This window comes from Streptomyces sp. B3I8, assembly GCF_030816915.1.
GTDB lineage: Bacteria > Actinomycetota > Actinomycetes > Streptomycetales > Streptomycetaceae > Streptomyces.
The window spans coordinates 115,179-230,521 of the sequence record NZ_JAUSYN010000002.1 but is presented as its reverse complement, the minus strand read 5'-3'; the positions used below and the strand labels follow the sequence as shown (position 1 = coordinate 230,521).

Here is a 115,343-nt window from a genome sequence, read left to right as displayed (position 1 = left end):
CAGCAGCACCGCGAGCGTCGCCAGCAGCCGACGCTGGGTGCGGGCCCGGCGCAACGAGGTCAGCCGCATGCCGTGCTCCGCCCCGCGGCTCGCCGACAGGAACTCCTCCTCCACCGGCCCCGGCGGATCGTGGTCGCCCCACGCGCCCGCCCACTCCCCGGCCGCCGCCAGGCGGTTGCCCCGGTAGAGCAGCTCCGGATCCCGCCCGGCACGCACCCAGGCCGCCGCCGCGTCCGCGAGCTGCTGACGCAGCAGCAGCCCGGCACGGTCGGCGTCGATCCACTCCCGCATCCGGGGCCAGGCGCGCAGCAGCACCTCGTGGGTGATCCCCACCGCGGACTCCCCGGCCGTCACCAACCTGGCGCGGACGAAGGCGTCCAGCGCGGCCGCCGCCGCGGACCGCTCCCGCATCCCGGCGAGCAGCCGGTCCGGGGCGACGGCCCTGCGGGTGGCCGCCTCCCCCTCGCGGACGTGCACCAGACGCAGCAGCACCCGGCGGGCAGCCTCCCGGCCGGACCGGTCGAGGCCGGTGAAGACCTCCTCGGCCGTACGGGCCACCGCACCGTGCAGTCCTCCCGTCGCCGCGTACCCGGCGACCGTGAGGGTACGGCCGGAGCGCGCCTCCCAGGTCGCCAGCAGGGCGTGCGACAGCAGCGGCAGCGCCCCGGCGGCCACCGCCGTCCCGTCCTCGGCGCCCCCCTCGGCGCCCGCGTCCCGGGCCAGCAGCTCCAGCAGCCCCGGTTCCAGGAGCAGCCCGGCCCGCTCGGCGGGGCGGGTGACGGCGGCACGCAGCTCCGCGGAGGTCATCGGGCCGAGGACGAAGAGGCCGCCGGTGAACACCCCGGCCAGTTCGGGACGGGTCAGGCAGTGTCCGCTGAAGTCGGCGCGCAGCCCCAGCACCACACGGGCCGGCGCCGCGGGGCCGGTGCACAGCGCGGTCAGTTCGCGGAGATAGGCGCGGCGCTCGTCGTCGTCGCGGCACAGGGTGAAGAGTTCCTCGAACTGGTCCACCACCAGGACGAAGGGGACGGAGGGGGCGAGGCGGTCCGGTTCCCGCTCCCGGGTGCCGAGCAGGGCGTGCAGTTGTTCCAGGGGGCGTGCGGTGGGCGTGCACACCACCACGTGCGGTGCGGGCGCCTCCGGCGTGCCGGTGCGCGAGAGCGCCGGCACCAGGCCGGCCCGCAGCAGCGACGACTTGCCCGCACCCGAGGGCGCCACCACCGCGAGGGGCCCCCTGCCCGACTGCCGGCCGAGCCGCTGGAGCAGGGCGGCGGTGGCCCGCTCCCGCCCGAAGAACCAGTCGGCATCCTCGGGGCCGAAGGCCGCGAGGCCCCGGTAGGGGCAGCCGGCCGACGACTGCTCGGGGCTCCGCGCCCGCGGTACCCCCGGGACCAGCCGGGACAGCGCCCCGCCGGCCCGCAGCGCCTCGTCGCAGCGCCGCGCCAGGTCGGCGGTGGGCGGCTTGCCGCCGGTCTCGATCTTGCTGAGATAGCCCTTGCTGTAATGCACCAGCCGCGCCAGAGCCGAGAGCGACAGCCCGCGCTCGGCCCGCGCCCGCCGCAACGCCGCCCCGAACCCCCCACCGGTCCCCCGAGCACCCCCCGCCCTGTCCGCCGTCCCGTCGGGTGTCCCGTCCGGCGCCCCCTCCGGTGACAGGTTCCGTGCCTCGCCCATGCGTTCCTCCGCCCCCCGGTGCGGGCGCTCACGCTAGCGGGGCAGGGCCCGCAACCGCGCTGGTCAGTCACTCGTTCGGCTGAGGTGACCACCCTGTGGCGTGAACGGAGAGCTCTTTTCGCATGACCGACATCCAGCATTGCGAGATCCGTCCCGGACGGCTCGCGGAGCGGGCGCTCCATCCGCAGACCGTCGCCGCGGCGACGGTCTGACGTAGGACATCCGTCCGCCGGCCCACGTCCAGGAATCGCACGTACGGACGGCGTGCGCGGTGCGCGAGGACGGCCTGTTCGTACGCCTCGTACGTCTCGTTCGTCGCCCCCCGGCTTCCCCGGCTCCGAGCGGTGGCAGGAGAGGCGGGCGCACGGCCTGATCCGCGTCTCCTGCGGCGGCCGACCAGGTGTACGCCTGGCTCTCCCGCTTCCACGACGGCCTGCGCTCGCCGCGCGCGCCACCCCGACACCGAGATCGCGGCGAAGAACGGGCGCCGCTACGTCGAAGGCGGACGGGAACACATCGTGTCGACGGCTGCCCGGGCACGCCTCGGCGCGGCCCGCCCGGCTTCTTGAGGGGCGTGGGGAACCGCGCATCTTTTGGGAGTCCGGAGGCGGAGCCCTCGGGGAAGGGAAGGGCTGGGGCGGCGGGGGCGAGGAGCCGCGGGTCCCGCCGGAGGGGGCGGGCTCAGGCGCCGGACGGGCGATCCGCCTGTTCGGCCTCGCGCGCCTTCAGCCGGGCCGCCTCGCGGCGGACCTCCGCCTGGGTCGCGCGCTCCTTCTCCAGCCACTCGGGCCGCTCGGCCTTCAGCGCCTCGATCTGCTCGGTGCTGAGCGCCTCCGTGACACCGCCCCGCGCGAGACCCGCGATGGAGACGCCCAGTTTCGCCGCCACCACGGGGCGCGGGTGCGGGCCCTCGCTCCGCAGCGTCCGCAGCCACTCGGGCGGCTCGGCCTGGAGCGCGTCGAGCTCGGCGCGCGTGACGACACCCTCCTGGAACTCCGCGGGGGTGGCGGGGAGGTACACACCCAGCTTCTTCGCCGCGGTGGCGGGCTTCATCGTCTGGGCGGTCTGGTGCGACTTCATGCCCTCCAGACTATCGGCCCCCCACCGGGCCGCCGACCACGGTGGGTAACCTGGCGGCGTGACCGGCTCGGAAGAAGTACCTCCCACGTTCCGCCTCGCCTACGTGCCGGGTGTGACCCCGGCGAAATGGGCCCGGATCTGGGCCGAGCGGCTGCCCGGCACCCCGCTCACGCTCCTCCAGGTGCCCGCGTCCGAAGCCCCCGGCGTCCTGCGCGAGGGCGCGGCCGACGCGGGTTTCGTGCGGCTGCCGGTCGACCGCGACCTGTTCAGCGCGATCCCCCTGTACACGGAGACGACGGTCGTCGTGGTCCCCGGGGACCACCTCGTCACCGCGGCCGAGGAGGTGACCCTCGACGACCTCGCCGACGAGGTCGTCCTCCACCCGCTCGACGACGTCCTCGGCTGGGACCGGCTGCCGGGCGAGCCCGCCTTCGAGCGCCCCGCCACCACCGAGGACGCCGTCGAACTGGTGGCGGCGGGCGTGGGCGTGCTCGTCGTCCCGCAGTCGCTGGCCCGGCTGTACCACCGCCGGGACCTCACCTACCGGACGGTCGTCGACGCCCCGCAGTCGGACGTCGCCCTGTGCTGGCCGCAGGAGGCCGCCGGCGACCTCGTCGAGGACCTGATCGGCATCGTCCGCGGCCGGACCGTGAACAGCACGCGGGGCCGGCAGCGGCCGCAGGCGGAGGAGAAGCCCGAGCGCCGCGAGAACCGGACCGCACGGCGCAAGCCCGCTGCGGGCGGAGGGAAGTCCGGCGGCGGAGGGAAGTCCGGCGGCGGCGGAGGGAAGTCCGGCGGCGGCGGAAAGTCCGGCGGCCGGCGCGGCGGCCGCCCCCGCCGCTGAGACGCGCGTACGGCTGCCTGCCCGCCGCGCCCCGCCGCGCCGGACTCCCTGACGACCGCGGACGTCAGAGCGACCGCAGCCACTCCGCCGTCGCGTCGGGCCGGGAGAAGCGGAGCGTTCGCAGGGGCGAGAAGCGCGGGTCGCGCGTGCGCTGTTCGATCTCCCGCCGTCGGCCCCTGTACTGCGACCACGCCCACCAGGCGGGATGCTCACGGCTGAGCCACCCCGCCCAGGTCTCCCGGTTGCCGCCGAAGAGGGACTCGCGGGTGAGTGTGCGGCGCAGCGACCGGCGCAGCACGCGGGGCATGACGACGCGGCGGGCGTAGTCGAGCCAGATCACCGTGTCGGCCCGCTCCCAGAGCCGGTCGCGGACCTCCGGGTAGCCGAGTGAGTCGACGATCCAGCGCGGGCCGGCCGTCACGCGCGCCACCGCTTCGGCCAGCTCCTCGTTCACGGTCCAGTCGGGGCCGGTGAAGTACAGCGAGTCCATCTCGTGGTAGGGCACGTCGAGGCGCCGGCTCACGGCGCGGGCGAGCGTGGACTTGCCCGCGCCCGTGACGCCCACCACCAGTATCCGCTGCATGCCCACCACCTTACGTGGCGCCAACGCCCGCTTCACTCGAACCACTTCGCGGCTGCCCGCGCATGCCGCGGCGGGCCCCGCGTACGAGCTCCCGCCTCCTCCGCACGCGCTCCCGGGCAGGCACTAGTCTGATGCCGCCGTACAGACGTGTGGTGCGCCTGCGGCACATGGGGCGGATGGGGCGGAAGTGCAAGGGGAGAGGCGAACGGCGATGCCGTCGAGCACCGGTGAATCGGAGTCCATCGGGTCCGTGGGCGGCCATGAGCTCGTCGAGCGGCTCGGCAGCGGCGGCATGGGCGTCGTGTACCTGGCGCGCTCGGCGTCGGGGCGGCTCGTCGCCGTCAAGGTGGTGCACGCGCGGTACGCGGAGGACGAGGAGTTCCGGGCCCGGTTCCGGCAGGAGGTCGCGGCGGTCCGCCGGGTGAGCGGGGCGTTCACCGCGCCCGTGGTGGACGCAGATCCCGACGCCGCGCAGCCGTGGATGGCCACGACGTACGTGCCGGGCCGCACGCTCGCCGACCTCGTGTCCGAGGACGGTCCGCTCGACGGGCGGGCGCTGCGCGCGCTGGCGCTGGGACTCGTCGAGGCGCTGCGGGACATCCATCAGGCCGGGGTGGTGCACCGGGACCTCAAGCCCGGCAACGTGCTCATGGCACAGGACGGGCCGCGCGTCATCGACTTCGGCATCTCGCGCGCCGCCGACAACCGGGCCCTCACCGTGACCGGACGGCTGATCGGCAACCCGCCGTTCATGTCCCCCGAGCAGTTCGCCTCGCCCAGGGACGTCACCGCCGCCTCGGACGTGTTCTCGCTCGGCTCGCTGCTCGTGTACGCCGCCATGGGCAGGGCGCCGTTCGACGCCGACAGCCCGTATCTGACGGGTCATCGGGTCATGCACGAGCGGCCCGACCTGGAAGGGGTGGCCGAGCCGCTGCGGACAGTCGTCGAACGCTGCCTGGACAAGGACCCGGCGTCCCGGCCCACGCTCGCCGAACTGCGCGAACTGTTCCGGTCCCTGCCGGACACCTCCTGTACGGCCGATGTCCCCGGCGGCCCGGCGTCGCCGGGCACGTCGGGCGACGCACCGCCCGCGACCGGCGGCGGGCCGCGTCGTCGGCTGCGCCGTTCCGTCGTCCTCGGCCTGGCCGTGGTCACCGCCGTGGCGGGCGTGGCGGCGTACTACCTGGTGTCCCGTACGGCGGGCGGGAGCGGGACGCCCACCGCCTCCGCCACCCACCGGGCCGCCGTGCTGCCCGCCGGCTGGCAGCCCTGGCGGACCCGGCTCAGCGGCCCCGTGAAGACCCACTCCACGTCCCACGACGTGGACGCGGCGGGCGCCGGCTGCGTGGCCGACGGCACCTCGCTGTACTGCGCGGGCACCGGCTTCACGGTCGCGCGCGTCGACGCCGCCACCGGCCGCCTCGACTGGCGGTACGGCGACGACGCGGGGCCCGCCGAACGCCCCCTCGGAGTGCGCGACGGGATCGTCTACACCTACGAGCGGCCCGACGCGACCGAGGTCCACGCGCCCCGGGAACTGGTCGCCCTCGACGCCGCCACCGGCAGACGGGTCTGGAGCCGCGAGATCGACGCGAGCCACCCCGCCGCCCTGTTCGACGGCGGCGTCCTCGCGGTGCCGCAGGGATCGTCGGACCTCATGGCCCTGGACGCCAGGACGGGCGAACCGCGGTGGCGGACCGCGGGGAAGTCGTCCGTCGGCACCGCGTGCGGACCCCTGGTGCTCGGCGGCGCCCCCTACGCCGTCTGCACCGACGCCGCCGACCCGGTCAAGAGCCCGGTGGCCCTGCTGCGCCTGGACCCGGCCGACGGCACGGCACATGAACTCGCGCACCTCTCCCCGCGGGTGGTGCCGCTCGGCGCGGTCAGTGCGCAGCCCCTGTTCGCGCTGCGCAAACACCTGGACGCCGAGACGGAGGGCGGGCGCGACGAGGAGTACGGCACCCTGATCCGCGTCGACCCCCTCAGTGGGGCTCTCATCCGGGTCCGTCTTCCCGACACCGTTCGCGGCACGCCCACCCTCCTCAACGGCATCGTGTACTTCGTCCGCCCCGACGGCACGGTCACCGCCCACTCGGCCAACGGGCCGCGGCTCTGGCAGTGCGACACCGGCGTCGAGAACCTCGCGATCCCCGCCGGGTCGACCGCGCTCGACGCCCTCTACCTCGCCAACCGCGACGGCCGCCTGGTCGCCCTGGACCGCACCACCGGCGCCGTCCGCTGGACCACGGCCAAGCTGGACGCCCTGGGCGCCGCGGCCGGGGACACGGTGCCGAGCGTGCTGACGGTGAAGGACGCGCTCGTCGCGGTGGCGGGCGACACGGCCTTCTCCGTCGACCCGGACCGTCCCTCGCGCACCCCCGCGAAACGCTGATCCCGGCGGCCGGCGGCCGGCAGCTGAGGGCCGTCACCCCGGCCGCCGCGAGGCTCAGCCGAGCAGCGCGGCCGCCAGCCGGCGCCACTGGGCCCGCGGCAGACCGGCGAGCGGGTCCTCGGTGACGGCCTGGAGCGCGACATGGTCCGCGCCCGCCGCGAAGAACTCCTCCGTCCTGCGCACGACCGCCTTCTCGTCGCCCAGCGCGAACACCGCGTCCACCAGGCGGTCGCTGCCGCCGTCGCGCACGTCGTCCTCGGTGAAGCCCGAACGCAGCAGATTGCCCGTGTAGTTGGGCAGCGCCAGATAGCGGCCGAGGTACGCGCGGGCGATCGCGCGGGCACGGTCGAGGTCCGTGTCCAGGACGACCTTCAGCTCCGGCGCGAGCAGCGGCTGAGGGCCGAGCGCCTCCCGCGCGTGCGCCGTGTGCCCGGCGGTGACGAGGTACGGGTGCGCCCCCGCGGCCCGGTCGCGGGCCAGCTCCAGCATCCGCGGGCCCAGCGCGGCCAGCACGCGCCCCTGTTGCGGTACCGGCTCGGCGGCGCCGTCCAGCGCCGTCAGGAAGTCCCGCATCGCGGAGTACGGCCGCGCGTACCGCGGGGCGAGCGCGCTGTGGCTCACCCCGAGCCCGAGGAGGAAGCGGCCGGGGTGCTCGCGCTCGACGGTGGCGCGCTGCTTGGCCACGTCCGCCGCCTTGTGCTCCCAGATGCTCAGGATGCCGGTCGCCACGGTGAGGCGGGAGGTCGCCGCGAGCACCCGCGCCGCGTACCCGACGGACGGGCTCGCCCCCAGCCAGAGGGTGCCGAAGCCCAGCTCGTCGAGCTCGGCGGCGGCCTCGTCGTAGGCGGCGGTGTACGCCGAGCCGTCGCCGCTCAGCGCGCTGCTCCACGCACCGCTCCACACGCCGATCCTGCCGATGCCCTCACGCTGTGCCATGGGCCCTCCTTCTGCTCCGGGTACGAACCTCTCCTACCCCCCGCAACCTCCGGGTCCCCCGTTTCCTGCCCGGGACGCCGGAACGCCGGGACGCCGGGACGCCGGGCCACCGCGGGTGCGCGTCGGCGCGAACGCCGTCAGGCTGGGTGACGGGGCCGGGGGCAGGGTGGCCGGGGGCCGACACCTGGGCGAAGGAGCGAGAGCATGGCCAAGAACCGGGACCGGGACCAGGGCAAGGAGCTCAAGAAGGGCGACGAGGTCACCTGGAAGAGCCACGGCAGCGAGGCCGAGGGCACGGTGGAGAAGAAGATCACCGAGCGTACCGAGGCGGCCGGACGCACCGTCGACGCCTCCTCCGACGACCCGCAGTACCAGGTGCGCAGTGAGAAGTCCGGCGGGTCCGCGGTGCACAAGCCGTCCGCGCTCAAGAAGAAGAAGTGAGGCGGCCGTGGACGACGAGGAGCGCGAGGCGACCCGCAAGGCGTTCCACGAGCTGGTCAGCATGAAGCCGGCCGAACTGGAGGAGTGGCTCGCCACCGAGCCCTCCCGCGGCGCGGGACAGCACCAGGACGGCGGCGAGTCCACCGGGCACGCCTCCGGCCGCCGCATCGTGGACATCCTGCGCACGAAGAAGGGCGACCTGACGGACGACGACTACCAGCACATGCGGAAGGTCGTCGGCTACATCCGCAGACACCTCGCCCAACGGCCCTCCGGCGACGTGCGGGACACCCGCTGGAGGCACTCGCTGATGAACTGGGGGCACGACCCCCTGGCCTGACGGCCCACGACGCGGGGCCTGCGCCGGTAGGACGACGTGGGCCTCCGCCGGTGTCACGACGTGGGTACCGCCCGGTGTCACGCCCTGGGTACCCGCCGGTACGCGGACACCCCGCGGTCACTAGGATCGGAGCCCGAAACAACCGATCGACCGGCAACGGGGTGAGTGCCGCAGGTGCCGGTCGGGGTCGCCGATGCCAGGGACCGCTCCCCGGGCTGCGGTGATCTTCCTGCCTCTGGAGGACCTTCCGCATGTTCCGACGCATTGGGAACACCGTCGTACGACATCCCGTCTGGACGATAGTGGCATGGCTGATCGCGGCGGTGGCGATCGTCGCCACCGCGCCCGGCCTGCCCTCGAACAGCGACGAGAGCAGCTTCCTGCCCAAGAGCTACGAGTCGATCAAAGCCGCCGACCTCCAGGCGAAGGCGTTCCCCAGCGCCTTCACCCCGTCCGCGATCGCGCTCTACCAGCGCACCGACGGCGCCAAGCTGACCGCCGGCGACAAGAAGGACGTCGCCCGCATCACCTCCGAGCTGGGCAAGAAGCACATCGACCAGGTGCAGAAGGTCGTCCCCGGCCAGCCGTCCAAGGACGGCGAATACACCATGACCCTGGTCCAGATGGACAGCAAGAAGGCCGGCCAGCCCGAGCAGGCCGACGCCGCCAAGGAACTGCGCGATTCGGTCAAGGCCCTGACCAAGGGCACCGACCTCCAGGCCAAGCTCGGCGGCTCCGCCGCGCAGGCCCTCGACCAGCAGGACTCGTCCAAGCGGGGCCAGGCGCTGATCGGCATCGGCACCTTCGTGATCATCCTGGTGACCCTGCTGATCATCTTCCGGGCACCCATCCTGGCCGTGCTGCCGCTGATCCTGATAGGCCTGGTGTCCGCGATCGCCAACGGGCTCATCGCGTACGCCACCAAACTGTTCGACCTGCAGGCCAACAGCTCCGTCTCGTCGATCCTGATCGTCGTGCTCTTCGGCGTCGGCACCGACTACTTCCTGTTCCTGATGTTCCGCTACCGAGAACGCCTGCGCGCCGGTGACGAACCCAAGCAGGCCATGGTCAACGCGGTCGCCAGGGTCGGCGAGGCCATCGCCTCCGCCGCCGGGGCGGTCATCATCGCCTTCTTCGCCCTGGTGCTCTCCACGCTCGGCTTCCTCAAGCAGATGGGCCCGGCCCTCGCCATCGCGGTCGCCGTCACCCTGGTCGCGGGTCTCACCCTGATCCCGGCCGTCGTCTCGCTCATCGGACCGAAGGTCTTCTGGCCGTCCAAGTCCTGGCAGCACGAGCCGGAGAACGCCCGCTTCGCCGCGCTCGGCCGGGGGGTGCGCCGCCGTCCCGGGCTGACCGCCGCGGTCTCCGGCCTGATCCTGGTCGCGCTGTCCCTCGGCACGCTCGGGTTCAACGCCACGTTCGACCTGGCCTCGGGATCCATGCCCAAGACCAAGGAGTCCATGGTCGTCCAGGACGAGATGCAGAAGGCCTACTCCGCCGGTGCGGCCGCGCCCACCGACGTCTACCTCTCCAGCACCGACGGCAAGCCGCTGGACAAGGCCTCCTTCGACGCCTACGCCAAGAAGCTCGGCGCCGTGGACGGCGTCAGCAGCGCCAGGATGACCCAGGTCAGCAAGGACGGCGCCACCGCCGACTTCACCGTCACCCTCAAGTACGACGCCGCGGCGGACAAGGCGATCGACGCCGTCGGCGACGTGCGCGACGTCGCGCACTCCGGCGCGCCCGAAGGCACCGAGGCACTCGTCGGCGGCATGTCCTCGATCTACAAGGACATCGACGCCGCGGTCAACCACGACTACCGGACGGTCTTCCCGGTCGCCGCGCTGCTCATCATGGTGATCCTCGGACTGCTGCTGCGCAGTGTGGTGGCACCCTGGTACCTGATGGCCTCGGTGGGTCTGGGCTTCGGCGCGACCCTCGGTACCACCGTGCTGATCTTCCAGAAGGGACAGGGCCACTCGGGACTGATGTTCATGCTCCCGGTGATCATGTATCTCTTCGTGGTCGCCATCGGCACCGACTACAACATCCTGATGATCGCCCGGCTCCGCGAGGAGGCCCGCGAGGGCCGCGATCCGCGTGAGGCCGCCGGCATGGCACTGCGGTACGCCGGGCCGACCGTGGCCGCGGCGGGCTTCATCCTGGCGGCCACCTTCGCCACGATGATGCTCGCGGGCAACGCGCTGCTCACGGAGATGGGCTTCGCGGTGTCCTTCGGCATCGCCGTCGCCGCGTTCGTGATGTCGATGTTCTTCACCCCGAGCCTCACCGCGCTCATCGGCCACGCCGCGTGGTGGCCGGGCCACGGCGACCGGGTCGAGGGCACGCCGGACACCGCGGTCCCGGTCACCGGCGGCGACCGGACGGCGGACGTCCCCGACCCCTCGGGACGCGCCCACTGACCCACCGCGCACGCACCGAACCGGCGGCCCGCTCCCTCTCGGAGCGGGCCGCCGTGCGTCGTACGGCCGGCCGTCGGCCAACCCGCTGCCGGGGGAGCCGAGGGACCTGCCGCCACAGGCACCGGCGGTCTCACCGCCATGAGGGACCGGCGGACCCGCCGCCGCGGGCGCTCAGATCCGGCTCGTCGTCGACGTGCCGGCGGACAGGCGCTGGGCGAGGTGGATCGGGATCACCGAGAGCAGCACCAGGACGGCGGCCACCACGTTGACCACCGGGGCCTGTTGCGGGCGGGTCATGTTGTCGTAGATCCACAGCGGCAGGGTGCGCACCCCCGGGCCCGCGGTGAACGTCGTCACCACGATCTCGTCGAAGGACAGCGCGAACGCCAGCAGTCCGCCCGCCAGCAGCGCCGGCCGCAGTTGCGGAAGGGTGATGTCGACGAAGGCGCGGAAGGTGTGCGCCCCGAGGTCCATGGCCGCCTCCTCCTGCGAGCCGGCGGTACGGCGCAGCCGCGCGGCGACGTTGTTGAAGACCACGACGACACAGAACGTGGCGTGGCCGAGGACGACGGTGAACAGCCCGAGCCCCACCCCCAGCGGCTCCAGGACCGTACCGAACGCCGAGTCGAGGGCGATCCCGGTGACGATGCCGGGCAGGGCGAGCGGCAGGACCACCACGAACGACAGCGTGTCCCGCCCGAGGAACCGGCGCCGGGCGACCGCGAGGGCGAGCAGCGTGCCCAGTACCAGGGCGAGCGCGGTGGCCCCGAGACCGGCCTTCACCGACACCCACAGGGCACTCACCGCACCGTCGTTGCGGACGGCCACCGCCCACCAGTGCGGCGTCAGCCCGGACGGCGGCCAGCCCGCGCTGCGGTCGGGGTTGAACGAGTTGACCAGGACCAGCAGCAGCGGCACATAGATCACGGCGAAACCGATCCCCGCGCCCAGGCGCAGCAGGACGCGCGCCGTTCGGCTCAGTCGCACCCCTGTTCTCCCTTCCACGAGCCTTGACGAGCCCCCGCGGGCGCGGCGGTTCACAGACTGTCCAGCGCACCCGTGCGGCGCACCGCGAGCAGGTACAGCACGATCACCACGACGGGCACGGTGCCGAGGGCCGCCGCCATGGGCAGATCCAGATCGATGTGGGAGTACACGACGTTCCCGATCAACTGCGTCTTCCCGCCGACGATCTGCACGGTGATGTAGTCGCCGAGACTGAGCGAGAAGGTGAACACCGACCCGGCGGCCACGGACGGCAGCACCATCGGCAGCACCACCGAGCGGAAGGTCCGCCAGGCCCGCGCCCCGAGGTCGGCCGAGGCCTCCAGCAGACTGTCGGGGAGCTGCGCCAGCGCGGTGTGGACCGGCAGGATCATGTACGGCAGCCACAGATACGTCAGGGTGAGGACGACCGCGGGCAGGCCGTACCCGGGCCCCTCGAGCCCGAACGGCGCGAGCACCTGGTCGGCCGGGCCGTCCCGGGACAGGATGAGCCGCCAGGCGTACACCTTGACCAGGTAACTGGCCCACAACGGGGTGAGGATGGCGACCACCAGGAAGGGCCGCCACCGCGGCCGCGCGACCCGGGCGGTGTAGAACGCCAGGGGGAAGGCGAGGACCGCGCACAGCACGGTCACCGCGAGCGCCACCCCCACGCTGCGCAGGACCACCTGGCGGTAGACCGGTTCCGTGAACAGCTCGCGGAAGTTGTCCGTCGACCACACCTTCACCACCTCGGAGGTGAAGGTGTCCGTCGTCCAGAACGCGGACACGAACAGCACGGCCAGCGAGCCGAGATACAGCACGGCCAGCCACAGCAGCGGGGCGCCCAGCAGCAGCGTCAGGCGCAGCCGGGGCCTGCGGTGCAGCGCCCCGGCAAGCCGCCGGACGGGGCCCGGGGCGGGCCGCCCCTCGGCCGGGAGCGTGGTGGTCATCGCGGCGGCCCGGCTCAGCCCTTGATCTCCGTCCAGGCCCGCACCCACTCCGCGTACGGCACGCACTTCACGTCCGTGCGCCCGTCCAGGCACTGCTCGATGGGTGTGTTCCAGAAGGCGACGCGCTTCCAGTACTTCTCGTCGTCCGCGTGGTAGGTCGCGCAGAAGTCCTTGTCACTGGTCCGCGCACATGCCTTCGCGTTGGCGGGCGCCTCGCCGAAGTACTCGGCGACCTGGGCGTTGACCTTCGGCGAGACGATCCAGTCGAGCCACTTGTAGGCGCAGTCCGGGTGCTTCGCCCTCGCCGACACCATCCAGGTGTCCGACCAGCCGGTGGAACCCTCCTTCGGCACGGCCGCCTTGACGGGCGCGCCCTCGTCGCCGGCGAGGTTGGCGATGACCTGCCAGGTGGTCCCCACCACCGAGTCGCCGCTCTTGAAGGCGGAGACCTCCTTCAGGTAGTCGCTCCAGTACTCGCCGATGTCGGCGTTCTGCCGCTTGAGCAGATCGACGGCCGCGTCGAACTGCTTCCGGTCGAGGGCGTAGGGGTTCTTGATCCCCAACTCCGGTTTCGTGGCCTTGAGATACAGGGCGGCGTCGGCGAGGTAGATGGGGGAGTCGTAGGCGGTGACATGGCCCTTGTACCGGGACGCGTCGTCGAAGACGGCGGACCAGGAGGTGGGCGCCGGCCTCACCTTCTCGGTGTTGTACATCAGCAGATTGGCGCCGCGCCCGTGCGGGATGCCGTACATCTGTCCGTCGACCGAGTTCCAGGCGCCGTCCTTCAGACCGGCGAAGACGTCCTTGTAGTTCGGTACGAGGCCGGTGTTGACGGGCGCCGCGTCACCGGAGGCGATCAGCCGCAGCGAGGCGTCGCCCGAGGCGGAGACGGCGTCGTACTGGCCCGTCTTCATCAGCTTGACCATCTCGTCGCTGCTGGCGGCCGTCCGCGCGTGCACCTGGCAGCCGGTGCGCTTCTCGAAGCCGCTGACCCAGTCCACCTCCGGGTCGTCGGAGCCGTCCTCGACGTAACCGGCCCAGGCGATGAGGTTCACCTCGCCCTCCGTTTTCCCCAGCGACGAGGGGGCCTTGAGGTCGGGCGGATCGAAGCCGGCCGAGGAGCCGGTGCCGGAACCGGAGCCGCAGGCGGTCGCGGCGAGGAGCAGGACGACGGCGGAGGTGACCTGGAGGGAGCGGACGAGGTGCACGACGTTCTCCTGCCTGGGTTGGGGGAGGGAGGTGCCGGTCAGCCGGTGGGGTCCATGAGGTCGCAGGGGTGCGGGGGATGGGCGGGTGCGGAGGGGCCGGTCGTTGGGGCGGGCCCGGCGGACGGTACGGGGACGCAGTGACCGCGGTGCCACCACAGGCGGACGCGGGTGCCGCGGGAGGTGCCGGTGTCCGAGGGCGTCTCCAGGTTCTGCCGGAGCACGGTCAGACGCCCACCGGCGTCGAGTTCGACGGCGAACCGTGTCACCTCCCCGAGATAGACGGCCCCGACGACGGTGCCGGTGGCGAAGACGTGGTCGTCGGGGAGGTCGGGGACGTCAGTGAGGTCGTGGGCATCCGGGCGGCCCGGTTCCCCGCCCTCCTCGGAAAGGCGGATCTTCTCCGGGCGGACGCTGTAGGTGCCCGGCGCCCCCAGGATCCGCCGCGCGCTCTCGCCCGTGAGTACGTTGGAGGTGCCGACGAAGGACGCGACGAACGGGGTCGCGGGGCGCTCGTACACGTCGGCCGGGCTGCCCACCTGCTGCAGCCGCCCCCGGTCCAGGACGGCGACGCGGTCGCTCGTCGCCAGCGCCTCCCCCTGGTCGTGGGTGACACACACGAAGGTGATGCCGACCTCGCGCTGCAGCGCCTTGAGTTCGGCACGCATCTCCTCGCGCAGCTTGAGGTCGAGGGCGCCCAGGGGTTCGTCCAGGAGCAGCACCCGCGGTCGGCCGACGAGCGCGCGGGCGAGCGCGACGCGCTGGCGCTGACCGCCGGAGAGCTGCGCGGGACGCCGCCGTCCGAGGTCCGCGAGGCGGACCGAGGCGAGCGCCTCCCCGGTCCTGCGCACCCGCTCGGCCCGGGGCACCTTGCGCACCCTGAGCCCGTAGGCGACGTTCTGCTCCACCGTCATGTGGGGAAACAGGGCGTAGTCCTGGAAGACGGTGTGCACCTCGCGCGCGAAGGGCGCCAGGTCCGTGACATCCCGCCCGGCGAGTTCGATCCGGCCCCCGTCGGGCTGTTCGAAACCCGCGATCAGCCGCAGGAGCGTCGTCTTGCCCGAGCCGGAGGGCCCGAGAAGGGAGAAGAACTCGCCGTCCCGGATCTCCAGGTCGACTCCGGCCACGGCCTCGGTGTGCCCGAAGGACTTCCGCACGTCCCGCAGTCGGATCGCATTCCCCTCCATGGTCCGCAGCCCTTCCGAGCGCCCGCCGGGTCGAGTCGTGAGGATAGGAACGCCGGGTCCGGGCGGCAAGACCTCCGTGTGCTCCCCGTGTGACGATCGTGTGCCGGTGCCCGGCGGCGCCACGCGCGGGAACGGCCGGGGTGCGGTGGCGACAGCGAGCCGACGGCCGGGGCGTGGCTGTGCGGCGGGTACGGCGCCGGATCGGCGGTCTCCTGGGGGGTGGCCCGCCGGGACCCGGCATGGCGAGCTGATCCGGACGGCGGCCTCCTAGACGGGCTTCTCCTCCGAGGGCTTGTCCGCCTCGGCGTTGACGGCGGTGTAGAAGACGGACGAGCCCTGCTTGGAGCGGTGCGCCTGGTCCTTGGCGACCAGGGCCTCCAGGGTGTTGCGGACGACGGTCGTCTTGACGGCGCGCTCGGGGTGGAGGCGCTCCAGCGCCGTGGCGATCTCGGCGGCGGAACGCGGCTCGCTCTGTTCGGTGAGGTGTTCCCGGACCAGGGTGACGAGCGTGGGCTGCGCGGGCTTCGCCGCGTCGGCCGTCTTCGCCGAGGTCCCGGCCGGTGCCTTCGTCGCGGCGGGCTTCCGGGTGGCCGGCTTGTCGGCCGCCTTCTCCAGCGCCTTCTCGGCGGGCTTCCCGGTCTGCTCGCTCTTCTTCGCCTTCTTGACCGGCTTGGCCGTGGCCTTGGCGGGCCTGTTCGTCGCCGTGCCCGACCTCTTGCGCGGCGCGGGCACCGGTGCGCCGGGGGTGACCGCCGGCGCGGGCGCCGCGGGCACCGGCGCGGCGGGCACCGGTGCGAGGCCGAGCGCCTGGCGGAGGCTGACGAGGACCGCATGGTCCTGCTGCAGTGCCGTCAACTGCTCCTGCAGAGCGGCGATTTCCGCTCCGATGCGCTCCTGCTCCTTGGCGTTGCGCTCCAGATCCTCGGCGACCTGGGCCGTGTACTGCGAGGTCAACCCACGCGTCGCGGTGGTGCTTTCGGACATGTATTCCTCCGACTTCCCTGCGCGTGCGCACACCGGGCACGTGTGGTGTGCGCACTGTGCGATGTCAAATGCCGGTGCTCTTGCCGCCGGTGTGCCGGGGACAGCACCGATCACTGCTGCACAGCAGTGTGGCAGTGATACTACGGAAGTGGGATGTGCGGCGCGCTTTTCCCCATGTCCGAGAAAGGCCCGCACACCTGTCCGGGAGTTGCCCCGGAGCGTGTGCGGGCCCTGCGCGCACGGATGGGCGGGGGAGACGGGCGGGGACGTGAGTCCCGGCGGGTCAGTGCCGCGGCGGCTTGGCCGCCACATCCAGGTAGAAGGAGTCGATGCTGCGCACGGCCTCCTCGAACTCCGCGAGGTTCACCGGCTTGGTGACATACGCGTTGGCGTGCTGACGGTAGGCGCCCGCCACGTCGTCCGGCGCCGAGGAGGTGGTGAGCACCACGATGGGGATGGTGCGCAGCTCCGGGTCCTCCTTGACGATGGAGAGGAACTCGCGCCCGTTCATGCGGGGCATGTTGAGGTCCAGGACGATGAGGTCCGGCCGCGGGTTGGCGGGGTCGCGCAGATGGTCGAGGGCCGCCATGCCGTCCTCGACCTGGGTGAGGTGACGGGCCCCGCGCTCGGACAGGGCGTCCTGGATGAGCATCGCGTCGGCGAGGTCGTCCTCGACCAGCAGCACGTCGTACGGGTGGGTCGAGGCGTGCGCAATCATGGTTTTGAGCTCCGGGTGATGGTGCGGGTGGGGGAAGGGGGCATGGCGTTGGTCACAAGTCCCGGCCAGCGGCGGCGGGCGCCCTGGCGGCTCATGTTGGAGGCGTCGCCGATCTGCGGGTAACCGGCCCCGGCCGCGGCGGCCGCCCGTGCCGCGCCGTACTGGAGATGGTGCACGGCCTGCTCGAGATCGGCCAGTACGCGCAGCCGCGCCAGGGCACGTGCGCGGTCCGCCCCCGCGTCGTCGTCCGGACCGGGCAGGGGACGCAGCACCCGGTCGGTGAGGGTGTGGACGAGGCGGTCCGCGGCGTCGGCGACCAGAGCAGAGGTCTCCGCCTGACTCATGCGGGGGGAGAAGGGGGTGCCGGTCATGCCGTCACTGTAAGCGGCCACGGCGCCGTTCGACAACAAGCGTTGTCATCTGACCGGTACAGTTACTCTGCCGTACATTCGACGCGGCATGCGAGTGGCGGTGTTCGGATGAGGGAGCGGTCAGGCGTGAGGGACAAGCAGGCGGCGGACGCCGGTGTCGTGGCGTCCGGGTGGACGACCCGGCGCTGGCTGCGGGTCGGAGTCGGGGCCACCCTGGCGGTGCTGGCCGTCCTCGGCGGACTCGGCACCTGGAGCATGTCCCGTGCCTCGGATCTCACCGGCCAGGTCGTGGACACCGACTCCCCGGCGCTGATCTCCGCGGTCCGGCTGGAGGCGGCGCTGGTCAACCAGGAGACCGGTGTCCGCGGCTACGGCCTCGCGGGTCAGCGGGACTTCCTCGCCCCCTACAACGAGGGTGTCACCGACGAGAAGGACGCCCTGCGCCGGCTCCGGCCGCTGATCCGGGACGACGCGTCGGCCCGCAAGGACCTCGCCGAGGTCGAGCGGCTCGCCGGGCAGTGGCAGCGGCGGATCGCCCGCCCGGTGGCCGCGGCTCCCGCCGGTGCCGCGGTGCCCCTGGCCACGGAGCGCGCGGACGAGGGGAAGCAGACCTTCGACTCGCTGCGCAGCGCCATGAAGCGGCAGCAGGCACACCTGCAGGACACCCGTGCGGCCGCCGATGACGACCTGGCCCGGGCGACCACCCTGCGCAACTGGGTGTTCACGGCGATCGCCCTGAGCATCCTCGCCGTCGCCGTACTGGTCTTCGAGGGCCTGCGCAGGGGGGTGACCGCACCGCTGACCCGGATCGCCGCCTCGGCCCGGGAGGTCGCGGAGGGCGGCTTCGACCGGCCGATCGCCGCCGAGGGCCCGGCCGACCTGCGCCGCCTCGGCATGGACGTCGAGGAGATGCGCCGGCGCCTGGTGGAGGAACTCGCCCAGGCCGAGAGCTCCCGGCGGCAACTGGACGAGCAGGCGGCCGACCTCCGGCGCTCCAACGCCGAGCTGGAGCAGTTCGCCTACGTCGCCTCCCACGACCTCCAGGAGCCCCTGCGTAAGGTCTCCAGCTTCACGCAGCTCCTCCAACGGCGCTACGGCGAGCAGCTCGACGCGCGTGCCGACCAGTACATCGCCTTCGCCGTCGACGGCGCCAACCGCATGCAGGTACTCATCAACGACCTGCTGGCCTTCTCCCGCGTGGGCCGGGTGCACAACGAGAGCCGGGAGGTCGACCTGGAGGCGCTCGTCGAAAGCACCGTCGCCACCCTCAGCATGGCGGCCGAGGAGACCGGCGCGGAGATCACCCACGACGCGCTGCCCACCGTGGTCGGCGACACCACCCAGCTCGGCATGCTCTGGCAGAACCTGCTCTCCAACGCCCTGAAGTTCCACAGCCCCGAGCGCCCCCCGCGCATCCACATAGAGGCCCGCCAGGACGGCGACACGTGGCACTTCGCCGTGCGCGACAACGGCATCGGTATCGCCCCCGAGTTCCGCGACAAGGTCTTCGTCATCTTCCAGCGACTGCACACCAAGGACGCCTATCCCGGCACCGGGATCGGCCTGGCCATGTGCAAGAAGGTCGTGGAGTTCCACGGCGGCACCATCGGCATCGACCCGGAGTACGCCCCCGGCACCCGGGTCGTCTTCACCCTCCCCGTCCTGCGAGCCGCCGTCCCGGCCACGACCGAGGAGCCGACCGCGTGACTCCCCTCCCGCCCGGTGTCCGCGACCTCGGCGACCTGCGCATCCTGCTGGTCGAGGACGACGCGGGCGACGCGCTGCTGGTCGAGGAACTGCTCTACGACACCGACCTCGCGCACACCCTCGTACAGTGCCGTACCGTCGCCGAGGCCCGCGCCGAACTCACCGCCCGCCCGGCCGACTGCGTCCTGCTCGACCTGCACCTGCCCGACGTGTCCGGCCTCGAGACCATCGACGCGGTCCGCGACACCGGCACCGAGGCGGCCGTCATCGTCCTGACCGGCCTGGCCGAGTCCCACGCCGGGGTCGAGGCGCTCGCGGCGGGGGCCCAGGACTACCTCGTCAAGGGCAAGGTCGACCCCGAGCTGCTGCAGCGCGCGGTCCGCTACGCCGTCCAGCGCAAGCAGTCCGAACTCGCCGGGGTCGCCCTGCGAGAGGGCCGGCTGCGTGCCCAGGAGAACGCGCGCCTGGAACGGGGGCTGCTGCCCCTGCCGCTGCTCAGCTCGCCCCGCGTGACCACCACCACCCGGTACTTCCCCGGGCGGGAACAGGCCCTGCTCGGCGGTGACTTCCTCGACGTCGTACAGACCGAGGACGGCCTCGTGCACGCCGTCGTCGGCGACGTCAGCGGGCACGGACCCGACGCGGCGGCCCTCGGCGTCTGCCTGCGCATCGCCTGGCGCGCGCTCACCCTCGGCGGGGCACCGCGGGCACGAACTGCTGCACCTGCTGGAACAGATCCACCTCGCCGAACGCACCCATCACGACCTGTTCACCACCTGCACCCTCCTCACCACCGACCTGGCCGCGGGCACCGCCACCATCCACCTGGCCGGGCACCACGAACCGCTGCTGCTCGACCGGAGCGGCCCCCAGGTGGTGAAGGCCGCCCACGGCCTCGCCCTCGGCATCCTCCCCGGCACCGAGCACTGGCCCGCCACCACCGTCGCCCTGCCCTCCGCCGGCGCCCTGCTCGTCTACACCGACGGCCTCATCGAGGGATACGCGGACGGCAGCGACCCGGAGGGAGGCGGCACGGGCGGGAGCGGGACGGACGGGGACGGCGCGGGCGGGGCCGCGCGGCTGGGCACCGAGGGACTGCTGCGTATCCTCGCCCAGACCTCCGAGGACGATCCCGGGACCCACCTGGACCGCCTGATCAGCACCGTGCGCACGCTCAACGCCGACCGGCACACCGACGACATCGCCGTCCTCCGCCTGGACTGGGCGCCCCCGGGGCCGACCGGCTGAACGGGGCGGACCGGGCCGCCCGGGCCGGGCGAGCGGTCGGCGGAGGTGGGGCGAACGCCTTCGCCGGCACGGCGAGTTGGACGGCGTGGCCGTCCGGCGGTGGAAAAGATTCCCGTGTCACGAGGCTTCCCCCGCGCTCTTGTCATGAGTTAAATCAAGACGTGAACTAAGCGAACGGGGCAGCGTCCGCGCGCCTTTGGCATGCCCTTTCGCGCACTGGTCCGCACCACTGGTCCGTGGATGCCCCGATCCGCGGACGACCCCACCCACCCCACCGCAGGGAATCAGATGAGACTCAGAGTCCTGGGTGTCGTGCTCGCCGCCGCGGCGGCGCTCGTCACCCTCCCCGCGCACGCGTCGGCCGCCGCGGCCGACACCCCCCTCTCCCAGGGCAGGACGGCCACCTCCTCCACCGACGAGACCGGCGCCACCACGGCCGGCAACGCGGTCGACGGCGACACGGCCACCCGCTGGTCCTCCGCCGCCACCGACGACCAGTGGCTGCGCGTCGACCTCGGCGCCACCGCCTCCGTCAGCAAGGTCGTCCTCGACTGGGAGGCCGCCTACGGCAAGGACTACAAGGTCCAGATCTCCGCCGACGGCAGCTCCTGGAACGACCTGAAGTCCGTCACCGGCGGAGACGGCGGCACCGACACCCTCGACGTCTCCGGACAGGGCCGCTACGTCCGGATGCTGGGCATCCACCGCGCCACCCAATGGGGCTACTCCCTCTACGAGTTCCAGGTCTTCGGCACCACCGGCGGCTCCTCCGCCGGCTGCGACACGGCCGATGCCGCCAAGGGCCGCCCCGCCTCGGCCTCCACCACCGAGAACGCCGGCACCCCCGCCTCCGCCGCCTTCGACGGCGACACCGGCACCCGCTGGGCCAGCCAGTTCGCCGATCCGCAGTGGGTCCAGGTCGACCTCGGCTCGGTCCGCGACCTGTGCAAGGTGGACCTCAACTGGGAGGCCGCCTACGGCAAGGACTTCCAGATCCAGGCGTCCGACAACGGCACGACCTGGAACACCCTGCGCAGCGTCACCGGCGCCACCGGCGGCCAGGCCTCCTACGACGTCAGCGGCTCGGGCCGCTACGTCCGCATCAACGGCACGGCCCGCGGCACCGCCTACGGCTACTCCCTGTGGGAGGTCGCCGTCCACACCGGCACCACCGGCACCCCGCCCGTCGAGGGCGGCGGCGACCTCGGGCCGAACGTGATCGTGGTCGATCCCTCGACCCCGAACCTGCAGCAGAAGTTCGACCAGGTCTTCGCCCAGCAGGAGACCGCCCAGTTCGGCTCCGGCCGCTACCAGTTCCTGCTCAAGCCGGGCACGTACAACGGCATCAACGCCCAACTCGGCTTCTACACCTCGCTCTCCGGTCTCGGTCTCAACCCCGACGACACGCAGATCAACGGTGACGTCACGGTCGACGCCGGATGGTTCAACGGCAACGCCACCCAGAACTTCTGGCGTTCGGCGGAGAACTTCGCCATCACGCCGTCCAACGGCACCGACCGCTGGGCCGTCGCCCAGGCCGCGCCCTTCCGCCGCATCCACGTCAAGGGCGGCCTCAACCTGGCCCCCAACGGCTACGGCTGGGCCTCCGGCGGCTACATTGCCGACTCCAAGATCGACGGCACCGTCGGCCCGTACTCCCAGCAGCAGTGGTACACCCGCGACAGCTCGGTCGGCGGCTGGACCAACGGCGTGTGGAACATGACGTTCACCGGTGTCCAGGGCGCCCCGGCGACCAACTTCGACAGCGGTCCGTACACCACGCTCGACACCACCCCCGTCTCGCGCGAGAAGCCCTTCCTCTACCAGGACGGCGGCGCCTACAAGGTGTTCGTGCCCGCCAAGCGCACAGGCGCGCGCGGCGTGTCCTGGCCGGCGAACGCCGGCACCTCGCTCCCGCTCGACCGCTTCTACGTGGTCAAGCCCGGCGCCACCGCCGCCACCATCAACCAGGCCCTCGACCAGGGCCTGAACCTGCTGTTCACCCCCGGGGTCTACCACCTCGACCAGACCCTGAACGTCAACCGGGCCGACACCGTCGTCCTCGGCCTCGGCTACGCCACGCTCGTCCCCGACCACGGGGTCGACGCGATGCACGTGGCGGACGTCGACGGGGTGCGGCTGGCCGGCTTCCTCATCGACGCCGGAGCCGCCAACTCCGACACCCTGCTCCAGATCGGCCCGGCGAACTCCGGCGCGGACCACGCCGCCGACCCGACCACCATGCAGGACGTGTTCGTCCGTGTCGGCGGCGCGGGACCCGGCCTGGCCACCAACTCGGTCGTGGTCAACAGCGACGACGTCGTCATCGACCACACCTGGCTGTGGCGCGCGGACCACGGCGACGGCGTCGGCTGGGACACCAACCGCGCGGACTACGGCCTGCGCGTCAACGGTGACGACGTGCTGGCCACCGGCCTGTTCGTGGAGCACTTCAACAAGTACGACGTGTACTGGAGCGGCGAGAGGGGGCGCACGATCTTCTTCCAGAACGAGAAGGCGTACGACGTCCCGAACGCGGGCGCCGTCACCCACGACGGCATCGTCGGCTACGCGGCCTACAAGGTCGCCGACACCGTCACCCAGCACGAGGCCTGGGGTCTGGGCAGCTACTGCAACTTCACGTCCGATCCGTCGATCGTGCAGCACCACGGCTTCCAGGTGCCCGTGACCGCCGGGGTGAAGCTGCACGACATCATGGTCATCTCGCTGGGCGGCAAGGGGCAGTACGCCCATGTCGTCAACGACACGGGGGCGCCGACGTCGGGGACGGACACGATCCCCTCCAAGGTGACGTCCTTCCCATGATGCCGGGGGAGGAGGGGTGAAAGCCGGCTCCTCCTTCCCGTGACGGCCCTCGCAGTCGTGACAACCTGATGTGCCCCGGGCGGAGCGGGCCCCGCCCGGGGCGCATCCGTGCGCCTCAGTCGGTGAGGTCCGTGCCCCTGCCCAGGTAGGTGAGCACGCCCGGGTCCGGCACCGGGAGGACATGGAACCCGAGACGGTCGTAGAAGGCCCGGGCCGCGGTGTTGGCGGTGACCATGCCCAGGTGCACCGCCGGAACGCCGCGGCGGTGCAGCGCGGTCAGCAACGTGCGCATCAACGCCCGGCCGTGACCGCGCCGTTGCCAGGCGGGGAGCAGGTCGATGTGCAGATGCGCCGGGTAGTCCCGCAGGGCGGGCAGCACCATCCGCTCCGGGTGGTGCAGGAGCGACACCATCTCCTCGGTGGGCGTGGCGGGCGCGTCCCGCGGCTCGGGAAAGCGGCCGGCGACCAACGGCAGCCACCGGTCGCGGAATCGGGTCGCGAACCGCTCGGTGTCCGCCGTGCCCACGATGTAGCCGCCGACCCGGCCGTGTCCGTCGTCGAGGACGAAGGCGAGCTCCGGGTCGAGATGGCAGTACGGGTGGGCGAACAGGGTCGGCATCAAAGTGGGGTCGGGGTAGAGGTGCCGCGAGTCGCCGCCGTTGTCCGCGGTGCGCACGCAGACATCGGCGACCCCGTCCCGGTCCGACCGGCGGTAGGGGCGCACTCTCGGCTGGGTGTCCATGCACGGCATCCTCCCGTATATGGGAGCGCTCCCACAAGGCGTGGGAGCGCCCTGCGCGTGTGCATGGCACGACCGTTCCGGTCGCCGACCCCCACGCCGGCCCGACGAGGTCGCCCGGGCCGGCGCGACCCTGGTGGAGCCGGACGACCCGCTGCCCCGGGTGCACGTCCTGACCCTGCATGCCCCCGGACTCCCCGAGACCCGCCGCCCGATCGACGCCGCGCGACTGCGCCGGCTGCCGGACTTCGCCACCGCGGAGCCTCCCGCTCACGCCCCGAGGCGGTCGGCAAGGCCGGTGAGGGTCTCGCCGAGGGGGAGGTGCAGGTGCACGGCGGCGAGGTCGTCGCCGCGGGTCGGACCCTGGTTGACGACGGCGACCGGCTTGCCCTGCTTCGCGGCGTGCCGCACGAAGCGGAGGCCGGACATCACCGTCAGGGAGGAGCCGGTGACCAGCAGGGCCGACGCCGCGTCCACCAGGTCGAAGCAGCGGGCCACGCGCGGCTTGGGAACGTTCTCACCGAAGAACACCACGTCCGGCTTGAGCGTCCCCGTGCCGCACACCTGGCAGGACACCGTGCGGAACGCCGTCTCCCACTCGGGGGCCAGCTCCGCGTCACCGTCGGGGTTCACCCGGGCGGCGAGGTCGCGGAACGCGGGGTTGGCCTCGTCCAGACGCTCGTGCAGATGCCTGCGCGAGACGGTGTTCTCGCAGTTCAGGCAGATCACCCGGTGCAGACTGCCGTGCAGTTCGACCGCCTGGGGCGTGCCCGCCGCGGCATGCAGTCCGTCCACGTTCTGTGTGATCACACCGCGGACGAGACCCGCCGTGACGAGGCGGGTCACCGCCCGGTGCCCCGCGTTCGGCCGCGCCCGTCCGATCGACTCCCAGCCGAGGTGGCTGCGCGCCCAGTAGCGGCGGCGGTTCTCCTCGCTGCCGGTGAAGTCCTGATAGGTCATCGGCGTGTGCCGGCGCCTGCTGCCGGAGGGGCCGCGGTAGTCGGGGATGCCGGACTCGGTGGAGAGCCCCGCCCCGCTCAGTACGAGGACGCCCCCGCCGGCGAGCATCCGCTCCACCGCCGCGAGCCCGCCGGCGTGCCCGGTGTCGGGCGGGGGATCCGGAGTGAGGGCTGTGTCCATGGAAGGCAGGGTACGTCGCCACGTCGGGAAGGCGCGGGGCGGTGGATCCCGCGCCCGGTCGCCCGGACCCTCGCACGAATGTGCGCCGGACCCCCGTAGTGGGGTACAGTAGATCTTGGAAGCGCCGCCAACGAGGCGGAGATTCCCAGGCGTTGGTCGTCCAAGGAAAGACGCCCCGCTTCCTGCGGGGAAATGCAGGTGCAAGGCCTGCCCAGCGCTCCGACGAGGCCCGCTCCGACAGTTGTCGGGGCGGGCCTCTGCTTTCGGCCGGGAACAGGTTTCAGCTCCGACCGGCGTGCGAGCGGTCGTGGGGCGCCTCGGGCGCGCGGGGGCCGCTCTTCTCCGCCCGGCGGTCCCGCAGCCAGTCGTGGACGGCCAGGGCCAGCGCGCACAGCATCGGCAGCAGCCCGGAGCCGAGGGCGACCGCGAGCGCCGTGCGGTAGTGGTGGTCGTCGTGCCCCAGCACCATGTAGAACAGCCCGGGCAGGGCCGCCGTACCGACGGCTCCGCCCAGCCGCTGCCCGGTCTGCAGGGCGCCCCCGGCGGCGCCCGCCATCCGTACCGGCACGTCCCGCAGCGTCATGGTGATGTTGGGCGAGATGACGCAGCCGCTGCCCAGCCCGCCGACGAGGAGCGCCGGAGCCGCCCACCACACCGCGGCTCCGCCGGGCACCAGCCGCAGTACGGCGCCCGCCGTTCCCAGCCCGGCCACCACACCGACGAGCCCGCACACCGTCAGCAGCCTGCCCAGCCGTTCCACCAGCCGCCCGGACACCACCGCACCGGCGGCCGAGCCGAGGGCGAACGGGGTCACCGCGAGCCCGGACCGCAGTGGTGAGTAGCCCTGGCCGTTCTGGAAGAACAGCGCGAACACCAGCCACACCCCGCTGAAGCCCACGAAGTACAGCGTGGCGATGGCGGCGCCCGCCGCGTACCCGCGGGTGGAGGTGAGCAGCCGGGGGTGAAGGAGCGGCTGCCCGTCACGCGCGCCGACCCGCCGCTCCCAGCGGGCGAACCCCACCAACAGGGCCGCGCCGACCGGGAACAGCCACCACAGCCGCCGCACGCCGCCGGACTCCGCCATCACCAGGGGCAGCATCACGGCCAGCACTCCGGTGCCGAGCAGCGCGACACCGGGCAGGTCGAGCCGTTCGCGTCGGCCGGGCTTCACATGCGGCAGCAGTCGCAGCCCCAGGACGAGCGCGAGGGCGCCGACAGGCACGTTGAGGTAGAACAGCCAGCGCCAGCCGTCCTCCCCGCCGGCGAGGGTGAGGACGAGCCCGCCGACCACGGGGCCCACCGCGCTGGACACGCCGACCGTCGCCCCGAACAGGCCGAACGCCCGGCCGCGTTCGGTGCCCCGGAACATCTGCTGGATGAGCGCGGAGTTCTGCGGCGCCAGGCAGCCGGCGGCGACGCCCTGCGCCAGCCGCGCCACCACCAGCAGCGTCACATCGGGCGCGGCGCCCGCCGCCGCGCTGCACAGCACGAAGGCGGTGAGGGCCAGCAGGAAGATGCGGCGCCTGCCGAGGGCGTCCCCGAGTCGGCCCGCGGTGACCAGGACCAGGGCGAAGGTGAGGGCGTAGCCGGAGACGACCCACTGGATGGCCGGGGCCGAGGTGTGCAGTTCCCGCTGCATGGAGGGCAGTGCGACGGCGACGACGGTGACGTCCAACAGACTCATGAAGCCGGCCACCAGGGTCACCGACAGTGCCTTCCAGCGCCGGGGGTCGGCCTCGGTCGTGTCCGCGGGCTTCCCGCCCCACTCCTCCGCCTGCGCGCGCCCGCCCACCCGAACTCCCTTCCACCGCCGCGGCACCCCGGCCGGGAGTGCCCGTGCCCGCGGCCGGTGGGCCGCGCTCCACATCCCGCGACGGGTATCCCGTGACCACGGCTTACACCCCGCCCGGCCGTCGGCACGGGAGAAGACGGTGCCGGGCACCCGTGCGCCCGGCACCGTCCGGAGCCGTCCGGGTCCGTGCGCCGCTCAGGACACGGCCCGTCCCCGGGGTGGTCAACCCGCTTCGACGTGCTCCCTGCCGCCGGTGGCCTCCGTGGCCTCCGTGGCCTCCGTGGCATCCGCGCCATCGGCGTCTTCCGTGCCCTCGGCCCGGCCGGCCTTCCGGCCCGGGAGCACCGCGAGGACGATCAGCGCACCGGCGGCCATGATGATCCCGCCGACGAGGCTGGTGTGCGCCACACCGTGGGCGAAGGCCTCGTGCACCGCGTCGACCAGCGCCCGCGCCTGCTGGGGCCCGCCCTCGGGAGACTTCGCGACCCGCTCGGCGACCGCGAGCCCGCCGCCCACCGACTCCCCGGCGGCGTCCAGCGCGGCGGCCGGGAGCCGCCCACCGATCAGCTCGCCGAGCCTGTCCTGGTAGGCCGTGCCCAGCAGCGAGCCGAGGAGGGCGATACCGAGCGCGCCGCCGAGCTCCAGCGAGGTGTCGTTGGCGCCGCCGCCCACGCCCAGCTCCGACTCAGGGAAGGACCCCATGATCGTGTCGGTGGCGGGGGAGACGCTCAGGCCGATCGCGAAGCCGAGCAGCAGCAGCGACGGCACGAAGTCGGCGTACGTGGCGTCCGCGCCGATCCCGGTGAGCAGCAACACGCTCACCGTGCCGACGGCCATGCCGGGCACGACGGTCGCCCGCACACCGAACCTCGGGGTGAGCCGGCCGGTGACCGCGGCACCGACGAACACCGCGCCGGCCAGCGGCAGCAGGCGGACGCCGGTCTCCAGGGGGCCGTAGCCGAGGACGAACTGCAGGAACTGCGTGAGGTAGTAGATCGAGCCGTAGGCGCCGAAGAAGAAGAACAGCACCGCGATCATCGAGCCCGCGAAGGGGCGCTGCGTGAACCGGCGGACGTCCAGCATGGGGCGCGGGTGCCGCAGCTCCCACAGGGCGAAGACGACGGAACCGGCGGCCGCGACCACCGCCGCCACGACCGGTCCGGCTCCCCAGCCGAAGTGCGGGCCCTCGATGAGGGCGTACACCAGGGAACCGACGGAGACGATGGACAGCAGACCGCCCACGTAGTCGATCCGTCCCATGTCCCGTGCCCTGGACGGCGGGACGAGGAGGAGCGCGCCGAGCACGGCGACGACCGCGACGGGCACGTTGACCAGGAAGGTCGAGCCCCAGGCGTGGGTCTCCAGCAGCCGGCCGGCGACCAGCGGGCCGACCGCGATGGCCAGGCCGGAGGTGGCGGTCCAGGCGGTGATCGCCCGGGCCCGCTCCTGCCGGGGGAAGACCGCCACCAGCAGTGAGAGCGTGGCCGGCATGACGACGGCGGCCCCCACCCCCATCACCGCGCGGGCGGCGACGACCAGCCCGGTCTCGTCCACCAGGCTGCCCATCACCGAGCCGCCCGCGAAGATCAGCAGACCGGTGACGAGCGCGCCCCGGCGGCTGTACTTGTCGCCGATCGCGCCGAGCACCAGCATCAGCGCGGCGTACGGGACGGTGTAGCCGTCGATGACCCACTGCAGGTCGCTGCTGCCGAGGTGCAGGTCGGCGGTCATGTCCGGGGCGGCGACGATCAGGGAGGTGTTGGCCATGACCACGAGCAGCAGGCTGAGGCACAGCACGAGCAGTGCCCACCAGCGCCGTGCGTAGGGCCCGGCCGTCTTCTCTGCCGGTGTGTTCGCCATGAGCGGCATCGAGGGCTCCAGGAGGAGTTGAGCGTCGGACAGTTAATTACCCATCGGTGTGCAGGTTAGTTCGTTGCCCACCCATGTGCAAATAAACCTCGTCGCCTGCAGAGCCCGGGGCCCGCGCGGCGCGTACCCGGCCGTGCGCGGGCCTGCCCGGAAACGCCGGACCGGCCGCCCCCATGACGGGGACGGCCGGTCCGGCGAACGGTGCGGCGGTCAGCCGCCGACGTACGCCGCGAGGTGCTCGCCGGTGAGGGTGGAGCGGGCGGCGACCAGATCCGCGGGTGTGCCCTCGAACACGATCCGCCCGCCGTCGTGACCGGCCCCGGGGCCCAGGTCGATGATCCAGTCGGCATGCGCCATCACCGCCTGGTGGTGCTCCACGACGATCACCGACTTGCCCGAGTCGACCAGCCGGTCCAGCAGGCCGAGCAACTGCTCGACATCGGCGAGGTGCAGCCCCGCCGTCGGCTCGTCCAGGACGTACACCCCGCCCTTCCCGGCCATGTGCGTGGCGAGCTTCAGCCGCTGCCGCTCGCCTCCGGACAGGGTGGTCAGCGGCTGGCCCAGGGTGAGGTAACCGAGCCCCACGTCCGACAGCCGTTCGAGGATCCGGTGCGCCGCCGGGGTGCGCGCCTTGCCCGCCACGAAGAACTCCCGCGCCTCGGACACCGGCATGGCGAGCACCTCGCTGATGTCACGGCCACCGAGCCGGTACTCGAGCACCGACGCGTCGAACCGCTTCCCCTCGCAGTCCTCGCAGGTCGTCGCCACCCCGGCCATCATCGCCAGGTCCGTGTACACGACGCCGGCACCGTTGCACGTGGGGCAGGCACCCTCGGAGTTGGCGCTGAACAGCGCCGGCTTCACGCCGTTGGCCTTGGCGAACGCCTTGCGGATCGGGTCGAGGAGGCCCGTGTACGTCGCCGGGTTGCTGCGCCGCGAGCCGCGAATGACCCCTTGGTCCACCGACACCACGTCCGCACCGGCCGGGATTGACCCGTGGACGAGGGAGCTCTTGCCGGAACCGGCGACGCCGGTGACGACCGTGAGCACGCCGAGCGGAACGTCCACGTCCACGTCCCGCAGGTTGTGCGCGTTCGCCCCGCGGATCGCGAGCGTGCCGGTCGACTCGCGCACGCTCTTCTTCAGGGCCGCCCGGTCGCCGAGATGACGCCCGGTGAGCGTGCCGCTCGACCGCAACTCCTCGACGGTGCCCTCGAAGCACACCGTGCCGCCCGCCGCGCCGGCGCCGGGACCGAGGTCGACGACATGGTCGGCGATCGCCACGACCTCCGGCTTGTGCTCCACCACGAGCACCGTGTTCCCCTTGTCCCGCAGCCGCAGCAGCAGGCCGTTCATCCGCTGGATGTCGTGCGGGTGCAGTCCGGTGGTGGGCTCGTCGAAGACGTAGGTGACGTCGGTGAGCGAGGAGCCGAGGTGGCGGATCATCTTGGTGCGCTGCGCCTCGCCGCCCGACAGCGTCCCCGCCGGCCGGTCCAGGGAGAGGTAGCCGAGGCCGATCCCGACGAACGAGTCGAGCGTGTGCCGCAGCGAGTCGAGCAGCGGGGCCACCGAGGGCTCGTCGAGACCGCGTACCCAGGCGGCGAGATCGCTGATCTGCATCGCGCAGGCGTCCGCGATGCTCACCCCGTCGATCGTCGACGACCGGGCTCCGGCGCTCAGCCGGGTGCCGTCGCACTCGGGACAGGTGGCGAAGGTGACCGCCCGGTCCACGAACGCCCGGATGTGCGGCTGCATCCCCTCCCGGTCCTTGGCCAGCATCGACTTGCGCAGGCGCGGCAGCAGACCCTCGTAGGTCATATTAATGCCCGCGATCTTCATCCGGACCGGCTCGCGGTGCAGGAAGTCGGCCAGCTCCCGCTCGGTGTACGCGCGGATCGGCTTGTCCGGGTCGACCAGACCCGATTCGCTGTACAGCCGGTGGTTCCAGCCGCCCGACTTGTAGCCCGGTACCTCCAGGGCGCCCTCGTTGAGTGACTTGCCGTCGTCGTAGAGCTGGGTCAGGTCGAAGTCCTGGACGGTGCCCCGGCCCTCGCAGCGCGGACACATGCCGCCGGTGATGCTGAAGCTGCGCCGCTCCTTCACCTGCTGCCCGCCGCGCTCGACGGTGACCGCTCCCGCCCCGCTGATCGAGGCGACGTTGAAGGAGTACGCCTTGGGTGAGCCGATGTGCGGTACGGCGAGCCGGCTGAAGAGGATGCGCAGCATCGCGTTGGCATCGGTCGCGGTGCCGACGGTGGAACGCGGGTCGGCGCCCATCCGCTGCTGGTCGACGATGATCGCGGTGGTCAGTCCGTCCAGCACATCGACGTCGGGGCGGGCGAGGGCCGGCATGAAACCCTGCACGAAGGCGCTGTACGTCTCGTTGATCAGCCGCTGGGACTCCGCGGCGATCGTGTCGAACACCAGCGAGCTCTTGCCCGAGCCGGAGACGCCGGTGAACACGGTCAGCCGGCGCTTCGGGATCTCGACGGAGACGTCCTTGAGATTGTTCTCGCGCGCCCCGTGCACCCGGATCAGCTCATGACTGTCGGCGGCGTGCGGCGTGGGAACCTGGTTCTCCGCGCTCGTGACGATGCTCAATGTCTCTCCCCTGTAGCCGTCCACCGGTCGTTCGGTCCACCGGTCCCTCGGGAACCCCGTCCCGGCCCCGCACAGCACACTATGCGGGCACGGGCGGCCGACGCTTCTCGAATACTGACCGATCGGGGCGGGTGGCGCGGCGCCTCAGCGCACGCGGGCCTCGACGCACTCCCGCGCGCCGCCGCCCGCGGGGTGGAGGCAGGCCCGTACGACGGTTCCCGGGCCGGTCGCGGTCATGAGGGTGTACACGTAGGTGTCCGCGTCGCCCCGGCTTCTTACCCGGGCCTCGCGGGCGGGCCGGTCCTCGCCCGCTGTCATCTCGAGCCGGTCGCCGACGGCCGTTCCCCACATGCGGGCCCAACCCGTCCCGCACGCCCCGCTGTAGCGCAGCTCCAGCCAGGCACCGGTGGACGTGTGCCGGGAGGCGAGGGTGGCCGGGGCGGAGGCGCACCGCTGGCGCATCGGGCTTCTGCCCTCGCAGCCGGAGCCCCGGCACAGCGGGCCGGTGACGGCCTCGGAGGTGGGCGCGGACGGTGCCTTCCGCTGGTGCGGGAGCAGCAGGAGGCCCACCACCACCACACCGAAGACCACGGCGCACAGCGACGCGAGGACCGCGACCACGGCCACGCTCCGGTGGTCGGACGGGGCGCCCCGCGCGGGCGGGAGTGGCGCGGCGGCCGGTGTACGCACGTCGGGCGGTGCGTGCACGTGCGGCGGCGGGGGCGCGGTCGCCCGCGTCGGGGCACTCGTGGCCGCGCCCGCCGTCGTCGCCTCGGCGCGGCCGCCCCACTCCGAATCCGCGATCTCCCACAGCGCCAGGTACCGGCTGTCCGGTTCGCCGGCCAGCCGGCACAGCGCCCGCACGGCGGGGCGCGGGGGCAGGGCTTGGGCGTTGAGGTAACGCTCCCAGGAGGACTTGCTGTACGCGGTCTTCGCCGCGAGCGCCGCGAGGCTCAGTCCCGTGCGGGTCCGCAGCTCCCGCAATGCGAAGGCCAGCCGGGTGATGCCCGGCGAGGCCGTCGCGGCCGGCGTCGACGCCGGGGTGGGACGTGTTGTCCCCGTCATCCCCGCAGCGCCTTCCAGGTATGCGGCCCGACCCGGCCGTCCACGGCCAGGCGGGACCGCTTCTGGAAGTCCCTGACCGCCCACCGGGTCAGCGGGCCGAAGATGCCGTCGATGCCGCCGGGTGAGATGCCCGCCCGGCGCAGCAGGCACTGCGCCTCGGCGACGTCCGGTCCGACGCTGCCGTACGCCACCTCGGTGCGCCGGGTGCGGCTGTTGCCCGCGTACCAGCGGCCGTCGGTGCGGTGCACGTGGCAGCCGTAGGACCGGGCCTCCGCCGGGGCGGACGCGGCGGCCGCCACGGCGGGCGGTACGGCGGGGCCGGCGGCCGGCCCGTCGTCACCGCCGTGCAGCCGCACGGCCAGCAGCGCGGCCGAGGACAGGGCGAGCACGGCGGCGACGGCACTGGCCACCAGCGCGACACGCAGGGCCCGCCCCGGTGCCCGGGGCGGGCCCTGCGCCGAGGCCGCCGGCTCCACCCCGGGCTCGGGCGCCGCCTCGGGTTGCCACACTCCGGGCCCGGTTTCCGTTTCGGCTCGCGGGGCCCTCCCGTTCGGGGCCGACCGCCCGGTGCGGCCGGTTGCGCGGGCGGTCGCGCGGCCGGCGGTGACGACCTCGTGGAGGGCCAGGAGGGGGGTCGGATCCGTGTCGGCGAGCCGGGCCAGCGCCTGCACGGCCTCCAGCGGTGGCAGAGTCCTGCCGCCCAGGTAGCGTTCCCAGGACTTCGCGCTGTAGCCGGTCTGTTCCGCGAGCCGGGCCAGGCTCAGGCCGGTGCGGTCCTTCAGCCGGCGTAAGCAGATCACCAACTGCCGTACCGGCGGGTCGAGGTCAGCGGACAACGGCTTCCAACGCGACATGAACCCCCCACTCGCGCGCGGGCCGTGGTCAGTGGCCCGTCGCTGAGTCGCATTCTGCATCAGTACGCATCGCTCCGCACCGGTATACGGCCCCCGGCCGCACGCGGAGCCGGCCTGCTCGGCCCGGGCCGTCCCGGAGCACCGTCCCGCCGGGCCGCGTCCCCGCAGGTCGAAGAGTGGGACGTCCCGTTCCGCCGTCACCTCGGCCACAGCCGTGGCGGCGGCCCGAGGCCGGACCGCACTCTGGTTCCCGCCACCTCGTCGCCGACGGCGCCGGGGTGGTGGTCCACGGACCGATCACGACCCGTTCACGACCGATCCCGAAGGACGAAAGAGGCTCACATGCGATCGAACGTCATGGCCAGGACACTCGTCAGTCTCGCCGCCGCAGTCGGCATCGCGGCCGGCGGCCTGGCCACCGCGGGAACCAGCCAGGCGGCTTCCGCACCGGCGTCGCACCCGGTGGCCGGCCTGCAGACAGGGATTCTCGCGACCCACAACTTCGGCCTGTCCAGTGCCCAGGCCAAGAACGTCCAGCGCTGGCTGGCGACCTACTGGAGTTACACCGACTCCATCGACGGGCAGCTCGGCACCAACAGCTGGAAGGCGTTCCAGCGCTGCCTCAAGGAGTACTGGGGCTACACCGGCTCGATCGACGGCGACCCCGGCACCAACACGATCAAGGCCCTGCAGCGGCTGCTGCAGAACTACGGCTACACCGGCGCCATCGACGGTGACGCCGGCTCCGGCACCCAGGCCGCGTTCAAGAACTTCGCCAACGCCATCTAGGCCCGAAAGCCCGCAGGCCCGCTCCCCGCGGTCGTGGGTACGCCGCCGCCCGCCGCCCCGGTCATGCCGGGGGCGGCGGGCGGCGGCCCGTCACATCAGCAGGAACCCTCGTCCTGCCAGGGGCCCCACTCGGCCGCCCCGGGCGTCTCGTTCTGGGTCCACCACTTGGCCTTCCAGTTGTGCTTCCCGTACGAGACCTCGTCGTCCTTGACGTACACCGCCGACGAGCTCCACGCCGGCTTGCACGCGGTCCCCGGCTGCGAGGGCGTCGGGGTGGGCGTGGTCGTGGGCGGGGTGACCCCCGCGAACTTCACCGAGTACTTGGCGAAGTCCCAGGCGTTCTGCGCCACGCTGGAGCAGGTGCCCGACGTGCGGCCCCCGTTGTCCGGCGGGCTGCACTGCCGGTCGCGGTTGAGGGACCAGAACGTGAAGCGGTCCATGTGGTGGCTGGTGGCGTAGTCGAGCACCGTCTGGAAGTCGGACTGCGCGAAGTACTCGCCGGTGTCGCTGCGGCCGTTCATGCCGGAGAAGCCCTCGTGGGCGTAGGCGGTCGCCTCGTCCCACCCGAACGTCGACTGAAGGATCTTGTTGAACTTGGTCAGCGCGTCGGTCTGGGAGGCGGCACCGTTGAAGCCGCCGTCGAACGGCATGATGGAGAAGTTGTTCGGGGTGAACCCCTGCGACTTCGCCTCCAGCAGCATCTGCTTGCCGAACCAGCCGGTGCCGTCCGCGGTGGTGCCCGCGGTGGTGACGGAGACGTAGAGGCCGGGGTTGTTCTGCTGCAGGATCTTGGCCGCGCCGATCTCGTTCTTGATCGCCGCCGTGTTCTCGTACTCCGGCTCCTCCAGGTCGAAGTCGATGGCGTGCAGCCCGTACTTGGTGATGACCTGCTGGTACGCGGCGGCGGTCGAGGCCGCGTCGGAGCAGGCCTGGCCGAGCTTGGTGCCGCCGTACCCGCCGATGGAGACGGAGACGTCGCCGCTCTTGGAGCGGATCTTGTTGATCACCGCCTGCACGGCGGTGTCCGAGGAGACGGCGGAGGTGCCGCCCCAGGTGGGGGAGCAGCCGCCGCCGTTGGGCGCGAGGATGAACGCGAGCTGGAAGGACTTGAGTCCGGTGGCGTCCATGATGGCCGCCGCGTCCGGCGGGTCGTTGTCCAGCGGCATCAGATAGGGAGCGGCCGCGTACCAACGGTTGCTCAGCGCGTTCGTCGCGCCCGAGGCGTTGCCCGCGAGCAGCGCGGTCGAGCCTGCCGCGACGATTCCGACGGCGGCGGCCGCGCCCAGACATGCGCGAAGACGTCTCACTGTGTGCCTCCAGGTGGGGCTGTGGGGAGAAGTCCCAGCTTGCTGAGCCTGTTGGGGTCACGTCAATAGATTGGACTAGACCAAGTGCGGTCCGGTCGCGGATTCCCCCGCCGGCCGTCGGTCCGGTTGTCGGTCCGGCCGCGGGTTCGGTCGTCGACCCGATCGTGGACATGGCCGGAAACGGCCGCGGTGCCCGGTCCACGCACCTGCGTGGACCGGGCACCGCGACGGTGCTCAGGGACAAACCCGACGGACGGTCAGGGCCGTACGGGCGGGGGAACGGTCAGCCCCGCGTGATGTTCTGCGCCTGCGGTCCCTTCTGCCCCTGCCCGATGTCGAAGGTGACGTGCTCTCCCTCGACCAGCTCGCGGTACCCGCTGCCGTTGATCTCGGAGTAGTGCGCGAAGACGTCCGGGCCCCCGTCGTTCTGGGAGATGAAGCCGAAGCCCTTCTCGGAGTTGAACCACTTCACGGTACCGCTGGCCATACGCTTGGTCCTTCGTTGGTGTCCTGGGACTGACCCGACGTGGGCGCGTCCCGGCTTCTGCGACGGCAGGAGCCCTGAGCTTTTTTACCCTCCGGCGCCGCGTTTATCCGACCGGCGACACGCCCTCCTGCCCGGGGTGATCCCATTCGGCCCCGACCCGGCCGCTCTCAGCGCGGTGGCCGGGCCAGTCCCGACCGGTAGGCGATGGCCACCAGTTGGGCGCGGCTGCGGGCGTCCAGCTTGGTCTTGGCGCGCTGGACGTGGGTACGGACGGTCAGCGGACTGAGGAACAGCTGCTGGGCGATCTCGGAGTCGGACTTGCCGTCCGCGACCAACGCGGTCACCTCACGCTCCCGGGCCGTCAGGCCACCCGCGTCCCGTACCGCCCCGGCGTCGGCCTCGGGCGTGGCCAGGAAACGGGTGATCAGCGCGCGGGTGGCCGTCGGGGAGAGCAGCGCGTCGCCGGCGGCCACGGTGCGGATGCCGTCGAGGAGGGCCTCGGCGGAGACGTCCTTGCCGAGGAAGCCGCTCGCGCCCACCCGGAGCGCCCGGGCCACGTACTCGTCGGTCTGGAACGTGGTCAGGACCAGGATGCGGGTGGCGGCCAGATCCGGGTCGGCGCAGATCTCGGAGGCCGCGGCGAGACCGTCGGTGCCGGGCATGCGGATGTCCATCAGGACCACGTCGGGGCGGTGGGCGCGAGTCAGTTCGACCGCCCGGGCGCCGTCGGCGGCCTCGTCGACCACCTCCATGTCGGCACAGGAGTCGATCAGGATGCGGAAGGTGGCCCGCAGCAGGGTCTGGTCGTCGGCGAGCAGCACGCGGATGGTCATGGACGCTCTTCCAGGGGCTCGGGATACGGGTGTCAGGGGCCAGGGGCCAGGGGCCAGGGGTCAGGTGGGCAGCGGGAGTTCCGCGATGACGGCGAAGCCGCCTCCGGGGCGGTGCCCCGCCCGGAGGCTGCCGCCGGCCGTCCGGGCGCGCTCACGCATGCCGACGAGCCCGAATCCGCCGCTGGGCGCCGGCGGGTGGGGGAGGGCACCGCCGTCGTCGCTGACCGTGAGGGTCAGCCGGTCGTTCGAGTAGGCGAGGCGGATCTCCGCTGTGCCGGCGGTGGTGTGCTTGGTGACGTTGGTGAGGGCCTCCTGCACGATCCGGTAGGCGGTCAGGTCGACCCCCGGCGGCAGCGACCGCTCCTCCCCGTCGACCGCGACGCACACGTGGAGCCCGGCGGAGGCGAACGCGGTGGCCAGTTCCGGGAGCCGGGCGAGCCCGGGGGACGGCTCCAGGGGGTCGCCGGCGTCGTCGGGATCGTCGGACTGACGCAACAGGCCGACGGTGGCCTGAAGTTCGCGCAGGGCCGAGGAGGTGGTGGTGCCCAGCTCTGCCAGGATCCGCTCGGCCTCGTCGGGACGCGTGCGCAGGAGGTGCGCGGCCGTTCCCGCCTGGGCGTTGGCCAGGGCCATGTGGTGGGCGACGACGTCGTGCAGCTCGCGGGCGATACGGACCCGTTCCTCGGCGACCCGGCGGCGCGCCTCCTCCTCCCGGGTGCGCTCGGCGTGCTCGGCGCGGGTGCGCACCGCCTCCAGATACGCCCGCCGCGCCCGGACGGCCGAGCCCTGGACGACGGGCAGCGCGGTCCAGAAGGCGCTCAGGACCGCGGTCTGCGCCCCGGGCTGGTCGTTCGGGCCGGGGAGCAGCGTCGGCAGCACCACCAGGGCGTACGCCGCCGCCCAGTACGCGCGGGCGATCCGCTCGGGGTTCCGAACGGCCAGTTCGTACAGGGCGACGACGACCGGGAGCAGCAGCAGCGCGGAGACCTCGTCACTGTTGCCGCCCGCCACGCCGGTGCAGAGCGCGGCGATCACCACGACCCGCTCCGGCTGAGTGCGCCGCCACAGCAGGGCCCCGCACGCGGCCGTGCTCGCGAGGACCGGGACGATCCACTCGCCGTCACCGGAGCGGACACTCTGGGTGACGGTGATGAGGAGCAACAGCAGCAGGAACGCCGACTCGACGAGGAGGGGGCAGCGGTCGGCGAACCGCCGCCAACTGGTGAGCATGGATGTCTCCGATGGGTCAGGTGCGGCCATGGTGGGTCACCCGGCGGGCCGCGCGCCAGCCGCCCCGCGAGGGCGGAGCCGGACGGGGCAGGGCCGGGGCCGTCCGTGCCCGGCACGAGCGGCCCTGCCGGGGGTGCGCGGCCTCTCAGGCGTGTGGCGGGTGACGGCCCGTTCGGGCGCTCACGGCGGTGTTCCGCACGGCGTGCGGCGCGGTGTTCCGGCGTCCCGCGCGGCGTCCAGCGCAGGCGGGGGAGCGACGGGCCGGCGGTCGAGGGCCTCGCCCACCCCGACCGACGGCTCATCCGCCACCGCTTCGTCGTCCTTCACCGAGGTCGCCATGGAAGGGGTCTCCGTATCCGTCGCGCCAACCCCTCAAGGCTGCCGGGCGGAACCCCTCCCGTCGTCCTCGCCGCTACGGCAGTCCGGGTACTGAGGAACGAGTACCCGGCGGCCGCGGACACCCTCCTCAGGCATGACACGGCGGCCCGGCGGCGGTGTGCGACGCACCGCCGCCGGGCCGCCGGTCCGCTCAGGAGACCAGCCGGGCGTCCGCCCAGTCGGCGTGGTCGGAGTCGACACCGTCCCCGCCGTCCGTGACCCGCAGCGTCAACCGCCGCACCCCGCTGACGTCGACGTCGAGCGCACGGGCCGCGTCGGCGGAGGTGAGTACCGGCGTGGTGGCGAGGGTGCGGCCGTCGCCGAGCACCTCGAAGACGACGCTGCCCTTGCCGCTCACCTCGTCGTCCACGCCCACGGCAGCGGTGAACCGCCGGTAGGCGCCGTCCAGGTCGACCACGACCTCGCTCGAGGCGTGTACCCCGAGGCCCTTGTCGTGGACGGTGCCCCGGATGCTGAGCGGTCCGCCGTCGCCCGCGGCCGTCTCACCGTTGGACATGTCGCGCTCGACGGGACCCCAGCCGTTGCTCTCCGACACGAACGGCAGGTCACTGACATGGTCGACGCCCGGTGGGGAGACGTACGCGCGGACCGTGCGGGTCACCTTCAGGACCCCCGGCCGGGCAGGTGCCCGGTACGCCGCGGTGACCACCAGGTCCCGGCCGCCCTCCGCGGCGTCCGCCGGGACCCGCAGGGTCCAGTGCCCGGTCAGCTCCCCGCCCGTGTCCACGCGGGCGGCCCGGGTCGCCGTACCGTCCTCGACCGACCAGCCGTCCGGCGCGCGCAGGGTGAGGGCGACGTCCCGGGCGGGCCCGGACTCCTCCACCGCGAAGCGCGCCGTCACCTCGACGGAGGCGCCCGCCTCGACGTCCGCCTTCTGCGGCGACACGGTCAGCGCGGTCAGCGGCAGCCGGGACACCGGCCGGTCGCAGGTGCCACGGCCCGGGACGGCGCGGCACACCAGCGCGGCGAAGCCGCCGTGCTCGTGCGTGGGAACCCGCAGCGTGTCGTGCCGGGTGAGCACGTGCCGCTCGCGGACCAGCCCGTCGTCGCCGTCCCGGACCACCTCCACCAGCCACTTCCCGCCGCCGAGGAAGTCCAGCGGCACCTCCCGCTCCCCGGCGGACCCGGCACTGATGCTGCCGAGGAACCACCGAGCGCCCCGCCGCCGGGCGAACGCCGCGTCCTGCCCCGGCTCCCCGGAAAGCAGCCGCGACTCGTCCCAGACGGCCGGCACCTGCTCCAGGTACCGCTCCACTTCCGGCCGGTCCCGGTACGCCTCCACCGACCCCGCGAAGTTCTGCAACCCGGACTCGTACACCACCGACAGCGCCAGCTCGGCGGCGTCGGAGACGGTGCGGGTGCCGAACTGGAAGCCCATCGGGGTGTAGTCCATCGACCCCACGACATTGCGGGTGTACGGCAGAGTGGCCAGGTCGGCGGCGGGGACGTTGCCCTGCTCGGCGCCGTAGACCGCCTCCATCGTCATCACCTGCGGCCAGGTCCGCTGGATGCCCTTGGGCAGTGTGGCGCCGTGGAAGTCGACCAGCAGTTTCTCCCGGGCGGTGTCCCGCAGGATGTCGTCGTACCAGGCGAAGCGCTCCTGGGAGTCGGAGTCCATGAAGTCGATCTTCAGCCCGGCCGCGCCCCACTTCTTCACCCTCGGCAGGAACTCGGCGCGTTCGGCGGCCGTGTCCACGTCGGTGTAGTGCACCCACAGCAGGACGCCGACGCCCCGCGCCCGGGCGTAGTCGATGAGCCGGGGCATCCAGTCGGTGGTCTTCCAGCCGTCGTCCACCAGTGTGTACGGCCAGCCGTGGGCCGCGCTGTAGTCGACGAAGCGCTCCTGCGTGGCCAGGCTGCGCTGGGCGGCGCCGAAGCCGGCCAGCCAGGACCAGGCCACCTTGCCCGGCCGGATCCAGGAGGTGTCGGCGATGCGGGAGGGCGGGGCCAGGTCGTCCACCAGGGTGGACTCCGTGACGGTGGCCAGGTCCCCGATCACGGCGGTCCGCCAGGGCGTGGCGAGGGGCCCGGAAGAGGTGACCGAGGTGTCGGCCAGGGCGACGGTGTACTCCGCGCTGCCCCGCTGGTGGACGAGGTGGCTGCCGTCGTAGCGCCCGTCCACGTCGGACTCGGTGAGCAGCGTGTACGTGCCGCCGGTGCGGAACAGCGCGGGGTAGGCGTAGGAGCCGTCCGGGGCGTCCGCCGCGCCGGACGGAGCGAACGTGCGCTCGTAGTTGGGGGTGTACGACGACAGCCAGGCACGCGCGGCGGCGGGCGGCCTGAACGCGGACGCCTCGCGCACCACGGTGACCTCGCCCCGGGCGGGCAGTACGTACCGGTACGCGACACCGTCGTCGAAGGCCCGGACGAGGAGGTCGAGGCGGGCGTCCCCGGCACCTGTGAAGGAGAACCGGGTCTCGGTGGCCCGCACGGTACGGCGGAGCCGCTTGCCGGTGGTCATGGTGTAGTGCTCGCTCACCTGCCGAGTGCGGCGGGAGACGAGCCGCAACCCCGAGGTGAGGTCGGCGGCCCGGGTGACGAGGCCGACGGGAGCGGGTTCGAGTACGGTCGTGCCGCCCCTGCGGGCGGCGAGGGTCACCGTTCCGTCGGCGGGGTCGAGGCGGACGACGGCCGAGACACCGTCGTGCGCCTTCCCCGGCTGCTTCACGGTCCAGCCGCTCCCGCTCCCGCCGCCGCTGACCGCGCTGCCGGTGGTGGCCGCGTGGGCGGGTGGGGTGAGCGGGCCGAGGGCGAGCAGGAAGCCGAGCACCACAAGGGTCCAGGCGGGCAGGAAGGGATGACGCGAACCGGGCGATGCTCTGCGCACCGAGGGCCTCCGTCCAATGACTGACATCGTTGTCCTGTCTGGTTCCGCGAGTACCCTTCCCCTCTCCCACGCCCCGCCAACCACCCGCGCCCCCGTGGGCACTTGGCCCCGGAGGCGCGGACGAGAGGTGAACGGGGGGCAGCTCAGTGATCGCTGCCGGTCTGCCACAGCACGTCGGAGCCGTGCTGCACGACCACGTTGCCGTTCTCCAGCAGCAGCAGGACGGAGCCCTCGTGCCCTTGGGTGTTGCTGGCCCACATGGCCTTGTGGCCGGGTGCGTAGACCACCAGGTTCCCGTCCTCCTGGAACTGCGCGGTGTAGTTCTCGCCGAAGGTCTGGCTGGCCCAACGGGCGTGCCCCTGCTCGTCGTACACGACGAGGTTGCCGTCCGGTTGCATGATCAGCTTGCGGGTCGCGTTCTCCAGGAACTGGCCGACTTCCAGCGTGTGCGGGGCGTTGACGGAGACGTTGCGGGGGGCGTCGGCGGCCGGGGCGCTCGCGGGCCGGTCGGTGTCCGGGGACGCGTCGGTGTCCGGGGACGCCTTCCCGGCGGGCCGGCCGGCCGCCGGGTTCTTGGACACGCCGCCCGCCTGGTGCGACTTCCGGCCGGCGGCGGCGGACGGCTTCCGGTGACCGGGGGAGTCGTCCTGCGAGGCCCGGTAGGCGAGCGTGCCGGCCACCGCGGCGACCACCACGACCGCCGCGACGGCACCGGCGACGAGGAGCCGGCTCCTGCTCCGGCGCGGCGGTACGGGAGCACCCGCGCCGACGACCGGTGCGGGGCCGAAGCCGGGGGGTACCGGGGTGCCCGCACCGGGACCGGACGCGGCCTCGAACCGGGTGGCCACGACGGTGGGCGCGGCGGGGACACCCGCGGCGAGCTCCTGGCGCACGCCCGCGGCGACCGTCGCGTTCTCCACCGGCGTCGCCGCCCCGTTCACGGCCAGCGCCTTCTGATAGGCGGGATGCTGCACGAGATCGATGCCCGACGCGCACCAGTCGATGATCTGCTGCGGCGTGGGCCGCTGCTCCGGGTCGCGGTGCATGCACGCCGCGATCAGCTCGGCGATGCCCGGGTCCACCCCGCTCAGATCGACGTCCTGGTGCACCGCCCGGTACGACACCGTCGCCAGCGAGCCCTCGCCGTAGGGCGGGCGGCCCGTCATGGCGAACACGAGGGTGGCGCCGAGGGCGAAGACGTCGGAGGCGGAACCGGTGTCACCGTTGGTGATGCTCTCCGGCGCCATGTAGCCGGGAGTGCCCAGCCAGCTGCCCACCTGCGTGAGTTCGGAGGCGCCGATGGTCCGGGCGATACCGAAGTCGATCAACTGGGGCCCGGTGGCGGACAGGATGACGTTGTGCGGCTTGAGATCGCGGTGCCACACCCCGTGCTCCTGGAGGTCGGCCAGCCCCTCGGCCAGGGCCGCCAGCACGGCCCGGCCCAGATCCGGCGGGAACGGCCCTCCGTCCACGATCGCCGCGTGCAGCGTCGGCCCGGGCACGTACTCCGTGGCCAGCCAGAACGGGGGCGTCTCCAGCTCGGCGTCGATCAGGGCGGCGGTGAATGCGCTGCGCACGGTGGCCAGCGTCTCCACCTCGCGGCGGAACCGGCTCATCACCTGCTCGTCGTGCTGCAGATGCTCGTTGATGACCTTCACCGCGGCGGGGCGTCCCCCCGGGGAGCGTGCCAGGTACACCCGCCCCATGCCGCCCTGACCGAGCCGACGTATCACGCGGTAGCGGCCTATCTGCTCCGGATCCGTCTCCTGGGGTGGATGCACCGACTTCGCCTTCCCTCTGGGCAATGTCCCGAAGCCGGCGGGGCACTTGTGGCGTCGGCTCGGCTACGCGTGAACAACGTTCTCCATCCGGTCGGCCGTGCGTACCGACTGCGGCTTCGGGCAACTCGCGGGCCCCACGGCCCATCATGATGGAGGCAGCGTCATGATAGGCCACGAGCGGTGGCCCGGATGACATACCAAGGGGTCGGTGCCTGCTGTGTCGCCCGGACTCAACAGAGCGGCATCTCAGGGGCGTTGAGGGGATCGGCCCGGGGTGCGCGTGCCACCGCCCGAGGCGGACACGGTCCGGCACACATGTCCCACGGACGGTCACCCGGCCGCGGGCCGCGGGCCGCGACCGTTGCCGACGTATGCGTCACAACTGCCCGCCCGGCTCCGGGACGCGGCGGCGGAAGCGGCCCGCCGGGGTGTGTGACGGGCGCTCTCCCGTTGTGTGAGCAACGGATGACAACGCGGCCGACGGGCCGTCGCGCCTGGTGAGCTTCCTGCCATGCGAATCCGGACGAACAACATCCGCCGCGACGAGGCCGACGCCCGCCGGACCGAGGCCAACGCCCGCCTCGCCACCGCCCTTCCCGCCCTTCCCGCGCGCGGCGCCGCCGTTCCACCCTGTCGGCCGCCGCGCTGCTGGCCGCCGTCGGCACCCTCGGCGCACTGGCCGGCTGCGGCGACGACGAGGCGACGGGGACGAAGACGACGGGGGCGGCCTCGTCGTCGTCCGCCCCCGCCGGTGAATCGGGGAGCGGAACGGACACGAAGGTCCTGTGGGTGGGCGACTCCATCGCGGGCGTCGAGGCCCCGCCACTCGGCGCCGCGCTGAAGGCCAGTGGCGCCTCCTTCAAGAACGACTCCTCCGACGGCGGCGGCACCGTCGTCGAGGGTGACCGGATGAGCACGGCGCTCGCCCGGTCGACCTGGAAGCAACTGCGCAAGGACCTCGCCTCGTTCCGTCCCGACGTGCTCGCCTACCAGATCACCACCTACGACTGGGGCACCCCCGCACAGCAGCGCGCCTCCTACGAGAAGCTCGCCAGGGCGGCCGGCGACGCCGGGGCGGAGCTCGTGCTCGTGTCCGCGCCGCCGTACAAGATCGACGACTTCTACGCCAGGCACACCGACGCCATCAAGAGCGCGCCCGAAGCCGCCGAGGCGGTCGCGAAGGCGCACGCGCAGAAGGTGCACTTCCTCGACGCGTCGAAGCTGTGGGGCACCGACGGCACCGCCGCCAGGGCCCAGCGCTCCTCCGACGGCATCCACTCGTGCCAGCAGGGCTCGGCCGGCTTCGCCAAGTGGTTCACCGAACGGCTCGGCGCCCTCTACGACTTCACGCCCGCCGCGCCCGAGCGGTGGGCCGAGGACGGATGGGCGGGGGACCGGCGCTACGCCGAGCTCGGCTGCGGTTGAGCCGGGTCCCCGCCCCGGCCGCCACCCCTGGCCCCGGCCTTGGCGGCCCCGGCCCCGCCCGGCTCCAATCCCTGATGGGCCCGCCCCTGTCCCCTCCGTTCTCCCGACGCCTCCGACGAAGGAACCCGATGGCTCACCAGCGTCTGGCCGCCGCCCCTGACAGTCCCGCCGCCCCTGACAGTCCCGCCGCCCCTGACAGTCCCGTCGGCCCTGACAGTCCGGAGGGCCCCGACCGACCCGCTCGTCTCCCGGGTCCCGGCGGCGGCACCCCTGCCTCCACCCCCGTCCGTCGTGCGCATCTGGCTCCCCTCGACGGTCTGCGGGGGCTGGCCGTCGCGGCCGTCCTGCTCTTCCACGCCGGACGGCTGCGCGGCGGATTCCTCGGTGTCGACCTGTTCTTCGTCCTGTCCGGCTTCCTCATCACCGGGCTCCTGCTGGACGAGATCGGACGGCACGGCCGGATCCGGCCGGTCGCCTTCTGGGGGCGCCGGGCACGCCGTCTGCTGCCCGCGCTGCTCGTCATGGGTGTCGCCGGGCTGCTGCTGGCCCACGCCTTCGGCACACCCACCCAGCTCGCGTTCGCCCTCGACGACGCGCCCTGGGCAGCGGCCCAGGCGGTGAACTGGCACTTCATCGCCGAGCAGGTCGGCTACTGGAACGCCGCCGACACCCGGCTCTACTCCCACCTGTGGAGCATCGCCGTGGAGTGGCAGTTCTATGTCGTCTGGCCGCTGCTGGTCGCGCTCGCCGGGCGGGGCCGGGCCGGTCAGCGGCGGGTGGCGGGACTGGCAGTCGCGGGTGCCGTCGTCTCCCTGGTCCTGATGCTCCACCTCGGGCAGACCGTGGACACCACACGCGCCTACGAGGGCACCGACACCCGGGCGTTCGCGCTGCTGTTGGGCGCCGCGGCCGCCACCGCGCCGGTGTCCTCGCTGACCGGACGCCTCCCGCGGGCGGTGTCGGACACGCTGTCCGCGCTGCTGCTGTGCGGGCTGGTGGTCTCCTGGGCGCTGACCGACGGGCAGCACGCCCCCGGGCTGTTCCGGGGCGGGATGTTCCTGCACTCGCTGGGCGCGGCGGTGCTCGTCGCGCTGCTGGCCGCCGCACCGCGCGGCCGGACCGGACGACTGGTGGGCGGCACCGCGCCGGTCCGGCTGGGGGAACTCTCCTACAGTCTGTACCTGTGGCACTGGCCGGTGTATCTGCTGCTGCCCGCGAGTGTGCTCGGCTTCGGAGGATGGCTCCGTACCGCCGTGCTGATCGGCCTGTCGCTGACGGCGGCCGCCCTGTCGAAGCACCTGGTGGAGGATCCGGTACGGTTCCGGGCCCGTTGGGCCACCGGGCGCCGGGGCGTGGCGGCGCTCGCCGTGGCGGCCGTCGTCGCGACCGGCGTATGGGCGGTGATCCCGCGCCCGCACCCCGGAGCGGGGACGGTCGACGTGGACCGTCTGAACCGGCTGATGGCACCGTAGGCGCGCACGACGCACGACGCACGACGCACGACGCACGACGCTCGGGGACGGGACGGCGCCGGGACAGGCAGGGCAAGGGAGGGAGGCGGGGCGATGCGGAGCGCTCGGGCACACCAAGGTGAGCGTGCACACCGAGGAAAGCGTGCACACCGAGGAGAGCACGCGCGGGTGCGGTGCTGCCCGCGGCTCCGGTACCGCCCGTGGGCGTGGGCCCGGAGGTACCGGCCGGGCCGTCGCGGACGCGTCGGCGTCGGGCTGCTGCTGGCGGTGGCCGTGCTCACCGGGTGCGGCGTCCAGGACACCGGCCCGCTCGCGGCGGGCGCCCCCGCCCGGGGGCGGCGGACCACGGACGGCGAGGGGCTGCTCCGGGTGTACTTCCTCACCGCGAACGGCAGTTGGCCCGTGGCCCGCCCGGCGCCGGACGGGGCGACCGGGCCGCAGCCCGCGCTGGACGCACTGCTGGACGGTCCCACACGCGCGGAGCGCGGACGCGGGCTGCGTACCGCCGTGCCCACGGGCACGCACGTGGTGCGTGCGCGGGCCTCGACGGGGGCCGTGGACCTGTACCTGCCGTGGGTGGTGGCGGAGCTGGACCGTGCGGCGGTGGACCAGTTGGTGTGCACGGCCGCCGCCGCGCCGGGCATCCCGGGCGGCCGGGACCCGGCGGACGTGACCGTACGTGTCCACGAGTCGGGCATCGCCGGGAACGCGTGGTCCGTCCGGTGCGACGAGAACGGCGCGGCCGCCCCCGTGGACGGCGCGGCCGCCCCCGTCGAGACGGCGGGCGGAGCGCGTTGACCACCAGCGGCGGCGGCACACGGCCGTTCCCGGGAGGGCGGCGCACACGACGAGTGGCGAGGCGAACGGAGAGGCGCGGCCCATGACACGAGTCCTGCTCATCGAGGACGACCCCGCGGTCCGGCGCGGGGTCACCCTGGGCCTGCGGCGCCGGGGCCACGAGACCGAGGCGGTCGCCACCGGCGAGGACGGTCTGGAGGCGCTGGCCGCCGACCCGCCGGACCTCGTCCTGCTGGACCTGATGCTGCCCGGCATGAGCGGTCTGGAGGTGTGCCGGCGCATCCGGGAGACCAGCCAGGTGCCCCTCGTCATCCTCTCCGCCCGCGGCGACGACATCGACGTGGTCGTGGGCCTGGAGGCGGGCGCCGACGACTACATCGTCAAGCCCTCCAGCGCCGAGGTGATCGAGGCCCGGATGCGCGCGGTGCTGCGCCGTCTCGCGCCCTCCCAACCCGGCCCCCCGGCGGGCGGCGAGCCCACCACGTACGCGGACCTGGAGATCGACCGTGTCGCCCTGCGGGTGTGCAGGCGCGGCACGGAGGTGACCCTCGCGCCCTCGGAACTCAAGCTGCTGCTGTTCCTGTCGGCGTGGCCGGAGCGGACCTTCAGCCGCCAGCAACTGCTGGAGAAGGTGTGGGAGCACAGTTACTACGGCGACGCGCGGCTCGTGGACGCGTGTGTGATGCGGGTGCGGGCCAAGACCGAGGACGACCCCCGCCACCCCCGTTACATCCAGACCGTGCGCGGCTTCGGCTACCGGTTCGGCCCGCTGTGAGGCGGCGCAGCGCCGAAAACCGGCGGCCGGCCGAGGAGCGGCGGCCGGCCGAGCCCCGTCGGCCCGCGAGGAGGCGTCGGCTCCTGGCGGGCGGCCTGCGCACCCGGCTCGTCGTCACCTTCGTCCTGGTCTCCGCGCTCAGCGCGCTGACCACCGCCGCGCTCACCTTCCACCAGGCGCGCACCGCGATCCTCGAACGCGCCCAGGACAACGCGGTACGCGACCTGCGCGCCCAGGCCGCCTCCCTCGCCCCCGATCTGCCCGCCCGGCCCGCCGAGGCGGACCTGCGCGGCCTGGCCCTGCAACTCGACCGCGCCGGCGGCGCACGCGACTGGCGCGTCGCCGCCGCCTACCGCGACGGCACCCTCGTCACCCCCCGGCGTCCCGGCCCCGACCTCCCCGCCGGTCTCGCGCACCGCGCCGCCCGCGCCACCACGGCCCTGGTGCAGCGCTACCACCGGGACGGCCGGCCCCGGCTCGCCGTCGCCGTGCCCGTCGTCCCGGCCGACCACCCGGACCGGCCCTCCGGACTCGTCGTCTACGCCACCTTCTCCCTCACCGCCCAGGAACAGGACGTCGCCTCCCTCGTCCGGGCGGCCCGCGCCGGGGCCCTGCCCGTCGTGCTCGCCGCACTGATCCCCGCGCTGCTGGCCGCACGCCGGGTGCTGCGTCCGGTACGGCGGCTGCGGTCCGCCGCCGAGTCCATGGCCACCGGTGACCTCGACACCCGCATCGAGGTCACCGGGCGCGACGAACTCGCCGACCTCGGCGGCGCGTTCAACATCATGGCCGCCACCCTCCAGGAGGACGCGGCCACTTTGCGGGCCATGGAGGCCAGGGCGCGCCGGTTCGCCGCCGACGTCTCCCACGAACTGCGCACCCCGCTCGCCGCGATGACCGCGGTCACGGGCCTCCTCGACGACGACGCGGCATCGGGCCACCTCGGTGCCGAGACCTCCGAGGCCATCACCCTCGTCGCCGACGAGACCCGCAAACTCGCGCACCTGGTGGAGGACCTGATGGAGATCTCACGGTTCGACGCCGGCGCCGCCCGGCTCGACCCCGACGAGATCGACGTCGGCGAACTCCTGCACAAGACACTGGCGTTGCGCCACTGGCAGGACCGGGTCGCGGTGGACGTGCCCGACGGTCTGCGCGCTCGCCTGGACCCGCGCCGCATCGACGTCGTCCTGGCCAACCTCACCGGCAACGCCCTGCGCCACGGCGGCCCGCGGACACGGGTGCGGCTTCGGGCCCGCGCGGAGGCCGGCCGGCTCGTCCTCACCGTGCACGACAGCGGCCCCGGCATCCCCGACGATCTGCTCCCGCACGTCTTCGACCGCTTCACCAAGGGCGACACCGCCCGCACCCGCAGCGAGGGCAGCGGCCTGGGCCTGGCCATCGCCGCCGAGAACGCCCGGCTGCACGGCGGCACCCTCACCGCCGCCAACTCCCCTGACGGAGGAGCGGTGTTCACCCTCACCCTGCCGCGTGACCCCGCGTGAGACGGCACCGCGCGCAGCCGCTCCTCCTGCTTCTCCTTCTGCTGCGGCCGACCGGGTGCGGCATCGGCGACACCGTCAGCCGGATCCGCGCACCCTGGCCGACGCGTCGACGGCATCGGCGTCCGGAGCGGGAGCGAGGGCGGCGGCGGTGAGGGTGAGGTGGCGGTCGAGGACGGCCGCGGCCGTGTCGGCGTCCCGGGCCAGAGCCGTCTCCTCCAGCCGGGCGTGCTCGCGGACGTGGTCACGGCCGGGTGAGTGTGGACCGGCCCAACGGCGCATCAGTTCGCTCGCCGTCCACAGCCGGTCGAAGGTGTCCATCAGTACCGGGTTGCCGCAGCCGTCCAGCAGGGTGCGATGGAACAGCCGGTGCGCCTCGGCCCACTCGGCGCTGTAGAACCCGCCCTCCCCGGCCGCCGTCACCGGCGTACGGGACAGCCGGTGATGGGCGGCGCGCACCCGCGCCTCCCAGTCGACGTCCCCGCGCGCGACGGCCATGCGCAGCAGCACCGGCTCGACGGTTCGACGGGCCTCGGCGATCTCCTGCCAGCGCCGGTCGGAGAAGGGCGGCACCGCGAAGCCCCGGTTCGGCAGCCGGTCGGCCAGTCCGTCCCCGACCACCCGGACCAGCGCCTCGCGCACCACCGCCAGGCTGACCTCGTACGTTCCCGCCAGTTCCTGCGGTTTGAGGGCCTGCCCGGGCAGGAAGTCGCCGCGCAGAATCCCGTCGCGCAGCCGGCCGTACACCTGCTCCGAAAGCATCCGCTTCGCCGTGGGGGCCGGGGGGCCGGCCGGTGCTCCAGTCATGAGGCAAGCATAGACGATGGCTTGGATAATCGATTATTGCTGCTATCGTCGATGGTGTGGCCGCAGCGGACCCGCCGGCCACGCCAGGGCGCGGCGCCGTGCCGCGCTCTGCGACGACCCGTGAGACGAACCGTGGAAGGAACCACCCCATGACCGGCAACGACCCCTTCGCCCGCCTCCCCGAGGCGGCGGCCTTCACCGTCACCAGCACCACCGTCGCCGACGGTGCCGCGTGGCCGATCGAGCAGTATTCCGGCCTCTTCGGCGTCCCCGGCGGCAAGGACGTCTCCCCGCAGCTCTCCTGGAGCGGCGCGCCCGAGGGCACCCGGAGCTACGCGGTGACGGTCTACGACCCCGACGCCCCGACCGGGTCCGGCTTCTGGCACTGGGCGGTCGCCGACATCCCGGCCTCCGTCACCGCACTGCCGGAAGGGGCGGGCGACGACACGGGCTCGGGCCTGCCCGAGGGCGCCTTCCAACTGCCCGGCGACTCCGGGGCCGCCCGCTACATCGGCGCCGCCCCGCCGGCCGGCCACGGCCCGCACCGCTACTTCGTCGTGGTCCACGCACTGGACGTGGAGTCCGTCGGCGTCCCGGCCGACGCCACCCCGGCCGTCCTCGGCTTCACCATGGCCGGCCACATCCTCGGCCGCGCGGTCCTGATCGCCACGGCCGAGACGCCCGCCTGACCTCGACGGCGGACGGCGGACGGCGGAGGGCCGTGTGGAGGGCCGTGCGGACGGGTGGCGGGGCGGCACCGAAATCCCGTGGAGCCCGTCCGCGCGGCATGGAAGGCTCCTCGGTGACCGCCGACGGAGGGAAGGCCGGGAACGTGTACGTACCGTCATCCGCACGAGCTCTCGACGACGACGAGCGTGAGTTCGTGGAGCCGGCACGCCGCACCACGAGTGCGCATACCGACGCCGGCCCCCGTCATGCGTGTCATCGTGCCCACGCCCGCCGGGCTCAGGTCCGTGCTCGCCGCCGGCCCGGCGATGGCCCCCGGAAGGCATGAACGACCTCGACCCCTCGCTCAGCCGGGACACCGAGACGGCCGGTTCCCCGGCCATCCGGTTCCATCCTCGCTACCTCGAAGGCGTCCGCTCCGGCGCCAAGACGAGGACCACCCGCTTCCGGGACCCGGCCCGACTCGGCCCGGCACGACTGGTGTTCGAGAGCGACCCCGAGGTCGTACTGCCGGCGGAGGTGACCGACATCAGGCACTGCTCGGTCAGCGACCTCACCGACCAGGACGCCCGGGCCGAGGGGCTGACGGCCGCGGGCGAACTCCGGGAAGTCCTGAAGATCCACTACCCGGATCTGGCGGGAACCGACGAGGTCGATGTCGTCACCTTCCGGATCAACGACTAGACAGGCGGCCGATCGACCACACAGGCACCGGCGACGACCGCGCGGACACCTTCGGACGGCCGTGGGCTGCCGCGGACGGCCATGGGCGGCGCACCGGGCGGGACACGCGGGCACCTCGCCCCGCGTCCCTCCGATGCGCCGCCCATGGCCGTTGCCGTGACCAAGCCCGGTGTCGGGCCTGCCGTCAGGCCTGCTCCACCACCGGCAGCTGCGCGGCGGCCGTGCCCGGTACGGGGTCCTGCGGACCGCCGGAGACCGCGGCCACCACGGCGTCCGCCTCGGCGTTCGGCTCCGGCAGGACCAGGCCGAGCACGGTGTAGACGAGGAGCGAGGTCACCAGCGGGGTGACGATGATCGTGGTCTGTGAGGCCCCGTCCAGGCCGTACTTGACGAAGAAGTAGCCACCGAGCCCGAGCCCCCAGGACGCGAGGGCCGCCCGCGGTCCGCAGCGCCGGAAAGCGGGCAGCAGTCCGAGCAGCATCGGGATGGAGATCGGACCCATGACGGCCGCGACCATGCCCACGATGATGCCGAGGACACCGCCGAAGTGGTCCGCCTCGATGGCCACGACCATGGAGCCGGCGATGAAGACGACCGTGAACACCCGGCCCGCCAGCAGACCACGCTCGCTGCTCGCGTCACGGAAGCTCGGGAAGAGGGCGGGCAGGATGTCCCGGGTGACCACGGCGGAGACGGCGTTGGCGTCGGAGGAGGCCATGGCCATGGTGTGCGAGAACATGCCGGCCAGGGTCAGACCCACCAGGCCCATCGGGAGGTAGGACTGCGCCATCAGCGCGTAGGTCTGCTGCGGGTCGGCGACGTGCGGCATCAGCACCGGCGCGGCCACCGCGGGCAGCAGCAGGATCGCCGGCCAGACCAGGTAGAGCGCGGCCGACAGGCCGGCCGAACGACGCGCGGACCGGGGGGAGTCGGTGGCCATGTACCGCTGGGCCAGGTTCCACATGCCGCCGTTGTACTCGAAGAGCTTCACGACGACGTACGCGGTGAGGAAGCCTGCCGTGTAGGGGCCGACGAGCGGGTCGGTGTGCCCGGCGGGCAGCCGGTCCCACAGGGTGCCCAGGCCCGAGATGCCGCCGAGCCGGTCGAGGACCACCCACATCATGGACAGCGCGGCCACACCCTGGATGATGAACTGGCCGAACTCGGTGAGGGCGTCCGCCCACAGTCCGCCGACCGTGCAGTACAGCAGGGTGATGACGCCGGTCAGCAGGATGCCGTTGGTCATGGACATACCGGTGAAGACCTTCAGCAGCACCGCCACCGAGGCCCACTTGGCGGCCACGTCGAACACCTTGAGCGCGGCACCGCTCCAGGCCAGCGCCTGCTGGGTGGGAACGTTGTAGCGGCGCTTGAGGTATTCCAGCGGCGAGGCCACCTTGAAGCGCTTCTGCAGCCGGTTCCACCGGGGGGCGAAGAGGAAGGCACCGACGCCGGTGCCGAGGGCGAGCGGCAGGAACGCCCAGACGTAGACGGTGATGCCGTAGTTGTAGGCGACCGCGGCGTAGGCCACGAACACGGCGGCGCTGTAACCGGACATGTGGTGCGAGATGCCGGTGAGCCACCAGGGCATCTTTCCGCCGCCGGTGAAGTAGTCGGAGACGTTGTGCACGCGCCGGTGCGACCACACACCGATGAGGAGCATCACCACGAAGTAGGCGCCGAGGGTGGTCCAGTCCAGCCAATGCATAAGAGGACCTTCTTGTCGTGAGGGAGCGGGGAGTCGGGAAGGGTGCGAAGTGCCGGAGGGGGGTGGGTCGTCGGGGGCGGCTGCCGCCCGGTGTCACCAGCGCGGTGACTTCTTCTCGTAGGTCGGGTCGAGCCGGCGCATGTACCCGGTGTCGTCCCGGTTGCGCAGCCCGCAGCGCAGGTACTGCTCGTGCAGCCCGGCCAGTGCGTCACGGTCCAGTTCCACCCCGAGGCCCGGGGTGCGGGGCACGGCGACGGAGCCGTCACGGAAGCCGAGCGCGCCGGGCGCGATCACGTCCTCCGCGGGGTCCTTCCACGGCCAGTGGGTGTCACAGGCGTAGGTGAGGTTCTCGGTGGTGGCGGCCAGGTGCGTCATGGCCGCGAGACTGATCCCGAGGTGGGAGTTGGAGTGCATGGACAGCCCCATGCCGAAGGTGTCGCAGATCCCGGCGAGCAGCTTGGAGCGGTGGAGGCCGCCCCAATAGTGGTGATCGGAGAGGACGACCCGCACGGCGTCGGAGCGCACCGCGGAGGGCAGTTCGTCGAAGGCGACCACGCACATGTTGGTGGCCAGCGGCATGGAGGCCTCGCGGGCCACCCGCGCCATGCCCTCCTGACCGGGCGTCGGGTCCTCCAGGTACTCCAGGACACCGTCCAGGTCGCGTGCCACCTTCAGCGAGGTCTCCACCGTCCAGGCGGCGTTGGGGTCCAGGCGCAGCGGCAGCCCGGGGAACGCCTCGCGCAGGGCGAGGACCGCCGCCACCTCCTGCTCGGGCGGGAACACGCCGCCCTTGAGCTTGATCGCTGTGAAGCCGTACTCCGTCACCATGCGCCGGGCCTGCGCGACGATGCCCTCCGGGTCCAGCGCGGCGCCCCAGTCGTCGGGCTCCTGCCCGGGGTGGCCGGCCCACTTGTAGAACAGGTAGGCGCTGAAGGGCACCCGGTCGCGGACGGCGCCGCCGAGCAGGTCGCTGACGGGGCGGCCGGTGGCGTGCCCCCGGATGTCCAGGCAGGCCACCTCGAACGGGGAGAACACCCGGTCCACCGTGCTGCTGGTGGTGATCATTCCGGTCAGGCCGTGGCCGTCGCTGCCGCTGTCCCCGCCGAGCACCTCGGCCACGCGCCGGCGCATCGGGCCGAGGTCGTGCACGTCCATGCCGACGAGCGCGTCGGCGGCCGTACGCAGCCGGCGCAGGTGCCCCTCGTCGGCGTAGGTCTCGCCCAGCCCGGTGAGCCCCTGGTCGGTGTGCATCTCGATGACCGCGCGCAGCGCGTAGGGCTCGTGGACGCCGACGGCGTTGAGCAGGGCCGGGTCCTTGAACGCCACGGGGGTGATGTCGACGCGGGTGATCCGCAGTGCCTCGCTCATCGGATGTCCTCCCCGCGCTCGATGATCCGCTCCAGTTCCGCGAGGTCCCCGGGTGTCGGGTCGACCAGCGGCGGCCGTACCCCGCCGACGTCCGGTCCGCGCAGTCGGACGGCCGCCTTGACCAGGGACACCGAGTAGCCGGGCACGCGCTCGCGCAGGGCGATGAGCGGGTGGTAGAAGCCGGCCAGCAGCCGCTGGACCTTGTCGTCGTCCCTGTCCGTGACCGCCCGGTGGAAGGCGAGGGCGATCTCGGGGGCGAAGCAGAACACCGCCGACGAGTACAGGTCCACGCCGATGCCCCGGTAGGCGAGCTGGGTGCCCTCGGCGGTCGGCATGCCGTTGAAGAACTGGAAGCCGGGGCCGCCGGTGGCCGGGTCCGCCCGGACCGCCGTCACGATCCGCGACAGCAGGTCGAGGTCGCCGGTGCCGTCCTTGAGACCGACGACCCGAGGCATGCGGGCCACCTCCAGGGCGGAGGGCACGTCGAGACGGGCGTTGGCCCGCTGGTAGACGATCACCTGCAGCGACGTGGCCGCCACGACCTCGCGGACGTACCCGACCAACCCGGCCGGCGGCCCCGCCACCAGGTACGGGGGCATCAGCAGCAGACCGTCGGCGCCGGCCTCCGCCGCAGCCCGCGCGTACTGCCGGGCCAACGGGAGGGAGCCGCCGGCACCGGCGAACACGGGCACCCGGCCGTCCACCATCCGCACCGCGGCGCGCACCACCTCGGCGTACTCCTCCACGCCGAGGGCGTGGAACTCGCCGGTGCCGCAGGCGACGAAGACCCCGCCCGGGCCGTACTCGATCCCCGTCTTGAGGTGATCCGAAAGTTTCGAAATATCGACCGAACCGTCCACCCCGAACGGGGTGACAGGGAAGAACAGGATGCCCTGGAGCACGAAGACCTCATCCACTGGCTGACCACATACATGAACATGCATCACGGTGACGAATGACTCGGGGAATGTAAGGTCGCCGGATCGCCAGGGTCAAGGCGTGTGCGCGGCTCCGTTTTCACCATGGGGACGCGATGTGGAAACGGGATGCCGGACAAGGAGGTGTCCACGGGGCCCGGGGGAGGGGGCGCGGGCGCGACGGGAAAGGTTTCGAACCGCCGCCGCGTCACTGCCGGGCGCGCACGACGCGGCGGCCCGGCACGGGTGCTCCGTGCCGGGCCGCCGGGTGCGCTCGGTATGCGGTTGTGCGACAGTCCGCTCGTGTTGTCGCGCGGTCACCTGGTCATGCGGTCACCTGGTCACGCGCTCAGTGCCAGGTACTTCTCCTCGAGGAACTCCAGGATGCCCGCGCAGCCGCCCTCCCGCCCCGGGCCGCTCTGCCTCACGCCGCCGAACGGCCCGGCCGGGAAGGCCCCGGCCTTCCCGCCGACGCGGCGCCCGAGCCGCCTGCCGCCACCGGCACGCCTGCCGACGCCGTACCGTTCGACTCGTCCGTCCGGCTCGGGGGGCGCCGTGCCGGGGGCCGGGCCGGTGGTCTCAGGCACTGAAGCCACCGTCGACCGGCAGTACGGCCCCGCTGATGTGGCTCGCCCGGTCGCTGAGCAGGAAGGCCGCGGTCGCGCCGACCTCACTGCCCGTGCCCGCCTTGCGCAGCGGGGTGGCGGCGATCCGCGCCTCCACCCCGCCGGGGATCGCCAGGCGCGTCTGCGCGAGCATCGGCGTCTCGGTCGGCCCGGGGGCGATCACGTTGACCCGGATGCCGAGCGGCCCGAAGTCGTGGGCGGCGGTCCGGGTCAGCCCGATGACCGCGTGCTTGGTCGCCTGGTAGGCCCCCATCCCGGAACTGCCGCGCAGCCCCCCGATGCTGCTCGTGTTCACGATCGAGCCGAACCCCTGCCGCTCCATGACCCGCACCTCCTCGCGGAGGCAGAGCCAGGTGCCCTTCACGTTCACGGACATGATCCGGTCGAACTCCTCCTCCGGGACCTGGTCGAGTCGCCCGCCCTGGGTGACGGCCGCGTTGTTGTACGACCCGTCGAGCCGGCCGTACCGGTCCACGGTGGCGTCGACGAACGCGGCCACGCTCGCCGGGTCGGAGATGTCGCCCGTCGTGTACGCCACGTCGTGCCCCCGCTCCGTGAGCTCCTTGGTGAGCGCGGCGAGCGGTTCCGCGCCGCGGGCGACGAGCATGAGGGCGGCGCCGTCCGCGGCGAGCACGCGCGCGGCGTCGGCCCCGATGCCCAGGCTCGCGCCGACCACCAGGACGACCTTGCCGGCGAGCGGTGGCCGGGTACTCATTTCCTCGGGCATGTCCTGTGTGTCCTTCCTGTGCTGCTCGTACGGCGGTGTGCGGGGGCCAGGTGCTCATCGGGTCCCGGCGCCTCGCAGGGCGAGCACCTTCCGGGCCTCGTCCGGGGTGGCGATCGGTTTGCCGAGGTCCTCGACGGCGGCGCGGATCTTCTCGACCTGCTGCGCGTTGGTCTCGGCGAGCCGCCCCCTGCCCAGCCACAGGCTGTCCTCCAGCCCGACCCGCACATGGCCGCCGAGCCAGGCGCTGTGCGTGCCGAACCGCAACTGGTCGCGGCCGGCGGCGAAGGCGGAGAAGGAGTAGTCGTCGCCGAAGAGCTTGTCCGCGATGTGCACCATGTGCTGCAGGTTGGCATGGTCGGCCCCGATGCCGCCGAGGACACCGAACACGCCCTGGATCAGCAGCGGGGGCTCGGCCAGGCCCGCCTCGACGAAGTGGGCGAGGGAGTACAGGTGCCCGATGTCGTAGCACTCGTACTCGAACCGGGTGCCGAACTCGCCCAGCGTGCGCAGGGTGTGCTCGATGGAGGCGAAGGTGTTGACGAACGGCGCGGAGTAGGTGTCGAGGACGTAGGGCTTCTCCCAGTCGTGCCGCCAGGAGGTCACCTTGTCGGCGATCCCCGCGTACACGAAGTTCATCGAGCCCATGTTCAGTGACGCCAGCTCGGGCCGGAGGCGCAGCGGGGCGGCCAGCCGTTCCTCCATCGTCATGGCCGAGGAACCGCCGGTGGTGATGTTGATGACGGCGTCGGTCCGCGCGGTGACGGTCTGGACGATCTCCTCGAACACCTCGGGGTCGGCGGTGGGGCGGCCGTCCGGCAGGCGGGCGTGCAGATGCACGATCGCCGATCCGGCCTCGACCGCGGCCAGCGCGGACTCGGCCACCTCGGCCGCGGAGAGCGGAAGGTGAGGGCTCTGCGACGGCACGTGCACGGAGCCCGTCACCGCGGTGGTGATGATGACCTTCTCGGCCTTCCGCATCTGTTCCTCCTGTTCGTATGATGCACGGGATGTGCGGAGTGTGAAGGGAATGAGGGTGAGGGCGGTGGTGGTGACCTCCGTGGCATCAGGCTTTCTCCGCTTCCCGGAACGCCGTGACCAGTCCGCGCGCGGCCCCGGCCAGCATCGAGGTGTCGTTGCTGAGCAGCACGAAGTCACAGCCCTCGCGCACCGCCCGCGCGGCGCGTTCCGGCATGCCCCCGAACGCGAGCCCGAGCCGCTTGCCCGCGGCGTGCGCCGCCTCGGTCGCCGAGTCGATCATCGCGAGCACCTCGGGGGAGCCCGGCGTCGTACCCAGGGACATGGAGAGGTCGGCGGCGCCCACGAACACCGCGTCCACGCAGTCCAGGGCGAGGATCTCCGGCGCCGCCCCGATCGCCTCGGCGCTCTCCAACTGCGGGACGCAGAGCACGTCGTCGTTCCCGACGGCCCGGTACTCGGCGTCCGGACGCAGCCCCCAGGCCCCGGCCCTGCTGGTCCCGCCGGCCCCGCGCACCCCGTGCGGCGGGAACCGGCAGGCGCGCCCGACGGCCTCCGCCTGCCCGACCGTGTCGACATGCGGGACGAGGATGCCCATGGCGCCCGCGTCGAGGATCTTCTGGATGGTGGAGGGGGTGGAGTCCGGCACCCGCACCCACGGCACCATGCCCAGCGCGGCGGCCGAGTTGATCAGCCGGTAGGCGGTCTGCAGGTCGAGCGGTGCGTGCTCCAGGTCGATGACGACGAAGTCGAATCCGGCGTACGCCATGATCTCCACGGGCTCGCCCGAGGCGATCTTCAGCCAGGTGCCGACCGGGGTGTGCGTGCGGTCCGCCGAGAACAGCCCGGCGCCCGTGCGTCGTGGCGCGCTCACGGCGTCGGGTAGTGGTCGGCGTTGAGCACCCACCCCGGCTTGGCGGAGAAGTCGGCTCGCGGTGGGCTGAAGATGTCGATGAGCTGGTTCACTCCCGGATCCGCGGCCGCGGAGGTGTGCACGGTGGGCGGCGGGATCACCGCCAGGGACGGGCTGCCCAGCGTCACGTGCTCGTCCTCGCGCCAGCCGGTGCTGTCGTTGAGCCAGGGAGTACGGATGTGGTGGGTGTACGTGCCGCGCATCGCCAGGGAGAGCTGCTCGAAGTCGTCGTGCGTGTGCGGGGAGAGCCGGCGCGGGTCGCGCGGGCCGTCCTGCAGAGGCAGGAAGTTCACCATGAACGCGCGGGTGCGGAAGATCCGGCCGAACCGGCCGGGCTCGTCCGGCACCTCCGAGAGCGGGTAGAACCTGACCGCCCGCTCACCGGCGGGCTCCGGCCACCGGTGCAGCGGTGCGACCCGCGGGTGGTCCTCGGCGTAGGCGTCGGCGTTCACGGCCCGCTCCCGCCACGCCTGCTCGCCGGCCTCGACGAGGCGTACCAGCGGGCCGTCGCCGTGCACGGTGATCCGGGAGGCGCCGGGCGGGACCACCACCAGTCCGGGCCCGTCGACGCGCGTCTCGCCCTCGTCGGTGCGGACGGAGAAGGCGGGGGAGTCGTCGGTGACCACCACGGCGAGTTCGCCGTCGAGGGCGCCGTTGTCGAGGTCGTCGCCGGCCCGCGCGTCGGTGTGCACGAGCACGACGTTCTGGGCGCGGACGACCGCCGTGCGCCCCTCGGCGGTGGCGACGTCGGGTGCGGCGAGGGTGCGGAGGTCGAAGTACTGGGCGGCGGCGATGGCGTCGCCGGCGTCCGGTCGGGGTGCGCTCGCGGTCGCGGTCGCGAGCGAGGAGCGCGGGTCGTCCTTGGCGTACACGGTGGTGACGTCCCTTCGGTGCGGGGCGGGGTGGTGCGGGGGTGGTGCGGTGGTGCGGCGCGGGCCGGGGAGGGCCGGTCGGCCGTCCCGGGAGGCCGGTCAGTCGTCCAGGCCGAGGAGGTAGGACGGGTTGTCGCGGACCATGCGGCGCAGGTCCTTCTCCGGCAGGCCGAGGTCGAGCAGCGCGCCGGCCACCCGCAGCCAGGCGTCGACCGGCTTGGGGTTGGCGGCCTGGCCGAGGTCGGAGGCGAGCACGGTGTGCTCGGGGCCGATGGTCTCGATCCAGTTCATGAGCTGCCGCGGGTCCCACCGCTCGGGCCCCTCGGGGTCGTACATGGCGCACTCGTGCTCGATGTACGCGCCGAGGCCCACGAGCTCGCGGCACAGCTCGGGATCGGCGCCGATGACGAAGTCGGGGTGGCTCACGGCCATGCGCGTGATCCCGCGCTCCTTGGCGGCCTGGAACAGCGTGCGGATGTACTCGGGGTACATGTGCCCGCCGTTGACGACGGCCTCCTGCTCCTTGATCTCGTCGAGGATCTGGCCCACCTCGGGCTTCAGCTCGCCGCGCTCGTCGACGATGTCGATGCGCTCCAGCGTCAGCGGCACGGTGGTGGTCGGGAAGGACCCGTCCTCGGGGTGGCACTCCAGGTGCCGGCCGGAGGAGATGGTGGGGAACCAGACGATCTTGCCGCCCATGCGCAGGCACATGCGCACGGCGTGCACGTTGAGCCCGCCGACCGTGCTGTTGAGGGCGATGCCCCCGTACGCGGTGGCGGCCACCTCGGCGAAGCGGTCCTTCATCGCCAGGATGTCCATCTGGGTGTTGTGGTGGTGGGACTTGGCGACCATGGCGCGCAGTCCGATCCGGGCGCCGTCACGCGCGGCCTCGACATGGTCGAAGCGGCGGGGGAACGGGCTGGGGCCGGAGTGGACGTGCATGTCGACCAGGCCGTCGAGGACAGAGACGAGAGCGGGGCTCGGCTTCATGGCGCTCCGATTCATCGACTTCATCGATGCGATGACGTTCGCATTATGAAGTATGCGTTCAGCATGAGACCCGATGTCAACCCCGTCCGGAGTCTTGTGCTGGCCGAAAGACGCGCTTACGGTGGCGACTGTTCGCTTTGTGAACAAGCAGTTCGAAGTAAACCGTAGGTGGCGACACGTGAGCTGCGCGTAGCCGACCGCTTCCCCGGAGGCCGACGATGTCTGCACCGACCCCCGCCACGCAGCCGCAGCAGGCGGCTCAGGACGAACCCCGCCCGGGACCGGTCCACGGTCCGGACATCGCCAAGGTGCGCGCCGCCGTGCGCGGCGGGGCCCTTGCCTATTTCGTCGACCAGTTCGACATCTACCTGCCGATCGTGGTGCTGGCGCCCGCGATGATCTACTTCCAGTCGGCCGGCCTGAGCGCGAGCACGACCGCCATGCTCTCCTCGCTGGTCTTCGCCTCGACCCTGGTCGGCCGCCCGCTCGGCGCGATCATCTTCGGCCACTTCGCCGACACCGTCGGACGCAAGCGCACCACCCTGGTCGCGGTCGGCGGTTTCGGCGTCACCACGCTGGTCATCGCCTGCCTGCCCGGACACGAGACGATCGGCACCTGGTCGATCGGCCTGCTGATCGCCCTGCGGTTCGTCGACGGCGTCTTCCTCGGCGGCGAGTACACCACCGCCGTGCCGCTCGCGATGGAGTGGAGCCCGCGGCACAAGCGCGGCCTGTACGCCTCGCTCATCACCGCCACCTCACCCGCCGCGTACGCCGTGATCGCCGCGATCACCCTGCTGATGCTGCAGCTCATGCACTCCGGGGACCTGCACAGCAGCTATGTGCAGTGGGGCTGGCGGGTGCCCTTCCTGATCGGCGCGCTGCTGGCGGCCGCGCTGTTCCGCTACTACCTCACCCAGGTGCACGAACCGCCGGTCGAGGTGACCGGCGAGCGGCACAAGCTGCCTTTCCTGCGGCTGGTGGTGAAGTACCCGCGGGCGCTCGGGCAGGTCTTCGTCCTGATGACCGGCACCTGGCTCGCCACCAACATGGAGGCGGCCGTGACCCCCGCACAGCTGAAGGCGCACCTGGAGCTGTCCAGCCGGCAGGTCACCCTGACCATGCTCGTCATCAACGGCTCCGCCGCCCTGGCCTATCCCTTCCTGGGCCTGCTGTCCCAGCGCATCGGACGACGGAAGTTCTACATCGGCTACGGCATGACGGTCCTGGTGATCGGCACCGGCTCCTACACGCTGATGATGACCTCGGGCGGAGGGCTGGGCGCGGTGCTCGGCTGGGCCGTCCTGATGGGGATCTTCACCGTCGGCACGTTCGGTCCGATCGCCGCGTACCTGACCGAGCGGTTCCCGTCGAGCGTGCGCTCCACTGGGTACGGCGTCGGGTACAGCCTCGCGCTCATCGCGCCGGCCTTCTACCAGTTCTACCTGCGGCAGTTCGACGGCGTGATGTCGGCGCACCTCGCCCCGGCGGTGCTGCTCGCGCTGGCCGGCGTGCTGATCAGCGTCGGTGGCCTCATCGGCCCGGAGACGAAGGACGTCGACATGGCCGACGACAGCACGATCCCCGCCCTGTCCTGACGGCACCGTCCCGGTGGCGGGGCGCGGTCCCCCTGCGCGCGTGTGCGCGGGCACCCTGTTCCGGGCCCGCGCACACGCATGCGTACGACCGGCCCATGGCGGCGGATGTCTCAGACTGCCTGTCGGCCGAGGTCGTCGTCGGGCCGGTAGTGGCCGCCCAGTTCACGCGTGAGCTCGCGCGCGGTGTCGACGACGATGCGCAGTTCGGGGGCGTCGTCGGACATCGACAGGGTGTTGTCCGGGCCGACCACGGCGATGCTGGCGCAGATGCCGTACTCGTCGAACACGGGCGCCGCCACCGCGACGACGCCGGGGGTGCTCATCGCCGAGCAGTGTCCGACGGCACGCACCCGCTCCACGTCCGCGCGCAGCTCCTCGCGCGCCGCATGGGGCAGGTTGGCCATCAGCCGCTCCATGGAGAGCTGGTCGGCGTGGTAGGCGAGGAAGATCCTGCTCTGCGCGGTGTCCAGCGGCAGATGACTGCCGACCCGCACCGAGACGACGACGACCGCGGAGAGGTTCTCCTCGACCCGGGAGACCACCGGACCGGTCAGCCCCCACAGACTGAGCACCACACTGGAGCGTGTGGCACGCGAGAGCGCCTGCATGTGACGGGGCGCCAGGTTGACCACCCGGCGGTGGCCGATGGCGAAGGCGCCGAGCTGGAGCAGCAGCGCACCGGGCACGTAGCCGCCCTCGGCGGTGCGCTCCAGCAGGCCGGCCGCGGCGAGCGAGGTGCAGTACCGGTAGGCCGTGGTGCGGTTGAGCCCGAGCCGCTCGGCGACCTCGGCGGCGGTCACCTCGGGCGTGGCCGTGTCGAACAGGGAGAGGATCTGGCTGACCCGGCTGACCGCCTGGATGTCTGCCTGGTCGCCACGGTCGGCGTCCGACGACCGCGTCGATCTGGTCACGAGGGCCTCCGCCGGGTGGTGTTCGAGGGTCGGACCATCCTACCCAATCACCCGTACGCGCTTCCCGGCCGGTCCGGTGTCGCCGCCGCGTCACGCCTCACGCGTCGTGCTGTTCCCGCCGTTGCCCAGGGGCTGTCGGGCGGCCGTCGGCGGTGGTCGTGGCGGCGCGGGCCGCGGCGCGGGAGGGGCCGGCGGGGAGTGTGAAGGCGAACACCGCGGTCAGCGCGGCGATCGCCGCGAGCGCGAGATAGGTGTGCTGATAGGCGCCGATGGGCGGGTTCGCGGCGGCCGCCCGCGGGGTGCCCAGGACGAGCGCCGTGGTGACCGCGGCCGGTGCGAGCGCGCCGCCGGTCTGGCGGACGACGGTGTTCAGGGTGGAGGCGTGGGCGAGGTCCGGCCGGTCGATCGTGGCGATCGAGGCCACCGTCGTCGGGACGAAGAAGCAGCCCATGGCCACACCGAGGAGGAACATGCAGCCGCGGAAGGTCCACAGGCCGGTGTGCGCGTCGCAGGTGGCGAAGAGCAGCAGCACCGCGCACACCCCGGTGGTGCCGCAGCCGATGATGAGGCGCGGGCCGACCCTGGCGTAGACGACGCCCACCAACTGGACGGTCAGCAGCACGCCGAACGCCTCGGGGAAGGTGGTCAGCCCGGACTCCAGGGCGGAGCGGTGCTGGGCCTGTTGGAGGAAGAGCGGGCCGATGTACATGGCGCCCATGATGGGTATCAGGCCGACCAGATTCAGCAGGTTGGTGTCGCGGAAGAGCCGGTTGCCGAACAGGCGCAGCTTCAGCAAGGGATGCCTTGCCCGCAGTTCGAACAGGGCGGCGGCGGTCAGCAGCACCGCGCCGAGCACGAGGGAGACCAGGACGGCCGTCGACGACCAGCCGCGATTGGGCCCCTCCGACACACCGAACATCAACGTGCCCAGCGCGGAGGCGCTGAGCAGCAGACCGGGCAGGTCGAAGCGGCCGGGCCGGCTGCCGCGCGGGGCGGCCAGGAAGACCGCGCCGAACAGCAGGGCGGGCAGCCCGACCGGGAGATTGACGTAGAAGACCCACCGCCAGCTCAGGTGGTCCACCAGCAGACCGCCGAGGACGGGTGCCGCGGCCGGTGCGATCTGCTGCGGAATGATCATGTAGCGCGAGATGCGTACCTGTTCCTCGGGGGTGAACGTGCTGAACAGCAGCGCGGCCGAGGCGGGGAACAGCACACCGGCCGACAGCCCCTGCACCGCCCGGTAGACGACGAGTTGACCCAGCGTGGCGGCGGTGCCGCACAGCAGCGAGGAGACGAGGAAGCCGGCCAGCGCGGTCAGCAGCACCTGTTTGCCGCCGAACCGCTCGACCAGCCAGGCGGAGGCGGGGATCGCCATGGCCAGACAGACCGGGTAGATGACGACGACGCCGTCCAGCGCGGCCGTCGTCAAGTGGAACTGACGGGCGATCGAGGGCAGTGCCACGGTGGTGATGGCGCCGTCGACGATCGCGATGAAGGTCACGCTCACACACATGACGGGAACGACCAGGCGCTGGTTCAGCCATGCGCCGGGACGGGGGCGCGGACTGCGCCGAGGCCTCGCGTGCGGCCCCTTGGACGGACTCTTGTGCGGGCTCTTGTGCGGGCGCGGAACGAACTGTCCGGGACGACGTGGAAGCACTTGCTGAGCATACACACTATGTGCGTACTCATAGAATGGTCGTCCACGAGACGCGAGGTGGGCACGAGGTGGGCACCATGGCAGTGCAGGGCAGCAGCGACGTCCTGGTCGACGAGCTGTACGAGACGACGCACGGACTGCGGCAGTTCGTGGAGGTGCGGCTGCGCGCGGGGGGAGCGTCGGTCGCCCGGCTGCGGGCGCTGCGGATGCTGGCCGGGGCCGAGGAACCGCTGCGGATGCGCGACCTGAGCGAGCGGACGGGCATCGCGGCCCGGACCGCGACCACCATCGTCGACAGCCTGGAACGCGACGGGCTGGTGGAACGGGTCCGGCACCCCCACGACCGGCGGGCGTTCCTGCTGCGCCTCACCGAGGAGGGCCGCCAGTGCCACCGCGAGGCCGAGGAGATCGACCGCCGTGCCCTGGCCGAGGCGACCGCCGGCCTCACCGCGCCCGACCGCGACCGGTTGCGCGCGCTCCTGGCCCGTATCCGGGAGGCGACGGGCTGAAGGACGCGCGCACTCCCCGTGCCGCTCGGCCGGTCCCGCGCCGTCCCGGGTGGCTCCCGCCGTCTTGGGTGACCCCTGCCGTCTTGGATGACCGTTCCGGAGGAACGCGGGGCCGGTGGGTGTTTCCCGGCCGGGTGATGTTCGTCGGCATCGGCATGATCAAGGAAATAGCCAGTGCCTGCTGTCTCTTCGTCTCCGATTCCGTCGCTGTCCTGACGGCCGCCTTCCTGGCGTCCGCCCGCGCGCAGGCCGCCCCGGCCCCGCCGAGGCCGCGCCCCGCCCCGTCCGCGACGGCGCCGGGAGCGCCCCTGGTCGGCGGGCTCCTCGGCGCCCCGGAGGCGGGACACCCGGCCACCCCGCTGCGGACGCTCGTTCCGGTGGGGGTACTGGCGCGGTAGCCCGAGGAGAGCGCGGGAGTACGCCCGCACACGCGCGGGTCACGCGCCGCTCACAGGCTCCGGAGCAGCCCGTCGAGCGGCGCCGGCACCCGCTCCCCGTCGAGAGCCTCCACGAGGAGCCGCCCGTAGCGGATCTTGCGGCCCTTCTTCGTACCGAGGAAACGCCGCAACAACTGCTCCCGGGGCCGGCCGTGCTGCGCCGGCTGGCGCAGGAACGTCTGCCAAGGGCGGAGTTCGCCCTCGTCGCGGACGATTCCCTCGACCCGGTCGGCGCCCAGCGCGCGGACGAGTTCCTCCTCCAGGTCGCGCACGCACACGAACACCGCGTCGGCCGGCGCCCCGACCTGCCGCAGGCCGCGGTCGAAGAAGGGCCGCTCGCGCACGTCGCACAATCCCGACAGGCGCAGCCCGAGACCTTCCGGCCCGAGGAGCCGGGCGTACCGTCCGACGCTCATCGCCCCGCCCATCGGCACGACGCACACCCCTTCGGCGGCCAGGTCCCGCCCGCACCGCGCGGCCAGCGCCTCCACGGCGGCGAGGTCACTGGCCCCCTCCACCAGAACGGCCGCACGCACCCCCGCCTGCCCGGCCAGTTCCTCCGCCTCCCCGGCCGGCCTCCCGGACGCCCGACGGACCACCGCGTTCCGGAACGTCCCCATGTCCACCATGCGGCGAGTCTGCACCGCCGAGTCCGCGACGGCACACGATTTTGTGACTGTTCGTGTTCCGTCACGGTGCCGGCCCGGACCTGTCCGCAAGGCTCGGGTCACAGTCGACGCAGGGGGGAGCGATGACGGGGTTCGAGGCGCATTGGTGATCCTGGCGAGCGGTTATGCGGCCGGCGGCGCGTACGACCGGCTGAAGCGGGCCGTGGCCGATCGCCGACAGGCCAGGGAGAATAAGTCGGCCGGGCCGGAGCCGGTCTGCGGCTGCGGGCGTCACCTCGCCTATCACGACGCCAAGGACGGGCTCTGCTTACGCGTCCGTCAAGAACGGCGAAGCGGACGGGGGCGGGGGCGGGGCCGACACGGACACCCCCGAGAAGGCCCCCCGGCGCTGCGCCTGCCGGCAGTACGCGGGCCCCGAGCCGTTGGCCACGCTGCACGCCCCCGAGCTGACGTCGTCACGGGGCGAGCGTCCGACGTCGCGGGAGGACCGGGTGGACCGGGTGGACCGGGTGGACCGGGTGGACGACGAGCAGGCGACGCCGGGCCGCCGTCCGTATCCGGCTTCCGTCGGCGGTCACGGCGACGGGGCGGAGCCTCAGCGGGCTCACCGGGTGCCCACGACGGGTGCCAGGACCTCCTCGACGGTCCGGGCGGGGTGGCCTATGACGGATTCCAGGGTGGAGCCGGTGACGTCGAACTCGCCGTCGCGGGCCGCGGTGAACATCGTCAGGGAGAACTCCGCCGCAGGACGCGGCATGCCGGCGGCGACCGCCCCCTCGATCCACTCGTCGTCACCCATGACGACATGGGCGACAGCGCGGCCCGTGAGGCGGCCGAGAACCTCCGCGACACCGGCGAAGTCCAGCGTGCGGGGCGCGGTCAGGGGCGGCGTGACGCCGTCGAGCGTCCCGTCCGCGTCGTCGGCCAGAGCGGCGGCGGCGACCTCGGCGAGGTCCTCGTGGGCCGTCCAGGAGAACGGGCCGTCCTGCGGCACGGCGAGCGTGCCGGTCTCCAGCGCCGCGCCGATGTAGTGCTGCAGGGTGGCGGTGTAGAAGCCGTTGCGCAGGGCGGTGTAGGGGACGCCCTGTCGCCGCAGGTGTTCCTCGGTGGCCGCGTGGACGGGCTGCGGCAGGAAGCGGGACGTGGGGGAGGCGGCCTGGTGGCTGGTGTAGAGAATCCGCCGGGCGCCCGCCTCGCGCGCCGCGTCGACGGCGGCGCTGTTCGCGGCGACCGCGGCGTCGCCCCAGAGGGAGGCGGAGACGACGAGGACGCGCTCGGCATCCTCGAAAGCGTGCTTCAGACTGCCGGGCTCGGTGAAGTCGCCCGCCCGAACCCGGACTCCGCGTGCGGCGAGACCGGCGGCCTTGTCCACGTCGCGCACGCTGACACCGATCCGTTCGGCCGGCACCCGCTCCAGCAGGCGGTCGACGATCAGCGCCCCGAGGCGGCCGGTGGCTCCGGTGACGATCAACATGGGTGACTCCCCGTTCGTTGTGCCGATGAGACGATGACGACGAAGTGAACAGTATCACTGATATTTCCATTGGTCACGCCGAGTTGCGCACAAGGGCGCCAGACCATTCTGACGTGCGCTTTCATTCGTCTCCTTGCAGGCTCACGTCAGAAGTATCAACGGAAACATCAGCTGTCTCACTCGGGCGATATCATCGTGTTCATGGTTTCGAAGACGGAGCGGCGAGACACCACCCGGGAGCGCATCGTGAGGGTCGCGGCCGACCTGCTGCGCGAACAGGGACCCGCTGCGGTGACCACGCGTCGCGTGGCGCAGGAGGCCGGGCTGCAGCCCCCCGCTCTGTACCGCTTCTTCCAGGGCAAGGACGACCTGGTCGACGCCGCCGCCGAGCATGTCTTCGCCGAGCACGTGGCCCGTAAACAGACCGCCCCGCCCTCGGAGGACCCCGTCGAGGACCTCCGTGCCGGATGGCGCTCGCAGATCGACTTCGGGGTGTCCAATCCGCACGTCTTCGCGCTCCTGCTCGACCCGGTCCGCGCGCGCGAGACCCCGGCGGAGGTCAAGGGCGTGCGGATCCTGGCCGAGCGGGTGCACCGGATAGCGGCCGCCGGGCTGCTCCGGGTGAGCGAGGAACGCGCCGTCCACCTCATCCGTGCGGCGGGTATCGGCACCGTGCACACCCTGCTGAGTCTGCCGCCGGAGCAGAGCGATCCGCAGCTCGCCGACGCCGCGTTCGACGCGGTCGCGCGCGCCGTTCTCGTCGACGAGCCCGTCGTGTCCACCCGGGACCCGGCGGCCGTCGTCGCCGCGTTCCGGACACTCCTGCCGCAACTGCCCATGCTGAGCAAGGTCGAGGCCGCCCTGCTCGACGAGTGGCTGCGGCGCTGACCCGCCGGGCTCAGGCGGCCACGGGGAAGTACGTGCGTGCCCAGGTCTCGAAGTCGGTCGTGGGCAGGCCGAGTGCGCGGGCGTGGGCCGGGTCGGCCGGCTGGGGGTGGTCGTTGAGGGAGGCCTGCCCGTGCCCCGCGCCGGACAGGCCGGCCGCGACCGCCTCCTCGCGCGTCATGTCGGGCGCGGTCAGCTCGGTGCCGGAGACGCGGGAGAGGATGTCCGCGATCTCCGTCATCGTGCGCCGGTCGCCCGCCAGTTCCAGCTCGACGCCGTCGAACCGCTCCGGCTCGGCGATCGCCGCGGCCGCGGCGCTGCCGATGTCGTCGAGGGCGACGAGCGCCAGCCGCGTCGTGGGCTTGAGCAGGCTGACCAGTCCCCCCTCGAGGCCGCGGGGGATGACGTCGTGTTCGGAGGGCAGGAAGTTCTCCATCGAGTAGCACGGCTTGAGCAGCGTCCAGCGTGCGAACCCCGCCTCCCGGACGCGGTCCTGGATCTCCGCCTTCGTGGCGAAGTAGGGCTCCATGAAGGCCCAGTGGTCCTTCACCCAGGAGGTGTGCCGTCCCACCCCGGAGGTCGTGGTCTGGACGAACTGCGGCACCCCGGCGGTCCTGGCGGCCCCGATGAGGTTGACGGCCTGGGCGAGTTCACCCTCGAAGCCGCGCCCGCCGATGTCCGGGAGCTGTACGGAGAAGACCGCGCGGGCTCCCTCGGCAGCGGCGACCAGGGAGTCGCGGTCGTAGAGGTCACCGGTGACGAGCTCGGCGCCGAGTGCCTCGACCGCCCTGGCCCGGTCGGTGCTCGCGTCGCGCACCAGGGCCCGGACGGGCACGCCCGACGCGAGCAGGGCGCGGGCGGTGGCACCGCCCTGGTGCCCGGTGGCCCCGGTGACCAGGACGGGTGCGGATGCGGGTGCCGGTGCAGGTGCTGAGGTCATGGTGTTCCTCCGGTTGTGGCTGTGGCTGTGGCTGTGGCTGTGGCGGTGCTTGCCGTGGCGGACGTAGTTGCGGCATGTCGAGTGCCGGAGTGCTGGGGCACGACGAGGGACGGCCCTAAACGGCGGGGCCCGCCGTTTATGTGCCGGGTACGATACGGAGGCCCCCGCCACTTGGCAACCAGGAGAGGACGCCATGCCCGACGGTCAGCGAGCGGACGCCCGGCGCAACTACGCGCGCATCCTGGCCGTCGCCGAGCGCGAGGTCGCCGCCCACGGCGCGGACGCCTCCCTCGAACGGATCGCCCGTCTCGCGGGGGTCGGCTCAGCCACGGTGCGCCGGCACTTCCCCGGCCGACGCGCGCTGCTGCGGGCGGTGTTCGGCGAGCGGATCGAGTCGCTGTGTGCCCACGCCGAGTCGCTGACCGGCGCCTCCGACGCCCGTGCCGCACTGCTCGAATGGCTGGGCGCGCTCACCGACTACAGCGCCTCCGCCCGCGGCATGGGGGAGGCCCTGGCCCAGGACGGGCTCGACGACCCGTCCCACGAGAGCGTCTGCGCGGTGGTGCTCTGCCGCGGACTGGAACCGCTGCTGCGACGCGCGGCGCAGGCGGGCGCGGTGGCGCCGGACGTCACCGCCGCGGAGCTGCTCGCCCTGGTCACGGGCATCGCGTTGGCCACGGAGGGCCGCCCGGAAGCCGCCGTCGAGGCACGCAGGCTGCTCGACCTGACGGTCCGCGGGGTGAGCCCCGGGCAACCGGCCGCGGAGCGCGCCGTACCGGCGTCCGCGGGGCCACGTCCCTGACATCGGTGGCCGGGCGGACGCGCACGTGACACCCCCGGAACGCGCGAACCCGCGTCGGGTCAGTCCGTGAACGCGGCCACGTACGACGCCACGCAGGACTCGGGCGTGGCGCGCGAGGTGACGACGTGCCCGTCGACGGTCACCGGCGGGGTGAGGGGCACCTGGAGCAGCCGCTCGGAGCGGGTGAGGGCGAGCTGTTCCGCCGGCATCAGCGTCCAGGCCCCCGGGTGCCGGCCCACCTCGAACAGCACATGGAGCATGTCCCCGGCAGGCGGCCGCGCGGGGGCCAGGGGCAGCGCGGCGAGGATCGCGTCGTGCAGGGGCGGGTCGCTGTCCCGGGAGGGGAGCCGCAGGCCGTCCGGGGCGAGGTCGGCAAGCGTGACCGAGGGCATGCCGGCGGCGGGGTGCGTGTGCCCGAACACCACGTGCAGGGGCTCGGACCAGGCCCGCACGACCGTCAGTGCCGTGGACGCGAGCGTGCCGCGGACCAGCGCCAGGTCCAGGTCACCACCGAGCACCGCGTCGAGGCGCGCGGCCACCGGGAGATCGACCAGTTCCGGTTCGGCGGGACGTTCGGCCTCGTGCAGGCGGGACAGCGCCCGGTCGAGGCGTGCGGTGACGCAGGAGGCCACACCGATGCGCAACGCGGCCGCCGGCTCCCCGGCCACCACCCGTACCCGGGCCGCGGCGGCGAGGGTCTCGCGGGCAGCGGCGAGCACGCGCCCACCGGCCGGGGTGAGCCGCACCCGGCGTGACGTGCGGTCCAGCAGACGGACGCCCAGCTCCCGTTCGAGCCGTACGATCTGCTGGCTCACGGCCGGCTGCACGATGTTCAGCCGCTGCGCGGCACGCCCGAAGTGCAGCTCCTCGGCGACGGTCACGAAATACTGGAGCGCTCTCAGTTCCACCACCCTGATCTATCACAAAATGTGATCGCTGCCGATTCGATCCGCTCATTGTTCGCCCGGCCCGCATGAACTGTGATGGACACCGAGCACACCGCGGCGGACGAGGGTCCACCACGACGGCCACCGCGTCCCCCCACCGACCACCGGTACCGGACGCCGTAACGCGTGGCGTGGTGTGCGCGTACACCCGAACGGAGAACAGAAGTGAGCACTACGACCCTGGGCATCATCGGTACCGGCATGGTCGGCGCCGGGGTCGCCCGCCGAGCCGTCGACGCGGGCCTGAACGTCGTCCTGAGCAACTCGCGGGGCCCCGGCACGCTGGACGATCTCGTCGCCCGGCTCGGCCGTCGGGCGCGCGCGGCGACGCCCGCCGAGGCGGCACGTGCCGGTGACATGGTCCTCGCGGCCGTGCCGCTGGCCGCCCGTGAGGGGCTGCCGCGCGAGGAACTCGTGGGCCGGATCGTCATCGACCCGATGAACTACGCGCCGAAGCCGGGCTGGAACCTGCCCGAACTCGACAGCGACGCCCTCACCTCCAGCGAACTGGTGCAGCGCGGTCTCCCCGGGGCCCGGGTGGTGAAGGCCCTGCACAACATCGGTCCCCGACAGCTGCTCGACCTCTTCCGCCCGGCCGGAGCCCCCGACCGCACCGCGCTGCCGGTGTCCGGCGACGACCCGGACGCGAAGAAGGAGACAGCGGCGTTCCTGGACGCCCTCGGCTTCGACACCGTGGACCTCGGCCCACTCGCGGACAGCTGGCGCAGCGAGCCCAACACCCCCCTGTACGCGTTCTCGTACGTGGGCCCGCCGCCGGCCGGCCTCACCACCGCCGAACTGGTGGCCTGGGTCCAGCAGGCCCCCGGCGTGCCGTTGCCCGCCGCCCGGGTCGAGGAACTCGCCGCCGCGACGGAACGCGGCCCCGCGGGCTTCCGGATGGACTAGGTGTATTGACCACGAGCATCGTTGACATTCGGTAGACCTTGAACATGACGATGACCTCCGGTGCGGTGGGAGCTGTCCAGGAACTCACCGCACGGAGGTCTTCGTGTCCCACCGTAAATGCCCGGCTGGCCGTTTTCGGTAGGCGGCTGTTGGTCGAGCGGGTCAGCTCGGGCCGCCCGGCCGAGCCGCTATCGGTCGTCCGTGCCTCCGAGGTCCTGGGCCACCCAGCCGGGCGCGTCCAGCCGGACCGGATCCGTGCCGACGAGATCTCTCAACCGGTCCTCGAAGCGCGTGAGTTCGGCCGGGCCGATGCGTCGTTCCCACTGCTCGCGCAGTTCGTCGAAGATCTCCTCCCCCTGCCGCATCACCTCGAACCCGAGCGGAGTGACCCTGAGCCGCTTGCGGCGGGCGTCGCGGGGGTCGGCGTCACGGGTCACGTACCCGCGCTCCTGCAGTACCGCGATGGTCTTGGCCGCCGCCTGCTTGGTGACCGACAGGCGGCGGCCGAGTTCGGAGGCGTTGTCGGCGCCGGCGGCGATGGCCCGCATGGCGAAGTCGTGGGCGGGGCGCACCCCTTCGTGCCCGCGCCGGGCCAGCTCGGCCGTCGCGGAATCCACCAGCGAGCGGAAGCCCCCCAGCAGGAGCAGGGCGAGATCGGCGCCGGAACGTGACATGGCAGCAGCGTACGTCGTGGGTTAGGACCCTCGACAGCGACAACCTTGTTGTCTATTGTGGCGGAGCAATGGACAACAGGGTTGTCGAAGAGTCGGCAGAGTGTGCCGCACACGCACGCACATGCCCGTACGCCGCACGTGCTGCGGCGAGATCGCGACGCACACCATGAGGACCGCCATGAACATCACACCCCCGGGTGCCACCGTCCCCGGCCTCACCCACCACCACGCGGAGGTCAACGGCACACGGCTTCACTACACGGCGGCCGGCACCGACGGCTCGCCGGTGCTTCTCGTCCACGGATTCCCCGAGACCTGGTGGGCGTTCCACCGGCTCGTCCCGCTGCTGGCCGAGACGCACCGCGTTTTCGCCGTCGACCTGCGCGGCTTCGGCGACTCCGGAAACGGACCGGGCCCGTACGACAGCGCGACGGCGGCGGAGGACCTGCGCCTGCTCGTCGAGCTGCTGGGCGTGGGACCGGTCCATGTCACCGGTCAGGACATCGCGGGGGCGACCGTGTTCCGCCTCGCGGCCGCGCACCCCGCGAGCGTGCTCAGCCTCACCGGGATCGAGACGGGCCTGCCCGGGTTCGGCCTGGAGGCACTGGCCGACGTCACCCGCGGCGGGGCCTGGTACATCGGCGTGCTCGCCGCCCCCGGTGTCCCCGAACTCCTTCTCGCCGGTCGTGAGCGGGAGTTCATGGAGCGGTTCGTCCTCGGGAGGCCGGGCGTGGTCACCGACGCCGACCTCGCGGAGTTCGCCCGCACGTACGCGCGCCCCGACGGCTGGCGGGGGGCGAGTGGTCTCTACCGGTCGATGCTGGGGGAGGGGGCCGGGATCAGGGCGCTGGCCGAGAGCCCCGGCCTGACCGTACCCGTGCTCGCGGTCGACGCCGGTGGCGCCCCGTTCACGACCGGCACCCTGTCCCGGGCAGTGGCGGGCGGGAACGGACCCGGCCCGCACGGCGTCGAGTCGGTGACACTGGACGGCGTCGGTCACTACGCCGCGCTGGAGGCGCCCGACGCCCTGGCGAAGGCCCTGCTGCCGTTCTTCGCGAAGGTCGACGCCGCCCGCCGCGTCTGAGACCCGGCGGCGGGCCGTGCCCTCACGAGGCCGGCCGGCCGCCGGGAGCCTCCACGCCGGCCCGCGCCGCGCAGGCCTCGGCCGCCGAGAGGTAGCGCTCCACGGGGCCGAGGGTGAGCATCCCGGTGGTGGCGCCGGCGTGTTCGGCGCGCGCGTCACGCAGGGCGTGAGCCGCGCGGGCGGCGGTCGCGGGCGCGTCCAGGAGCACGGCGGCCCGCGCGGTGAGGCACCACAGCGCCTCCTGCAGGTGATCGCGCGGTGGCTCGGGAGTCGCGGCCAGCGCGGCGCGGGCTTCCTCCGTGCGGTCCCGGGCGAGAAGGACGAGCGGCGCCGCCCAGGGGCGGTACGGTCCCCAGTCGAGCCGCTCGTCGGCGGGGGCCGGGCGGCCGTGCAGCAGACGCAGTCCGAGCAGGGCGAGCGGCAGCAGCCCGCGGTGCAGCCCCGGCATCCCGGCCGCCCCCAGAGCGCCGTCGGCAGCGCGGTAGGCCGCGGCGACCGTGGCGGCGGACGGCCCGCCGGGCTCGGCACTGCGGGCGGCGTCGACCCGGACCCGGAACCAGCGCGTCAGCACCGGCACGAGGGGTGACTCGTGCACGGCGGCGAGTCGCTCCGCCGCCCGGGCGTGTGCCTCGGCGGCGTCGAGATCGCCGAGCGCCGACGCGGACTGCAGGCGTACGAGCCGACCCAGGATGGCGTGGGCCGGCAGTTCCCGCCGCCCGGCGAGCTCGACCAGTTCCGCGCCGATCGCATCCCGCCGCGGAGCGAGGCCGGGGCGGGCGAAGGACTGCAGGAACACCCCGTTGAGGGCGAACGCCAGAAGTTCGGGATCCTCCGCGCCGCGTGCCAGCGACTCCGCCTCCCGCGCGGCGGCCCGTGCCCGCTCCGCGCGAGGACCCGACGAGTCGGCGGGCCGGCTCTCGACGGCGATCGTGGCGAGCAGACGGACGCGCAGCCCGGCGGGGGCGTCCGGGCCGAGGGCGGTGAGCGTCCGCGTGGCGGCGGCCACGACGGCACGGGCCTGTGCGGGGTCGTCGGCACGGCTCCAGACGGCGGGGACGTCGTAGGCGCCGATGACGCGGGCGGTCAGCACGGCGTCCCCCGTACGCTCGGCCGCCTCGACGGCGGCCAGCCGATCGCGGCGCGAGAGGACGAGCGCGTCCCCGCCCGCCAGCGCGAGGGTCCGGGCCAGATCGACGGTGGTGCGCGGGCCCAGCCGGATGCCGCTCGGCCCGTCCGGCGCCTCGGGGCCCAGCGGCGCCGCCGCCCCCGGGTACGGGGAGAGCCGCTGCCCGGGCGCGCGGGGTGGCTCCAGCGCGGCGGACCGGTTGAGGATGTCCTGCTCCAGGCGCCGCAGGACGGGCCCGGGATCGAGCCCCAGTTGTTCCGCGAGCAGGGTGCGGGCCCGCCGCAGGGTGGCCAGGGCCTCGGCCGGCCGGCCGTCGCGGTAGAGCGCGCGGGAGAGCAGCGCCCAGGCGGACTCCCGCCACGGGTGCCCGCCCGCGTGCGCGGCGAGATCGGCCACGAGCTCCGCGCCCGCACCGGCATCGAGCAGCAGGCCGGCCCGCACCTCCACCGCCTGCAGCCGCAGCTCCTCCAGCCGGGTCCGCTCCCGCGGCGCCCACCCCGCGTCGGGCAGGTCGGCGTAGGGCACGCCGCGCCACGCGGCGAGGGCGGCGCCGAGCGCGTCCACGCCGTCGGGGGAGCGGCGGGCCGCGGCCAGGGCGTCCTCGAAGCGGTACACGTCCACGGCCCGGCGCGGCAGCCGCAGCGCGTAGCCCGGCCCCTCCGTGACGAGGACGCGGGACGGGGTGCGGGGCGCCCGGTCCGGTTCCAGGGCCCGGCGGAGCGCGGCGACGAAGGTCCGCAGCGCGCCCACCGCCCCGGCCGGCGGCGCGGTCCACAGATCGTCGACGAGGGTGTCGGTGCCGACCATCCGCCCCTCGGCCGCGACCAGCCTGCCGAGCACCTCCCGGTGCCGGGGCCCGCCCAGGGCGATCGCGCCGCCGTCCGCACGCCGCGCCCGCACGGCACCCAGTACATCGACCCGCACGGCATCCTCACCCGGCCCATCGCTCCGCATGCCCCTCATCATCCGGGCACCCGCGCCGCGGCGCCGCCCGCGCCCGCCCGCGCACTGATCGGTTGCTGATCGGCACCGCGCACAGTGGTCACGTCAACCTCCCCGACAGCGAGAAGGCACCCGCGATGACCCCCGTCACCCCCGCCCTCCCCGGCTTCACGTACGTCCGCCTGCCCGGTGAGGACGGTGTGGAACTGTCCACCGCCGTCGCCGGCAGCGGCAGCCCCGTCGTCCTGCTGCACGGGTTCCCCGAGACCCACCTCATGTGGCGGCACATCGCCCCGCGGCTGGCGGAGGAACACACCGTCCTCTGCCCCGACCTGCGCGGTTACGGCGACAGTGACAAACCCCGGGCCACCGACGAGGACACCTACTCCAAGCGCACCATGGCCGCCGACATCGTCTCGGTCCTTGCATCGCTGGGCCACGACCGGTTCGCGCTGGTCGGTCACGACCGGGGCGCCCTGGTCGCCTTCCGGTCCGGCCTCGACCACCCCGAGACCCTCACCCACCTGGGCATCCTCGACGTCGTACCGACGTTGGACATGTGGAACGTGCTGCACGGCGTCTCCGCCGCCGTCGCTCACCATCTGTACCTCATGGCGCAGCCGCCCGGGCTCCCCGAGACGATGATCGCCAACAGCGCCGACGCGTTCTTCGGTTCCTTCCTCGACGCCTGGACGACGGACCCGTCCGCGATCCCCGACGAGATCCGCGCCGCCTACCTGCGCGCGAGCGCCGCCGCCGTCGACTCGATCGTGGCCGACTACCGCGCCTCCGCCGGCATCGACCTCACCCACGACCAGGCCGACCTGGACGCGGGCTCGCAGCTCGCCATGCCCGTGACGGTCGTCCAGCAGGACTGGGGCGCCCGGCTCGGCTACGACGCGGCCCAGGTGTGGCGGGCCTGGTCCCCGGACCTGGACCACCGGCTCACCGCGGCGGGCCACTTCATGGCGGAGACGTCGCCCGACGAGATCACCGCGATCCTCAGGGCACTCCTGGCCCGCTGAGGCGTCCGCTGAAGCCGCCGGTGGACGGCACCGTGCCCCCGGCCCCCGCGACGAGAAGCGGGGACCGGGGGCACGGTGGGCCGGGCGGTACGGGCTCAGGCCCGCAGTGTCGTGAGAGGGCCGTTGTACGGTTCCGCCGTCAGCACCGGGTGGCGGGTGGGGGCCGCCCCGGCCGGCCAGGACAGGTGGACCGTGCGGGACTCGCCCGGCAGCAGCCACAGGTAGTTGTCGCTGTACAGGGTGGGCAGCACCCGGTGGCCGTGGGTGTCCGTCAGGAGGGACAGGCGGACCATGGCGGCCACCGCCGAACCCCGGTTGCGCACGGTCGCGGTGAGCCCGTGGCGGTCGCCGGAGCGGGACATCTCGGTGACCGCGCCGGTCAGCCGGACCTGCTTGGCCTTGTTCAGGGCCTGCAGCGAGGCGGCCTCGCGGTAGCGCCAGTAGGTGTTCCGCGACACCTCCCGCCCCTTGGCGTCCTCCAGAGTGAGCCGCAGCAGGTGCAGGTCGGGCAGGTCGTCCGTCCAGCCCGCGGTGAACGCCTTCGCGGTGTCCGCCCGCGCCACGTCGAGGCGGGCGGTACGGCGCCGGCCCAGCTCCTTGCCGGACAGGTCGTACAGCCGCGCGGTGACGGTCGCGCCGCGCAGGTCGGCCGCGGTGTGGTTCACCGCGAGGACCTGCCACTTGACCGGATCGGCCTGCACGTGCAGCGGCTCGCAGCCCGAACGAGCGCCGAAATAGGTGCCGTTGACGTCGAAGTCGTAGTCGTACGTCTGCCACACCGTGCTGTGCCAGGCCGGGTGCGACATCCACAGCATCAGACCGGAGGCGTTGTCCCACAGGTGGGCGTTCCACGCCTCGAACATGGCGCGCGTGTTCTCGTAGTTGACGAACTGCGCCTTGCGGGCGAAGTCGTCGAGACCGCCGGACTCCCCGAGCCGGGCCTCGATCCCCGCCTTGTAGTTGGGTGCCCCCTGGTTCCCGTGCTCGCTCCAGTCGTGGTAGAACCACGCCCCGCGGATGGGCCATTCCGGCTCGTCGCCCGTCATGTTGCGCACGCTCGCCGCGGTGGACACCACCGGCATGCCGATCTCGGTGTGGAACCCGAAGTCCTTGCTGCCGTACGTCGACGGGTCGAAGTACCGCTCCGCGTCGACGAATCCGTAGGGGCCGCCGCCGGTGACGATCCCGCCCGCCGAGTTGTTCTGGTAGAGCAGGCCGGGCACCTGCCGCTCCACAGCCTCGCGCATCCCCTTGTCGATCGCGGGTGGCGGATTGCCCTCGTTGGCGCCGCACCACACCACCACACTGGGGTGGATCCGGTAGCGCAGCACGGTGTCGCGGGCGACCGCGTTGAACGCGTCGTGGTCCGGCGGGTCCATGCCCCACGCGTTGGGGAAGTCGTTCCACACCAGGATGCCGTACCGGTCGCAGGCGGCGAAGAACTCCTCGCGGTCGCTGCTGCCGACCCAGTTGCGGATCATCGTGAAGTTCATGTCGCGGTGCATGCGCACCGCCGCGTCCATGCGCTCCGGCGGCATCCGGCGCAGCAGCTCGTCCCAGCCCCAGTTGCCGCCGCGGGCCAGCACCCGCACCCCGTTGACGCTGATCCGCAGTGGCTCCGGCGCGTTGGACACGGACTTCACGTCGCGCCACTTCTCGCCGTCGTCGGACACCTGGATCACGTACGTCTTCGCGTACGCGGTCTCCCAGACGACGGAGATCCGGTCGAAGGAGCGGGTGGCGCCGAGGTCGACGCGGATCCACTGGCCGTCCTCGTACGCGGAGGACCAGCGGGTGCCGGCGTCGCCGTCGGTGGCGTGCGAGGCCGGGTGGCCGGACTCCGCGGTGGAGGCGGTGGCGTCGCGGTGCAGTGCGAGGTCGGTGCCGGGGTCGGCGCTGTCGATGACACCGAAGGACCACAACGAGGTGCCCCAGCTGGTCGCACGGACACCGCAGTCGAGACGGACGTAACGCGCGCTCTGCCGGTCGAAGTCCTCGACCTGGAGGCTCGCGTCACCGTTGCTGAAGGGCAGCGGCACCGCACCGTTGTCGACCGCCTTCACGTCCGTCCACTGCGAGCCGTCCGACGACACCTGCACGACGAACGTCTTCGCGTACCCACGCTCCCAGGTGAGGTCCACCCGGTCGAAGGACTGGGCGGAACCGAGATCGACGCGGATCCACTGGTCGTCCTCGTAGGCCGAGGACCAGCGGGTGTCCGCGTTGCCGTCGGTGGCGTTGGCGGCGGCGTGGTCGTCCTCGTCGATGCTGGAGGCCTCGGCGCTCGCGTGCAGCGCGAGGTCGATGCCGGGCCGCGCGCTGTCGCCGACGGCCAGCGTCCACAGCGAACTGCCCCAGGAGGAGGCCCGGGTCAGGCACCGGATGCGGACGTGCCGGGCCTCCTGCCGTGCGAAGGTCACCGTCTGCGTGACGGAGTCACCGGTCGCGGTGAACGGCAGCGGCACGTCGTACTCGTAGCCGAACTGGCGCACACCGAAGCGGACGGCACGCCGGTCGCTCTCCCGGCCGTCCACCGACGCGATGAGCGTCAGGTCGTACAGGTGCGCCTCACCCATGCCGTTGGGCCACCACAACTTCGGGTCGCGCAGCCGCAGTTCGTGGAAGGCGTCCGGAGCGAACACGACGTCGACGCTCTCGCCGGCCTTGACGGTGACCGTCTTCGACACGCGCACCCCGGAGAAGGCCGCGGTCACCGTCGCCCGCCGGTCGGCGGAGTCGGCGTTGCGCACCGGGACGACCACGCTCACCTCGGCGACCGACAGGTCGTCCGGCAGGCCGGGCAGCACGGTGTCCACGCGCGGGTCGCCGATCACGAGGTGCCCGGTCGCCCGCAGCCGTACGTGGTTCCAGATGCCCGCCGCGCGGTCGCGCACCGCCGGCATCCAGTCCCAGCCCGAAGCAGCCAGGTAGGTGGGCGAGTTGAGGTTCATCTGGCCCGCGCCCGCGTCCACCCAGGCACTGCCGTCGGGGCCCTTGTCGCCGGGGCTGCCGGGAATCGGCATGGGCGTGATCCGCACCGCCAGGGCGTTCTCGCCGTCCGCCGCGAGCAGCGGCGTCACGTCGAACGAGGCGCGCGCGAACGGGTACGTGAGGTCGCCCGCCCGCTTGCCGTTGAGCCATACGTCGGCCTTGTGGTTGACGCCGTCGAACTCCAGCCACACATGCCGGCCGGAGCCGGTGCGCAGACCGCGCGGCAGCGCGAAGTCCCGCTTGTACCACCAGGAGTGGCGCGACAGCGCCTCCGGGACGTGCAGGTTGTTCAGGCCCGACACCGGGTCGGGCAGCTTGCCCTGCTCGACGAGGGAGGCGAGCACCGTGCCGGGGACGGTGGCCGGCAGCCAGGCGCTGGTGTCGACGGACGTGCTGGACAGTTGCGCGCCGTCCCCGTCGGCCCAGTCGTCCATGGTGAGCCGCCAGCCCGACTCCAGGGGCACGCTGCCGTCGTCGGCCACCTCCAGGCGCGGGGCCTTCTCGTGGTGGGTGCCCCAGTCGGTCCAGCCGGTGGCCGCGGGGCGGTGGTCCCCGGGGGTGCCGTACACCTCGAAGCCGTTGAGGCCGAGCGGCAGCGGACTGGAGCGCTTCTGCGAGGTCATGCGCACCCAGCGGGCCCGTGTCGGGCGCGGGAGCTGGATGTTCACCACGCCGCCGGTGCCCCCCGTGGTGCGGTACGCCGTGGTCCACGACTCGTTGTCGAGCGAGGTCTCCACCACGAACATCAGCGCGTAGCTGGACTGCACCTCCTTGCCCGTGGTGCCGCTGTGCGGGTTGCCCTCGGTGGGGGGTGTGAACACGGGCGTCGAGGCGTCCGCCTCGAAGGTCAGCCGGACCCGGTCGACCTCGCAGACCGACTGGAGGTCGACGGCTATCCACTGCGGGTCGCCGCCCTCGGCGCGCCAGCCGCTGCCCTCGACGCCGGGGGAGGAGAGCCGGTCGACGACGAAGGAGCCGACGGTGGGGGCGTAGGCCGTCGAGGAGGCGGTGACGGGCCGGTACCGCGCCAGCTCGCCGGGGGAGGAGGAACCGTGGGAGGGGGAACCCTCGGGGGCGCCGGTGGGGGCGGCGGCAGCGGTCGACGCGGGGACCACGGCATTCAGGCCGAAGCCCGCCAACAGGGTGGTGCCCGCGGCGACGACGGTACGGCGCGAGGGAGAGCGCGACGGACCCGACTGATCTGGCATAAGTGTGACGTCCCATCAAAAACGACGCTGGCCCGATCCGGCTCCGCACCTGTGCTGTGCGGGCCGCTATGACAACGTTGCCAAAGGCTGTGTCGTGCGACGTCTCCTGTCAACCCCCGGTGCGGGAAACACTTCCGGTGGCACGTGCGCCGGGGGTGGGCGGAAGATACGTGCCGTTGCGGGAGTGAACGGGAGGGTGCCGTACGCGAGGTGCTGTGCACGCACCGCCGCGGCCCGGCTTCGCCGGGTTCCGGCGCCCGTGACGGGGCGCCGCGTCGGGGCGGGAACGGCCGTGGTGCACCTTTGGGGCGGTGCCCGGTGCCGACGGCGGGTGCGGGGCGGATCCGTCCGGGCGGTGCGGAAGCAATCGGTGTGCGGCTCCTGGGATCCCCTGGAGTTCTGCGTCCGAGGTCCTCTCGGTTGCCCGCCCGGCCGTCCCGCGGGTCCCCGGCCCGGCCGGCCGGCCCTTCCCGGTCCGTTCCGGTCGGTCGTGCCCTCTCGGCGGGTGTTCCTACCCGTGCCGACGGGGCTTCCGGGGCTGCTCGGAAGCCGGGACGGCCGGCTGGATGACCCGGGACCGTACGTGCTCGTACGCCATGGTCGTCTGCACGTCGGCCACCTCGCGCCGCTCCGTGAGCCGGTCGATGACGAAGGCGTACACGCTGTTCACGTCCGGCACGGCGATGTGCAGCAGGAAGTCGTGCGGGCCGGAGGTGACGAACATGGCGATCACCTCGGGCAACCGGTGCGCCCACTCCCGGAAGCCCTCGATGACCACCCGGGCCGGCGGCCTGATGCGTACCGAGATCAGTGCCTGCACCGGCCGGCCGACCGCTTCGAGGTCCAGCGCGGCGTGGTAGCCCGTGATCAGGCCGCGCTCGCGCAGCAGCCGCACCCGCTCCAGCGACGTCGACGGGGAGATGCCCGTCTTCGCGGCCAGATCCCGGTTGGTCTGCCGTGCATCGTTCTGCAGCTCCCGCAAAAGAGCCAGGTCGATCGCATCAAGTCCCGCGCTCACAGCTGTTCGCCTCACGAAGTTCGGTGACCGGTCACTCTGCTCAAACCATTACCTAGCCTACGTGGCATGAGGCAACAGAAGTACGGTTTCTCCGGCGGTGCCGGACTGATTCTCGGGGCCGCGCTGCTGTGGGGCACGGTCGGCCCCGCGCAGGCCCTGGCGGGCGACGTCATGAGCCCCGCCGCGCTCGGCGGCTGGCGGCTCGTGGTCGGCGGCGCGGTACTGGCACTGCTCTGCCGGCGCCACCTGCGCGGGCTCCGCCCCGCACTCGGGCGCGGGCTGCTCCGCCCGCTGCTGGTCTGCGCGCTGGCCACCGGCGTCTTCCAGGCGGCCTTCCTCTACGCCACCGACCGCACCGGCGCCGCGCTGGCCACCGTCGTCGCACTGGGCGTCGGCCCCGTCGCCACCGGAGTGATCGCCCGCATCGTCACCGGTGAGGCCCTCACCCGCACATGGTGGGTCTCCACCACCGCCGCGGTGCTGGGGTGCGCGCTGCTGTTCGTGCCGGACGGCGCCGGGCCGGACGTCCTCGGACTGCTCACGGCCGCCGCGTCGGGTGTCTGCTACGGCCTGTACACCGTGTACGCCCGCCGGCTCGCCACCGACCACCCGGGCATCCACCTGCCGACGGTGTCCGCCCTCGCCCTGCTGCTGGGTGCGGTGCCGCTGCTGCCCTGGACGGCCGGATCGGTCGCCGCCCTCGCGCAGCCGGCCGCACTCGGGCTGGTCGCCTGGCTGGGGCTGGCCGCCACCGCCCTCGCGTACTGGCTGTTCTCCGTCGGCCTGCGCACCACCGGCGCGGCTGCCGTGGGCACCCTGAGTCTCGCCGAACCCCTCGCGGCGACCGTCCTCGGCGTCTTCGTCCTGCACGAGCACCTCACGGCCATGGCGGCGGCCGGCAGCCTGCTGATCCTGGGCGGCCTGGTCGCCGCATGCCTCCCGGCCGCGGCCTCCCCCGTCCCGGCCCGCCGGGAGCCGGCGGATCCCCTGCCGGCCGAACCGGGCGAGCCCGCGTCCGCCGTTCCGGCGTCCCGGGAACGGCGGACGCCGTCGGTCCCGGATCCCGTACCCGCGGCGTCGCGGGGGAGCGGCACCGGCTGAGGGCGCGCTCGTCGGCAGCCTGCCGGGCGACCGGTCGACGGCGCGCCGGGAGGGGAACTCCGGCGGTGGTCCCGGCTCGGGTCCGTCGTTCGGATCAGGCCGCAGGGGCCGACGGTGTCGTCCCCGCGTCCGCGAGCCGATCCGCACGACAGGCCCCGGGGGACCGGGGCCGGACCGGGAACGGAACGAGGTACGGGTGGTGAGGCGGGCCGGCTCCCCGCACCTCGACGCGCTCGCGCACTGGTCCACCGACGGGCAGGTGTATCGGGGCCGCCCGAGGGCGGAGGTCGTCCCCCCCTCGGCATCACGCACGCGTCGACCACCGCCTTCGCGGCCGGGACAGTGACGCGCGGAGTCCTGCTCGACCTGGCCGTCGACGGGGCCCCTGCCCCCCGCCTGCGCGGTGACGTCGGACGACTTCGAGGGGGCCGAGAGGCGGCAGGGGGTCGAGGTGGGCTCCGGCGACGCGCTGGTGGTCCGGCTCGGCCGGACGGGACGCGGCCGGGCCGACACGCCGAGTCCGGGGATCGGCCTGGACGCGGTGCGGTGGATGCGCCGCCGGGAGAGCGCGGTCGTCGTCCCGGACAGGGGTGACGCGCACCCTCCGCTGAACCCGGACGAGCCCTCCCCGCTGCACGGGGTGGCGCTCGGCCGGACGGCGATGCCGCTGATCGACGTGCAGCGGCCGGACGACCTGGCGGCCCTGTGTGCGCGACCGGGGCGCTACAGCTTCCTGCTCACCGTGGCCCCGCCGCGCATCCACGGCCTCAGCGGCGTACCGGTCGATCCGATCGCCCTGTTCCGATCGGGCGACGACCGGCGCACGCCACGGCTCCCGGCCGTCGCCCCGTGAGTGCGCACGGCTCGCCGTGACACCAGGCCCCCGGCCCCCGTGTGCGAGGGCGGCCGGCTGGTCGCGGTCAGCCCGTCGGGGTGCCGATCCGATCGCGTTCCAGTGCGGCACGCAGGTCCGCGAGGGCCCGTGCCGTGGCCGGCGAACCGCCGAGCGCCTCGCCGATCAGCTCGGTGAGGCACTCGGTGGCCGTCCGCTCGGCCGCGTCGGCGAGCCGCGCGCCCTCGTCGGTCAGCGCGAGCAGGCTGGACCGGCGATCGTCGGGGTTCGGCTGCCGGACCACCCACCCCTGCTTCTCCAGCCGGTCCACGGCCTTGCTGGTCGCGCCGATCCCGATGGCGAACGCGGCGGCGATGTCCGCCACCCGGGCCCCGGGGTGGTCGCGCAGATGCCGAAGGGACTCGAACTGCGAGGTCACGAGGGAGTGTTCGCAGCGGAGGCGGTCGCTGAGGGCGTTGTACACACGTGTCTCGCAGCGGACCAGGTCGTCGAAGAGGGCGACCAGATCGATCGCGTCGCTTGATTTATATGCCACGGCATATAGTGTAGCGGCAGCTACTTTCCCCCGTGGGGCGAGTAGCGACAGCCATTCACTCCTGGGGAGCACACCAGTATGAGCAGAGAACAGCGTGTCCGCGTCGACGCCATGATGCGGCAGGGGCGTCACGAGGGTCCCGCCACGGTCGAGGAACTGCGCGCCGGGTTCCGTGCGCTGATGGCCGGCATGAAGGTGCCCGACGGCATCCGCACGCGGGCGTCAAAACTCGGCGGGCGGCCGGCCCTGCGGGTGGAGCCGGAGGACGGACCGCGCGCCGGCACGATCCTCTACTTCCACGGCGGTGCCTGGGTGTTCGGCTCCCCCGAGACGGCCCTGTCCCTGACGGGACACCTCGTCGCCAAGACCGGCTTCGGGGCGTACTCGCTGGACTACCGTCTCGCCCCCGAACATCCGTTCCCGGCCTCGACGGACGACGGCGTCAACGCGTACCGCGCCCTCCTCGACAGCGGCGAGGACCCCACGGCCGTCGTGTTCGCGGGGGACTCCGCGGGCGGCGGACTGGCCGTCACCACCTGCCTCGCCGCCCGGGACGCGGGCCTGCCCATGCCCGCGGGCATCGTGGCGTTCTCCGCGGGCCTGGACGCCACCCGGAGCGGCGAGAGCATGGAGGGCAAGGCGGGCGCCGACCCGGTCTTCACCCGCGCGGACTTCGACCGGACCGGGGCCCTCTACCTCGCCGGGGCCGACCCGCACCAGCCGCTGCTCAGCCCGGCCGTCCACGCCGACCTGACCGGCTTCCCCCCGATGCTGCTCCAGGTGGGCACCAACGAACTCCTGCTGGACGACTCCACGCGCCTCGCCGTCCGCGCCCGGGAGGCGGGAGTGGACGTCGTCCTCGACGTCACCGCCGACGCACCCCACGTGTTCCAGGCGCTCGTCGGCGAGCTGGACGAGGCGGAGGAGGCGCTGGACCGCGCGGCCCTCTTCCTCACCCAGCGGATCCGCGCCCGGGACACCCGCGTGAGCGCGTGAGCGAACGGTGTCACCCTCGCGCGGGGGAGAAGGCGCTCCTCAGTCCGTGAAGGGCGCCGCGAGCACCAGGTCCTCCACCGTGGGCACCGCGAAGCCGGGGATGTGGCGGCGGCCGACCTCGGCGAAGGGGTGCATCAGCACCGACATGGGCTTGGTGCGGCACAGCGACAGCATGGTGTCGACGGCGTCCTGCTTGAAGCCCTTACGGGGGAACGCGCCGAGGATCTCCTCCAGGGCGCCGGACGGTATCCGGTCGATGCCGTTGCCGGAGAAGTCGGCCCCGGAGCCGACCGACACCATGGCGATCTCCGGCCGCTTGCGGGCCGCGATGGCGACGTTGGTGTGCAGGGCGATCGCGTCCCACACGACCGCGATCCGGTCGTCCGGAACGTGCTGCGCCTTCAGGAACCGCTGCGCGGCGTCCGCACCGTCCAGTTCGAAGCGCTCGTCCGGGGTCCGGTACGCCTCGACCAGCCCCAGGTCGTGCAGGACCGCCGAGAGGAACGCGAGTTCGCGGTCGTAGGGGATCCCGCGTCCGTCGAACAGCGCGCAGCCGAACAGGTAGCTGCGCATGACGTGGTTGAACAGCGTCTCGGAGGACGCCTCGCGGGCGAACGCCGCCGCCCTGCGGGCCACTTCGCCGTCGGGTACGCGGATTCCCGCCACGGACCTGGGCAGCGCTCCGCCGCTTGCGCCGCCGCCGTCCGCCCGTCGGGTCCATCCCGGGGCCGCGGCGGCGGCCGGGGCGGCCACGGCGCCGGTGAGCGCGGCGGCCAGGCCGATCGCGGCCACACCGGCGCCCCGCCCCAGCGCGGCACGTCGGCTGAAGGCCCTCTCCTCGTCCCTCCCGGCACCCTCGTCGCCCTCGGTGAACCCGCTCTTGTCGAACACGCGCATGACCTCTTCCTCGGTGGTCGAGCGATTGATGCCAGGAGCCTATGAACGGCACCGACGGCTCGACAGTGGCGAAAATGCCGGGTGGCCACGCCTTCTCGCCATCCCGTCCCGCCGTGGCGCAGAGGCCCTGCGCGCGTCCGTGCGCCGGAGGTCAGCCCGGCACGTCGATGTGCCGGGCCAGGGCGGTGACGTGCAGGTCGCCGTTGTCGACCCACTCGGGGAAGGCCAGCGTCCGGTGCGTGGTGGCCGCGGGCGGGGTGATCTCCAGATAGGACGCGTGCACGGCGTCGGAGGTCCCGGCGTTGACGTGGGTCCAGGCGACGACCGCCTCCGCCGCCTCGCCGTCCTTCAGGCGGAGGGTCCTGGTGCCGGGGTCGCCGGCGTACCAGGTGTCGCCCCGGTGGGTGTGGGTCGGGAGCACGCGATGCGCCGCGTCCTCCAGGCCCAGCCCGGGGAAGCCGCGCAGCGCGCACGTGGTGCCGCTGAGGTTGCGGAACGTCAGGACGACCCCCTCGTGGTTCATGCCGCCGGTCAGGTTCCGGCCGAGGGTGGTCTTCAGGGCGGCGGCGGAGCAGGTCGGCGTGGACGCCGTGCCGCTCGCGGAGCCGGTGTCCGCCGCCCGCGCGGGGGCCGCGCCGGCGAGGCCGAGCCCGGCGACGGCGGCCACGGCGAGGGCCACGCGGCCGAAACGGCGGTCGGCGCGGCGCACGGCGGTCGGACGGGCGGCAGGGGGCTGTCCGGTGGCGGTGAGGGTGGTCCGGTGTTCGGTCACAGCGATCGCTCTCCACTCGGGTGTGTGCGTGTGTGCGGGGCGACGGAGGGGTCGGGTGCCCGTCCACGCGCCGGGCACGTGTCGTACACGAGATTCGATGGGGGAGCGGGCCGGGAAGTTCACCGGGAACCGGTATGACTTTCCGTGTGTGCCGACGCCCGGGTGTCAGCCGGTGGCCCTCCGTGCGAGGCGTCCCCGGTCAGCCGGTGGGCCATCGGTGCGTGGTGATGCCGGTCAGGATGAGGTCGATGCCGGTGAGGAACTCGGCCCGGTCGTCGTGCTCGCGCAACTGGCCGGCGACAGCGCGGGTGAACGCGTACCGGTCGGCGTCGAGGGCCGCCCAGTCGTCCGCGACGGAGCCCAGGTACGCGGTCCTGTCCGTGGTGGCGGGCTGCGGCATCCGGGCGTTGGCGGCGTTCTGGCCCGCCACGCCGAGGATGTAGTTCCACAGCGCGGAGACCGCGGAGAACCAGGCGCCCCGCGGCACCCCCAGCGCCCGGACCTGGCGGCCGAGTTGTTCGAATACCGGCAGCATCGGTGACTGCGACGGTGTGCCCACGAGCTGCGTGCCCACCCAGGGGTGGTCGTCGATCGCGTCGAAGAGGCCGAGCGCGAGGGCGCGGACCGTCTCGTGCGGCGTCGCGTCGGGGTCGTCGCCGACGGCGGCGGTCGTGAGGACGGCGTCCGTGGCGGCGGCGAGGAGCTCGGACCTGCCCGCGACGTGCCAGTAGATCGCCCCGGGTCCCGTCGCGAGGCGCTCGGCGAGCGCGCGGAACGTCAGCCCGCCCTCGCCCACGGTGTCCAGGAGTTCCACGGCGGCCGCGACGATGCGCTCCCGGGAGAGCGGCTCCCGACGGCGCTCCGGACCACGCGTTCTGCTTGCCATGCCGCTCATTCTAGACGGCACGGCCTGCGGCTGGAATGGCGTTCCAGCTTGACATGGCCTGGAACGCTGTTCCAGTGTGGGGGTCGTGGAACGTCGTTCCAGACGCTCCCCGGCCGTCTTTCGGGCACCGCCCCGACGGCCGCACGCACGTACCAGTGAGGTGGCACCATGACCACTCCCGTCACGATCATCGGCGCCGGGCTCGGCGGGCTGACGCTCGCCCGGGTTCTGCACGTCCACGGCATTCCGGTCACCGTCCACGAGGCGGAGGCCTCGCCCACCGCCCGCGCCCAGGGCGGCATGCTCGACATCCACGACCACAACGGGCAGCTCGCCCTCAAGGACGCCGGTCTCTTCGACGCGTTCCTCGGCCTCGTCCACCAGGGCGGCGAGGCACTGCGCGTGCTCGACAAGCACGGCAACCTCGTGTTCGAGCGGCCCGACGACGGCCACGGCAGGCGCCCCGAGGTGCTGCGCGGCGAGCTGCGGCAGCTCCTGCTGGACTCCCTGCCCGCCGGCACCGTGCGCTGGGGACACAAGGTCACCGCCGCCCGCTCCCTCGGCGACGGCCGCCACGAGGTCGCCTTCGCCGACGGCACGGCGGTCACCACCGGTCTCCTGGTCGGCGCGGACGGCGCCTGGTCACGCGTCCGCCCCCTGCTGTCCGGGGCGCAACCCGAGTACGCCGGCGCGGTGTTCGTCGAGACCTACCTGTTCGACAGCGACGAGCGCCACCCCGCGAGCGCCGCGGCCGTCGGCGGCGGCTCCATGTTCGCGCTCGCCCCCGGCAAGGGGATCACCGCCCACCGCGAACCGGGCGGGGTGCTGCACACCTACGTCCAGCTCCTCAAGGGACGGGAGTGGATCGACGGCATCGACTTCACCGACGCCGCCGCGGCCACGGCCCGGATCGCCGAGGAGTTCGAGGGCTGGGCGCCCGCGCTCACCGCGCTGCTCACCGACGCGGAGACCGCGCCCGTGCCGCGCGTCCTGCACACGCTGCCGAACGAACACCGCTGGGAGCGGCGCCCCGGGGTCACCGTCCTCGGCGACGCCGCCCACCTCATGCCGCCCTCCGGGGAGGGCGCCAACGCCGCCATGTTCGACGGCGCGGAACTCGGCAAGGCCCTCGCCGCCCACCCCGACGACACCGAGAACGCCCTCGCCGCCTACGAGGCCGCCCTGGTCCCGCGCAGCGCCGCGCACGCCGCCGAGGCCGCCGCACTCCTCCCTCTGATGCTCGGCGACGACGCCCCGCACGGCCTCGTCGGCATGTTCACCGCCGCCCAGCCGGCCGCCGGCCCGTCCCGCGGCTGAGCACCGGGCCCGGCCGCCCGCCCGTCCCGCGCCGAGCCCCGTCGCCGCCCTCACACCTCCGGCGTGCCCTCGGGCGCGGGCAGCAGCCGCAACTGCAGCATCGCGGCGAAACGCTGGTCGGGGTCGGTCAGGTCGAGCCCGGCGACCTCGGCGAGGCGGCGCAGCCGGTAGCGGAAGGTGTTGGGATGGACGTGGGCCCGCTCCGCCGCCGCCGGCACGTCGCCGAACGCGTCCAGCCAGCACCGCAGGGTGTGGACCAGACGGGAACTGTGCCGCGCGTCGTGGTCGAGGAGGCGGGCGATCGCCGCCGTCGGGCGGTCGCCGCGGGCCGCCGCGAGGTCGGACAGCTCCAGCAGGAGGGCGTCGATGTGGACGTCCTCCGAGGTGGCGACCCGGCGGCCCCGGCCCGCCGTGAGCAGGACCCGCAGGGCCCGGTCCGCGTCCTCGCGCGAACGCCGTACCCCGGCCCCGTCCTCGGCGGGCGGACCGATGCCGATCGCCGCCGCCCGGGTACCGCGCCCGGTGCGTTCCAGGAACGCCGAGGCCAGGCGCAGCGCCCGCGCCACGCCCTCCGGCCGGCCGCCCGGCAGCGGAACGATCCCGTAGGCGACGTCCCCGAGCAACGCGACCGCCGAACGCGGCTGCACCGTGCTCAGATGCGTCGCCAGCGCGTCGGTGAGCCGTTGCCGGCCGGCCGTCCGGCTGACGTCCTCCTCCGGAGTCGTCACCCCGGGCGGATCGGCCACACCCATCGCCAGCACGACCAGCGGCCGGCCGAGCAGGCCGAGGCGGGCGAGCGCCTCCGGGGCCGCCGTGCCGCCCTCCAGCACCGTGCTCACCAGGTCCGCCCGCAGCCGCCGCTCGACGTCGGCGCCCGCCCGCAGCCGCAGCATGTGCAGCGCCACCACCTTGGCGGCGTCCACGAGCGACTGCGCGCGCTCCGCGCCGAGGGGACCCGGGACCGCCGCCCAGACCGAACCCAGGATCTCGTCGCCCGCGCGGACCGCGACGGCCACCCGCGGCATGCCCATCTCGAAGTCCTGCGACCGCGGATCGACGTAGACGGGGCCCCGCTCGCGGTACAGCCGCTCGAACACGCCGTTGGCCTCCAGACGGCGGGTGAAGTGCTCGGGCACCTGCCGGCCCAGGATCGTCCGCGCCCGGGGCTGGTCGGCCTCGTCCTGCCGCCCGGAGAAGGCGAGCACGCGCGAGGCCCGGTCCTCGATGGTCACCGGGGCGTCCAGCAGCGCGGCCACCGCGTTGGCCACGGCGAACAGGTCCCCGGCCGGTCTTCCGTCGAGGGTCTGCGGCGAGGCGTCACCGAGGTCCTCCTCGGCCAGCACGGACCGGAGCATCGCGGCGAGCTGCGCCCAGGAGGCACCGGCGGCCAGCCCCAGCAGGGCGACGCCCGACGCCTCGGCGGCACGCACCACCTCGGGCGTGGCCTCCACCGGCTGTCGGACGACGAGCGCGGTCGCGTCCCGGCCGCCGTACGCGCGCAGCAGCCGGACGAGATCGTCCGGCGCGCGCACGCCGACGCACAGCACCACGGCATGGGCGACGCCGGTGCCCAACGGGTCCGGGGCCGTGGCGTCCGGCCCCTGTCCGGGCGCGGTGTCCAGCGGATCGTGGATGACCACGTGGTCCAGCCGGGCGCCCCGGCGCCGTACCCCCGCGACCGGCTCCAGCAGGACGCCCCCGAGGTCGTCGAGCACCCGGCTCAGTCGCGTACGCGGTCTTCCGATCACCGGCGCCACCACCTCGGCCTCGTAGGCACACCCGGCTCCGTTCGTACCGGGGGAGGAAATCTAACAGCCGTTCCGTCGCCCGCCACGGCCTCACGCCCCCAGCCGTTCCGTCCCCGTCGTCACCTCCGCCAGCGCCTCCGGGACCGGGACCACGCCGAGGCCGGGACCGGACGGCACCGGCAGGTGCCCGGCGTCCAGGACGAACGGCTCGGTGATGTCCGTGCGGTAGTAGCGGTCGGAGGCCGAGGTGTCGCCGGGCAGGGTGAACCCGGGCAGCGCGGCCAGCGCGACGTTCGCCGCCCTGCCGAGCCCCGTCTCCAGCATGCCGCCGCACCACACCGGCACCCCGTGCGCCGCGCACACGTCGTGCACGCGCCGGGCCTCCAGATAACCGCCGACCCGCCCGGGCTTGATGTTCACGATGCCGCAGGCGCCCAGCGCGATCGCGTCGGCGGCCGAACGGGCCGACACGATCGACTCGTCGAGACAGATCGGCGTGGTCAGGTGCCGGGCCAGCTCGGCGTGGCCGCGGACGTCCTCCTCGTCCAGCGGCTGCTCGATCAGCAGCAGGTCGAACGGGTCCAGTCGGCGCAGCCGGGGGATGTCGGCGAGCGTGTACGCGGTGTTGGCGTCGACCTGGAGGAGCACGTCGTCACCGAAGCGTTCGCGCACGGCACGGACCGGTTCCACGTCCCAGCCGGGTTCGATCTTCAGCTTGATCCGCGAGTACCCCTGGGCGAGGTAGTCGCCGACGGCGTCCAGGAGTTGGGGCACCGAGTCCATGATGCCGACCGAGACCCCGCACGGCACCGCGTCCCTCGTGGCGCCGAGCGCGGTGGCGAACGAGGCGCCACGGGAGCGCAGTTCGGCGTCGAGCACGGCCATCTCCAGCGCCGCCTTCGCCATCCGGTGCCCCTTGAACGGGGCCAGCAGCGGCGCCACCCGGTGCGCGCTCACCTCGCCGGCCCGCAGCAGGGCGGGCACCAGGTGCTCGCGCAGGACGTGCGCGGCACCGTCGACGTACTCCGACGAGTACAGCGGGTCGGCCATCGCCACGCACTCGCCCCACCCCTCGCCGTCCGGCGTCTCCACCCGCACCAGCAGCAGTTCGCGCACGTGCTGCGTGCCGAACGAGGTCCGGAACGGCGTCCGCAACGGCATCCGTACCCGCAGGAGTTCCACACCGTCGAGCTTCACGAGTCCCGCTTCCTCTCCACGACGTACCACCCGGCCCGGTCGAACCCGGTGACTTCCGCGCCCTCGGCCATCAGGCCGCCCAGCACCTCCCGCACCGCCGGCCGCCACGCCCGGCCGAGCTCGGGGTCGGTCCGCCGGAGTTCCTCGATGTCGGGCGGCACCGCCACCAGGAGCACCGGCCCGTCGTCCGCGCCGGTCACCGGCCGGCCGCCCGCGCCGGCCGACAGCGCGGGCACGGCGCCCCCCGCCCGCAGCGCCGCCGCGTCCACGGGCGCCCGGCTGCCCGGCCCCGCCGCACCGGTGAGGTCCCAGTCCACCAGGAGCCGGTCGGTGGCGCCCGCGCCGTTGATGCCGTCGTGCAGCGGACCGTAGAAGTCGGGCACGTACCGGACCGGACGGGCGCCCAGCTTCGCCAGGTTGAAGTGGGCGTTGCGGCACACCAGCGGATCGAACGTCCAGGAGATGGTGTCCGCGCCCCGGCGCAGTGCCCAGGCGCGCTGGTGCAGCTTGAGCGCGAGGCCCAGGCCGCGCCCCAGTCCGGCGGGGAGGACGCCGGTGATGTGACTGTGCAGGGAGCCGTGCGCGGGGGCGCCGAAGAACCCGAAGCAGGCGCCGAGGAGTTCGCCGCCGTCACCGTCGAACGCGCCGGACACGTAGTTCCCCGCCACGGTCATCGCCCGCAGCAACTCCGACGGCACGGGGCCGTTGCCGGGTTCCGACCGCCAGACCGACCGAAGGAGCCGCGAGACGGCGGCCAGGTCGGCGACCTCCGCCAGCTCGCGGACGGTCACCTTCGCGTCCCGGGCGGCCTCGGCGGCGGCGTGTTCGGCCTCTGCGAGGGTGCGCAGGGTTTCTGCGGCGGTGCGTTCGGCCTCGGCCGGCACCGAAGGCGACGGCCCGGACGCGGCGCCCGGCGTGCGCGGCCCGTGCCCGGTCATCGCGGCACCTCTTCCGCCGGACCCTGACGGCGCTCCAGCACCGCCTCGATCAGCGCGGTCAACAGCGCGGTGCGGCCCGGCAGTTCCGCGACGAGGACGTGCTCGTCGTCGGCGTGCGCGCCGCCGCCCACCGCGCCGAGGCCGTCCAGTGTGGGAACGCCCAGTCCGGCGGTGAAGTTGCCGTCCGAGGCGCCGCCGACCGCCGCCGCGGCGAGCGGTCCGAGACCCAGTCCCCGCGCGAGGGAGTCCGCGAGGGCGAACAGGGCGCCGGACGCGGCCGCCTCCAGCGGCGGCCGGTTCACCCCGCCCGTGACCCGCACGACCGCACCGGGCAGCACCGGACGCAGGGCGCGCAGCCCCTCGTCCACGCGTTCCTGCTCCGCCAGGTCCCAGGCCCGCACGTCGAGCGCCACGACGGCGGCGGCCGGCACGGTGTTCACGGTCGTGCCGGCCGACAGGACCGTCGGCACCACGGTCGTCCCGCGCGCCGGGTGGGCCAGCCCGGTCACGGCGAGGATCTGGTGCGCGAGTTCCACCCCCGCGTTCACGCCCTTCTCCGGTTCGAGCCCGGAGTGCGCGGCCCGGCCCACGACCTCGATCCGGTACTGCGAGACCCCCTTGCGGCGGCACTTCAGCGCGCCCCCGTCCGCCGAGGCCTCCAGTACGAACACGGCCTGGCAGCCGCGCGCCTCCTTCTCGATCAGCGTCCGGGACCGGGGCGAGCCGATCTCCTCGTCCCCGGTGACCAGGATCGTCACCCCGGCCCGCTCGGGGAGGGCCGCGGCGGCGTGCAGCGCCATCACCAGGCCCGCCTTCATGTCGAAGCAGCCGGGACCGCGCAGCACCCCGTCGCGCACGCCGTACGGGTGGGTGCGCAGCGAACCGTGCGGCCAGACCGTGTCGTGGTGCGCGAGCAGCAGCACCCGGGCCGGACCCGTGCCGGACCGCCAGCGCAGATGAGTGCACCCGTCGGTCACCAGGTACTCCGGGTCGGCACCCAGCAGACGCCGGCCGATCGCGGCCACCTCGGCCGCGCTGCGCGCGAGCGCCTCGTGGTCGGTCGACGGCGACTCGCAGGTCACCAGGGTCTCGATGTCGGCGAGCAGCGCGCCGAGGTCCGGCGCGCCCATCGTGCCGGGGTCCGGTGTCGTCTTCGCGCCGGGGTCCGGCGTCGTCATCGTGCCTCCCCGCGCAGTGGCCGTCCGGGGAACGCGTCGGTGCGCAGGGCGCCCTCCGTGACCACCGGCACCCCGGCCACGTACAGGTGCCGCACGCCCACGGAGGGCCGGGTGGGGTCGGCGTACGTCGCCGCGTCGGTGACCGTCCCCGGGTCGAGCACCACCAGGTCGGCGTCGGCCCCGACCGAGAGCCGGCCCTTGGCACGGGCGGCCGGGGCGACCTCGTCGAGGACCCGCGCCGGCAGGTAGGAACAGCGCCGGAACGCCTCCGTCCAGCTCCACGCGCCGGACTCCCGCACCATCAGGCGCAGGGTCTTGGCGAAGGTCCCGGCGGTGCGCGGGTGTGTCGCCCCGCCGGGCGGCAGCGGCCACTCGGCGCTGTCGTGCCGGCCGTCCGGCCAGTGCACCGGCATCGCGTCGCTGGCGACGACCGCGTCCGGGAAGGCCAGTGCGCGCCGCAGCAGTGCCCGGTCGCCGGTGGCGCCCTCGTCGAGGAACTCCAGCAGACAGGGGGCACCGGGGTCCCGCTCGCGCAGCAGGCGCAACCGTGACTCGTCGGCGATCCGCTCACCCGTCTCCACCATGACGACGCTCCTCGGACCGAGGCCCTTCGCGCGCAGCCGCTCCGGATCGATGAACGCCGCACCGATCGCCGTGCTGCCCGCCCCGTACGGATACGCCTCCACCGTCACCCGTGATCCCGCCCGCCGCGACTCCTCCAGTGTTCCGAGGACCCGGTCGACGTGCCGACCGGAGGTGCTGTTCACATGGCAGTGGTGCATCGCCGCACCGGTCTCGGCCGCCGCCCGCGCCACCTCCGCGGACCCGTCCACGGGCGTGGCCGGGTCCACCTCGGTCAGCTCGCGGACGTGCGTGAACGTCGGCGCCCCCGCCCGCGCCGCCAGCCGGGCCACGGCGAGGTACTCCGCGGGGTCGCTCGCCGGCGCGTACCCCATCAGGACGCCGATGCCGAGCGCGCCGTCGGCCAGCTCGTCCTCCAGCAGGGACAGCCAGGCGGCCAGCTCGCGCGGGGTGGAGGTGCGCTGCCAGCGAGGGTCGCCCAGCACGGCCATGGCCGACTCGAACCGGGCGTCCGGCGTGCGCCCGGTCAGCACCCGCGCCCGCGCGCCGCCCCAGGAGGCGGAGAAGCCGTAGTGCAGCGGGCGCCCCTCGGCGGCCGCGTCCGCATAGGCACGGGCGACCGGCATCAGCCCGGCCTCCAGATCGAGCGCCGTGGTCACCCCGTCCAGCGCCTGCAGACGCTGCCCGGCGACCGAGTGCACATGACTGTGCAGATCGACGAAACCGGGTCCGACGACCAGCCCGCCGGCCTCGACGACCACCGCATCCGGCGGTGCCTCGATGCCGGGCCCGACGGCGGCGATCCTGCCGCCGTCGACGAGCACGTCGGCCGGCCCGTCGAACCCCGTGTCCGGGTCGACGCACCGGCCACCCCGCACCAACGTCTGCATGGCCGCCTCCTGACGAACGTCCGCCACGGGTCCCGACCCTAGGAGCGCCCCCACCGCCTTGGGTTCGTACGCACGAACGAACCGACGTACGCATGTCCGTCGTCCCGTACGAAGCGGAGCCGCCCGGCGGCGGTACGGCAGGGGCGGGGCCCCGCTCAGCGCGACCGTGGCGACGGCGCAATGCGCGCCCTCACCTGGGTGGGGGTCTCCCCGTACTGCCTCTTGAAGGCGCGGGTGAAGTGGCTGCCGTCCGTGAAGTGCCAGCGGGCGGCGGCCTCCGTGACGCTGGGCGCGTTACCGGGAGCGAGCAGCTCCTGCCGCGCGCACTCCAGCCTCCGGCGCCTGATGTACGCGGCCACCGGCTCCCCGGTGCCGGCAAACGCGCGGTGCAGCGTACGCAGCGAGACGTTGAGCCGGCGTGCGAGCGAGGAGGGGGTCAGGCCGGGGTCGGTCAGGTGCTCGTCGGCGAGGAGCATCGCGGCGCGGGCGAGCGCGGGGGACAGCCGGGGCTCGGTGTCGTCGAACTCCTGCCGTAACGCCCCTCTGGCGAGTTCGACCAGTGCGTCGCGCGAGGCGAGCACACCGGGCCGGCCCAGCTCGTGCGCCGTCTCGCGGACCATGCGGGCGTGGGCCGTCAGCACCCGCATCGCGGCGGAGCCGCTGGAGCCGAGCAGCCGACGGGCGCCGAGGGAGCCGCCGAGGACCGAGGTGGGCAGGATCAGTACCGTCGCCCGGGACCCGGGCGCCACGTCGAACAGTGCGGGCGCGCCGTTGCGGCGGGCGAGGAAGGACCCGGCCGTGACGGTGGCGCTCCCGCCGTCCCCGCCGAGTCCGACGAAGCGCCAGGAACCGTGCGTCATCAGGTGCACGAGCACCCGGTCGCCGAGTTCGTGCGATCCCGAGGGACGGCCGAGGAAACGAGCGAAGCGCACGTCCGCGACCACCGCGTCATGGACCTTGGCCGCCCGCACACCGATCCGGAAGGCGCCGGACGCGCCGGTGTCGAACGACGGCAACGGCAGCGCCTCGCCCGTCTGCGCCTCCCACTCCCGCCGGAAGACGTCGAAGCCGCGGGCGCCCGGTGCGGCCCCGGTGACGTCCGCGGCGAACGTCGTCCCCGGCCCGTACGTATCCGGAGCCGGCCTCGCGCCCGTGCCCGAAGCCGTGCCCGGACCCGCCTTTGAACTCGCGCCCGTGTGCGGACCCGCGCTCGCGCCCGCTCCCTCTCCCGCGCCCGCCCGCGCCCCCGGTGTCGCTCCCGCTCCAGGCCGCCGTGCCGTCATCGCCGTCCCACCCTCGTATCGCGTCCCCGACGCGGAAGTCCCGGCCGACTGGCACGCAGATGCATGCGCCTTCGCCCCGGCCGCGTCGACACTACAGACCTCTTGTCCGTCACCACCGAAGCCGACGAGGTTGCGTTCCATGACCGAGACCCCCACGCACCGGGCCGCCGACGGCCCCGCCCCCGACCCGGCGGCGGACGTCGCGCAGTTGCTGAACATGCTCACCGGCGGCGCGGTGGTCCAGATCCTGCACGCCACCGTCAGGCTCGACATCGTCGACCACCTCGCCGCCGAACCGCTCACGGCCAAGGAAGTGGCCGGGCGGGAGGGCAGTCACGAAGGGGCCACCTACCGGCTGATGCGCGCGGCCGCCTCGCTGGGGGTGCTCAGCTACGAGGGCGAGGGCCGCTTCGGCCTCACCGGACGCGGACAGTTGCTGCGCGCCGGGGTGCCGGGCTCCCTGCGCTCCCTGCTGCTGATCCAGGCCGGGCCCTCCCACTGGGGCCCCTGGGGGCTGTTCCCCGAGGCGGTGCGCGAGGGCGCCAGCCAGGCGAAGAAGGTGCTGGGCGCGGACATCTTCGACTACTACGGACAGCCGGAGAACGCCGAGTCGGCCCGGGTCTTCGCCGACGCCATGAGCGACATGTCCGCCCTGGTGACCCACGGTGTGGCGGCCGAGGCCGACGTCAAGGGGGCCACCACCGCGGTCGACGTCGGCGGCGCCGACGGACACCTCGTCATGACGCTGATGGAGGCCGATCCCGCGCTCCGCGGCAAGGTGCTCGACCTGCCGCACGCCGTCGACGGCGCGGTGAAGGAGGCCGAACGGCGGGGCCTGTCCGAGCGGTTCACCGGCGTGGCCGGCGACTTCTTCACCGAGGTGCCGGCCGGGGACCTCCACCTGCTCAAGACCGTGCTGCACGACTGGGACGACGAGCGCTGTACGCGCATCCTGGCCAACTGCCGCGCCGCGTCCCGCGAGGGCGGTCGTGCGCTGGTGGTCGAGACCCTCGTCGGCGAACTCGGCGAGCCCGACTTCGCGGCGATCTCGGACATGGCCATGCTCTGCGTCACCGGCGGTGTCGAGCGCGACCTCGACGAGTTCGACGCCCTCTTCGCCGCCACCGGGTGGCGGCGCGGCCGTACGTACCCCGTCGGCGGTGGCTACTCCTGCATGGAGCTCGAGGCGGTCTGACCGCTGTGCGGCACGCCCGCGGCGGTCATGAGGTGCCGGGTGCGGGCACGCAGCAACCGGTGGGTGCGGTCGTGGTGGTTGCGCGGATGCCACGCCATGCCGATCTCCAGGGTCGGCAGCTCCAGCGGGATCGGGAAGGCGCACAGTCCCAGGGCCTCGAGCATCCGCCGCCCCAGCCCGGCCGGGGCGACGCAGACGACGTCGGTCTCGCGGGCCATGAACAGCGCGCTCGCGAACGTGGGCACCACCGCGACCACGCGCCGGCTCAGACCCAGGCTCGCGAGGCGGTCGTCGATCGGCCCGTGGGTCCGGCCGCGCCGGGACACCGCGATGTGGTCGGCGGCGGCGAACCGCCGCGCGGTCACGGTCTTCGCGGCCGCCAGCGGATGCTCCGGCCGCACCGCGCCGATCAGCGTCTCGGTGAGGAGGGGCGCGGAGCGGATCTCGGGGTCGCCGGCGCGGATGATCCCGATCTCCAGGTCCACCAGACCCTCCCGCAGAGCGGGGGTGTCCTCGATGTTCTCCGGCCGCAGCCGCAGCGAGATGCCGGGCGCCTGCACCCGCAGATCGTCGATGAGCGACGGCAGGAATGTCGTGGACAGCATGTCGGTGACCTGGAGGTCGAACATGCGGACGGCGGTGCGGGGATCGGCGACGGCCGAGGGCGCGAAGAGCGCCCGCGCCCGCGCGGCGACCGCGTGCACCTCACCGCGCAGCTCCAACGCCCGTGGCGTGGGCACGAGTTCACGCCCCGCGCGCACCAGGAGCGGATCTGCGAAGGCGCGCCGCAACCGGGCCAGCGCACGGCTGACGGCCGGCGGCGAGGTGTGCAGACGTTCCGCGGCCCTCGTCACGCTGTTCTCGGCGAGCAGCGCGTCCAGCACCTCGATGAGATTCAGATCCACGTGATCCATGCGCCGATTGTCGCGGCCGGGTTGCCGTGGCCGCAATGACCTCCCGGCGGAATTGCGTACACGATAATCGGCGGTCGAGGGCGCCTGCCTCGCGGTACGCCCCTGCTGCGCCGATACCCGTACGGTATCGAGACTGCGCGACGGGACTTGGACAGCGGGCCCGCCCGGGCGGTGGGATCGGGGGCACGGCCGGGAACGACGTTCCGCCGCGCACTGCCGCAAGAGCTCCCGTCGTCCGCGACGGAGCACCCCTCCTCCACCACAGGGACGCGCTCGTGAAAACCGCTCACTGGATCATCGCCGGGCTGCTCGCCCTGTTCTACCTCTACGGCGGAGGCGTGAAGGTGATCCGCAGCCGGGAACGGCTCCGGCCGATGATGGAGTGGGTGGACACCACCCCGATGCCCGTGGTGCGGGCCATCGGCGTTCTGGAAGTGCTCGGCGCGATGGGACTGGTCCTCCCGCCGCTGACCGGTGTCGCCCCCTGGCTGGCCGTGGCCGCCGCCGTCGGACTCGTGCTCCTGCAGATCGGGGCGAGTAGGGTCCATCTGCGCCGCGGCGACCGGCAGATCGCCCTCAACCTGGCGCTCCTGCTCACCGCGGCCGTCACCGCGTGGACGGCGACGGCCTGGACATGACCGTGCGGACGGCGACCGCGGCCACGGCGCGGACATGACCGTCCGGACCGTGACCGTGACCGCGGCGTGGTCGTGACCGCACCGGCCCTCCTGCCGGGGCGCGCGCGGGAGAGGTCACCGTCCCGCGCGCCGCCTCAGCCGCCTCACAGGAAGCGCCAGAGGTGGTCGGCGGTCCCGTTGTCGTCGAACTGGACCACCTGCGCGCTGTCGGCGGTCGACATGCCGTCCACGCCGAGCACCTTGCCGCTGTTGCGGTTGCGCAGCCGGTACCAGCCGTCGCCGTTGTCGACCGACGTCCAGAGGTGGTCGGCGGTGCCGTTGTCCTCGTACTGGACGACGATCGCGCTGTTGGCCGTGGACATGCCGTCGACCCCCAGTACCTTGCCGCTCTGGCCGTTGCGGATCAGATACCAGCCCTCGCCCCGGTCCACGAGCTGCCAGGCGTGGTCGCCGGTGCCGGTGTTGTCGTACTGCACGACGCGTGCGCTGTTCTCCGTGGACATGCCGTCCACGGCGAGGACCTTTCCGCTGTTCCTGTTCTCTATCCGGCGGAACGGCGGTTCCGGCGTCCACGCCCGCCCGTCGGGCGCGGCCGTGGGGAAGGACGTCACGCGCAATCGGGCCGCGCCCATCGGTACGAGGGTGACGGTCTCCTCCGGCGCGGTACTGCGCGCGGTGCCGTCCTGAAGCGGGGCGACGACGTGCTCGTCGTCGGCGACCCATTCCTCGATCCGCCGCGCCCGCGCGGTCAGCAGCAGCGGAACGGTGTCCTGGGTGAAGGGCTGTTCGGGGACGGGGCCGCCGCTGCGCGCGAGGGTGAGCGGTGTGTCCGGGACGAGGCCGTAGTTCCAGGCGGTGGTGGCGTGCACCTCGTAGGAGGGGAAGGTGCCGGTGCCGCCGTAGCGGTCGTAGCGTTCGCCGATCCGCAGGGAGTACGTCAGCGGGCCGCGTTCGACGCTCACCGCCCCGTGCTGCCCGGGCCACTGCCGCAGCCGGGCCTGCTGGGGCAGCCGCAGCCGGACCACGTCGCCGTCGTGCCAGGTACGGGTGACGACGGCCCAGCCCGGTCCGTCCGGGGCCGCGACGGGCTTTCCGCCGACGCTCAGTTCGGGCTTCCGGCACCAGCCGGGCACCCGCAGCCGCAACGGGAAGCGCACCGGGCGGGGGGTGGCGACGGTGAGGGTGACGGTGTCCGTGAAGGGGTAGCCGGTCTCCTCGGTGACCGTCACCGTCGTGCCGCCGGCCACCTGGGCGCGGACCGTGTTCGGCGCGTACATCGCCGCGGCCAGCCCCTGGTCGGGGGTGGCGAGCCACAGCTCCTCGGTGAAGTACGGCCAGCCCATGCCGTAGTTGTGCGGGCAGCACCGGTACTGGTCCACGCCGGCCTGGAAGGCCTGCATGGCGAAGCCGTTCTGGAACTGCCCCTGCGTCTTGGGCCGGTTGTCGAGGTCGATGCTGTTGGCGGCGGTGACGTAGTGGATGGACGCGCCCCGCGGGTCGAGGGAGGCCGGGAGCATGTTGAAAGCGAGGTCCTCGCAGCGGTCCGCCCACACCGGGTCGCCGGTGAGCCGGGTGAGCAGCTCGTGGCTGGCCATGAACTCCACGATGCCGCAGGTCTCGAAGCCCTGCCGGGGGTCGCCGAAGCCGGGCCGGTAGTTCTCGTCGCCGGCCAGTCCGCCGCCGGGGAACTGCCCGTAGGCGGTCATGACGGTGTCGTAGGCCCGGTAGGTCGCCCGGGTCAGGTCCGCGGAGCCGGTGAGCCGGCCGTACTGGGCGGGTTCACGGAAGCCCTGGGCGATGTTGACGTTGTGCCGGGTCGGTGTGGCGCCCGTCCAGTCGACGCCCTGGGAGTGCATTTTCGCCGCCAGGTCGAGCAGGAAGGACTCGCCGGTGCGGTCGTACAGCCACACGGCGACGTCGAGCCCGTCGCCCCAGCGGTAGGAGACCCAGCTCGAATTGAAGGCGCCGGGGCCCTGCGCGTTCATGAACCGCAGGAACCGGGTGAGGAAGGGGACGACACGCGTGTCCCCGCTGTACTCCTCGTGCGTGCGCAGGGCCTGCAACAGCGGGAGGAAGGGCCAGAAGTCCGGCCCTCCGTTCAGTGAGGTGCGCAGTGCTCGGGGCCCGAAGAAGCCGTCGTCCTGCTGGGTGGCCAGGATCGCGTCGATCCACTGGCGGGAGCGGGACAGCGCGTGCTCGTCGCCGGTGGCGATGGCCAGCGGGAGGTAGCCGCGCAACCAGTACGGCACCTCCTCCCACGCGTCGCGCTCCGGGTGCACCCAGCCGCTGGAGGCGAAGTCGAGGAAGTGGGAGGCCTCCTCGTACCGGCCGCACAGACCGTCCAGTTGGAGCTTGAGCTGCCCGGCGAGCCAGCCGCGGGCGGTCACGCTGCCGGGTGGCAGCCGACGGAAGGCGTCGGGGGTCCGCGCTCCCGTCCCTCGGCGGCCGGCCGGGGTGGTGGGGGCAGCCCCGGTCGCCGGGGCCGCGACGGCCGGGACCGCGAGCGGCCCGCCGAGCGCTGCCGCGCCGAGCGTCGCGGCGCCGGCACCGAGGAGTGTGCGTCTGCTGACGGACATGCGGTGACCTGCCTTCTCACGGATACGGGAGCGGGCGTGGGCGTGCTTGTGACACGTGGGGTTCAGATCCCGACCTCGTTGTCGCGTCGGTGGGGCCGGGGAGAGCGACGTCTTTACAACGTGGGAATAGCCGCAGGTATGACACCACGGCCGGGAGGGGCTGTCCACCGTGCGCGCAGTGAATGGGGTGCGGAGCGCTCCGCGGCAGGTGCGGATACGCGGCCGACGGCGGCGAGGCGGGTAGGACGGGCGCGGCGGCAGGTGGAGCATTACCCCACCACACGGTCACGAGGAGTGTGCGGTACACCCCTCAACCGCAGCATGACAGCGCCCTACTGTCGCGGCATCACTCAGCCCGTGATCCGTGCCCGTGCGACACAGAGAAGAGGTCGGCGTGAGCAGTACATCGGCAAGAGGTGCGAGGGCCCGCCGGTTCGCCGTGCTGGCGAGCATGGTCCTGTCGGCCGGCGTGACCCAGGTGCTCGGGGCCGAGGCCGCGACACCCCCGGCCGCGCCGGGCGGCTCGACGACGGCGCCCCGGTGCGCCGCCCTGGACGGGACGACGATCCCGGCGTCGGTCATGAGCCTGCCGACGACCGGGGGCCGCGTCACGTCGGCCTCGGTCGTGACCGGTGTCGTCAGCGGCACGACGGTCGAGTACTGCCAGGTCGAGGCCCACCTGTTCCCCGTCGATCCGTCCGCGCCCGACATCACGATGCGCGTCGCCCTGCCTCAGGACTGGAACCACAAGGCGCTGATGTTCGGGGGCGGCGGCTACAACGGCACTGTCCCGGATCTGACCGGGAACGTGCCGTTCGGCCCCACGGACGCGCCGGCGCCGCTGGCCCGCGGATACGCCACCTTCGCCAGTGACTCCGGCCACCGGCAGAGTCCGACCGCCCCACCCTCCCTGGACGGCTCGTTCGGTGCCAACGACGAGGCGCTGCGCAACTTCTCCGCCGGTGACGCCCTCAAGAAGACACGCGACGCGAGCCTGTTCCTCCTCCGCCGGGCCTACCGGGCCGAGCCCGCGCACACCTTCTTCGCAGGCGGCTCGACCGGCGGCCGCGAGGCCCTCGTCGTCGCCCAGCGCTGGCCGCGGGCGTTCGACGGCGTCATCTCCGGCTACCCCGCCTGGAACAACCTCGCGGAGGCCCTGGACCTCGGGTATCTGACCCAGATCCTGTCCCGCCCCGGCGCCTTTCCCGGGGTCGAGAAGCAGACGCTCCTGTACGACAGCGTCCGCCACACGTGCGACGGCCTGGACGGTGCCGAGGACGGCGTCGTCTCCGACCCGGACGGCTGCCACTTCGACCCCGTCACACTGCGCTGCCCGCGCGGCGCCGACACCGGCCCCACGTGTCTGTCGGACCCGCAGATCAAGGCCGTGAACGCCATGTCCTCCCCCTTCAGGTGGGGTTACCGGGTCGCCAGCGGCGAGAGCCAGTACCCCGGCTTCCCGTTCCTCTCCGGGGCGGACATGAGGACGCCGTTCCTCGGCTTCGGCACCACCGCCCCGGCCGACCCCATGCCGGTGACCAGCGGTTACGGCATGCAGTACTGGGACCAGTGGGTGAAGTACTTCCTCACCCGCGACCCGCACCACAACTCCCTCGACATCGACCCCCGGCACCCCGGGAAATGGCTCGACCGCATCAGCCGGCTGTCCACGATCCAGGACCGGAACAACGCCGATCTGCGTCCCTTCGCCCGCGCCGGCGGCAAGCTGCTCCTGCTGCACGGCGCCGCGGACGAGCTGGTCTCGCCCCGCTCGACGAACGACTACTACGAGCGGGTACGCGCCACGGTGGGGGCCCGGCCGACCCACGACTTCCTGCGGTACTACGTCGTACCCGGCGCCAACCACGCGAACTTCGGCACGCCGGCGTTCGCCGCGAGCTGGGACTCGCTCACCGCGCTCGAACAGTGGGTCGAGCAGGGGCGTGCGCCGAGGAACCCGGTCGTGTCCGACGCGGCCCACCACCGCACCCGTCCCCTGTGCGAGTACCCCGAGTGGCCCCGGCACCGCGCGGGCGACCAGGACAGCGCCGCGAGCTTCGTCTGCACACGCTGACGGAGCCCGGGCCGACCGCCGCGGAACCGGCGGCGGCCGGCCCAAACCGGCGGCGGCCGGTGCGGAACCGGGAACCGGTTCACATCGACGACCGCCGCCTCTCCAGCCGCTCCATGACGCGGTCACGGAGGAGCTCGTACTCCTCGCGCAGCCTGCGCAGTTCGGTCGTGGGCGGGCGGGGTATCGCGGTGCCCTCGGTGACCTTCTCCTCCGGGCCGAACTGCTCACGGGTGAGGTCTATCTCGACGCCCGTACCCAGCCGGTTCCACCAGTGGTAGTCCACGCGTTCCCCGTCGACGAGGACCTCGCCGCGGAGCAGCTCACCGCCCAGCAGGTCATGGAGCACCAGGGCGGTCACCGGGCACTGGTCCCGGGCCGGATTGTCCACCGTCCACTGTGCCCGGTACTCGGGCGTGGCCGTGTCGGCGCCCCAACCGGCGCGGACGGCGGCTTCGATGTCGGTGAGAAGCAGAGGTGTCATGTCGCCGATACTGGCGCACGCCACTGACAACGGGCCCGGAAGCACCGCTCCCCGAGGTGCCGTTGCCCGACCCGACCCGACCCGACCCGATGCCCCGATGTGCCGTTACCCGCGGCGCGAGGGTTCCTCGGGGGCCGGAGCCGGTTCCGGGAGCGGCGTCGCCGGGAGCGTGGCCGGTTCCTGGCCGGCACCGGCCGAGGTGACCACCTCCGAGGGACTGCCCCGGTCCACCAGCCCGCCGGCCACCGCCAGGGCGAGGCCCGCCGCCGCGAGTACCGCGCCCACCAGCGCGGGTGAGGTCCAGCCCCAGCCCGCCGAGATCGCCAGTCCGCCGAGCCAGGCACCGCCGGCGTTCGCCAGATTGAAGGCCGAGTGGTTGGAGGCCGCCGCCATCGTCGGCGCGTTCTTCGCCTTGGCCATCAGCAGCATCTGGACGGGCGTGGTGACCAGGGCCCCCAGCGCACCGATGAGGACGAGCGTCACCAGGGCCGGCACGGTGGAGTGGACCGTGAAGTAGAAGGCCAGCAACGCGAGGGCGAGCGAGGACAGTCCCGCGTACAGCGTCGGCCGCAGGGCACGGTCGGTGAGCGGACCCGCGACCAGCGTGCCGACGGTCATGCCGACGCCGTAGAGCGAGAGGACGAGCGTCGTCGAGGAGTCGGAGATGCCCGTCACATGCGTCAGGATGGGCACGAGATAGCTGTAGACGGCGAAGAACCCGCCGAAGCCGACGATCGCCGTCAGCACGCCGATCCCCACATGCCTGTTGCTCATCGCGCGCAGCTCGTGACGGATCCCCGACTGCCGCCCGCGCGGCTGGTGCGGCACGAAGACGGCCAGCATGAAGAGGGCGAGGACCCCGAGGACGCCGACCGCGATGTACGCCGACCGCCAGCCCAGGTGCTGCCCGAGCGCGGTGCCCGCCGGCACACCGATGATGTTGGCCACGGTGAGCCCGAGGAACATCCGGGACACCGCGCGCCCCGCCCGGTCCGGCGGGACCAGCCGCGAGGCCACGACCGCGCCGACGCCGAACAGCGCGCCGTGCGGCAGCCCCGCCAGGAACCGCGCGGCGAACAGCAGGGAGAAGGACGGCGCGAAGGCGGAGGCCACGTTGCCGACGACGAACATCCCCGACAGGAGCAGCAGCAGCCGCTTGTGGGGGATGCGCGCGCCGATCCCCGTCAGTACGGGCGCCCCGACGACGACGCCGAGCGCGTAGGCCGAGACGAGATTCCCCGCGTGCGGTACGGACACGCCGACCCCGTCGGCGATCTGGGGCAGCAGGCCCATCGTGGCGAACTCGGTCGTGCCGATGCCGAAAGCGACGACAGCCAGGGCCAGCAGAGCCAGTGGCATGGGGAGGTGGAACCTTTCGTGAGCGACGGCCGCGGGGCCGGCGGCGCGGGCGTGGGACACAATCGTCCGGCTCGCGCCGAGCACCGTCGCTCGGCGGCCCCCTGAGACGGGGGCGAGCCCCCGACGGTGCAGCCACGGCAACGGCCCGCCTATTCCGGCCACAAAGCGCACTCCGTGTGAAACGTGTCACCACGTGCCGTGTGCACCGGGCGGACGGGCACCGGGAGCTGTCGCGCGGACCTCATCCCCCGCACGATCCCTCACATCGGACGTGCGGGTTCCAAGGGCATCCGAGCAGTACGGGCGGACGCCTCCCGCGCCCGCGGGCTCAGGCCAGCGGCTCGTGGTTGGCCCAGATCGCCTTGTACGGATGGCGGGCCTGCCAGCGCCCGATGAACTCGCCGACGCCGGGCATGGCGAAACTGGCCTCGAGGGCGTCCAAGTCACTCACCCCCAGTTGCACGATCGCGTCGGCGACGGCCACCGGGGCGTGGTCGTCACCCGGGACGCGCAGGTGCGGCCGCACCACGCAGGTCTCGATCAGGCCGGAGGCCGCCACCAGCTCCTCGAACTCCTTCAGGTACTGCTCCAGTTCACTCGCGGGAATGGGACTGTCGAACGCGACGATCATCGTGTGGTGAATCATGACGCCAGTGAACAGGCATTTCCTCCACCCGTCCAAGATCCGTCCGACCCCGTTCGATGCCTCCTGGGAATGGATCGGACGGTACGCTGGTCCGCATGGCCGAGCTGGAGACCCGCGAGCTGGAGTACTTCGTCGCCGTCGCCGAGGAACTGCACTTCGGCCGCGCCGCGACCCGGCTGGCGATCGCGCAGCCCGCCCTGTCCAAGGCGGTCCGGCGGCTGGAGTCCCGGCTCGGGACGGCACTGCTGCTCCGCTCCAGCAGACATGTCGCCCTCACCCCGGCGGGCGAGGCGCTCCTGACCCACGGCCGGCACGCGCTCAACGCCGTCGGCGCCGCCGTCGAGATGGCCCGCCGGGCCGGCGACCGGCACACCCGGCTGCGACTGGTGATCAAGGCCGGGGGTGACGCCAACCTCCTGTCCGGCATCCTCGCCGCCTACGCCCGCCGGCCCGACGCCCACCAGGTGGACATCCTCTTCGGCGGCGCCACCGACCGCGCCGACCACGTGCGCGACGGCCGCGCGGACGTCGCCCTGCTCTACGTGCCGTTCGACGACACGACCGGCCTCGACCACGAGACCCTGACGGTCGAGGGGCGCGTCGCCATCCTGCCGCCCGGCCACCGGCTCGCCACCCGCTCCGAGGTCACCCTCGCCGACCTGGCCCAGGAGCCACTGCCCCGCTGGAAGGGCGTGCGCTGGACCGGCGCGCCCGAGGGCCGGCCGGGGCCCGAGGTCGAGGACGGGGCGGTGCTCATGGACCTGATCAGGCTGGGGCGCACGGTCGCGGTCCTGCCCCGCTCGCTGGCCCTGCCGGCCCAACCCGGCCTCGTCTACCGGCCGGTGGCCGACGCGGCCCGCAGCGCGCTCGTCGTCGCCTGGGCGCAGGAGGACCGCCGCCGACCGGTCGCCTCCTTCGTCGCCGCGGCGGTGGAGGCCGCGGGTGCGGCGGGGGAGGGGTGAGGCCGCCCTCCGGGCGCGTGCCGCACGCCGCACGCCGTGACCGGGGCGCTGCGTAACCGGAGTGCCGGGCAACCGGCGACGACGGGCCCGCCCGGGTCCCCGTCATCGCCTTCAGCGACCTGAGGGGACACCGGGTGGAGTTCTCGCCCCGGGCCCGGGGCAGCGGTCTCGGGCCTGCGACCGGGCGGCGGGTACCGGTGGTGTACCTGCCGGACGACCCGCGGGAGGCGCGGTCCTCATGTGACGGCATGTCGGGGGAACAGCGGTGTTCCTCCTCCTCTGCGGCGCCCTCTTCCTGAGTGGCGCCGTGTTCTTCGCCGCGGCGCAGTGAGACGAAACGGCCGCCGCCGTCAGGACGGTGCTCTCGTCCTGACGGCGGCGGCCCGCGGTGCGCCCCGGGTCAGCGGGGCGTGGCGGCGGTGGTCACCAGCCCCGCAACCCTGTCCGCTCCGCCCACTCCGTCGCCGGGGACCACAGCGGGATGCCGCCGGAACCCGGGCCGGTGCTCCCGGTGCCCCAGGTACCACCGGCGCCGCCCGTCACCTCTGGGCCGTGGCCGTGGCCCGTCCGCCGGAACCCGATGGTGTAGGTCCGGGTGACCGCGCCGTTGGCCGAGGTCACCGTGACCGTGCGGCTGGTGAACAGGGGCGAGTCCGAGGTGAGCACGGAACCGCCGGTGGTGACCCTCACCCGGGCCCCGGACGCGGCCGGCACGGCGGTGACCGCCGGGACCGGCCCGTTCGCCGACCGGTCCACGACATACGTGGACACCTCCGGGGCGAACCCGTCGAGCGCCGCGCCTCCCACGGTGAGCGCGCGGGCGTCCGCGACGCTCGCCTTCGTGGCGTCGGCGACGTTCGTCACCGTGACCGAACCGTCGGCGTTCACGACCACGTCCGCCGCCATCGCGGCCGCCAGGTTGATCCGCTGCCAGCTCGCGCCGCCGTCCCCGGTCGGGTCGAGCGGATACCCCGAGTCCGTCGCCGTCTGCACGAGGACCTGGGTGCGCTGTTCGGCGGTGAGGTCCGGGAAGGCCGTGACCAGCAGCGCCGCCGCGTCGGCCGGCGCCTTCAGGGTCTGCCCGGCCTTGCCCGTCCGGGAGAACCCGTAGGTCAGCCGTCGCGTGTACAGGTCGACGTCCTGCGCCGTGCTCAGACCGGCGTACGGGTCGCCCGCGCACGCCGCCAGGGTGTCGCCGTAGCCCTCCTGCTCGCACCGCGCGAGCAGCACGTTCTCGATCTCCGTGTGGGCCTGCGTGAGCAGCTTCTCGAACTCGGGGTCCGCCCACCGGTGCGCCACCGTGGCCTGGGCGGTCATGCGGCCGCCCATGACGTCGAGCGGGTAGTGGAACCCGAGGACGATCCGGTTGTGCCCGTACTCCGAGGTGCGCGCGAGGATCGACGGCGCCAGCTCCGGCAGCAGCGTGGCCAGGATGGTCCCGGCCTCGTAGCCGCCGTAGGTGTGGCCGCTCGGGTACGATCCGCTGCTGGTGAGGGAGCCGTAGGAGCCGTCCTGCGACTCGTAGATCTCGCCGCCGTCGCCCACGAACCGGAGCCGCACGTACGGGCGCAGGTAGCCGAAGTGGTTCTTCGCCGCGTCATGGGTGTCGAGGTTCTCGGTGACGCGGGAGAACAGCGCGCTCGTCCTGGGCAGTCGGCCGCCGCTCAGCGCGTCCTCGTAGAGCGCGCCGAGGCGTGAGCCGAGGCCGTCGGCCATCGTGACGGTGGCGCTGTGCGTGGCGTCGACCTCGGCCCGGTCCACCTCCTTCTGCGTCGCCGCGTTGTTGACGCGTACGGCGATCTCGTCGTTCTCGGCGGTGAGCGGGGCCCCGGCGGGCGACTTCTCGTTGGCGCCGAGGGTGCCGGAGGGGAGGTCATCGAAGCCGCCGAGCAGGTTGTCGAAGTAGTCCGTGCCGTCGCCGGTCCTCGGCCACTGGTCCGAGGCGTAGTGCGTGTCGAGCGTGCCGTCCGGGAAGGGGGAGGGCTCGTACGTGCCGGGGTCGCCGGCGCTCGCGGCCGTCGTGACGGCCGTGTCCGACGTGTCCGACGAGCCGGCCAGGGTGAGGGCGGTGACGGTCGCCGTGTGGGCCTTCGCCCCGCTCCGGGTGCCGAGCAGCGCGGTGTCCGTCGTCGCGCCGACGTGCGCGGTGGTGCCGTCGTCCAGGGCCACGGTGTAGCCGAGGACCGGGAAACCGCCGTCACCGGCCGACCGCCAGGTCACCCGGACCTGCTTGCCGTCGGTGAGCACACCGGTGACCGTCGGCCGCTGCGGCCTGCTGTTCCCGGTCACCACGGGCGCGGTGGCCGCGCTCGCCGGCGAGGTGCCGACGGCGTTCACCGCCCGGACGCGCGCCGTGTACGAGCGGTCGGCGGGCAGCCCGGTGAAGACGGTGGCCCTGCTGCCCGGGTCGTGGATCTCGACCTGGTGGCCGTTGTCGGTCTCGCCCCGGTGACCGGTGCCGCTTCCGCTCCGGTGGCCGTCGTCGAGCGTGACCACGTAGCCGGTGACGGCGGAGCCGCCGGTGTCCTCGGGGGCGGACCAACGCACCGTCACGCTCGTGCCGGAAACGGTGGCCGACACGGCGCCGGGTGCGGCGGGCACCGTCCTCCGCTTCGTGGTGAGCGCGCCCATGGCATGGTCGAGCGCCTTGTACCGCGCGGTGAGGGTCTCGTCCTCGGCCGCGCCGTCCGCGAGCGCGGTCCTGGCATCGGCGAGCGCGTCGGTGAACGCCGCCCACGACGCGTCCGTGTAGCGCGCGTCGGTCAGCGCGGCCGCGGTGGCGACCAGATCCTCCAGCCTCAGCCTCGGCAGCGGGACGAGCTGCTCGGCGGCCAGGGTGAGACTACGGGTGGCCGTGTCCACCTCGAGCTGCGCGGCGTCGTCGGCACCGGCCAGGGCGCGGGCGGCGGCCAGTTCGCGACGGAACACCCCGAAGTCGATGGTGCCGTACCGCTCCGCGCCGGCGGACAGCCCCGCGTACTGGTCGATCGCCTTGTTCAGCGCGGACCTGTCCGTCTCGGCGGGTGTCTCGACGTGGCTGAACGTGATCCGGCCCAGGTTCGCGACGTAGGGGTGCGAGGAGTCCGGGGTCGTCGTCAGCCGCAGGTGGACGCCGTGCGTGCCGGTGATCGCCTTCGGCAGGGACAGGCTCGTCGTGCCGCCCGAGGACCAGGCGCTGCCCGTGACCGGCAGCGGGATCGTCGTGTACGGCGTGCCCGGGTGCGCCGCGTCGAAGCCGTCCAGGTAGAGCTGGACGGCCGAACCGGTCCCGCAGCGCGCGGAGTTGTTGACGTAGGTGAGTGTGACGGTGTTCTTCGCGGAGCGGCCGAAGCCGATGTCGCCGTAGTCCAGCCACGCCCCGTCGTAGGTGCCGCCGAGGTCCGTGGCCGAACCCGCGTCGTTCCAGCCGGCCGGCTCGCTCTTGAGCCCGCCGCCGCTGTGCGAGGTGAACGCCGTGGCGTCGAAGGACACCGGGGTGTCGGCGCTCCGCGTCAGGGTCAGGGAGTGGATGTTGCCCACGTAGGGCCGGTCGGAGGTCTGGGTGCTGGAGACGAAGTCGGCGTACACGTCCTGGACGCCGGTGAAGACGCCCGGGTCCAGCCGTACGGTCGTGGTGGCGAGGGTTCCCCAGCCCGCACCGGTGTAGTCCAGGGGGACGTCGACGCTTCTCGCGCCGTCCTTCGTACCGAGGTGGAGCTCGATGTGCGAGTCCGACGCCGCGCGTGACTGCGGCTTGTCGTAGCTGACGGAGACGCTGTCGGCGCCGTCACCGAGATCGGTGCCGTGCCACTGGGCCCACGCGCCGTCCGTCACGTTCTCGAAGATGCCGCCCGAGAGCTTGAGCGGCACCGAACCGTCGCCGGTCGTGGTGCTGTTGGCGGCGGTCAGCGTGGCGAGCGTGGTGGTGGGGGAGGAGGACACGTCGTACGGGGAGAACTGGTACCGGTCGAAGTTCGACACCCAGCTCTGCCCGGACGGGGCGTGGAAGACGAACGTCGCGGCCGACGCGTTCAGCAGGGCCCCGGGGTCGGTGACGGTCGCCCGCACCGTGGAGTAGTTCTGCCAGCTCCCGGTGCCGGGAAGCGAGACCGTGGCGGCCACGGGGCCGTCGGCGCCACCGGCATGGATGTCGACGCTGCTCGGCTTCGCCGTCGCCGCCTGGGAGTTGGCGTAGCGGACGGAGACGCTGCGCGGGGCGACGCCGCCGAAGTCCAGCTCGGCGAACTTCTCCCACGCGCCCTCGGTGACGCCGCCGAGGTCGCCGTCGGAGTAGTACGCCTCCTTCACCAGGCTCGGGCCCTCCATCGCGTCCGGGGCCTCGGCCTGGAGGACGGCGTAGCCGCCCTCGTCGATGGTGAGCGCGTCGGCGGCGGACCGCAGCGCGTCCTGCGCGGCCATGAGTGTCGCGGTCGTGGCGGCGGCGTCGGCGAGGACGGTCCGCGCGCGGTCGAGCGCCGACCGGAACAGGCTGTAGGAGCCGTCGGAGTAGTGGGCGCCGCGCACCAGGGAGGCCTGGTCCACGAGTGACTTCAGACTCCCGCGCCGCACCGCGGCGGCGGAGAGGCGGAGCGGGTCGGTCACCGACACCCCGGTGCCGCGCACCGACGAGGCCGGTACGTGGTGGGCGAAGGCCTTGTCGGCGAACGTGAGGCCGAAGCGCGCGTCGACCTTCGCGGTGCCGTCGAGCGACAGCGCCGCCGTGCGCGAGCCGGTGACGCGGAGGTCCGCGGTGACGCCGTCCGGCAGACCGGTCACCGACGCCGCCCCGGTCCGGGTGAGGCTGGTGCCCGCGCGTGCGGCGAACCGTGCCCGTCCGGACAGGGTGAGCCGTACGCTCGCGTCGACCGAGCCGTCAGCGGCGGCCGCGACGGTGGCCGGGCGGGCGGAGAGGACCGTGTCGCCCTTGTCCGTGTCCGTGCCGCCGCCCGTGTCGCCGCCGTCGGTGTCCAGCGAGTACGCGGGCTTCGCGTCCGCGCCCCACCGGGACGGCTCGGCGCCCATGGTGAGGTCGAGCGTGCCGCCGGAGATGATCCGGGAGTAGTCGAGCCACGTGTCGGAGAACCGGGAGCCGTTGTAGGTCGCCCGCTGCACGTAGTAGTCGGACGACGAGACGCCGTCGGCCTTCACCGTGAACTTGGTGCCGTTCGCGTAGGTGATGGTCGTGGAGTCGAAGAACGGGCTGCCGATCTGGAACTGGCTGGAGCCGGCGGTCACCGGGAACAGCCCCAGCGCGGCGGCGACGAACATGGTCGACATGGTGCCGGCGTCGTTGTCCATCGTCGGCAGGAAGCCGTGCGGGGAGAGCCTGTACACCTGGGTCTTGACCGGCGGGGTGAACTCGCCGCCGGAGCTGGGGGCTTCACCCGTGGAGCCGGTCGCGAGGTACCGGTTCCAGGTGGTGCCGGTGTAGATGGCGCGCACCCACTTCTGCGTCAGGCTCGGCTCGCCGACGTAGTTGAAGAGGTAGGGCGCCTGGAGGTCGATCTCGTTGGCGTTGGAGTGCAGCATGGTCGAGCCGTCGTCGGCGTCGGAGTCCTCTCCGAACATGTGCTCCACGGCGGCCCGGCCGGCCTTCTCGCCGCCCATGGCCTTGATCAGACCGCCCATGTCGTAGGCGTCGTACCAGTGGTACTGCCACAGCGTGCCCTGGTACAGCTTGGCGGCCTCGAACCTCTCGTGGTCCGCGCTCTGCCAGTCGCCGCCCGAGGCGCGCGGGGTGAGCAGACCCACCTGCGTGCCGTCCGCCGCCGTCCAGGCGCCGGGCTCGACCAGGTGGTCGATGGCCATCGTGGACTGGCTGCGCAGCTTCTCCGCCTCCGAGTCCTTGCCGAGCGCGTCGGCGATCACGGACAGCGCCCACTGGTCGTAGCCGCGCTGGACGGTCGTTCCCGGATCACCTTCCACGTACCCCTGCCGCAACTGGGTGCCCGTGTAGTACCCGACGTACGACTTCAGCGCCGGGTACGCCTCGTCCAGCCGGTCGAAGTTCTCGAAGCCCTTGGACAACGCGTCGGCGATCACCACGGCCGAGCGCTCCCAGCGCACGGTCGGCACCGAGTGGGTGAGGCTGCCCGGGCTCTTGCCCGCGGTGTGCGCGTCGGCGAAGAGGAGGACGGCCGACTGCACCATGTCCCGGTAGGTGTCCGGGTCGATGTACGCCTCCACGGAGTACTTGCGGAAGTCGTCCCAGGACGACCAGCCGTCGTAGTACGTGAAGCCGTTCGCCTCGTGCACCGCCCCGTCGACACCGCGGTACGTTCCGCTCGTGCTGGTCGCGTTCACCGGCAGCGCGTACATGCGGTACAGGTGCGTGTAGAACTCCTTGGTCAGCGTCGAGCCGGGGTCCGAGGTCGCGGACGCCCGCACGGCGACGGCGCCGAGCGTGTCGTTCCACTCCGCCTTCGTCCGTGCCCGCGCCTGGTCGAAGGTGAGGCCGCCCACCTCGGCGCGCTGGTCGGCGACGGCCTGCTCGGCGCTGATCGGCGAGAGGGTGACGCGCAGTTCGACGTCGTCGCCGGCGGAGGTGCCGAAGCCGAGGACGGCGCCGGTGTCGGTGCCGTCCCGCTCGGTGGCGTCGCTCAGCTTGCCGTCGGCGCCCCAGCTCCTGAGGGAGGTGACGGGGACGTTGGTGGTGGCGGCGTAGTACATCCGGTACGAGGCGCCGTTGAACGACCCCGCGATCTGCCCGGTGAGGGACGTGGTGCCGTCCGCGAGCGTCGTCGCCTTCAGGGTCGAACGGGTGCGGCTGGTGTAGTTGTTGGCGAGGTCGAGGACGAGCTGGGGGGTCGACCCGGCGGGGAAGCGGTACCGTTCCAGCGCCGTACGCGTCGTCGCGGTCATCTCGGCGTCGATCGTTCCGGAGCCCTGGGTCACCTTCGACCCGGTGCCGGAGAGGGCGCCGAGGCCCGCCCGGTAGTAACCCGGCGTCGCGCTCTCGTCGTCATGGCTGTACGGGTGCGCGTAACCGCTCGCGGTGGGGCGGCTGTCGTACCGCACGGAGGTCGGGACGACCAGCAGGTCGCCGCCGCCCCCGGAGCCGCCGACGCCGTCGAGGTTCGTGGCGGTGAACCCGGCGATGTGGTCCTCGTCGTAGTCGTACCCGGAGTGGTTACGACCCGGCGTGGTCATCGGGTTGACCTTGGCCAGACCGTGCGGCGCCTGCGCGCCCGGCAGGTCGTTGCCGTCGTCACCCGCGGTCGACACGAACGGGTCGACGAGTTTCGTGTGGTCCGTGCCGCCGGGCGTCCCCGCGGACGCGGCGGACCCCGCGGGGGCGGTCGCGCCGGGCAGCGCCACGGCCGTACCGCCGCCGCCCGCCGACCCGGCGAGGGCCAGCGCTCCCGCGAGCAGCGCGGCCGCCGCGGCACGCAGCGGCCGACGGCGGACGGTCCGCGCCGAAGCCGCTCGGTGGGCAGGTGGTCGAAGTCCTACGGGTCTTCTCGGCACGAAACCTCTCCAGCGTTCGCGATACCCGGGCACCCCCGGCCACCGTGGAGACAACGTTGTCACAGTCGAAACGGCCGGTACGCACGCACTCGGGGAATGACGGTAATGGACCACCGCGGAATTGCACCCGCCGCGCCCACGACTGCTCCCCCATCACACAGGGGAAAGGCGTACGGGAGGCGAACCGCGGCCGTCGGGAAGGCCGCACGTCGGGTGATCCGCGCAGCACCCGCGCCCGACCGACCACCCGACCACCCG

Annotated in this window: 92 protein-coding genes and 2 pseudogenes (1 of these 94 only partly in view); 33 read left to right on the top strand and 61 right to left on the bottom strand. The window is 73.2% G+C overall.

The genetic code is table 11. The features are described from left to right. On the bottom strand, nt 1-1,674 hold the start of the coding sequence (locus QFZ64_RS03210; RefSeq protein WP_307062097.1) for a helix-turn-helix domain-containing protein. The gene continues 2,187 nt to the left of window position 1, outside the view; only the first 1,674 of its 3,861 coding nucleotides appear in the window; its start codon is at nt 1,672-1,674; its stop codon lies off the left edge, out of view. A gap of 122 nt (nt 1,675-1,796) precedes the next feature. Between QFZ64_RS03210 and QFZ64_RS35265 the strand changes: the two are divergent. Beyond that, nucleotides 1,797-1,969: pseudogene (locus tag QFZ64_RS35265) on the top strand (acyltransferase papA2); the annotation flags it as partial. A 386-nt stretch (nt 1,970-2,355) separates the two neighbouring features. On the opposite strand, the gene QFZ64_RS03205 reads toward QFZ64_RS35265, so the two are convergent. Then, nucleotides 2,356-2,754, bottom strand: a complete 399-nt coding sequence (locus QFZ64_RS03205; RefSeq protein ID WP_307062095.1) for a DUF5997 family protein — start codon at nt 2,752-2,754, stop codon at nt 2,356-2,358. A 58-nt stretch (nt 2,755-2,812) separates the two neighbouring features. Between QFZ64_RS03205 and QFZ64_RS03200 the strand changes: the two genes are divergently transcribed. Then, nucleotides 2,813-3,598, top strand: a complete 786-nt coding sequence (locus QFZ64_RS03200) for a LysR family transcriptional regulator substrate-binding protein (protein WP_307062094.1) — start codon at nt 2,813-2,815, stop codon at nt 3,596-3,598. A 64-nt stretch (nt 3,599-3,662) separates the two neighbouring features. Here the strand turns inward: QFZ64_RS03200 and QFZ64_RS03195 are convergent, their stop codons facing one another. Next, nucleotides 3,663-4,181, bottom strand: coding sequence for an adenylate kinase (locus tag QFZ64_RS03195; protein ID WP_307062092.1), 519 nt, complete (start codon nt 4,179-4,181; stop codon nt 3,663-3,665). 211 nt (nt 4,182-4,392) lie between these two features. Here QFZ64_RS03195 and QFZ64_RS03190 point away from each other — a divergent pair, with 211 nt between their 5' ends. Further along, complete coding sequence (locus QFZ64_RS03190; RefSeq protein WP_307062090.1) at nt 4,393-6,573, top strand: serine/threonine-protein kinase; 2,181 nt, start codon at nt 4,393-4,395, stop codon at nt 6,571-6,573. Nucleotides 6,574-6,627: 54 nt separating this feature from the next. Here QFZ64_RS03190 and QFZ64_RS03185 read toward each other — a convergent pair whose 3' ends face one another. Continuing rightward, nucleotides 6,628-7,509, bottom strand: a complete 882-nt coding sequence (locus tag QFZ64_RS03185; protein WP_307062088.1) for an LLM class F420-dependent oxidoreductase — start codon at nt 7,507-7,509, stop codon at nt 6,628-6,630. 204 nt (nt 7,510-7,713) lie between these two features. Here QFZ64_RS03185 and QFZ64_RS03180 point away from each other — a divergent pair, with 204 nt between their 5' ends. From QFZ64_RS03180 to QFZ64_RS03170, 3 genes are all read left to right on the top strand, one after another. Further along, a complete protein-coding gene (locus tag QFZ64_RS03180; protein ID WP_307062086.1) occupies nt 7,714-7,950 on the top strand; it encodes a DUF2945 domain-containing protein in 237 nt (78 codons plus the stop codon). A gap of 7 nt (nt 7,951-7,957) precedes the next feature. Beyond that, the gene (locus tag QFZ64_RS03175) at nt 7,958-8,290 is read left to right on the top strand and encodes a DUF3140 domain-containing protein (protein ID WP_307062084.1); all 333 of its coding nucleotides are present in this window, start codon (nt 7,958-7,960) and stop codon (nt 8,288-8,290) included. Nucleotides 8,291-8,541: 251 nt separating this feature from the next. Beyond that, nucleotides 8,542-10,713 carry an MMPL family transporter gene (locus tag QFZ64_RS03170; RefSeq protein WP_307062083.1) on the top strand — a complete coding sequence of 724 codons (2,172 nt, stop codon included), beginning with the start codon at nt 8,542-8,544 and terminating at the stop codon, nt 10,711-10,713. 171 nt (nt 10,714-10,884) lie between these two features. Here the strand turns inward: QFZ64_RS03170 and QFZ64_RS03165 are convergent, their stop codons facing one another. From QFZ64_RS03165 to QFZ64_RS03135, 7 genes are all read right to left on the bottom strand, one after another. Beyond that, nucleotides 10,885-11,700, bottom strand: coding sequence for an ABC transporter permease (locus QFZ64_RS03165; RefSeq protein WP_307062081.1), 816 nt, complete (start codon nt 11,698-11,700; stop codon nt 10,885-10,887). Between the two features lie 50 nt (nt 11,701-11,750). Continuing rightward, nucleotides 11,751-12,650, bottom strand: a complete 900-nt coding sequence (locus QFZ64_RS03160; RefSeq protein WP_307062079.1) for an ABC transporter permease — start codon at nt 12,648-12,650, stop codon at nt 11,751-11,753. A 14-nt stretch (nt 12,651-12,664) separates the two neighbouring features. Continuing rightward, nucleotides 12,665-13,858, bottom strand: coding sequence for an ABC transporter substrate-binding protein (locus tag QFZ64_RS03155; protein ID WP_307062077.1), 1,194 nt, complete (start codon nt 13,856-13,858; stop codon nt 12,665-12,667). 38 nt (nt 13,859-13,896) lie between these two features. Further along, nucleotides 13,897-15,042 carry an ABC transporter ATP-binding protein gene (locus tag QFZ64_RS03150; RefSeq protein ID WP_307062075.1) on the bottom strand — a complete coding sequence of 382 codons (1,146 nt, stop codon included), beginning with the start codon at nt 15,040-15,042 and terminating at the stop codon, nt 13,897-13,899. Nucleotides 15,043-15,309: 267 nt separating this feature from the next. Then, a complete protein-coding gene (locus QFZ64_RS03145; protein ID WP_307062073.1) occupies nt 15,310-16,026 on the bottom strand; it encodes a hypothetical protein in 717 nt (238 codons plus the stop codon). A gap of 283 nt (nt 16,027-16,309) precedes the next feature. Next, complete coding sequence (locus QFZ64_RS03140) at nt 16,310-16,744, bottom strand: response regulator (protein WP_307062071.1); 435 nt, start codon at nt 16,742-16,744, stop codon at nt 16,310-16,312. Continuing rightward, nucleotides 16,741-17,115, bottom strand: a complete 375-nt coding sequence (locus QFZ64_RS03135; RefSeq protein WP_307062069.1) for a hypothetical protein — start codon at nt 17,113-17,115, stop codon at nt 16,741-16,743. The genes QFZ64_RS03140 and QFZ64_RS03135 overlap by 4 nt, the downstream gene beginning before the upstream one ends. A gap of 126 nt (nt 17,116-17,241) precedes the next feature. Between QFZ64_RS03135 and QFZ64_RS03130 the strand changes: the two genes are divergently transcribed. The 3 genes and pseudogenes from QFZ64_RS03130 to QFZ64_RS03120 all read left to right on the top strand — a co-directional run bounded on the left by QFZ64_RS03130 (nt 17,242) and on the right by QFZ64_RS03120 (nt 22,896). After that, on the top strand, nt 17,242-18,822 hold the full coding sequence (locus tag QFZ64_RS03130; RefSeq protein ID WP_307062067.1) for an ATP-binding protein: 1,581 nt from the start codon (nt 17,242-17,244) through the stop codon (nt 18,820-18,822). After that, nucleotides 18,819-20,070, top strand: a pseudogene (locus tag QFZ64_RS03125) (PP2C family protein-serine/threonine phosphatase). The gene QFZ64_RS03130 and the pseudogene QFZ64_RS03125 overlap by 4 nt, the downstream one beginning before the upstream one ends. Before the next feature lie 288 nt (nt 20,071-20,358). Continuing rightward, nucleotides 20,359-22,896: a discoidin domain-containing protein gene (locus QFZ64_RS03120; protein ID WP_307062065.1), complete on the top strand. Its 2,538-nt coding sequence runs from the start codon at nt 20,359-20,361 to the stop codon at nt 22,894-22,896. Between the two features lie 115 nt (nt 22,897-23,011). Here the strand turns inward: QFZ64_RS03120 and QFZ64_RS03115 are convergent, their stop codons facing one another. From QFZ64_RS03115 to QFZ64_RS03085, 7 genes are all read right to left on the bottom strand, one after another. After that, entirely contained in the window at nt 23,012-23,647 is a 636-nt protein-coding gene (locus QFZ64_RS03115) for a GNAT family N-acetyltransferase (protein ID WP_307062062.1), read from the bottom strand. A gap of 258 nt (nt 23,648-23,905) precedes the next feature. Continuing rightward, entirely contained in the window at nt 23,906-24,775 is an 870-nt protein-coding gene (locus tag QFZ64_RS03110; protein WP_307062060.1) for an NAD-dependent protein deacetylase, read from the bottom strand. 280 nt (nt 24,776-25,055) lie between these two features. Next, nucleotides 25,056-26,567, bottom strand: a complete 1,512-nt coding sequence (locus QFZ64_RS03105) for an MFS transporter (RefSeq protein ID WP_307062058.1) — start codon at nt 26,565-26,567, stop codon at nt 25,056-25,058. Nucleotides 26,568-26,789: 222 nt separating this feature from the next. Next, on the bottom strand, nt 26,790-28,436 hold the full coding sequence (locus QFZ64_RS03100) for an MFS transporter (RefSeq protein ID WP_307062056.1): 1,647 nt from the start codon (nt 28,434-28,436) through the stop codon (nt 26,790-26,792). 210 nt (nt 28,437-28,646) lie between these two features. Then, the gene (locus QFZ64_RS03095) at nt 28,647-31,037 is read right to left on the bottom strand and encodes an excinuclease ABC subunit UvrA (RefSeq protein WP_307062053.1); all 2,391 of its coding nucleotides are present in this window, start codon (nt 31,035-31,037) and stop codon (nt 28,647-28,649) included. 144 nt (nt 31,038-31,181) lie between these two features. Then, on the bottom strand, nt 31,182-32,102 hold the full coding sequence (locus tag QFZ64_RS03090; RefSeq protein WP_307062050.1) for an XRE family transcriptional regulator: 921 nt from the start codon (nt 32,100-32,102) through the stop codon (nt 31,182-31,184). Beyond that, nucleotides 32,099-32,956 (bottom strand): peptidoglycan-binding protein, encoded by an 858-nt coding sequence (locus tag QFZ64_RS03085; protein WP_307062048.1) that lies wholly within the window; start codon nt 32,954-32,956, stop codon nt 32,099-32,101. The genes QFZ64_RS03090 and QFZ64_RS03085 overlap by 4 nt, the downstream gene beginning before the upstream one ends. Nucleotides 32,957-33,298: 342 nt before the next feature. On the opposite strand from QFZ64_RS03085, the gene QFZ64_RS03080 reads away from it, so the two are divergent. After that, nucleotides 33,299-33,745 carry a peptidoglycan-binding protein gene (locus QFZ64_RS03080; protein ID WP_307062046.1) on the top strand — a complete coding sequence of 149 codons (447 nt, stop codon included), beginning with the start codon at nt 33,299-33,301 and terminating at the stop codon, nt 33,743-33,745. 95 nt (nt 33,746-33,840) lie between these two features. Here the strand turns inward: QFZ64_RS03080 and QFZ64_RS03075 are convergent, their stop codons facing one another. The 7 genes from QFZ64_RS03075 to QFZ64_RS03045 all read right to left on the bottom strand — a co-directional run bounded on the left by QFZ64_RS03075 (nt 33,841) and on the right by QFZ64_RS03045 (nt 42,609). Then, a complete protein-coding gene (locus QFZ64_RS03075) occupies nt 33,841-35,052 on the bottom strand; it encodes a carbohydrate-binding protein (protein ID WP_307062044.1) in 1,212 nt (403 codons plus the stop codon). Between the two features lie 283 nt (nt 35,053-35,335). Then, nucleotides 35,336-35,539: a cold-shock protein gene (locus QFZ64_RS03070; RefSeq protein WP_307062042.1), complete on the bottom strand. Its 204-nt coding sequence runs from the start codon at nt 35,537-35,539 to the stop codon at nt 35,336-35,338. Between the two features lie 167 nt (nt 35,540-35,706). Next, entirely contained in the window at nt 35,707-36,372 is a 666-nt protein-coding gene (locus tag QFZ64_RS03065) for a response regulator transcription factor (protein WP_307062040.1), read from the bottom strand. A 60-nt stretch (nt 36,373-36,432) separates the two neighbouring features. Further along, nucleotides 36,433-37,602, bottom strand: a complete 1,170-nt coding sequence (locus QFZ64_RS03060; RefSeq protein ID WP_307062038.1) for a sensor histidine kinase — start codon at nt 37,600-37,602, stop codon at nt 36,433-36,435. Between the two features lie 180 nt (nt 37,603-37,782). Next, nucleotides 37,783-37,941: a hypothetical protein gene (locus tag QFZ64_RS03055; RefSeq protein ID WP_307062035.1), complete on the bottom strand. Its 159-nt coding sequence runs from the start codon at nt 37,939-37,941 to the stop codon at nt 37,783-37,785. Nucleotides 37,942-38,131: 190 nt separating this feature from the next. Further along, entirely contained in the window at nt 38,132-40,855 is a 2,724-nt protein-coding gene (locus QFZ64_RS03050; protein ID WP_373430538.1) for a glycoside hydrolase family 97 catalytic domain-containing protein, read from the bottom strand. Between the two features lie 116 nt (nt 40,856-40,971). After that, nucleotides 40,972-42,609, bottom strand: coding sequence for a protein kinase (locus QFZ64_RS03045; protein ID WP_307062031.1), 1,638 nt, complete (start codon nt 42,607-42,609; stop codon nt 40,972-40,974). 789 nt (nt 42,610-43,398) lie between these two features. Here QFZ64_RS03045 and QFZ64_RS03040 point away from each other — a divergent pair. The 5 genes from QFZ64_RS03040 to QFZ64_RS03020 all read left to right on the top strand — a co-directional run bounded on the left by QFZ64_RS03040 (nt 43,399) and on the right by QFZ64_RS03020 (nt 48,584). Then, complete coding sequence (locus QFZ64_RS03040; RefSeq protein ID WP_307062029.1) at nt 43,399-44,034, top strand: SGNH/GDSL hydrolase family protein; 636 nt, start codon at nt 43,399-43,401, stop codon at nt 44,032-44,034. Nucleotides 44,035-44,162: 128 nt separating this feature from the next. Then, nucleotides 44,163-45,506, top strand: a complete 1,344-nt coding sequence (locus tag QFZ64_RS03035; RefSeq protein WP_307062027.1) for an acyltransferase — start codon at nt 44,163-44,165, stop codon at nt 45,504-45,506. A gap of 267 nt (nt 45,507-45,773) precedes the next feature. Then, nucleotides 45,774-46,304 carry a GerMN domain-containing protein gene (locus tag QFZ64_RS03030; protein WP_307062025.1) on the top strand — a complete coding sequence of 177 codons (531 nt, stop codon included), beginning with the start codon at nt 45,774-45,776 and terminating at the stop codon, nt 46,302-46,304. Between the two features lie 82 nt (nt 46,305-46,386). Beyond that, complete coding sequence (locus tag QFZ64_RS03025; protein ID WP_307062023.1) at nt 46,387-47,079, top strand: response regulator transcription factor; 693 nt, start codon at nt 46,387-46,389, stop codon at nt 47,077-47,079. Then, nucleotides 47,076-48,584 (top strand): sensor histidine kinase, encoded by a 1,509-nt coding sequence (locus QFZ64_RS03020; RefSeq protein WP_373430537.1) that lies wholly within the window; start codon nt 47,076-47,078, stop codon nt 48,582-48,584. The genes QFZ64_RS03025 and QFZ64_RS03020 overlap by 4 nt, the downstream gene beginning before the upstream one ends. A gap of 75 nt (nt 48,585-48,659) precedes the next feature. Here the strand turns inward: QFZ64_RS03020 and QFZ64_RS03015 are convergent, their stop codons facing one another. Continuing rightward, the gene (locus QFZ64_RS03015; RefSeq protein WP_373430536.1) at nt 48,660-49,388 is read right to left on the bottom strand and encodes a GntR family transcriptional regulator; all 729 of its coding nucleotides are present in this window, start codon (nt 49,386-49,388) and stop codon (nt 48,660-48,662) included. A gap of 149 nt (nt 49,389-49,537) precedes the next feature. Here QFZ64_RS03015 and QFZ64_RS03010 point away from each other — a divergent pair, with 149 nt between their 5' ends. Together QFZ64_RS03010 and QFZ64_RS03005 are read left to right on the top strand one after the other, a co-directional pair. Then, a complete protein-coding gene (locus tag QFZ64_RS03010) occupies nt 49,538-50,077 on the top strand; it encodes a YbhB/YbcL family Raf kinase inhibitor-like protein (protein WP_307062021.1) in 540 nt (179 codons plus the stop codon). Nucleotides 50,078-50,399: 322 nt separating this feature from the next. Next, nucleotides 50,400-50,759 carry an ASCH domain-containing protein gene (locus QFZ64_RS03005; RefSeq protein WP_307062020.1) on the top strand — a complete coding sequence of 120 codons (360 nt, stop codon included), beginning with the start codon at nt 50,400-50,402 and terminating at the stop codon, nt 50,757-50,759. A gap of 184 nt (nt 50,760-50,943) precedes the next feature. Here QFZ64_RS03005 and QFZ64_RS03000 read toward each other — a convergent pair whose 3' ends face one another. The 9 genes from QFZ64_RS03000 to QFZ64_RS02960 all read right to left on the bottom strand — a co-directional run bounded on the left by QFZ64_RS03000 (nt 50,944) and on the right by QFZ64_RS02960 (nt 59,855). Further along, nucleotides 50,944-52,467: a sodium:solute symporter family protein gene (locus tag QFZ64_RS03000; protein WP_307062018.1), complete on the bottom strand. Its 1,524-nt coding sequence runs from the start codon at nt 52,465-52,467 to the stop codon at nt 50,944-50,946. 93 nt (nt 52,468-52,560) lie between these two features. After that, on the bottom strand, nt 52,561-53,835 hold the full coding sequence (locus QFZ64_RS02995) for a glucarate dehydratase family protein (RefSeq protein WP_307062015.1): 1,275 nt from the start codon (nt 53,833-53,835) through the stop codon (nt 52,561-52,563). Then, nucleotides 53,832-54,779 carry a 5-dehydro-4-deoxyglucarate dehydratase gene (locus tag QFZ64_RS02990; RefSeq protein ID WP_307062013.1) on the bottom strand — a complete coding sequence of 316 codons (948 nt, stop codon included), beginning with the start codon at nt 54,777-54,779 and terminating at the stop codon, nt 53,832-53,834. The genes QFZ64_RS02995 and QFZ64_RS02990 overlap by 4 nt, the downstream gene beginning before the upstream one ends. Before the next feature lie 314 nt (nt 54,780-55,093). After that, nucleotides 55,094-55,339, bottom strand: a complete 246-nt coding sequence (locus QFZ64_RS02985) for a hypothetical protein (protein WP_307062011.1) — start codon at nt 55,337-55,339, stop codon at nt 55,094-55,096. Then, nucleotides 55,332-56,105 (bottom strand): SDR family NAD(P)-dependent oxidoreductase, encoded by a 774-nt coding sequence (locus tag QFZ64_RS02980; protein ID WP_307062009.1) that lies wholly within the window; start codon nt 56,103-56,105, stop codon nt 55,332-55,334. Before QFZ64_RS02980 ends, QFZ64_RS02985 begins: the two co-directional genes overlap by 8 nt. A gap of 54 nt (nt 56,106-56,159) precedes the next feature. Next, the gene (locus QFZ64_RS02975) at nt 56,160-57,083 is read right to left on the bottom strand and encodes a 3-keto-5-aminohexanoate cleavage protein (RefSeq protein ID WP_307062008.1); all 924 of its coding nucleotides are present in this window, start codon (nt 57,081-57,083) and stop codon (nt 56,160-56,162) included. Between the two features lie 85 nt (nt 57,084-57,168). Continuing rightward, complete coding sequence (locus QFZ64_RS02970) at nt 57,169-57,954, bottom strand: HpcH/HpaI aldolase/citrate lyase family protein (RefSeq protein WP_307062005.1); 786 nt, start codon at nt 57,952-57,954, stop codon at nt 57,169-57,171. After that, nucleotides 57,951-58,865: a hypothetical protein gene (locus QFZ64_RS02965; RefSeq protein ID WP_307062004.1), complete on the bottom strand. Its 915-nt coding sequence runs from the start codon at nt 58,863-58,865 to the stop codon at nt 57,951-57,953. Before QFZ64_RS02965 ends, QFZ64_RS02970 begins: the two co-directional genes overlap by 4 nt. A 99-nt stretch (nt 58,866-58,964) precedes the next feature. Continuing rightward, complete coding sequence (locus QFZ64_RS02960) at nt 58,965-59,855, bottom strand: DUF6282 family protein (RefSeq protein WP_307062002.1); 891 nt, start codon at nt 59,853-59,855, stop codon at nt 58,965-58,967. Nucleotides 59,856-60,073: 218 nt separating this feature from the next. Here QFZ64_RS02960 and QFZ64_RS02955 point away from each other — a divergent pair, with 218 nt between their 5' ends. Further along, entirely contained in the window at nt 60,074-61,453 is a 1,380-nt protein-coding gene (locus QFZ64_RS02955) for an MFS transporter (RefSeq protein WP_307062000.1), read from the top strand. A 110-nt stretch (nt 61,454-61,563) separates the two neighbouring features. On the opposite strand, the gene QFZ64_RS02950 is transcribed toward QFZ64_RS02955, so the two are convergent. Beyond that, nucleotides 61,564-62,364 (bottom strand): IclR family transcriptional regulator, encoded by an 801-nt coding sequence (locus QFZ64_RS02950; RefSeq protein ID WP_307061997.1) that lies wholly within the window; start codon nt 62,362-62,364, stop codon nt 61,564-61,566. Nucleotides 62,365-62,461: 97 nt separating this feature from the next. Then, nucleotides 62,462-63,877 (bottom strand): DHA2 family efflux MFS transporter permease subunit, encoded by a 1,416-nt coding sequence (locus QFZ64_RS02945; RefSeq protein ID WP_307061995.1) that lies wholly within the window; start codon nt 63,875-63,877, stop codon nt 62,462-62,464. Nucleotides 63,878-64,101: 224 nt separating this feature from the next. Here QFZ64_RS02945 and QFZ64_RS02940 point away from each other — a divergent pair, with 224 nt between their 5' ends. Both QFZ64_RS02940 and QFZ64_RS02935 read left to right on the top strand, forming a co-directional pair. Beyond that, nucleotides 64,102-64,533: a MarR family winged helix-turn-helix transcriptional regulator gene (locus QFZ64_RS02940; RefSeq protein WP_307061993.1), complete on the top strand. Its 432-nt coding sequence runs from the start codon at nt 64,102-64,104 to the stop codon at nt 64,531-64,533. Between the two features lie 119 nt (nt 64,534-64,652). Continuing rightward, nucleotides 64,653-64,931 (top strand): hypothetical protein, encoded by a 279-nt coding sequence (locus QFZ64_RS02935; protein WP_307061990.1) that lies wholly within the window; start codon nt 64,653-64,655, stop codon nt 64,929-64,931. 50 nt (nt 64,932-64,981) lie between these two features. Here QFZ64_RS02935 and QFZ64_RS02930 read toward each other — a convergent pair whose 3' ends face one another. Both QFZ64_RS02930 and QFZ64_RS02925 read right to left on the bottom strand, forming a co-directional pair. Beyond that, nucleotides 64,982-65,599 (bottom strand): ATP-dependent endonuclease, encoded by a 618-nt coding sequence (locus QFZ64_RS02930; RefSeq protein ID WP_307061988.1) that lies wholly within the window; start codon nt 65,597-65,599, stop codon nt 64,982-64,984. 604 nt (nt 65,600-66,203) lie between these two features. Beyond that, a complete protein-coding gene (locus QFZ64_RS02925) occupies nt 66,204-67,073 on the bottom strand; it encodes an NmrA family NAD(P)-binding protein (RefSeq protein WP_307061987.1) in 870 nt (289 codons plus the stop codon). Nucleotides 67,074-67,274: 201 nt separating this feature from the next. On the opposite strand from QFZ64_RS02925, the gene QFZ64_RS02920 reads away from it, so the two are divergent. Further along, nucleotides 67,275-67,961, top strand: coding sequence for a TetR/AcrR family transcriptional regulator (locus tag QFZ64_RS02920; protein ID WP_307061985.1), 687 nt, complete (start codon nt 67,275-67,277; stop codon nt 67,959-67,961). 10 nt (nt 67,962-67,971) lie between these two features. Here QFZ64_RS02920 and QFZ64_RS02915 read toward each other — a convergent pair whose 3' ends face one another. Then, nucleotides 67,972-68,898 (bottom strand): NmrA/HSCARG family protein, encoded by a 927-nt coding sequence (locus QFZ64_RS02915; RefSeq protein ID WP_307061983.1) that lies wholly within the window; start codon nt 68,896-68,898, stop codon nt 67,972-67,974. Between the two features lie 193 nt (nt 68,899-69,091). Between QFZ64_RS02915 and QFZ64_RS02910 the strand changes: the two genes are divergently transcribed. Further along, complete coding sequence (locus QFZ64_RS02910) at nt 69,092-69,700, top strand: TetR/AcrR family transcriptional regulator (protein WP_307061981.1); 609 nt, start codon at nt 69,092-69,094, stop codon at nt 69,698-69,700. A 59-nt stretch (nt 69,701-69,759) separates the two neighbouring features. On the opposite strand, the gene QFZ64_RS02905 is transcribed toward QFZ64_RS02910, so the two are convergent. Then, the gene (locus tag QFZ64_RS02905) at nt 69,760-70,608 is read right to left on the bottom strand and encodes a LysR family transcriptional regulator (protein WP_307061979.1); all 849 of its coding nucleotides are present in this window, start codon (nt 70,606-70,608) and stop codon (nt 69,760-69,762) included. 165 nt (nt 70,609-70,773) lie between these two features. On the opposite strand from QFZ64_RS02905, the gene QFZ64_RS02900 reads away from it, so the two are divergent. Next, complete coding sequence (locus QFZ64_RS02900; protein ID WP_307061977.1) at nt 70,774-71,553, top strand: NADPH-dependent F420 reductase; 780 nt, start codon at nt 70,774-70,776, stop codon at nt 71,551-71,553. Between the two features lie 188 nt (nt 71,554-71,741). On the opposite strand, the gene QFZ64_RS02895 is transcribed toward QFZ64_RS02900, so the two are convergent. Then, nucleotides 71,742-72,227, bottom strand: a complete 486-nt coding sequence (locus QFZ64_RS02895) for a MarR family winged helix-turn-helix transcriptional regulator (RefSeq protein WP_307061975.1) — start codon at nt 72,225-72,227, stop codon at nt 71,742-71,744. Between the two features lie 178 nt (nt 72,228-72,405). On the opposite strand from QFZ64_RS02895, the gene QFZ64_RS02890 reads away from it, so the two are divergent. Continuing rightward, entirely contained in the window at nt 72,406-73,311 is a 906-nt protein-coding gene (locus tag QFZ64_RS02890) for an alpha/beta fold hydrolase (RefSeq protein ID WP_307061972.1), read from the top strand. Between the two features lie 22 nt (nt 73,312-73,333). Here the strand turns inward: QFZ64_RS02890 and QFZ64_RS02885 are convergent, their stop codons facing one another. Continuing rightward, nucleotides 73,334-75,361, bottom strand: coding sequence for an AfsR/SARP family transcriptional regulator (locus QFZ64_RS02885; RefSeq protein WP_307071547.1), 2,028 nt, complete (start codon nt 75,359-75,361; stop codon nt 73,334-73,336). Between the two features lie 155 nt (nt 75,362-75,516). On the opposite strand from QFZ64_RS02885, the gene QFZ64_RS02880 reads away from it, so the two are divergent. Further along, nucleotides 75,517-76,404 carry an alpha/beta fold hydrolase gene (locus tag QFZ64_RS02880; RefSeq protein ID WP_307071546.1) on the top strand — a complete coding sequence of 296 codons (888 nt, stop codon included), beginning with the start codon at nt 75,517-75,519 and terminating at the stop codon, nt 76,402-76,404. A gap of 95 nt (nt 76,405-76,499) precedes the next feature. Here the strand turns inward: QFZ64_RS02880 and QFZ64_RS02875 are convergent, their stop codons facing one another. Both QFZ64_RS02875 and QFZ64_RS02870 read right to left on the bottom strand, forming a co-directional pair. Continuing rightward, nucleotides 76,500-80,603 (bottom strand): discoidin domain-containing protein, encoded by a 4,104-nt coding sequence (locus tag QFZ64_RS02875; RefSeq protein WP_307061970.1) that lies wholly within the window; start codon nt 80,601-80,603, stop codon nt 76,500-76,502. 511 nt (nt 80,604-81,114) lie between these two features. Next, a complete protein-coding gene (locus QFZ64_RS02870) occupies nt 81,115-81,621 on the bottom strand; it encodes an Lrp/AsnC family transcriptional regulator (RefSeq protein ID WP_307061968.1) in 507 nt (168 codons plus the stop codon). Between the two features lie 66 nt (nt 81,622-81,687). On the opposite strand from QFZ64_RS02870, the gene QFZ64_RS02865 reads away from it, so the two are divergent. Both QFZ64_RS02865 and QFZ64_RS02860 read left to right on the top strand, forming a co-directional pair. Further along, nucleotides 81,688-82,722, top strand: a complete 1,035-nt coding sequence (locus QFZ64_RS02865) for a DMT family transporter (protein WP_307061966.1) — start codon at nt 81,688-81,690, stop codon at nt 82,720-82,722. 403 nt (nt 82,723-83,125) lie between these two features. Then, entirely contained in the window at nt 83,126-83,575 is a 450-nt protein-coding gene (locus tag QFZ64_RS02860; RefSeq protein ID WP_307061963.1) for a cyclase family protein, read from the top strand. 67 nt (nt 83,576-83,642) lie between these two features. Here the strand turns inward: QFZ64_RS02860 and QFZ64_RS02855 are convergent, their stop codons facing one another. Further along, complete coding sequence (locus QFZ64_RS02855; RefSeq protein ID WP_307061961.1) at nt 83,643-84,110, bottom strand: MarR family winged helix-turn-helix transcriptional regulator; 468 nt, start codon at nt 84,108-84,110, stop codon at nt 83,643-83,645. A gap of 78 nt (nt 84,111-84,188) precedes the next feature. Here QFZ64_RS02855 and QFZ64_RS02850 point away from each other — a divergent pair, with 78 nt between their 5' ends. Beyond that, on the top strand, nt 84,189-85,106 hold the full coding sequence (locus tag QFZ64_RS02850; protein WP_307061960.1) for an alpha/beta hydrolase: 918 nt from the start codon (nt 84,189-84,191) through the stop codon (nt 85,104-85,106). 39 nt (nt 85,107-85,145) lie between these two features. Here QFZ64_RS02850 and QFZ64_RS02845 read toward each other — a convergent pair whose 3' ends face one another. The 3 genes from QFZ64_RS02845 to QFZ64_RS02835 form a co-directional block, all read right to left on the bottom strand. Next, nucleotides 85,146-86,003, bottom strand: coding sequence for an HD domain-containing protein (locus QFZ64_RS02845; protein WP_307061958.1), 858 nt, complete (start codon nt 86,001-86,003; stop codon nt 85,146-85,148). 151 nt (nt 86,004-86,154) lie between these two features. Continuing rightward, on the bottom strand, nt 86,155-86,775 hold the full coding sequence (locus QFZ64_RS02840) for a DUF4232 domain-containing protein (protein WP_307061956.1): 621 nt from the start codon (nt 86,773-86,775) through the stop codon (nt 86,155-86,157). A gap of 199 nt (nt 86,776-86,974) precedes the next feature. Next, nucleotides 86,975-87,661, bottom strand: coding sequence for a TetR/AcrR family transcriptional regulator (locus tag QFZ64_RS02835; protein WP_307061954.1), 687 nt, complete (start codon nt 87,659-87,661; stop codon nt 86,975-86,977). Nucleotides 87,662-87,829: 168 nt separating this feature from the next. Between QFZ64_RS02835 and QFZ64_RS02830 the strand changes: the two genes are divergently transcribed. After that, nucleotides 87,830-88,978 (top strand): NAD(P)/FAD-dependent oxidoreductase, encoded by a 1,149-nt coding sequence (locus QFZ64_RS02830; protein WP_307061952.1) that lies wholly within the window; start codon nt 87,830-87,832, stop codon nt 88,976-88,978. A 50-nt stretch (nt 88,979-89,028) separates the two neighbouring features. On the opposite strand, the gene QFZ64_RS02825 is transcribed toward QFZ64_RS02830, so the two are convergent. From QFZ64_RS02825 to QFZ64_RS02800, 6 genes are all read right to left on the bottom strand, one after another. After that, a complete protein-coding gene (locus QFZ64_RS02825; RefSeq protein ID WP_307061950.1) occupies nt 89,029-90,726 on the bottom strand; it encodes a CdaR family transcriptional regulator in 1,698 nt (565 codons plus the stop codon). A 90-nt stretch (nt 90,727-90,816) separates the two neighbouring features. After that, on the bottom strand, nt 90,817-91,923 hold the full coding sequence (gene menC / locus QFZ64_RS02820; protein WP_307061948.1) for an o-succinylbenzoate synthase: 1,107 nt from the start codon (nt 91,921-91,923) through the stop codon (nt 90,817-90,819). Beyond that, a complete protein-coding gene (locus QFZ64_RS02815) occupies nt 91,920-92,861 on the bottom strand; it encodes a GNAT family N-acetyltransferase (protein ID WP_307061946.1) in 942 nt (313 codons plus the stop codon). Before QFZ64_RS02815 ends, menC begins: the two co-directional genes overlap by 4 nt. Next, nucleotides 92,858-93,991: a M20 family metallopeptidase gene (locus tag QFZ64_RS02810; RefSeq protein WP_307071545.1), complete on the bottom strand. Its 1,134-nt coding sequence runs from the start codon at nt 93,989-93,991 to the stop codon at nt 92,858-92,860. The genes QFZ64_RS02815 and QFZ64_RS02810 overlap by 4 nt, the downstream gene beginning before the upstream one ends. A gap of 44 nt (nt 93,992-94,035) precedes the next feature. Then, on the bottom strand, nt 94,036-95,538 hold the full coding sequence (locus QFZ64_RS02805; protein WP_307061944.1) for an amidohydrolase family protein: 1,503 nt from the start codon (nt 95,536-95,538) through the stop codon (nt 94,036-94,038). A 128-nt stretch (nt 95,539-95,666) separates the two neighbouring features. After that, a complete protein-coding gene (locus tag QFZ64_RS02800; protein WP_307061942.1) occupies nt 95,667-96,794 on the bottom strand; it encodes a helix-turn-helix domain-containing protein in 1,128 nt (375 codons plus the stop codon). 139 nt (nt 96,795-96,933) lie between these two features. Between QFZ64_RS02800 and QFZ64_RS02795 the strand changes: the two genes are divergently transcribed. Next, complete coding sequence (locus tag QFZ64_RS02795; protein ID WP_307061940.1) at nt 96,934-97,989, top strand: methyltransferase; 1,056 nt, start codon at nt 96,934-96,936, stop codon at nt 97,987-97,989. On the opposite strand, the gene QFZ64_RS02790 is transcribed toward QFZ64_RS02795, so the two are convergent. Beyond that, nucleotides 97,959-98,903, bottom strand: a complete 945-nt coding sequence (locus QFZ64_RS02790) for a LysR family transcriptional regulator (RefSeq protein WP_307061938.1) — start codon at nt 98,901-98,903, stop codon at nt 97,959-97,961. The two genes, QFZ64_RS02795 and QFZ64_RS02790, sit on opposite strands and share 31 nt — an antisense overlap. 275 nt (nt 98,904-99,178) lie before the next feature. Here QFZ64_RS02790 and QFZ64_RS02785 point away from each other — a divergent pair, with 275 nt between their 5' ends. Beyond that, on the top strand, nt 99,179-99,541 hold the full coding sequence (locus tag QFZ64_RS02785; RefSeq protein WP_307061936.1) for a DoxX family protein: 363 nt from the start codon (nt 99,179-99,181) through the stop codon (nt 99,539-99,541). Nucleotides 99,542-99,684: 143 nt separating this feature from the next. On the opposite strand, the gene QFZ64_RS02780 is transcribed toward QFZ64_RS02785, so the two are convergent. Further along, nucleotides 99,685-102,117 (bottom strand): beta-L-arabinofuranosidase domain-containing protein, encoded by a 2,433-nt coding sequence (locus QFZ64_RS02780; protein WP_307061934.1) that lies wholly within the window; start codon nt 102,115-102,117, stop codon nt 99,685-99,687. Nucleotides 102,118-102,511: 394 nt separating this feature from the next. Here QFZ64_RS02780 and QFZ64_RS02775 point away from each other — a divergent pair, with 394 nt between their 5' ends. Next, on the top strand, nt 102,512-104,191 hold the full coding sequence (locus QFZ64_RS02775) for a tannase/feruloyl esterase family alpha/beta hydrolase (RefSeq protein ID WP_307061932.1): 1,680 nt from the start codon (nt 102,512-102,514) through the stop codon (nt 104,189-104,191). 79 nt (nt 104,192-104,270) lie between these two features. Here QFZ64_RS02775 and QFZ64_RS02770 read toward each other — a convergent pair whose 3' ends face one another. The 3 genes from QFZ64_RS02770 to QFZ64_RS02760 all read right to left on the bottom strand — a co-directional run bounded on the left by QFZ64_RS02770 (nt 104,271) and on the right by QFZ64_RS02760 (nt 106,677). Beyond that, on the bottom strand, nt 104,271-104,672 hold the full coding sequence (locus QFZ64_RS02770) for a hypothetical protein (RefSeq protein ID WP_307061931.1): 402 nt from the start codon (nt 104,670-104,672) through the stop codon (nt 104,271-104,273). Between the two features lie 105 nt (nt 104,673-104,777). Then, nucleotides 104,778-106,031, bottom strand: a complete 1,254-nt coding sequence (locus QFZ64_RS02765) for an MFS transporter (RefSeq protein WP_307061929.1) — start codon at nt 106,029-106,031, stop codon at nt 104,778-104,780. Nucleotides 106,032-106,359: 328 nt separating this feature from the next. Then, nucleotides 106,360-106,677, bottom strand: a complete 318-nt coding sequence (locus QFZ64_RS02760; RefSeq protein ID WP_307061927.1) for a hypothetical protein — start codon at nt 106,675-106,677, stop codon at nt 106,360-106,362. Between the two features lie 95 nt (nt 106,678-106,772). Between QFZ64_RS02760 and QFZ64_RS02755 the strand changes: the two genes are divergently transcribed. Then, a complete protein-coding gene (locus tag QFZ64_RS02755; protein WP_307061925.1) occupies nt 106,773-107,639 on the top strand; it encodes a LysR family transcriptional regulator in 867 nt (288 codons plus the stop codon). 423 nt (nt 107,640-108,062) lie between these two features. Here QFZ64_RS02755 and QFZ64_RS02750 read toward each other — a convergent pair whose 3' ends face one another. Further along, a complete protein-coding gene (locus QFZ64_RS02750; protein WP_373430535.1) occupies nt 108,063-115,085 on the bottom strand; it encodes a glycoside hydrolase domain-containing protein in 7,023 nt (2,340 codons plus the stop codon). Between the last annotated feature and the right edge of the window lie 258 nt (nt 115,086-115,343).

Coding starts and splice junctions, on each gene's coding strand:
- QFZ64_RS03205 (WP_307062095.1), bottom strand. CDS start 2,754: ATGAAGTCGCACCAGACCGCCCAGACGATGAAGCCCGCCACCGCGGCG.
- QFZ64_RS03195 (WP_307062092.1), bottom strand. CDS start 4,181: ATGCAGCGGATACTGGTGGTGGGCGTCACGGGCGCGGGCAAGTCCACG.
- QFZ64_RS03190 (WP_307062090.1), top strand. CDS start 4,393: ATGCCGTCGAGCACCGGTGAATCGGAGTCCATCGGGTCCGTGGGCGGC.
- QFZ64_RS03185 (WP_307062088.1), bottom strand. CDS start 7,509: ATGGCACAGCGTGAGGGCATCGGCAGGATCGGCGTGTGGAGCGGTGCG.
- QFZ64_RS03180 (WP_307062086.1), top strand. CDS start 7,714: ATGGCCAAGAACCGGGACCGGGACCAGGGCAAGGAGCTCAAGAAGGGC.
- QFZ64_RS03170 (WP_307062083.1), top strand. CDS start 8,542: ATGTTCCGACGCATTGGGAACACCGTCGTACGACATCCCGTCTGGACG.
- QFZ64_RS03160 (WP_307062079.1), bottom strand. CDS start 12,650: ATGACCACCACGCTCCCGGCCGAGGGGCGGCCCGCCCCGGGCCCCGTC.
- QFZ64_RS03150 (WP_307062075.1), bottom strand. CDS start 15,042: ATGGAGGGGAATGCGATCCGACTGCGGGACGTGCGGAAGTCCTTCGGG.
- QFZ64_RS03145 (WP_307062073.1), bottom strand. CDS start 16,026: ATGTCCGAAAGCACCACCGCGACGCGTGGGTTGACCTCGCAGTACACG.
- QFZ64_RS03140 (WP_307062071.1), bottom strand. CDS start 16,744: ATGATTGCGCACGCCTCGACCCACCCGTACGACGTGCTGCTGGTCGAG.
- QFZ64_RS03135 (WP_307062069.1), bottom strand. CDS start 17,115: ATGACCGGCACCCCCTTCTCCCCCCGCATGAGTCAGGCGGAGACCTCT.
- QFZ64_RS03120 (WP_307062065.1), top strand. CDS start 20,359: ATGAGACTCAGAGTCCTGGGTGTCGTGCTCGCCGCCGCGGCGGCGCTC.
- QFZ64_RS03115 (WP_307062062.1), bottom strand. CDS start 23,647: ATGCCGTGCATGGACACCCAGCCGAGAGTGCGCCCCTACCGCCGGTCG.
- QFZ64_RS03110 (WP_307062060.1), bottom strand. CDS start 24,775: ATGGACACAGCCCTCACTCCGGATCCCCCGCCCGACACCGGGCACGCC.
- QFZ64_RS03100 (WP_307062056.1), bottom strand. CDS start 28,436: ATGCCGCTCATGGCGAACACACCGGCAGAGAAGACGGCCGGGCCCTAC.
- QFZ64_RS03090 (WP_307062050.1), bottom strand. CDS start 32,102: ATGACGGGGACAACACGTCCCACCCCGGCGTCGACGCCGGCCGCGACG.
- QFZ64_RS03085 (WP_307062048.1), bottom strand. CDS start 32,956: ATGTCGCGTTGGAAGCCGTTGTCCGCTGACCTCGACCCGCCGGTACGG.
- QFZ64_RS03080 (WP_307062046.1), top strand. CDS start 33,299: ATGCGATCGAACGTCATGGCCAGGACACTCGTCAGTCTCGCCGCCGCA.
- QFZ64_RS03070 (WP_307062042.1), bottom strand. CDS start 35,539: ATGGCCAGCGGTACCGTGAAGTGGTTCAACTCCGAGAAGGGCTTCGGC.
- QFZ64_RS03065 (WP_307062040.1), bottom strand. CDS start 36,372: ATGACCATCCGCGTGCTGCTCGCCGACGACCAGACCCTGCTGCGGGCC.
- QFZ64_RS03060 (WP_307062038.1), bottom strand. CDS start 37,602: ATGCTCACCAGTTGGCGGCGGTTCGCCGACCGCTGCCCCCTCCTCGTC.
- QFZ64_RS03055 (WP_307062035.1), bottom strand. CDS start 37,941: ATGGCGACCTCGGTGAAGGACGACGAAGCGGTGGCGGATGAGCCGTCG.
- QFZ64_RS03050 (WP_373430538.1), bottom strand. CDS start 40,855: ATGTCAGTCATTGGACGGAGGCCCTCGGTGCGCAGAGCATCGCCCGGT.
- QFZ64_RS03035 (WP_307062027.1), top strand. CDS start 44,163: ATGGCTCACCAGCGTCTGGCCGCCGCCCCTGACAGTCCCGCCGCCCCT.
- QFZ64_RS03025 (WP_307062023.1), top strand. CDS start 46,387: ATGACACGAGTCCTGCTCATCGAGGACGACCCCGCGGTCCGGCGCGGG.
- QFZ64_RS03015 (WP_373430536.1), bottom strand. CDS start 49,388: ATGACTGGAGCACCGGCCGGCCCCCCGGCCCCCACGGCGAAGCGGATG.
- QFZ64_RS03010 (WP_307062021.1), top strand. CDS start 49,538: ATGACCGGCAACGACCCCTTCGCCCGCCTCCCCGAGGCGGCGGCCTTC.
- QFZ64_RS03005 (WP_307062020.1), top strand. CDS start 50,400: ATGAACGACCTCGACCCCTCGCTCAGCCGGGACACCGAGACGGCCGGT.
- QFZ64_RS03000 (WP_307062018.1), bottom strand. CDS start 52,467: ATGCATTGGCTGGACTGGACCACCCTCGGCGCCTACTTCGTGGTGATG.
- QFZ64_RS02995 (WP_307062015.1), bottom strand. CDS start 53,835: ATGAGCGAGGCACTGCGGATCACCCGCGTCGACATCACCCCCGTGGCG.
- QFZ64_RS02990 (WP_307062013.1), bottom strand. CDS start 54,779: ATGCATGTTCATGTATGTGGTCAGCCAGTGGATGAGGTCTTCGTGCTC.
- QFZ64_RS02980 (WP_307062009.1), bottom strand. CDS start 56,105: ATGCCCGAGGAAATGAGTACCCGGCCACCGCTCGCCGGCAAGGTCGTC.
- QFZ64_RS02975 (WP_307062008.1), bottom strand. CDS start 57,083: ATGCGGAAGGCCGAGAAGGTCATCATCACCACCGCGGTGACGGGCTCC.
- QFZ64_RS02960 (WP_307062002.1), bottom strand. CDS start 59,855: ATGAAGCCGAGCCCCGCTCTCGTCTCTGTCCTCGACGGCCTGGTCGAC.
- QFZ64_RS02955 (WP_307062000.1), top strand. CDS start 60,074: ATGTCTGCACCGACCCCCGCCACGCAGCCGCAGCAGGCGGCTCAGGAC.
- QFZ64_RS02945 (WP_307061995.1), bottom strand. CDS start 63,877: ATGTGTGTGAGCGTGACCTTCATCGCGATCGTCGACGGCGCCATCACC.
- QFZ64_RS02940 (WP_307061993.1), top strand. CDS start 64,102: ATGGCAGTGCAGGGCAGCAGCGACGTCCTGGTCGACGAGCTGTACGAG.
- QFZ64_RS02930 (WP_307061988.1), bottom strand. CDS start 65,599: ATGGTGGACATGGGGACGTTCCGGAACGCGGTGGTCCGTCGGGCGTCC.
- QFZ64_RS02925 (WP_307061987.1), bottom strand. CDS start 67,073: ATGTTGATCGTCACCGGAGCCACCGGCCGCCTCGGGGCGCTGATCGTC.
- QFZ64_RS02920 (WP_307061985.1), top strand. CDS start 67,275: ATGGTTTCGAAGACGGAGCGGCGAGACACCACCCGGGAGCGCATCGTG.
- QFZ64_RS02915 (WP_307061983.1), bottom strand. CDS start 68,898: ATGACCTCAGCACCTGCACCGGCACCCGCATCCGCACCCGTCCTGGTC.
- QFZ64_RS02910 (WP_307061981.1), top strand. CDS start 69,092: ATGCCCGACGGTCAGCGAGCGGACGCCCGGCGCAACTACGCGCGCATC.
- QFZ64_RS02895 (WP_307061975.1), bottom strand. CDS start 72,227: ATGTCACGTTCCGGCGCCGATCTCGCCCTGCTCCTGCTGGGGGGCTTC.
- QFZ64_RS02890 (WP_307061972.1), top strand. CDS start 72,406: ATGAACATCACACCCCCGGGTGCCACCGTCCCCGGCCTCACCCACCAC.
- QFZ64_RS02880 (WP_307071546.1), top strand. CDS start 75,517: ATGACCCCCGTCACCCCCGCCCTCCCCGGCTTCACGTACGTCCGCCTG.
- QFZ64_RS02875 (WP_307061970.1), bottom strand. CDS start 80,603: ATGCCAGATCAGTCGGGTCCGTCGCGCTCTCCCTCGCGCCGTACCGTC.
- QFZ64_RS02865 (WP_307061966.1), top strand. CDS start 81,688: ATGAGGCAACAGAAGTACGGTTTCTCCGGCGGTGCCGGACTGATTCTC.
- QFZ64_RS02850 (WP_307061960.1), top strand. CDS start 84,189: ATGAGCAGAGAACAGCGTGTCCGCGTCGACGCCATGATGCGGCAGGGG.
- QFZ64_RS02845 (WP_307061958.1), bottom strand. CDS start 86,003: ATGCGCGTGTTCGACAAGAGCGGGTTCACCGAGGGCGACGAGGGTGCC.
- QFZ64_RS02835 (WP_307061954.1), bottom strand. CDS start 87,661: ATGGCAAGCAGAACGCGTGGTCCGGAGCGCCGTCGGGAGCCGCTCTCC.
- QFZ64_RS02830 (WP_307061952.1), top strand. CDS start 87,830: ATGACCACTCCCGTCACGATCATCGGCGCCGGGCTCGGCGGGCTGACG.
- QFZ64_RS02815 (WP_307061946.1), bottom strand. CDS start 92,861: ATGACCGGGCACGGGCCGCGCACGCCGGGCGCCGCGTCCGGGCCGTCG.
- QFZ64_RS02810 (WP_307071545.1), bottom strand. CDS start 93,991: ATGGGCGCGCCGGACCTCGGCGCGCTGCTCGCCGACATCGAGACCCTG.
- QFZ64_RS02800 (WP_307061942.1), bottom strand. CDS start 96,794: ATGACGGCACGGCGGCCTGGAGCGGGAGCGACACCGGGGGCGCGGGCG.
- QFZ64_RS02795 (WP_307061940.1), top strand. CDS start 96,934: ATGACCGAGACCCCCACGCACCGGGCCGCCGACGGCCCCGCCCCCGAC.
- QFZ64_RS02790 (WP_307061938.1), bottom strand. CDS start 98,903: ATGGATCACGTGGATCTGAATCTCATCGAGGTGCTGGACGCGCTGCTC.
- QFZ64_RS02780 (WP_307061934.1), bottom strand. CDS start 102,117: ATGTCCGTCAGCAGACGCACACTCCTCGGTGCCGGCGCCGCGACGCTC.
- QFZ64_RS02770 (WP_307061931.1), bottom strand. CDS start 104,672: ATGACACCTCTGCTTCTCACCGACATCGAAGCCGCCGTCCGCGCCGGT.
- QFZ64_RS02765 (WP_307061929.1), bottom strand. CDS start 106,031: ATGCCACTGGCTCTGCTGGCCCTGGCTGTCGTCGCTTTCGGCATCGGC.
- QFZ64_RS02760 (WP_307061927.1), bottom strand. CDS start 106,677: ATGATTCACCACACGATGATCGTCGCGTTCGACAGTCCCATTCCCGCG.
- QFZ64_RS02755 (WP_307061925.1), top strand. CDS start 106,773: ATGGCCGAGCTGGAGACCCGCGAGCTGGAGTACTTCGTCGCCGTCGCC.